The organism is Labrys neptuniae, assembly GCF_040797145.1.
Taxonomy (GTDB): Bacteria; Pseudomonadota; Alphaproteobacteria; order Rhizobiales; family Labraceae; genus Labrys; species Labrys neptuniae.
Genome location: NZ_JBFNQD010000001.1, coordinates 711,684 through 825,195 on the forward strand (window position 1 = coordinate 711,684; position 113,512 = coordinate 825,195).

Consider the following 113,512-nt stretch of genomic DNA (forward strand, 5'->3'; position numbering starts at 1 on the left):
GCGGGGCAGACCGTCCCCCTCCCCGACTTCGAGTAACCGCGCCCGGCGGAACCGGGCAAATTCCCCTGATCAGGAATCAACCACCATGAACCGCTTCTATCTCGCGGCGCTGCTGGCGCTCGCGCTGGTGACCTCTGTCTTCTTCCATCCCCTCGTTGGCCTGGTACTCTTCGCAGCCGGCGTTGTCGCTCCCGTCCTCCCCGCCTACGCCTGGGCTGGTGCCGTAGCGTTGTTCGCCCTCGTCGCTCCGGCTCTCGCTCAGACGGCAACCGCGGCCGCCGACACCGCCGTATCGATCCCCTATGGCGATTGGATCAACAGCATCGGCATGCTCATCCTTGAGATCGTCCCGGTGGCGCTGCTCTGGCTCGTCCGGAAGCTCCCGGCGAGCATCGGCCAGATCATCTCCACAATGCAGGTCGACCAGCTTCTGACCAAGGCCATCGGCTATGCGATCAATGCCGTCGAGGGCGCCACGGCCGGTAAGACGTTGAGCGTCAATGTCGGCAATGCCGTTCTCGCCCAGGCGCTGAACTATGTGACCATCCATGCTCCGCAGTGGCTGATAAACTGGATGGGCGGCCTCGATGCCATTGCACAGAAGATCATCGCTAGGCTCAACCTTGATGCTGCGGCCAGCGTGACCACCGTCAACGGCACGCCGGTGATCACCGGAACCACGCCGGCGCCAGCACCCACCGCCGCGCCTGTTGCTGCGCCTGCTGCCGCATGAGCGCGTTCTGGTCTGCGCTGCTGGCTCTGTTCCTCGATGCCTTCGGCAAGGCCGCCACCGATTGGCTGACGACCTGGCAGACCCAGCAGAAGGCAGATGAGGCGATCGCGAAAGCGGCCGTCTCATCCGCTGCCACCGAAACCCAACAGGTCATCACCGGAGTAGCCGATGCGCGCTCGCAACTTTCTCCCGCTGGCTCTGCTGGCGATCTGGCTGCCGAGTTGCGCGCACGAGCCGTCGCCGAAAGCGGTGGCAGCGGTGCCGGCCAAGGCAACCAATCGGCAGGCTGAGATCCAGCGTCAGCTCGCGCCGATCTGCCCCAATCCCCTGGCGGCGGCCTCGCTCAATCGTGCCGCCGACTATCTCGACGCTCATCCCGACGCCTTCCCTGTCGTCGGAGACCTCGATCGTCTCGACCGTGAAGCGCGGCTATGCCGCGGCCTGAAACCTTAGATCGGCGGAAGATGAAATGAGTGGTGCAATCCAGTGGGGCGATCTGGCTCCGGTCTTCGCTGCCCTTGCTTTCATTGCCGGCGCCCTCTGGTTCCTGTGGTCGAAGATGGACGGCATCCGTGCAGCGGCCGATCGCGAGATCAAAGCATCTCACGAACATGCTTTGACGCGTATCGAAGCGGTACGGGTCGATATCACGGGCCGGGTCGAAGATCTGCGCGACGAGATAGTAACCGTCAGGCTGGAGATGGCGCGGGAGTATGCGTCAACTGCCATGGTCGCTGCCGTCGAAGAGCGTCTGACCGACACGCTGGAGAAACTTGGCGTCAAGCTCGACGCCCTGGTGCGAGAGGTTGTCGGCAAACGATCCAGCCAATGAATGGCCCAGGAAGAAAAAGACCCGACCTATTGGGGAGGTCGGGTCAAGATGGGGTATGTCTCGCGAACCTATGAGACAAGACTGATTATTTTCATATCACGTGACACATTCGTGAAACGGTGCCGTAACGGCAGCACATCGCCCCTGGTCCTTCGGGATCAGGGGCGATTTTGCTTTTACGCCCCCCCCCCGGCCGGAATGCGTCGCAAATATCGTTTGCAGATGTCGAGTTTTGCGGCCGACTTTTGCAACAAGAACCACGCTGCGATTTCAATGTCGACGCCGGCTGTCGGGAAAGCCAGGAATTGCGCGACGAAAGCGGTCTTAGCGAGGTTGAACCTACTTTGCCCAAACGATGGTTGGGTTTACCGTGAAGATAGGCACGACTGAGCCCACTGGCGCATAGGATTCAGGCGCATCGACATCGTGAGCCGCTTTTGAGCGCCAATCGGGGTCAGCGCCAGGAAACGATACGGCCAGCGCAGCGCACAATCTATCCCAACCGGGGACATCATTATGAACAACAACTTGATCTCTTTGGCGGCGCGAGAACGCAAATGCCAGACAAAGCTCCGGTTTTAGATCGCGGAAGCGCGTGTACCCTGCAATCTGATGCACACGCTGCCAGTCCACACGGTAGACGGCCTCACCTTCGCAGATCAGTGAGAATCCTTCAGCATCGACTACGATCGAGGAGTCGTCTGGCGGCAATGTCCGTCTAGAATCGAGTTTTTGACCCATCGCTATTCGCCAGTCGTTTGTGCCTTACCCATCTTCGTCGCAAAATTCCCAATTAAAGTTTCTCTTTTGCGGCCGACTTTTGCAACGCCTTTCGGTGCCCCTCTGGTCTTCGGGCTGGAGGGGCTTTTTGCCGTTTCATGGCTTCGTTCGATAGTACGTCGTCGCCCCGATCTTGGCCGTCCGCTCGTCGATCGAGCTGATCTCTTTGCCGTTCAGCAGCCAGACCAAGCCCATTACATCGTAGCGGGTCAGCGGCGCCACGGGATGCAGCCCGAACAGCTCCTCGGCCGTCCAGCCCAGTTCGGCCGCCTGGTCGCCCCAGTCCGATAGGAACTCAATCGCGTCGCGCTTGGCCTGCTCCCATCGCCGCGGATCCGGCGTCGGGTTCTCGCGCACCAGCTTGGCGAGTTCGTCGGCGAACGGGCCGGTATAGGATGGAGCTCGAACAAGGGCGGCAGGCATCGGCATCTCTCCGTCAAACGGCAGATCGAACAGCTGCTCAGCAGGGTCGGCCATTGTCTCTACCTCTCAACGGACTCAGCGACGGAACGGTGTAGATTCGGTTTCTGTTCGCACCCAGACGACGACCCACCTGGTGCCGAGTTCCCCGCCCTCCGGCTCCAGCCGGAAGCTTATGTTGTCAACGCGCACGATGATCGCAGTGAAGGTCGCGGTAACGATGAAGGCGCCAAGGCCAGGCCGTTCGCCGGGCACGAGCTCGGGCGGCCCGCCTGGCAGGATCGTGGCCGGATGATTGGGCCACGGCATCTGTTTCAGCAGCAGAACAGCGCCGCGGCGGATATCGGGCCACAAAGGCCGGCTTATGCGGCCACGAGCTTGATTATCTGGGGGTAAATTCGACAAGGGTGTGATCCTGCCCGTCAAGTTCTTCGTCGATGAGAGCGGCGATCACATCCCAATCCCCACCGGCAAGACCGGCGCCAATTCGCGGATACCCGATGCGCTGACCTGAAAAGTTCGACTTGACCGCGCGCATTGCCTGACGGATCGCACCGTAATCAGCCTTTACGCCCTCACCGCGCCAATGGAACTGCGTATAGGCATTTACGACCGTGAATGTGCTGGTGGCTCGCTGGATTGTCGCACTGGAAAAGGTTCCTAGTTTGCTGGCATCTCCCTTCACGGTGCGTAGGTCGGCCGCGTATGCCTCGGGAAAGCGTTGTTTGATGGTGAGTGCGATGCCCTTACCCATTTGGCACTGGCAATTGCAGCCATGGATGATCACGTCGAAATGGCCATCTAGGGCGAGAGCGACTAGGTCGCCTTGGATAACGTGCACAGCTCTTTCCTTCGAATGAAATCGGTACCGCAAATTACGAGCTGAGGTTTCATCGCTCTGCGGAACTCGCGTTCGCCGGCCGTGGCACGACAACCAGTTGATCATCTGGCAATGGGCGCTGCAGGGTCTTCGCCTCATTCCATGGAGCCCTCATCCAGGCATCGCGTTCCTCGGCCGTCGTCAGGATCACGGGCATTGCCTTGGCATGATGCGGCTTCACCACAGCATTCGGCTCGGTCGTCAGGAAGCCGAAGACATCGGCGGTTACCTCGCCCTCCTTCACCTTCCGAACCGACGTCCAGTTCGTCCAGATACCGGCGAAGACGGCCAGGGGCTTATTGTCGTTGAGGGCGAACCACTTCAGCGCCTTGCCGCCCTTCTCGTTCTTCTCGCTGTCGGAGTATTCGGAAAAGGCGGTGAACGGAACCAGGCAACGGTTTTCCGGGCCCAGCCATCGGCGCCAGTGAGGCGAGGCAACGTTGCGGATGTTGGTGACGCCGGGATCGCTCTTCTTGCCCTCTAGGAACTTCGGAGGGGTTGGCATTCCCCACCGCGCCAGGACAAGCTCGCGGACGCCATCGGCTCCGTCTCGAATGATCGGGGACGGATAGTCGGGAAAGATGTCGACGGCATCAGGCCAGTTGATTGTGTCTCGAATGACCGGACCGAGTTGGCGAAGCTCTTCCTGGGTCATCTGCTGGTTGAACAGGTTGCACATCCCTGGTCCCTCGTTTGCGGCGAGCATGATGCGCCAACGGACCGCGCGCAACCCCTTCCCTATACCGTGAACGAAATGAGAACAAAAGACTCGACTCGCGAAAAAAGCGAGCGTAGCCTTTTGGGCATGATAACCCTCTGATGGAGGCTTAAATGCTCACCGATGTGTCCGGCTTCTATTCGATGGACAGCGATCGTCTCGACCTATTCAACATCAACCGCACGCCGAAAAATATCCTGCACGATCTGATGCGCGAGGCCGGTGGCGATCCGATGGTGGCGCTGGAGCGGTTGATCAAGCGCGGTATGGAGATGGATGACGAGTTGGACGCGGTCCGGCTCATGTTGGACGATATGCGCGCAAAAGATGGCCAGCCTCCCCTTGTCACTGATCGAGAGCGCCGTGAGCCTCACTTGCGGGCTCGCACGGCCCTGAGGATGCAAGAGGACGAAGACAATGGTGAGGTCGACGATGACGACGACTTCACGAAGGGCGAACTGGATTACATGCACAACCTTGGAATCGATGAAGACGCCTACTTCGCCGAGCAGCCAAAGGCTGCTAAGCCTGCAAAACATCGGAATCTCCGCGTCGTTCAAGACGAATGACCCGTCCGGCCTTTGAGCCGGCCGCCGAGGATCTCGAAACCAGCGTGGACGATGCAATCGCGGCCTGTGAGGGCGACGCGAGAGCAGCTGTGCGCGCCCTGCTGGTAGCGCTGGATCATTGCCGGGCTGAGCTTGAACAACGAAACGAAGATATCGCGCAACTCGCGCAGGATATCTCGCGGGGATACTCGCGAGGCCGGTGGGAGGGCCTCCTGACCGACGGCGACGTGACGATCTCGGATAAATCGGACGACTGATATGGGGAGAGATAACCCGCCCCAAACGATCCACCAAGCGCTTGAGTTCGGCTGGACGCATCTGTCCATCGTGTGCCGGCGATGCCGGCATGAAGGTCAGATCGAGTTCGAGAAGTACATCCTGCAGCGCCCTGGCTCACTCTTCGGGCTCTTTGATCGCACGGTGTGCGCCAAGTGCGGGGCACGACCGACAACAGCGAGCCTGGCATTCAGATTGGCCGGCAACCGGTGGCACACCAAGCGGGTCGATTTTTTCGAGGGCATGGTGATCCGTCCTTCGCGGGAGTGACATGAGACGAAACGAGCTACGTGCCTCTGGCATCGACTACGGTTGGCCCCACCAGATTCGCATTCCTCAAGAAACGTGCGGAGGCAGAAACTATGATGTGGTCCATGGCTTTTGCCGGGACGAAGGCCTGAGTCTTTGCCCACGGGGGCACTCGGTCAGCCGGGATGCCGTGCACTACTCCGTCTTCTGCTTTGCCGAGCGAGAGCATGCCGAACGCTTTCAGGAGCGCTTTGGCGGCGAGTGGTTCGACCGCAAAACCTGGAACGACGAGGAGCGAGCTGCTTACATGGCGCGCAAAGGGCTTCACAAGGTGCGCGGCCGGTGGGTGCCGATATCGAAATCGGCCGGCGGCTGATGGTATGAGGGACGAATGAAATCAGTTCTGCGTAACGCCGTGTTCGCATTGCTTCTCGCCTCTCCGGCCACAGCGGCCACGTACGAGCCGGTCGATGGCAACCGCATCATTGTCCTCGACGGCGACACGGTTGCCCTGCCATGCAAAACGCCGGGCCGTGGTTGCTCGGAAAGGGTGAGGCTGCGGGACATCGACGCGCCGGAGGTCTTCCATCCCGATTGCCATGAGGGGTTGCAGCAGGGCCTTAAGGCCAAGGCGAGGCTAGCCCAGTTGATCAGGGGCAAAGTTGTCTATGTGGAGCGTGACGGTCACCGCGACCTATACGGACGCACTCTGGGCGCTCTGCGAATCGGTAGCCCCTCGGGGGTAAACGCCGGCATGCAACTCGTTCGAGAGGACTTAGCGCGGCCCTGGAAAGCAGGGGCAGCAGCGCGCGAGGAACGGCGGCTCTGGTGGTGTGGGCCACAAAACTGAACAGCGGCTACACGCGTACGCCTGCGAGCTGCATCTCAGTCGCCCTTCAGCATTCGCCGTCTCTCATTTGCGAACGCGACCATAGCATCGGTTCCCGAGTTCTCGGCCTTGGCGAGCATGTGGTGATCGGCCAGGCTCTGCAGGGCGACGGTGATCTCGATCGTGTTCCACCCAGCCCTTTCGGCGCGCTCGACCAGGTCTTGGAAAGAGCGCTCGAGCGCCTCCTCGCATTCCAGCAGGCGGTCGGAGATGTCACTGATTCGCCGGGGTCCGGGGATAGGCGCGCTCATGAGCGGCGATATTACACTGCTTGGGCGTGTATTGCATCCGAGGCCAGAAAGGGAACATCTGCACCAGTAAAAGGCTGGTTTCTGGTGCGTTTCTGGTGCGATGGCCCGGGTCGATCGTGAAAAAACGACGTAACCCTTTGATCTATATGGTGGGCGGTGACGGGCTCGAACCGCCGACCCTCTCGGTGTAAACGAGATGCTCTACCAACTGAGCTAACCGCCCTAAACGCGGGAGGACCCACGCACGGCCTCTGTCTATTGCGCTTGCGCGCGCTTCGCAAGGCAAAAGAAAGCGGCCGTGCCCTTGTCGAGGCACGGCCGCTCTTAGATCATTTCAGCGTCAGTGGGCGACGACGGTATTGCTGTCATCGCCGACTTTGGCCGGCGGAGGCGCGTTCTTGTCCTCGTCCCAGGTGATGGGCTCGGGCATGCGCACCAGCGCCCTGCGCAGAACCTCTTCCATCCGGGAAACCGGCACCAGTTCGAGGCCGTTCTTCACATTGTCCGGAAGCTCGGCCAAGTCCTTGGCGTTCTCTTCCGGAATCAGAACGGTCTTGATGCCGGCCCTAAGAGCAGCGAGCAGCTTCTCCTTCAGGCCACCGATCGGCAGCACGCGACCACGCAGGGTGACCTCGCCGGTCATGGCGACGTCGCGGCGAACCGGGATGCCCGTCATCACCGACACCATGGCGGTTGCCATGGCGATGCCGGCAGAGGGGCCATCCTTGGGCGTTGCGCCTTCCGGCAGATGCACATGCACGTCGCGCTTGTCGAACAGCGGCGGCTCGATGCCGTAGTCGATGGCGCGCGAGCGGACATAGGAGGCAGCCGCGGAGATCGACTCGCGCATGACGTCCTTCAGATTGCCCGTCACGATCATCTTGCCCTTGCCGGGCATCATGACCGCTTCGATGGTCAGAAGCACGCCGCCGACTTCGGTCCAGGCCAGCCCCGTGACCGCGCCGACCTGGTCCTCGAGCTCGGCCTGGCCGTAGCGATAACGCGGGGCCCCGAGATAGTCTTCGAGCACCGTGTTGGTCACCTTCACGCTCTTCTTCTTGGACATCAGGATGTCCTTGACGGCCTTGCGGGTCAGGTTCGAGATCTCGCGCTCGAGGTTACGCACCCCGGCTTCCTGGGTATAGCGGCGCACCAGGTTGAGCAGGGCTTCGTCATCGATCGAGAACTCGCGTGCCTTCAGACCATGCTTCTGGACGGACGAAGGGATGAGATGCTTGCGGGCGATCTCGACCTTCTCGTCTTCCGTGTAGCCAGCGAGACGGATGATCTCCATGCGGTCCAGCAGAGCCGGCGGGATGTTGAGCGTGTTCGCCGTGGTCACGAACATCACGTTCGACAGGTCGTAGTCGACCTCGAGGTAATGGTCGTTGAACGTCGAGTTCTGCTCGGGATCCAGCACCTCCAAGAGAGCCGAAGACGGGTCGCCGCGGAAATCCTGGCCCATCTTGTCGATTTCATCGAGCAGGAAGAGCGGATTCTGCTTCTTGGCCTTGCGCATCGACTGGACGACCTTGCCGGGCATCGAGCCGATATAGGTACGCCGATGGCCACGGATCTCGGCCTCGTCGCGCACACCGCCGAGCGACATGCGCACATATTCGCGGCCGGTTGCCTTGGCGATCGAACGGGCGAGCGAAGTCTTGCCGACGCCGGGCGGACCGACGAGGCACAGGATCGGACCGGTCAGCTTGTTGGCACGCTGCTGCACCGCCAGATACTCGATGATGCGCTCCTTGACCTTTTCCAGGCCATGGTGATCGGCATCGAGGATCTCCTGGGCATGCGGCAGATCCTTCTTGATCCGGGACTTGTCGCCCCAGGGCAAGGAGATCAGCCAATCCAGGTAGTTGCGCACGACGGTGGCTTCGGCCGACATCGGAGACATCTGGCGCAGCTTCTTCATCTCGGCCTGCGCCTTGTCGCGGGCCTCCTTGGAGAGCTTGGTGTCCTTGATCTTCTGCTCGAGTTCGCCGAGTTCGTCCTTGCCTTCCTCGTCGCCCAGTTCCTTCTGGATCGCCTTCATCTGCTCGTTGAGATAGTACTCGCGCTGGGTCTTCTCCATCTGCCGCTTGACGCGGGTGCGGATGCGCTTCTCGACCTGCAGGACGGAGATCTCGCTCTCCATCAAGGCGAGCACCTTTTCCAGGCGTGCCGGTATCGACAGGATCTCCAGCACTTCCTGCTTGTCGGCGATCTTCACCGCAAGATGCGCGGCGATGGTGTCGGCCAGCTTGGAATAGTCCTCGATCTGGGTGACCGTGGCCACGACTTCCGGCGACACCTTCTTGTTGAGCTTCACATAGCTCTCGAATTCGGCGACCACGGACCGGGCAAGCGCCTCGGCTTCGATCTTCTCGCCATTGCCGTCGCCCAGCACTTCGGCTTCAGCCTGGTAGAAATCATCATGCCCGGAATAGGAGAGCACGCGCGCACGGTCGACACCTTCGACCAGCACCTTCACCGTGCCATCGGGCAGTTTCAGCAATTGCAGCACGGTAGCCAGCGTGCCGAGCTTGTAGATGGCGTCCGGCGCCGGATCATCCTCGGCAGCATTGAGCTGTGTCGCCAGCAGGATGTGGCGGTCGGTCCGCATGACTTCTTCCAGCGCCCGGATCGACTTCTCGCGGCCAACGAAAAGCGGCACGATCATGTGAGGGAACACCACGATATCGCGCAGAGGCAACACCGGGAACGTATCGACAGTACCTGCCGGCACCGGAGGACGCTGCTTATTCGTCGTCATTGCATATCCTTTCTTGCGCCGTACCACGCTGCAATAGCCATGCCAGCGACGCTATCCTCCTGGTCAACACGAAGAGCGACCCCGGAGGTATTCCCAACTGCCCCGGATGGGCACAGTTGCTTCGATAAGGGTTAGGTGGAGAGCACCAAGCACAGTGTCAAGCCGGCTAATCCCGGGAAATTACGCTGTCTCGATTTTCCTTCTCGCACCTGCGAACCTCGCTGTAAATTTCTGCTCGATCGACTTTGGATTGATTGCCGGAAGCTTCGGGTTATCTCTGGAGTTACGCCCCGAAAAGTGTCGACAATCACCTAAATCGTGTATTTTTCTACGGAAACCAGCTCGAATCGTGCTGATCTCTCCTGGACCCACGATACCCCCCTCCGACGTCCAGCGCAATCAACGCCCACTGCGGCGAATGGTCGATCTTGGCAATAGTGGAACGCTTTGGACGGAGCCATGCATTTCAACATGCCTGCAGGTAGATGCCGACATGACAATGCCGGCCAGAGGCCGGCATTGCAGTGAGAGCGCTACTCCAACCGGCATCAGCCGGTGGAGGAAACCTCCTGCTTCTCGGAATAGATGAAGAGCGGCTTGGCCTGCCCGTCGACGACCTCCTTGGAGATCACCACTTCCTCGACGCCGTCGAGGCCGGGCAGTTCGAACATGGTGTCGAGCAGAATGCCCTCCATGATCGACCGCAGGCCGCGCGCACCGGTCTTGCGCTCGATCGCCTTCTTGGCAATCGACGACAAGGCCTCGTCCTGGAAGGTCAGATCGATGCCTTCCATCTCGAACAGGCGCTGATACTGCTTCACGAGCGCATTCTTCGGCTCGGTCAGGATCTTGATCAGCGCCGGCTCATCGAGGTCTTCCAAGGTCGCGATGACCGGCAGACGCCCGACGAATTCCGGGATCAGGCCGAACTTCAGAAGATCCTCGGGCTCGACCTCGCGGAAGATCTCGCCGGTACGCCGGTCCTCCGGCGTCACCACGCGGGCGCCGAAGCCGATCGAGGTGCCCTTGCCGCGACTAGAGATGATCTTCTCGAGACCCGAGAAGGCGCCGCCGCAGATGAACAGGATGTTGGTGGTGTCGACCTGCAGGAACTCCTGCTGGGGATGCTTGCGTCCACCCTGGGGCGGAACGCTGGCCACCGTGCCTTCCATGATCTTCAGCAAGGCCTGCTGCACGCCCTCGCCCGAGACGTCGCGGGTGATCGAGGGGTTGTCGGACTTGCGGCTGATCTTGTCGACCTCGTCGATATAGACGATGCCGCGCTGGGCACGCTCGACATTGTAGTCGGCTGCCTGCAGGAGCTTGAGGATGATGTTCTCGACATCCTCGCCGACATAGCCGGCTTCCGTCAGGGTGGTGGCGTCGGCCATGGTGAAGGGCACGTCGATGATGCGAGCCATGGTCTGGGCAAGCAGCGTCTTGCCCGAGCCGGTCGGCCCGATCATCAGGATGTTGGACTTCGCCAGTTCGACATCGCTGTGCTTGGTGGCATGGTTGAGGCGCTTGTAGTGATTGTGCACGGCCACCGAGAGCACGCGCTTGGCCTGCATCTGGCCGATCACGTAATCGTCGAGCACCTTGCAGATCTCACGCGGGGTGGGCACTCCGTCGCGCGACTTCACCAGCGAGGACTTGTTCTCCTCGCGAATAATATCCATGCACAGCTCGACACATTCATCGCAGATGAATACCGTCGGGCCGGCGATGAGCTTGCGAACTTCGTGCTGGCTCTTGCCGCAGAACGAGCAGTAGAGCGTGTTCTTGGTATCGCTGCCGGCCTTGGTCATGGCATCCCCCTTTCGGGCTCTCTCGGCGGAACGGACATTCCGCATAATCCCACGGGCATCCCCGTGGCTGTAAATACGATCGCGCAGGCGTACCTGCATCGACCAAGCTCGTCTTGCAAGGGCTATGCCAAGTGGCGGCCGCCCCTGCAATCTTCGGTGACGCTGCATCCAGCAGGTCCAATGCTGGAATCTAGCGCCCCCCACGTCAACAGATCATTACCGATATCCATTGCAACGAACTGTGGCGAAACTCGTGCAGGTATCTCCCGCAGGGTTACATTAAGGCTTGGGCGAGGCTTCCTCGGGCCGCTTCTCGCTCACATGGTCGACCAGACCGAAAGCTTTCGCCTGTTCTGCGTCCATGAAATTATCACGCTCCAGGGCTTCCTGGATCGCCTTGATGTCCTGGCCGGTATGCTTGACGTAGATTTCATTCAGCCTCTGCTTCACACGCCGCGTCTCTTCGGCATGGATGAGGATGTCGGTCGCCTGGCCCTGATATCCGCCCGAAGGCTGATGCACCATGATGCGCGCATTGGGCAGAGCGAAGCGCAGATCCTTCTCGCCGGCGGCCAGCAGGAGCGATCCCATCGAGGCGGCCTGGCCGACGCAAAGCGTGGAGATCGGCGAGCGAATGAACTGCATGGTGTCGTAGATCGACAGCCCCGCCGTCACCACCCCGCCCGGCGAGTTGATGTACATCGCGATTTCCTTCTTGGGGTTCTCCCCTTCGAGGAACAGCAGCTGGGCCACCACGATGGAGGCCATGTAGTCTTCCACCGGACCGGTCAGGAAGATGATGCGCTCGCGCATCAGGCGCGAATAGATGTCCCAGGCCCGCTCGCCGCGATTGGTGCTCTCGACCACGGTCGGTATGAGGTTGTTGGTATAGAAGTCGATCGGATCTCGCATCAATCTCTCCAGCAAGCGAATCTCGGCAGTCCATGTTCCCGTCAGGGCAGGGATCGCGAGCCTGTTTGTCAAGTGAACCTTCCTGTCTCCCGCAAGGACATGAAGGCGCAACGGGTGTCGAGGGTAGCTTGCCCTGGCAGAAACGAACCCTCCCGTCGCAAATGTGTCGTCAAACTGCGTCCTGCAAGTCCCCTCTCCGCCTTTTGCGACATTGAGGACATTCGAGAACGACAATGGCCGGGGCAGGCCCGGCCATCGCATATTCGTTGGGACGAGCCATGACGGCCCGACGCAGCCTTATTCCGCGGACTCGGCAGCCTTGGCAGCCTTTGTCTTCTTGGCCTTGGCCGGCTTGTCCTCGGCAGCTGCGGAAGCGGCCTGCTCGTCGTCTTCCTTGAACAGGTCCTCCTTGGAGACCTTGTTCTCGGTGACGTCGGCGAGCGACAGGATGTGGTCGACGACCTTGTCCTCGAAGATCGGCGCACGCAGCTCGGCAATCGCCTGCGGGTTCTTGGTGTAGAACTCCCAGATCTGGCGCTCCTGGCCCGGGAACTGGCGGGCGCGCTCGATCACGGCGCGGGTCGCCTCTTCGTCGGTCACCTGGATCTTGTTGCTCTCGCCGATCTCGGCCAGGACAAGACCGAGGCGAACGCGGCGGGCCGCGATCTTGCGATAGTCTTCCTTGGCGGCCTCTTCGGTGGTGTTTTCCTGCTCGAAGGTGCGGCCGGTCTGCTGCATCTCGCGCTCGACCTGCAGCCAGACATTGTCGAACTCCTGCTGGAACAGGGTCGGCGGCAGATCGAAGGAATATTTGGCATCGAGCGCATCGAGAAGCTGGCGCTTCACCTTGCTGCGCGAGGCGGCATTGTACTCGCCTTCGATCGAGCTCTTGATCACTTCCTTGAGCTTGTCGAGCGACTCGAGACCGACGGACTTGGCAAGCTCGTCGTCGACGACGAGTTCAGCCGGAGCCTGCACCGCCTTGACCTTGACGTCGAAGGTGGCGTCCTTGCCGGCCAGTGTGTCGGAGGCATAGTTGGTGGGGAACTTGACCTCGATGGTCTTCTCTTGGCCGGCGGTGACGCCGATCAGCTGATCCTCGAAGCCCGGAATGAAGGTCTTGGAGCCGAGATCGACGGAGATATCCTCGCCCTTGCCGCCTTCGAACTCGACGCCGTCGATCTTGCCGACGAAATCGACGATCACGCGGTCGCGGTTCTCAGCCTTCGACTTGGCCTTCTTGTCGGCATAAGTGACGTTGCGGCGGGCCAGATCCTCGAGGCGCGACTGCACCTCTTCGTCGGCGACTTCGGCCACCGGCTTGACGATCTTGATGCCGTTGATGTCGCCTACCTCGAAGGTCGGCAGCACTTCCACGGCGACGGTCCAAGCGAGATCGGCCTTGCCGTCGAGTACCTGGGTCACGCCCTCATCGTCGGCACCGAAATCGAGCTTGGGCTCCATGGCCAGCTTGATCTGGTTGTCATCGACGATCTTGCGATTGGCTTCGCCAACGAAATTGTTGACGACATCAGCCGTGACCGAGCGACCGTAGAGACGACGCAGATGCGCCACCGGCACCTTGCCCGGACGAAAGCCGTTGACGCGGACCTTGCCCTTCATGTCTTCCAACTGGGCATCGGTGCGCGAGGCGATATCAGCCGCCGGCACCACCACTTTGAATTCCCGCTTCAGGCCATCGGCCAGGGTTTGGGTCACCTGCATATTCTTGTCCCGAATCCGTGAGTTCGTAGCCGCCCCGTCTTTAAGCCGTCGAGGCCGATCGTGGTGCGGGCGGAGGGGCTCGAACCCCCACGACTTTCATCACTGGAACCTAAATCCAGCGCGTCTACCAGTTCCGCCACGCCCGCAAATAGGGCTCCCTCTCGCAAAACTTGCATTCTGCGAAACGAGTGGCGCCATATAGCATGTCATGAAATTGATGCAGCAAAAAAATGCCATCCCCTGCATGATATTTGGAGTGGGGGATTCGCATGCGCTTGCATTGCCCGGCCGCAAGGGCTGCTCCCAGCCCCTCGAGCAACCTCCCGGCCCCGGCAGGCGGGAATAGCCTGCACCCAGTCCGGAAGGAGCGAGCGATGACCGCCAGCCTCGATCGGCGTCAGCTTCTGGCCGGGCTCGGCATCACCCTGGCCAACCTGACCCTCCCCAATCCTGCGCTGGCGACTACGGCGCAGATCCTGACGGCTGCCGCCGGCGAACTCGCATTGCCAGGCAGCCCGACGCCCACCCGGACGCAGTGCTTCGACGCCTCGACCCCGGGTCCCCTCTTGCGTGCGAAGCGCAGCCAGCCCGTGAAGCTGCGCTTCGCCAACCGGCTCGAAACCCCTTCGGCGATCCATTGGCACGGCCTGCGCCTCGCCAACGCCATGGACGGCGTTCCTGCCCTGACCCAGCAGGCGGTGAAGCCGGGCGAGGGCTTCGACTATGTCTTCACGCCGCCGGACGCGGGCACCTTCTGGTATCACACGCCGGCTTTCGGCCCCTTTCTGTCCCAATGCGAGGCCGGCCTCTATGGCGTCCTCGTCGTCGACGAAGACGAACCACCACAGGTCGACCAAGACCTGATTCTCGTCATCGATGACTGGAATATCGGCCCTGACGGGCAGATTCTGTCCGCCGCCTCCACTATCAGCAGCAAGCCGACCGTTACGGTGAATTCGAAAGCGGCCGAAACGATCCGCCTCGCTCCCAACGAGCGTGTACGCCTGCGTCTCGTCAACGCCGCGGCGACGCGCATCGCCAGACTGGCCCTGGCCGGCTTCGAGGCCACCATCATCGCAATCGACGGTCACCCCGTCGATACGCCCTTCGCCCCCAATCACGGCCGAATCGACTTGCCGCCCGGCGGCCGCGCCGACATTGCGGTCGACGGCACGCTTGCGGCGGGGAGCGAGGCCGGCATCGCGTTGGACCTCGATGGCGAAGTCGTCATTCTCGCCCATCTTGTGGCGGGCACTGCAGTTCCGCTTCGTTCGGCTCCCCTGCCGCCCTTGGTGCTGCCACGCCCCAGTCTGCCTGCCGCGCTGGCTCTGCAAAAGGCCAAGCGTGTTGCGGTAACCCTGCCTGGCCACGCCACTGGTGGCGGGGTGCTGCCAGACAAGCCCTTGTTCTCCATCAAACGCGGCAGCCTGGTCGATCTCGGTCTCGCCAACAAAACACGTATCGATCATGCCGTGCATGTGCATGGCCACGCCATGCGTATCCTCCATCCCTTCGACGACGAATGGCAGCCCTATTGGGTCGACACTGTCGCAATCGGTCCGGGCGAGACCGTGCATACGGTTTTCCTGGCGGATAATCCGGGCAAATGGCTGCTGCATGGCCGCGCTTGCGGCCCCTCCCGGAAGGACGATCTCCTGGCCTGGTTCGAGGTGACCTAGAGCAAAGCGCGTTTAGACGGAAACGCTTGTTTGCTCTAACTCTTTGGTTCGACACGTCTTTGCGATTCTTGGCGATTCCGCCAAATCGCAAAACGCTTCAGGTCAGGTCACCACCGGTTGTCATCGTGCTGGCATCTTCGAGACTGCGGTCCGTTTCCGGCGGTTCAATCGCGATTCATGTCGGCCAGCGCATCCCGCATGGAGATGCTGGAGATGCCGAAGAAACCGCCATAGGGAATCTTCAGGTCGGTGATCACGAACATGACGCTCGATATGCATACGACGCCGATAGCAAGCACGATCTTGCTCAACAGCCGATGCGAGATCTGAAGGCCGAAGCTGAGAAAGACGAGGGCCAGCCAGAAGCTGATGATCAGGGTGAAGGACACGCCAGAGGGAGCGTGGGTATCCTCGATCACGGCCCAGCGCCCCGTCAATGCCGCCCTGTAGTCCAGTTGGCAGCGGGCGGCGATGTTCTTGCTGATGCCATCGGTGGCCTCGAATGAATCGATCGCCAGACCGATCCGGTTCATCATGCCGGCAAGCACCGTGTCCTCGCCCATGAGCGGCATGTCCTTGGTGTCTAGCAGGGTCTTGACCTGCGGTGCCGGTTCGTCGGGCCAGGTGCTGACGATCACCGCGGCGGTGTAGCGGCGCAGCAGCTGTCGCGTCGGCTCCATTCGCTTAGAGAGATCGCGCAGGCATTGATCGAGGCTCGCCAGATGTGCCGCATAGGTCGAGCGATCCTTGCTGGCCGCATCGAATTCGGCCCTGGAGGTGGAAAGTTGCAGGCTGAGGATCAGGGCCGCGAAGGACACCAGCAGGCCGGTCACCAGCCGCACCGCCTCCATATTCTCTTTCGAGAGGTGTTCCTCATGCAGATGCCTGCGCAGGATCACCCCGCCGATGGCGCTCAGACTGAAAAGCACCAGGAAACTCAGGCCGTAGATTTCTTCCATGACCGGGGACCGCCATATTTTTCTTGTGTCGGCAGTATCGCTCGGCGGGCGTGACTTGAGAGTCACACCAGAATCCGGCTTCGCGCACAAGACCGTCACGCTCTCTCGCCCGCAAATGTTGCGGCGCCCCTTGAGCACAGCGGCGGAATGATCGCCACCTCGATTGTACGCCCTGTCGACGCTTGTCCGATCAGGCGATCGCCCCTATACGCCATACCCAGGAGTTCGCCATGTAACGCGCATCTTGGCCCTGTCGGTTCAGGCAGGGCATCCGTCCCACAGCCCGCATTTTCCTACGCCGTCTGTTGCTGGGCGAATGCGAAATCGTGTGTACAAGGTGCGACCATGTCCTTCTTCAAATATCCGCGCACGCCGCATCTCGTCGGCTCGCGGCTGCAGCCGGGCGACGACAGTGCCGGTCAGATTCAACTCGACCAACTTGCCGGCGGCTATCTCGTCTTCGAGGAGAAGCTCGACGGAGCCAATGCCGCCATAAGCTTCGACCGAAACGGCAGCCTCACATTGCAATCACGGGGCCATGTCCTCGCCGGCGGGGCGCGGGAAGCCCAGTTCAACCTGTTCAAGGCGTGGGCCCAGACCCATGAACGCATCTTCAAGACGCGGCTCGGCCGGCGTTTCATGATGTTCGGCGAATGGTGCTTTGCCAAGCATACGGTCTTCTATGACCGCCTGCCGCACTATTTTATCGAGTTCGATATCTATGATCGCGAACGCGCAGCCTTTCTCCCGACGCCGCGCCGACATGCCTTGCTGGCAGGGTTGCCTGTGGTTTCGGTGCCGGTCGTTCACCGTGGCAACCTGCCCAAGAAAGTAGAACTATCGGCACTGGTTGGGCCGTCACTCTATAAATCGCGGGATTGGCGGCAAGCCCTGCGGCTCGCCGCAGCCGGGGCCGGCCTCGACATCCCAACCGTCCTCGGCCAGACCGAGGACAGCGATCTCGCCGAAGGTCTCTACCTCAAGCAGGAGGACGAGGAGCAAGTCATCGGCCGTTATAAATTCGTGCGTGCCGATTTTCACCAGACCATCCAGGATTCGGGCTCCCACTGGCAGGAACGTCCGATTCTGCCCAACCGCCTGGCCGATGGCATCGACCTCTTCGCAGGAAGCCTGGAATGAACCGATGCGGTACGGATCACGACAAGGCAGCAAGGGCCTTGGGCAGCATCGCCGGCAGGTCATCGGCGGTGAGGCCCGGCCCGAACAGATGGGCCGCCTCGCCATGCAGCCAGACGGCGGCGCTCGCGGCTTCGAAGGCCGGCATCGATTGAGCGAGAAGCCCGCCGATCAGGCCGGAGAGCACGTCGCCGGAGCCGGCCGTCGCCAGGGTCGGCGGCGCATTGGCGTTGATGCCGGCCCGCCCATCCGGTGCTGCGACCACGGTATCGGCTCCCTTCAGCACGATCACCGCGCCGGTTGCCTCGGCGGCTGCACGGGCTCGCTGGAGCTTGTCGGCATGTTTTCCGGCAATGTCGTCGAAGACGCGTGCGAATTCGCCCTCATGGGGCGTGAGAACGACGGGCCCGAGCGCGGCCCGCAGCGTGGCGATGAAGTGAATGCGCTCGGCTGCAAAGGCGGAGAGCGCGCCGGCATCGATCAGCACGGCTCGGGCGGAAGAAAGAACCAGGTCGACCTTGGCGCGGGTCTCCTCGTCCGGCGGCAAAGCGGGGCCCACGACGAATGCGTTGCGCCGGGCATCCTCCAGCATGACGGCGAGGCCCTCCGGGCCGTCGCAACGCCGCACCATGATCGCATCGAGCGAGGCAGCATGGATGCCAAGAGCGTCGGAAGGACTGGCAACCGTCACGAGCCCCGCGCCCACACGCAATCCGGCCTTCGCCGCTAGCCGTGCCGCACCCGTCCCTTCAATGCCGGCGGACAGCACCACCAGATGCCCGCGCGCATATTTATGTCCCGCCGGTTCGGGATGCGGAAAACAAGGCCGCCACAGGTCCGGTTGGTTGACGAAGGTCCGCGGCCGGATGGTTGCCAGCACATTGTCCGCAATGCCGATATCCGCAACCCGGACCGCGCCGCAATTGAGCTTGCCCGGCAGTAGCAGATGTCCCGGCTTGCGCCGGAAGAAGGTCACCGTCTCGCGCGCCTTGACGGCCACGCCGCGGATCTGGCCGGTCGCCCCATCGATGCCGGAAGGCAGATCGACCGCGATAACCTGCAGGCCGGAAGCATTGATCCGTTCGACCAGCACGGCGAGCGGGCCGCCAATGTCGCGGGAAAGCCCGGCGCCGAGCAGCGCATCGATGATGATTCCCTCCCTGGGGAGCGACAGGGTCAGGGCATCCTCCACCGGCTGCCCCCATTTCTCGGCGGCATAGGCGACCTCTCCCCCCAGCGCCGAAACCGGGCCCAGCAGGCCGAGCCGGACCCGATAGCCCCTTTCGCGCAGGATACGGGCGGCAACGAAGCCGTCCCCTCCATTCAGCCCTGTGCCGCACAGCACCAGGATCGGCGTATTGAAGGGATGTCGCGCCGCGACATCGGCCACCGCCCGCCCCGCTCTCTCGAGCAATTGGTCGGCCGTCATAGCCTCGGCGATGGCGAGACGATCCGCATCGGCCATTTCGGACGGGGTCAGCAACTCGATCAAAACGTCCTCCAAACCTTCACTGACATGCGCCACCTCGTCGCATTCGGTGGAAAAAATGCGTTCCTTCGCGTCAGGCGCCGAAAATTACCCTCTTGGGGCGCATATTTTATTGGCAGGTCGCCGAAAAATTGTGCAGTCTTCCGACATCGCTTGCCCATTTTTCAGCACCTGACGTCTCAACATCTTGAAGATAAAAGAAAATTTTCCTGTTGGCGGTTTGGCATGCGACCTGCTACCAGCAAGGAGGTTTCTGCGCACTATGTGCTGAAATCGAGGAGACCCCATGAAGAAAATTGAAGCCATCATCAAGCCCTTCAAGTTGGACGAGGTGAAGGAAGCGCTGCAGGAGGTCGGCCTGCAGGGCATTACGGTGACGGAAGCGAAGGGCTTCGGGCGGCAGAAAGGCCACACGGAACTGTATCGCGGTGCCGAATATGTCGTCGATTTTCTTCCCAAGGTGAAGATCGAGGTCGTGGTGCCGGACGAGCGCGTCGAGCGCGCCATCGACGCCATCCGCAAGGCCGCCCAGACGGGCCGGATCGGCGATGGCAAGATCTTCGTCCTCAACATCGAGGAAGCCATCCGCATCCGCACCGGCGAGAGCGGCCTCGACGCCATCTAGAGCAAAGCGCGTTCCTGACCGAACGCTTATTTGCCCTAGCCTTCTGTTTAGACGCGTCTTTGTGATTCCAGGTGATCCCGTCCAATCGCAAAACGCTCTGGCAATCGGCGGGCTTTAGCCCGCACCGTAAAAAGATCGTGCCGAAACGAACGAAAGGTTTACACAAGATGAAGACCGCCAAGGATGTCCTGAAGGCGATCAAGGACAACGACGTCAAATATGTCGATTTCCGCTTCACCGATCCGCGTGGCAAGTGGCAGCACGTGACCTTCGACGTCTCCCTGGTGGACGAGGAGATCTTCACCGAGGGCACGATGTTCGACGGTTCCTCGATCGCCGGCTGGAAGGCGATCAACGAATCCGACATGTGCCTGATGCCCGACCCCACCACCGCCACCATGGACCCCTTCTTCTCGGCGGCCACGATGTCGATCACCTGCGACGTGGTCGAGCCGTCCACGGGCGAAGGCTACAGCCGCGACCCGCGCGGCATCGCCAAGCGCGCTGAGGCCTATCTGAAGTCGACCGGTATCGGTGACGTCGCCTATTTCGGCCCGGAAGCCGAGTTCTTCGTGTTCGATGACGTTCGCTTCAAGGCCGACCCCTACAACACCGGCTTCAAGCTCGATTCGACCGAGCTGCCCACCAATTTCGACACCGAATATGAGGGCGGCAATCTCGGCCACCGCATCAACACCAAGGGTGGCTACTTCCCGGTTCCCCCGCTGGATTCGGCGCAGGACATGCGCTCGGAAATGCTCGCTGCCATGCAGCAGATGGGCGTGGTGGTCGAGAAGCATCACCACGAAGTCGCTTCCGCCCAGCATGAGCTCGGCATGAAGTTCGGCACGCTGGTGACGATGGCCGACCACCTGCAGATCTACAAATACGCCATCCACAACGTCGCCCACACCTACGGCAAGACGGCAACCTTCATGCCCAAGCCCGTGTTCGGCGACAACGGCTCGGGCATGCATGTGCACCAGTCGATCTGGAAGGACGGCAAGCCGGTGTTCGCCGGCAACAAATATGCCGACCTCTCGGAGACCTGCCTTCACTACATCGGCGGCATCATCAAGCATGCCAAGTCGCTGAACGCCTTCACCAACCCGGCGACCAATTCCTATAAGCGCCTGGTCCCTGGCTACGAGGCCCCGGTGCTGCTGGCCTATTCGGCCCGCAACCGCTCGGCCTCCTGCCGTATTCCCTATACCACCAGCCCGAAGGCCAAGCGCGTCGAGGTTCGCTTCCCCGATCCGGCGGCGAACCCCTATCTCGCTTTTGCCGCCCTGTTCATGGCCGGTATGGACGGCATCCTCAACAAGATCGATCCCGGCCCGGCGATGGACAAGGATCTCTACGACCTGCCGCCCAAGGAACTCAAGAAGATCCCGACCGTCTGCGGCTCGCTGCGCGAGGCCCTCGCGGCCCTCGACAAGGACCGCGAATATCTCAAGAAGGGCGGCGTGTTTACCGATGACTTCATCAACAGCTTCATCGAGCTGAAGATGCAGGAAGTGATGCGCTTCGAAATGACGCCGCATCCGGTCGAATTCGAGATGTACTACTCGGTCTAAGAACTCAAAAACCATCCAGAGAGAGCCGAGCGGGGGGCCGGTGCAGCAATGCACCGGCCTTTCCCTTGCCACCGGCATCGCGGACAGCTGCACGAGAAACACTCCGCCTTCGCCGATATGGGGGAATTGTATCTGCCCGGGACCTTCTGCGGGCGGCCTGCGTTAGAGAGCTGGATCGAGGCCCGGATCACTGCCCGACACCGATCGGAGGACAGCATGGAGCATCCCTACACCTTCGGTATCGAGGAGGAGTATTTCGTGTTCCAACGCCGGACCGGCGCCGTGCAGGAAACCATGTCGGCCCAGTTCTTCGACGAGGCCCGGCAGATGCTGGGCAAGCACGTCACACGCGAATTGCTGCAATCGCAGATCGAGATCGCGACGACGCCCTGCCGCAACATGCGGGATGCGAGGCTGCAACTGGTGGGCTGCCGCCAGGCCTTGCAGGACCTGGCCTTCAAGCACGATCTCGGCATCCTGGCCTCGGGAACCCATCCTTCCGCCGAATGGTCCGAGCAGCATCCCACCCAAGCCTCGCGCTATGGCAAGGTCACGCGTGACCTGCAGATGCTCGCCCGCCGCAAGATGATCTGCGGCATGCACGTCCATGTCGAGATTCCCCAGGAACGGTCGCGGGTGGACTTGATGACCCGCATGCTGCCTTATCTGCCGCTGCTGCTGGCGCTTTCCACGTCCTCGCCCTTCTGGCAGGCACGCCCGACCGGCCTGATGGGTTACCGCCAGAACATCTATGCCGAATTGCCCCGCTCGGGCCTGCCCGACCTCTTCCGGAGGGAGGAGGACTATCGGACCTATGTCGACACGCTGGTGAGCAACCGCATCATCGACGACGCCAGCTTCCTGTGGTGGGCGATAAGACCCTCCAGCCATCTGCCCACGCTGGAGCTGCGGATCACCGATGTCTGCACGAATGTGGAGGACGCCCTTGCCATTGCTGCACTTTATCGCAGCCTCGTGCGGTATCTCTCCCGCAAGCCGGATCTCAACCGTGGCCTGACGTCGCCGGGGCGTGCGATCGTCGAGGAAAACAAATGGCGGGCGCAGCGCTACGGCATCCACGGCTCGCTCATCGACCTTCATAGCGGGCAGGCGCGAAGCGCCGCCAATATGCTGACCGAACTGCTCGATCTCGTTTGGGAAGACGCCGAACTGCTCGGCTGCAGCGAGGAATTGGCGACGGCACAGATGATCCTGCGCACCGGCACCAGCGCCGATGGACAATTGGCAGTCTATGAGGAGCGCATTGCCGCCGGCGCCACCGCCGAAGAGGCTATCCGCGCGGTGGTCTCCTGGCTTGCCGACAGGACGGCAGCGCCACTTGCCGCAGGCCTTGCAGCGAGCGGCTGATGGCCGGTTGCGTTTCGATCCGCTTCTGCTAGAGCAAAGCGCGTTCTGACGGAAACGCTTGTTTGCTCTCACTCTTTGGTTCGACGCGTCTTTGCGATTCTTGGCGTAACCTCCAAATCGCAAAACGCTTAGGTCAAGGATATCGAGCGTGACGCGGGAGGGGCCATGACTGTCACCATAGACGGGCGACGTATGACCGGTGCCAAGGTCGTCCGCGTCGCGCGCTCTGAGAAGGCAGGCCGGTTCGAGAAGGCAGGCATCGAGGCCAAGGCCCGCGCCGCGGTGGCGACCGCACGCGACTACATCGATGCCAACTGGCTGAACGATCAGGCTCCGCTGATGTACGCCTTCAACACCGGCGTCGGCCTGTTCAAGGAAGTACGCATCCCCATCGCGAATATGGCGCATTACCAGGACCAGACCATTCGCGCCCATGCCACCGGCATCGGAGAACCCTTCGCGCGCGAGATCGTGCGGGCGACCATGCTGCTACGCGCCAATGCCTTTGCTTCCGCCTATTCAGGCGCGACACTGCCGCTGATGGACCGTCTCGTCGGTTTCCTCAATGCCGGCCTGCACCCGGTGATCCCTTCCAAAGGCTCGGTCGGCGCCTCCGGCGACCTGGCCCCCCTCGCCTATCTCGCCGGCGCCATCCGCGGTTTTCCGGACGTCCAGGTCGAGTATAAGGGCAAGGTCTATCCGGCGCCCGAAGCAGCGCGCCGCGCTGGCTTCGAGCCCGAATACAAGATGGGGGCCAAGGAAGCTTCGGCCGTCATCAACGGCTCCACCGTATCACTGGCCATCGCAACCCTTGCCCAGGAGGATGCCAGACGCATTCTCAAACATGCCGACATCGCGCTGGCCTTGACGCTGGAAGCGCTGCGCGGCGAGCTGGCCGCCTTCGACCCGCGCGTACACGCGGCACGCCCGCATCGCGGCCAGGCGCGCACCGCCCGCAACCTGCTGCGCATCGCCGGCGATTCCAAGCGCTGCTCGGAAGGCGCTCGCGCCATCGTCTATCCCGACGAGGCGCGCGACCCGGCCAAGCCGGTGCCCCCGCGCGTGCAGGACGTCTATTCGCTGCGCTGCGCCCCGCAGGTGCACGGCCCGGTCTTCGAGGCCCTCGCCTATGCCGACGGCATACTCGGGGTGGAAATGAACTCGGCCACCGACAATCCGCTGATGTTCGCCAATGACGACGGCAGCTATGTCTCGATCTCGGGCGGCCATTTCCACGGCGCCTATGTCGCCCAGGCCATGGATCTGCTTGCCATCGCCATGACCGATCTCGGCGCCATTTCCGAACGACGCCTCGCCCGGCTGATCGATCCCATGATGAGCTATGGCCTGCCGCGCAACCTTCTTGCCGGCGAGCGCGGCCTCAACACCGGCTTTGCCACGGTGCAATGCTCGATGTCGGCCCTGGTCATGGAAAACCGCGGCCTTGCCACGCCCGGTTCGGTCGACTCGATCCCCGGCAAGAGCAATGCGGAGGATCATGTCTCCAACTCCACCTGGTGTGCGCGCAAGGCCCGCACCGTGGTCGAGAATGTCGAGCAGATCGTTGCCGTCGAGATGCTGATGGCGGCCCAGGCGCTTTCTTTGGTTGCCGACCGCAGCAAGGACTACCCGATCGGCAAGGGCTCACAGGCAGCGCTCGATGCCATCCGCGCTGAAATCGCACCGGCCCTTGACGGAGACCGCTGGTACCACCACGAAATGCAATCCATACTCGAACTTGCCCGTAGCGGCCGCATCCTGGCGGCCGTGGAAACGGCAGTCGGCGGCCTGGAGTGAGGAGACCCCATGATTCTTGTGTGCGGCGAAGCCCTGATCGACTTTTTGCCGGTCAAAAGCGCCGATGGCCGGAACGCCTATCGGCCAGCTGTCGGCGGCAGCCCGTTCAACACGGCCGTCGGCATCGGCCGGCTCGAGGGTGATGTCGGGTTCTGCGCCGCGCTGTCCACCGACTTCTTCGGCGAGGACCTTGCCGCTGCCCTGACCCGATCGAAGGTCAAGCAGCACTATGTCGCCCGCTCGAAGCACTCGTCGATGCTCGCCTTCGTTTCCGTCGGCGAAGGCGAACCCGAATATGCCTTCATCGACGAAGCCTCCTCCAATCGCTTGTTCTCGCCCGAACGCGACGTTCCGCCGGTCGGGCCGGAAGTCTCGATGATCTGGACGGGTTCGGTCGCGCTCATCAACGACCCGATCGCCTCGGCCTATGAGACGCTTTATTTCGCCAACAAGGGCAAGCGCGTGCTCGGCATGGATCCCAATGTGCGGCCGACCGTGGTGGGCGATGCTGTCGAATATCGCGCCCGCATGAAGCGCATGACGGAAGCCGCCGAGATCATCAAGATCTCCAAGGCCGATCTCAACTGGCTCTATCCGGGTATCGATCCCGCCGCCTGGGCCCAGGATCTGGTGGCCAAGGGCGCCCATTTCGTGGTGCTGACGGATGGCGGCAATGGTGCGGAAGGCTATGGCAAGGGCTTCGCCGTGCGCAGTCCCGTGGTCAGGGTCGAGAAGGTCGCCGATACGGTTGGCGCCGGCGACAGCTATTCCTCCGGCCTGCTCACCATCCTGCAGCGGCGCAACGTGGTTTCCATCGATACCGTGAAGAATCTCGATGAGGCCATTGCCCAGGAGGCCATGGACTACGCCGCACGGACGGCGGCAATCACGGTCTCGCGCGAGGGCGCCGATCCGCCCTGGAATCACGAAATGGCCTGATCGCCATCCCGTCCGGTATCTCATCCCTGAAGAGCGGCATTGTCACCGATGCCGCTACTTCTCCAGTTCAGCCAACTTCCTGTCGAAACGCCCACTCTGCAGGCTGATCAAAGCAAGCAGCGGCAGCGCGAACAGCGCCAGATGCACATAGCCGCCGCGAACCAGCAGAAATTGCGCAATCAGCGTGCCCGCATCGATCAAGAGCAAAAGCACAGCCGCCGCCAGGCTTGCCACGGGCACGAGCACCAGCAGTGCCGCGAGTACCTGCGTCGACGACAAGGCGATGCGCATCCAGGGCGCAAAGCCGAGCGCGTCGAACTGGCGGACCATGATCCGATGCCCCCACAGGGTGAGCAATGCGGGCGCGAGGAAAATCAATGCCACAAGAATACGCAAACCCCAGGTAACCAGAAGCTTGGTACGGGACTGGGGAGAAGACTCGGACTCCATTCGTGTACTCGCCAACAACGCCTTTGACGCGGCTCACGCACGATGAAAGTGCTTGCAGACGTCCACGAGGCCAACATTGAATAATCCGCCTGCTTCACCGTATTGGCAACTGTTAAAATTGCACGAGAGCGCGATCTGTAACCTGCGAAACGCCCTGCCCCTCTTGCCACCTGAGCTGGCCTCCACTTGCCGCTGCAGAGGAACACTTTCCGCAGCGCGCCGGAAGGACAGTTTCATTCTGGCAACGGCGCCGTCGCAGGTGCGTTACGACCATCACGGTGCACCGCATGCCCCCGGCGGATCTCACCATGCTGGATGCTTGGCGCCGGCAGGACAGACAGCGGGCGGAAACGCGACGTTGGATAGCAGTGAGGGCGCAACATGGCTTTCCCAGCGCGCCTCCAGTCATATCCTTTCCGGAGATTGACCGGCTCAATAATACGTTCGCCGAGCTAACGGCCCGACCGGCTGGAAGACGATACTACCGGCCCTTGCGGGCGGTGTCTCTCGATCACACGTCATGTCGGAAGCTCATCTCTGTGCCCGGGTCCCGGTTGCCCGTCAGAGATTGATTCTTTCAACGAGCGCCTTGCCAATCACCGATTCCGAATGGCGACACTGAGCCGTCTTTGGGAACAGAATGACCAATGGCCAGCCGACCCGGCTCCGTATCTTCGGCGATTTCCTGGAGAAAGTGGCTCGGGGACCTGGATTCGAACCAAGATTAACGGAGTCAGAGTCCGCTGTTCTACCGTTGAACTATCCCCGAACAAAGGGCCTTTCGATCAAACACTTAGCGGCAATGTTTTGCAATTCCGCCGAGTGTTTTGCGGTGGGTGGCCCCGTTCCGTCCGGGCTTCATATTGAAGTCGCTGCCGCATTGCAAGAGGGCTTGTCGTTTTTCTGTGGCCGGAGCTTCTGTTTGCAACATCAAGGGGCAACGGCACCGGAGATCCGGGGGCTGGTTCGGAAAAAGGGGCGCCAAAGGGCGCCCGTGCCAATTGGAAAATGGCTCAATAGCCGTCGTCGTAATAGCGACGGTGATGGTAGCTGCGATAGCCAAAACCGAACCCGAAACTGGGTCGCTCTTCGTAATAGTAGTTGTTCGGGTTCTGGCCGGGATGGCGACGCAGATAATGGCTGAGCTTACAGCCACCATGGCTGGTCACCTTGTAGCCGGGCGGACATCCACCGCGATACCGGACCTGGATGATGCTGGAGCCATCGTTGGCCGGAGGCGGTATGAGCGGAAGCGCCACCGACGTGCCCGTAATGCTCGCCGCCGCCACAAGACCCATCAGTATCGAGCGGGTCATCGAGCCCTCCTTTCTGAATCGATCTCGAATAGGCTCAATGGCCCGAACTTATTTTTAGCGCAAACGTTCCCTTCTTCTGGCTTTTGACCAAGCAAGATTCTTGGCGGTCATCCGGAAAATCTGAGTGAACGACTGCCTGAAGCGATCGAAAAAGCGCAATCCAAACTGCTCGTCACGACGCTGACCGAGCCAAGACCAGGCAGAACGCCAGCCCCTTCTCCTGGATCGGTTGCTGTCCCGCATATCTCCACAAGGCACGCCCGGCGCTTCGGGGACCAAAGCGCAGCTCGGGCGTTAAAGCACTGCCACGCAGGCCCTTCCTCTTGCCGCCTACACGCGTCATAACAGAGTGATCGGCGTGGCCAGTCTCGATCGAGGTGCCCATGAGCAGACCTGCCTCCTCACGACCGCCCCTGCGCCTGTTCCTTCTTCTTGCGAATGCAGCGACAGGTTTGTGGCGGGGCCTCCTCCCGATCGTCCTGCTCAACAGTCTGCCGAGCCTGCCGACCCTGCTCGCCTTGCTGGTGAACGGCGAGGTCTCCCAAACGCCGACGCTCGCCGACCTGGTAGCCTTGCCTATTGCCGTGATTCTCCTGGTCTTCGCCCAGGGCGCCACCATCGCAGGCACGCATCGCCTGCTGCAGGGCTCCGATTTCGGCCTGCTTCTGTCGATGCGGCAAACTTGGCAGAGGCTTCCCACCCTGCTGGGCACGGCCTTTCTCAGCGGCATTCTCGTCCTGCTCGGCCTCGCCGCGCTGGTGGTGCCCGGCTTGATGGCAATCGCGCTGCTCTATCTCGCCCTGCCGGCCTGCATGATCGAGCGCACGGACATGGTCGAGAGCCTGGAGCGCAGCGGACAGCTCACCCAGGGTTATCGCTGGTCCATTCTCGGTCTCTTCCTGCTGGCGCTGCTGCCGACAGTCGGGCTCGGGGCTGTCACCGGCGATTTCGCCTATGCGCCCGTAACCGTGATGCAGGTGCTTGGCCAGGAAGCAGGTATGATGCTTTTCAGCATGTTCTCGGCCGTGATGGCGACGGCCGCCTTCGAACGGTTGCGCGAGATTCGCGGCATGCCGGCAGCCCCGCAGCCCTTGCCGGAATGGGCCAGCGGCAAGACCTGAAGGCTACCCGTTGCCGTCTTTCAGGAGGGCTCTTCCCAGAGGAACGGATGATCTGGTGGCAGCTTGGCGTTGCTGATCCTGTCCCACCAGTTCGTGGGCTTGCGGCCATTGCACCAATAGGAATCGTAGATGGTGTCCACCTGCCAGCCCCACAGATGGGTCAGTCCCTTGAAGTCCAGAGGATACATGATGTTCTTGGCCGTCGCCGAACCGGCATCCGATTGCTGATGGTTGAGGCGGCAGGCGTGTCCCATTTCATGGATCAGCAAGGTCTTGGGATTGTCCTGCATCAGTTTGGGATCGGCGATGACCCAGGGCAGCCACTCCTGGCGCAGGACCGTGTAGCCGTTCGGCCCGCCATCGATGTGGGCGAACACCACGACCAGCCGCGTTTCATCCGGAATCGTGCCGAGGCTTTTCCTGAGGGCAGTGAGGCCGTCGATGGGAGCCTCGCCCTCCATGGGCACATGGACCGAGCCGCTGAAACCCAGGAGGCCGCGTGCCGCGGGGCCCTGCTCCTCGATCGCCTTGGCGGCAGCCTCGGTCTGCTTCTTGGCGACCTCTCCCTTGGCCTTCTTTTGCCGGGCGACCTGCTTGCCTACGGACCTGTCGAATTTGCGGGAGGCCTTGTCCTTGGCTGGAGCCAGTGCTGCCGGTTCGGTTTGCAGCGGCAGCATGTCGAGCGCCAGCGTATATTTGCGAAGAATCTCGTCGGCTCCCTTGAGCAATGCCCAGCTGTTGTTCCACAGCGATACGTCCCGCCAGATATCGGCAGCCCAATAGACCTGCACCCGCACGCCCTTGCCGCCAAAATTATGATATTGCTGGGGTTTATTGTCGATGTCGTTGGCGGGATCTTTGTTGAAGTCGAGAAAACTCGTCATTTGAAGGACTCTCGCGCCATCGTCGCTACGGGCTAAAGAAGGCGGCATTGGCCGGATGTACGGCGTCGATCGGAGCGCCCGCTCTGGCGCTCCACGGCCTTGATTGGAGCACGAAAAAGACGGGACCGCCTCCTCCGAACTCGGGATGACCGGACCGCTCTGCCTGCCCATACTATCCCACCAGGCTGGCATCGCAGGCTGGTTGCGGGCAGCTCACCACGAGCCGCGATCATTCCGCCTCGCAGGCATGCTGCCGTTACGGGAGACAGTCATGGCTACACCGCTTGAAACAAAGCCCGCCAAGCTGGCCGCCATTCCCCGCGGCCGTCCCTACCGGGTGAAGGATGGCGACGACTGGCTTTCCGTCGCCAGGGCGCACGGCATCAACGTGCAATATCTGATCAGCTACAATTTCGACACGCTCAACACACGCGAGGTGAACTGGTATCTGCGCCATCGTGTCGGCTGCGTCGTGCCAAGTCCGAAGGGCTGGAACTGGCGGTTCAGCAGCGGCGCCAATCCCGGCATCATCATGATTCCCCCCGATGACGGCCAACTCGTTCTCAAGATAAACAGCTTCACTTATTCGATTGCCACCATGAGCTGGATCGACCCACGCTCCGGCCTGCCGGAACACGATGCCGGTAGCCCTGGGGAGCTCGTCGATCGCAAGCTCATTCTCGGCAGCAGCGGCTATCGTTTCGCCAATTTTCTCGAAGCCACCATCGAGAGCACCGATACCTCCTCCAAGGCGATCAGGCTGCTCCATCGCGTCGCCTACGAGAAGGATACCGGCCTCTATCGCTCGCCATCCTTTCTCGGCTTTCCCTCCTATCCCTATCCGATCAAGCTCGCGGAACCGCAATATATCGACGAGGGCGTGGTGTTCCGCCAGACCGTCGGCGCCCGCACCCAGAGCGCCGAACTAGCCGCGGGCGTGGCGCCTGCGCCCATCGGCTTCGTCGCCGGCAAGATCCTGCAAAAGGCCATGAACTTCCCGCCGATCTGGACGGAACTGAAGCTGACGATTCGCTATGACGGGACTTATGAGGGCGAACTGGTCGCCCACAGCCTCTATCCGAGCTGCTCCTATTATGAACGCTCGCCCCTCATGTGCCTCAATCTGGGCCCCAAGCCTGAAGCCTGCGAGGCCTATGAGCGCAAATACGAATATGACGGCCTGCCGAATTTCACCCGCTGGTTCGAACAGGACAAGGGCTGGGGTGCCAAGAGCGGCTATATGCCGGCCGACGGCAACCCCTGGGGGGTCACGGAGCCCGATCCGGACGTGCTCTTCGGACAGCAGCCGCCAGACCCGAACGAGGAGGCGCGGCGCCCGCGCCAATACCCGCCAGAGACCTGGCGCCCTTCCAGCCGCTGAGGCCGCCCTCCTTCGAATGTTCCTCAGCTTCAGCGGCGCGCCCTGCGGCGTTGTCCGGACCTCGCGCTCTTTCCCTGCGCATGACGGACGTCATCCCCACGCCTCTTTCGCAAGAACAGAAGCAACAATTGCACTCCCAGTTCGCGTGGCTTAGGTTTCCGTACGCTTTCCTGAATGAGCTTTCTTGTCGTGTACTTGGCGGTTCGCAAAGGAAATCGTCGTCGATGGGTACTTCCATAAATATCGAACGCTACTGCCCCGGCCCAGCCGGGGGAACACCCTTGGTTAACAGGACGCGCTCTCATGACCAACTACAGTCAAGTCACTGGTTCCGGTGATTTCAACATCGGCGCCTTGATCAGCGAAAGCTTTGCCGTTCTCCACCGCGCCCTGCCGCGATTTCTGGCGCTAGGCCTGATCCCGATCATCCCTTTGATCTTCTCGACCCTGGTGGTCGGTGCCTCGGCTCCTGGAGAGTTGCCCTCGAATTTCGGCGCGGGGGTTTTCCTCGTCCTGCTCTATATCATCCTGCTTTTCGCCATCCAGGGCGGCATGATCTATGGTGCTTTCAGCGAGTTGCGTGGGCAGAGTTTCGCAGTCGGCGATGCCCTGTCCAAAGGCTTTGCTCGCTTCCTGCCCCTTCTCGGCGTGTCAATCCTGACCGGGCTTCTCGTCTTGATCGGCTCGGCTCTGTTCCTGGCGCCGGGCCTGTGGCTCCTTTGCATTCTCTACTCGGCGGTTGCAGTTTGCGTCGTCGAGCAGCGGGGCGTGTTCGACAGCATGTCACGCAGCGGCGAACTCACTTCGGGCTATCGCTGGCGGATTCTGGGACTCGTCCTGATCGTCTTCATCGCCAGCATCGTCACGTCGTCGATCATCGAATATGTTGTTGGCAGTGTGGGTGGGCCCCTGTTCGGCTCGCTGCTGGCCAATCTGTTCCAGGTGTATCTGACGGCGCTGAGTTGCGTGCTCTCCGCCCTGGTCTATTACCGCCTGCGCTCGATCAAGGAAGGCATCGACATCGACAGGCTCGCCGACGTCTTCGATTGAGCCCTTCGCTCGCAAGGGGCGCCGGCCCTCACCTAGCCGGCTCGCCGGCCTTGCGGGTGCCCGAGTTCTTGTCGTCGCGATAGCGGCCGAAAAGCTGGCCGCGCTCGAGTTCCGCCCTCTCCGCCGCGTAGAAGGCCTGCAGGAAGTCCGTCGCCGCATTGGGCTCGAAAGTGCCCTGCCAGCCGATGCGCCGAATGATCTTCTCGGCGATCTCACGATGGATGCGCCAGGTCTCGGTCCCGCCGGGCCGGCGCAGAATCTCCTCCAGCACCTGCAATTCATAGGCGCCATAGGCCTGCAGCTGCGCCGAGGTGAAGCTATAGCGGGCCGCCACCTTGGCTGCTCCCTGCGTGAGGTCGAGGGCAAGAGCCCGCTTCGGCAAGGCGATTACCAGCGTGCCGCCGATCAGGTCGCCCGCCCGCAGATGATCCCGGTTGAAGAAGGGCAGGGCGGCGAGCAGCACCACCCACGCCAGCATCGAGAGCGCCTGCCAGGATTCGCCGCTGTTGGAGGCGCCGATCCACATGAAGAAGAGCTGCAGCGGCAGGAAGAACTCGACCTCTCGGGTCAGGTTGCGGGCAACGACGGCGGTCGGGGTCAGGACGCCCCCTCGGCGATCGATCACCTTCAGTCCCGTGGCGCGCTTGCCCGGCGTCGAGCCCTGCCAGGCCAACTCGAAATGGATGAAATAGAGGTTGCGCAGCAGGAAGGAGAGAAAGGAGATCACCGTCACCGCGACATCGCTACCGCCGCGCAGGAAGGTGGTTGCCAGGGCGATCCAGATCAGGATGGTGGCGCCGAACCAGATGACCAGATCGATCAGGAAGGCGCCCAGCCTTTCGCCACGGTCGGCGACCTCGACATGGATGGCGACGCCTTCCGGCGTGACGATCTCGCGGGTGCGGCGCTGCCGCCCCTCCAGCAGCTGGGAGACGCGGTCACGCGGAGAGGCCATGCTGCCCTCCCTTGGAGCAAAACGCGTTCATGGCTGCACGCCTTCTTGCTCTAACAGTTTTTGTCGACGCGTCTTTGCGATTCTTGGTGAGCCCGTCAAATCGAAAGACGCTTTGCCGCAATAGAGGAAATAGACGCCCCACAGCACGGCGGTGACCGCGGCGAAGGCGAAGCGCCAGGAGGTCACGTTGATGAGCTGGCGCAGGCCTCCCTCGATGAAGCCCGCGATGAACAGCATGGCGACCGCGCCGCAGGCGATGATGGCGGCCTGCTTGCCATGAATGGAAAGCGCTTCGAGGCGCGAATAGCGGCCAGGGAAAATGATCTTCTCGGCCACGACGAGGCCTGCCGCGCCGCAAAGGATGAAGGCACCGAGTTCCGTCACGCCGTGAATGGAGAGCCAGCCGATGCAATCGATCAGGAGGCCGCGCTGATAGTGGATGGCCAGGAAGGCGCCGACGATCAGCCCGTTATAGACCAGCAGCAGCAGTGTCGGCACGCCCGCCATGAAACCGACCCCGAAGGAAAGGATGGCGACCATGCTGTTGTTCTGGAACAGGTAATTGGCGAAGACGATGAAGCCCTCCTTGAAGCCGTCCCAAGGCGCGAACAGGACGCTGCGCAGATATTCGGCGCTGGCGCTCGGCCCCCGCCCTCCCGCCAGGCCGTCTGGAACGATGGCATTGAACCATTCGGCCTCGCTGTTCACCAGCACGAACCCGGCGGCGATGCCGAGCGCCATCGCCGCGAAAGCGATCAATATATGCCAACCTGCCTTGCGCACGGCGTCAGGGAAGCCGTAGCGGAAGAAATGGCCCAGCCCCGCCAGCAGGCTCGTGCGTGGCCCGTAGACGACCAGATAGGCCCGCAGCGTCAGGGCTTCGAGATAGCGCAGCAGATTACGGTCGAGCGCGATGCTGCGGGCGACCGACAGCGAAGACAGCGCCGAGCGATAGAGAAGCGGCATCTTCTGCAGTTCGTCAGCGGAGACTCCGTTGATACCGCGCTTTTCGACGCGCGTGACCAGGTCTTCGAGTTCCCGCCAGCTTTCCTCGCGCCCCCGCCGAAACTCGGCCGAGCGCAGCACGACGTGAGCCCGAGGCTCGCTGGGCACGCCGATGATCGTCGGCGCCGGTCCGGCAGGACCGGCCGCAGGCACGCCCATATCCACGGTCGTCATAGCAGGCCCTCCTGCTTGATTTGGAGATAGCGGTTGAGCAGGGCGACACTGAGCCCGCCGACCGGAACGTCGACGCAATGCACGCCGAGGCGGGCGATGCGCTCCATCACGATCGCCCGTTCGCGTGCGAAATCATGGGCCACCACGGCCTCGGCCACGATGGTGAAATCCTGCGGCTCGGCATTGACCAGCCGCGTGGTCAGCGGATCCTGCAACGTGACGAAGATGACGGCATGGCGGTTGGCCATGCGCTTCAGGCTCTCGATCAACAGTTCCGCCATCACGCTATCGACGAACTCGGTGAACAGCACCACCAGCGCGCGGCGCTTGAGCCGCGCATTCAGTTCGGCCAGGCCGAGGGTGAAGTTGGTCTCCTCGGTGTGATAGGCAAGCTGGGCGGCGGAACGCTGCAGCCGGGCATAATAGGTGCTGCCCCGGCCCGGTTCGAGATAATGGCGGATGGTGGCGTCGAAGCCGAAACTGCCGACGAGGTCGCCGGCCCTCAATCCGGTCCAGCCCAGCATCAGCCCCGCCTCGATGGCGTGGTCGAGCCGCGCCAGGCCGTCGATCGGCTCGAGCATGAGATGACCGGTGTCGTAGGCCAGCACGATCTGGTGGTTGCGCTCGATGCGGAACTCCTTCGACAGGAGCTTGCGATGGCGGGCCGACTGCTTCCAGTCGATCATGCGGGAATCGAGGCCGGGCACATGTTCGCGCAGGGTGTCGAATTCGGTGCCCTCCCCCTTCTGGTTCTGGGTCTTGGTGCCGTAGATGGCGCTCTTGCTCAGCGCCTGGATGGCCGGACCGAAGGACATGCGGGCGGCAGGCAGGATCTCGATCCTGCGATCCAGCCCCTCCCTGAGGCGCCATTCCACCAGCCCCAGCGGCCCTCGCCAGCGCAGCCACAGGGCCTCGAGCGTCACCACCCCGCGCCGCAAGGCGGTGAACGGAATGCCGAGTCTCTCCGGCGCACCGCCGAAATGGCCTACGACCATCGGCGGCGTCTCCAGCGGGCCGTCGAGATCGACCACCGCCTCGATCCTCACCGGGCGTGCCGACCTGGTGCTGCTCAGGGTCACCTCGATCGTCCCCTCATTGCCGACCGGCAGCCGCTTCGGGGCTGTGAGGTCGACCACCAGGCTACGGCGCGGCGGGATCAGCAGCGCGTCGACGGCGATCACCACCAGGGCCAGCAGGCTGAGGTCGAAGGAAAACGGCCACAGGGCCGGGTTCCACACCACCATCAACAAGGCGACGGGAATGCCGAGGCTGAACAGCAGGACGGCACGCGGGGTCGGCCGAATCATCGGGGTGCAGCCGTCTGGTCCAGGATTTCGTTGACGATACGGTCGGGGGTGAGGCCATCGATCTCGGCATTGGGCGCGAGCACGATGCGGTGGCGCAGGATCGGCCGCGCCAGCCGCTTCACATCGTCCGGAATGACGAAATCGCGCCCGTTCAGCGCGGCCAGGGCCCGCACGGAGGCCGCGAGCGCATTGGCGGCGCGGGTCGATCCGCCCGTCTCGATCGCCGGATGCTGGCGGGTGGCGCGCACGACGTCGACGACATAGTCGATGATCTGCGGCGTCAGCACGATCTGTTCGCTGGTGGCTCTGAGATCGGCGAGGACAGCCGGATCGGCCTGGGTCTGGATGCCGAAATCGGAGAGCTTGGGCATGGCCGAGCGGTGCCCGTGCTGGGTGACGATGGCCCTCTCCTCGTCACGGCTGGGATAGGTGACATCGATCTTGAAGAGGAAACGGTCGAGCTGGGCCTCGGGCAAGGGATAGGTCCCCTGCTGCTCGATCGGGTTCTGGGTCGCCACCACCATGAAATCGGCACCGAGGGCATAAGTCTTGCCGTCGATGGTGACCGCCCTTTCGTTCATCGCCTGCAGCAAGGCCGCCTGCGTCTTGGGCGGGGTGCGGTTGATTTCGTCCGCCAGCAGGAGGTCGGTGAAGATCGGCCCCTCGGTCAGAACGAAGGCGTTGGTCTGGAAATTGAAGAGGTTGGTGCCGATCACGTCACCCGGCATCATGTCGGGGGTGAACTGCACGCGGCCGAATTTGAGCGAAAGGGTCGAGGCGAAGGCCTGAGCCAGCAGAGTCTTGCCGGTGCCGGGCACGCCTTCGAGCAGGATATGTCCGCCGCAAAGCAGGCCGGTGAGCATCAGCTCGATGACCTCGTCCTGGCCGACGATGGCCTTGCCGACTTCCTTGCGGATGCCGTCAGCGATATGGGCGACGCGCTGCAGTTCCATCGGAGATCTCTTCCTTCCAATCATGAATATCGCGCGTGGCCTGGAACAGGCCGGTCAGGGACGTGCCCTGCCCCTCCTCCGCGCGGGCGAGAACGACGGAAGCTCTGGTCTCAAGCCCCCGCGACTCGCCGATTTTGTCGAGCCACTCCGCCAGTTTCTCGTCATCGATCTGGCGGGGTGCGTGAAAAAGCCGGCCGACGTCGCGCAAGGTCGCGCGCACATAGCGGCGCATGACGAAGGCCTGGTGACCGGCCCGATCGAGCAAGGTGGCCGTGTTGGTGATCAGGCGCTCCTTGCCGAGATCGAAGGCTGGCGGCGCCAGGCGCGGCTTGCCGAAACGGCTCGTGGTGGCCCAGGCCAGCAGTGCCGTCGCGGCGAGCACGAGCAGGAGTACGATGACATAGGGGAACTGGAACAGCTTCTTGAAGGGGCTGTCGACATTGTTGACCATGCCGTGGATGGTTTCGTCGAACACCACCTTGCCGTCCCCGAGTTCGGCATCCCGCATGGCGTTCAGAAGCGCAAGGGCGAACTCGGCGTTCTTGCCCTTGATCAGGCCGTGGTTCTCGACGAGATCGGGATCGGCGAGCACCCAGACGCGGCGCTCGCCGTCGAGTTTCTCGCCGATGAGCATGCCCTGGCGGTTGCCGATGATCGGGGTCAGTTCCTCGCTCTTGATGAGCTGGGCACCGTCGTCGAACGATGGGTTCACGTTGAGATCGTTGCGGTCCCAGCTCTTGGGCGGATCTCCCCTGGTGACCTCGAGCTTGGGCTCGACCAGCCGCGCAATGCTGGTGACCCAGGGAATGTCCATCGGGGTGGCGGACCGTATCCAGGCGGGCTTGCTCCGGTCGGCCAGCGCCCAGCGCTTGGGCAGCACAAGCAGGACGTTGCTTTCGCGTCCCAGGCGAATGATGTCGTCCTTCGACAGGCTCGACGTCGGCTCGGCCATCACCAGCAAGCCGCCTTCGCCGGGCGCGACGGTACCGTTGATGCGGCTGCGCGCGACCGGGATCTCGAAGCGTTGCGCCAGTTCGTAGAACCCGGCATGTCCGATCGCCGAGACCGACCTGGTGGTGGTGCTGAAACCCTGTTCCTCGGATGGACCGTTCAGCATCAACAACATGGACAGGGCGAAGACGGCCGTGGCCCCCGCGATCAGCACGGCAAGGACGGGGCCGGAGAAGGTGGCTTTTTCGCTCATGCCGCCCTCGCCTGCATCGCTTCGGTCAGGACCTCGTAGCTCTGCCGGCAAGCGGTGTAGTCCCGCTCCTCGGCGGGGGTTTCGCCGAAATAAACGGGCTCGACCCGACCAATGATGTCGGCCAGCGCCTGCTTGCCACGATCGGGCAGCGACAAGGCTCGCAGAATTTCGCGGCTGGTCAGCGAATCCGCGAAGCTGACATTGAGCCTTTTTCGTACCTCGATCAGGCTGCGCAGCAGCAAGGCATGCATCGCCTCGGCAAGGCGGCCCTGGCGCGCCAGGTCGTCGGCCTCGATCTGGGCCACCACCATACGTTCGACCGAGGCGGCTTGGGCGGAGACCTCGGTCTCGTCCCTGGCAACCAGCTTGCGCCGCCCGAGCACCGGCAAGCGATCCCGCATCGTCCAGATCGCGAAAATGACACCAGCGGCGATGGCGGCATAGAGCAGGATGCTCAGCAAGGTTCCCAATGAAGGATTCCAGACACGCGGCGCCCGCTCGTCCCGCTTTGGCTCGGTCTTGGGTGTCACCACCTCGCCCTTGTTGCCGGGCAGATCGGGCTGGAGGCCAAGATCGCGCGCGATGTCCTGGGCCACCGCCTGGGGATCGGAAGCAGCGAATACCGGCATTGCCGGTGCCAATGCGAGGAGAACCGTCAGGCCGGCAACAGCCGGCATGTTCCTTCCCGTCGGATTTTTTCGACCCCGTTCCCGCACCAAACCGCCAATCAGCCCTGCTTCATATCCGCGAACATGGCGTGACGGCCGATCCGGAGCAAGCGCCCAGGGAACACATTCACGTCGCCCCCGTCGAATTCATCCACCAACGGGAGCGCGGCGGTAGGCCGTTGCCGGTGAACGGATCATTCGCGAATCCGTTCCATTTTTGTTCATATGTGCCTTCTACCCTTTTACAAAGCGCATCCGCCGAATCGGTAGGCGGATTCGTTTCTCACCACGCGAGAGCAAGGCATGAATGCGCAGGCAGCCCTTCTTGTCCCCGAGGAGTCAGCTCAATCGCCCGCCGATCTTCTGGCCGGGCTGAACGAGAACCAGCGCCGCGCGGTCGTTCATGGTTCGGGCCAGCCGGCCGGCCCCCTGCTGATCATTGCCGGCGCCGGATCGGGCAAGACCAACACGCTGGCCCACCGGGTTGCCCATCTCATTGCCGAAGGCGCCGATCCCAGGCGCATTCTCCTCCTGACCTTCTCGCGTCGGGCCTCCTCCGAGATGATAAGGCGGGTCGAGCGGATCACTGCCAAGGTCATGGGAGCGAAAGGGGCGACACTGAGCGAAGGGCTGACTTGGGCCGGCACGTTCCACGCCGTCGGCGCCCGCCTCCTGCGTGAATACGCCCACCAGATCGGCCTCGATCCCTCCTTCACCATTCACGACCGGGAGGATTCGGCCGACCTGATCAATCTGGTGCGCCACGAACTCGGCTTCTCCAAGACGGAGAACCGCTTCCCGAACAAGGGCACGTGCCTGGCCATCTATTCCCGGGTGGTCAACGCGCAGGACGAACTCGAAAACGTGCTGAAGGAGGCCTTTCCCTGGTGCCTGGCCTGGGCAGCGGAGCTCCGCAGTCTGTTCGCCGGCTATGTCGAGGCCAAGCTCGCCAACAATGTGCTCGACTATGACGACCTGCTGCTGTGGTGGTCGCATATGGTGGCCGAGCCGATGATCGCCGCCGACATTTCGGTGCGTTTCGACCATGTCCTGGTCGATGAATACCAGGACACCAATCGCCTGCAATCCTCGATCCTCAAGGCGCTCAAGCCGGGCGGCCAGGGCGTAACGGTGGTCGGCGACGACGCCCAGTCGATCTATTCCTTCCGCGCCGCCACCGTGCGCAACATCCTCGACTTTCCGGCCCAGTTCTCGCCGGCGGCCGAGATCATCACGCTCGATCGCAACTATCGCTCGACCCAGCCGATCCTCGCCGCCGCCAATGCCGTGATCGCCCTTGCCAGCGAGCGTTTCACCAAGAATTTATGGACGGAGCGGCAATCGAGCGAACGCCCCCAACTCGTCACCGTCAGGGACGAGGCCGGACAGGCCGATTTCGTGGCCGGCCAGATCCTGGAGAACCGCGAAAGCGGCATGACGCTCAAGCAGCAGGCCGTGCTGTTTCGCGCCTCGCACCACTCCGGCCCGCTCGAGGTCGAACTGACCCGCCGCAACATTCCCTTCGTGAAGTTCGGCGGGCTGAAATTCCTCGATGCCTCCCACGTCAAGGACATGCTGGCCCTGTTGCGCTGGGCGCAGAACCCGCGCGATCGCGTTGCCGGTTTCCGTGTTCTGCAACTGCTGCCGGGCGTCGGCCCCACCTCCGCCGCCAATGTCCTCGATGCCGTCGGCGTCGATGATATTGCCACCCTGCCGGCACCGCCTCGCGCCGGTGCAGACTGGCCGGATTTCGTCGACCTCGCCGCCAGCCTGCACAAGGGACCTGGTGACTGGCCCGGGGAGATCGAACGCGTTCGCCGCTGGTACGAGCCCCATCTCGAGCGCATGCATGAGGATGCGGTGACGCGCCGCGCCGATCTGCTTCAACTCGAGCAGATTGCGGCGGGCTACGAATCCCGCGAGCGTTTCCTCACCGAGCTGACGCTCGACCCGCCGAACGCCACCAGCGACGAAGCCGGCGCGCCCCTGCGGGACGAGGACTACCTCATCCTCTCGACCATCCATTCCGCCAAGGGACAGGAATGGAAGGCCGTCTTCGTGCTCAACACGGTCGACGGTTGCCTGCCGGCGGATCTTGCCGCCGGCACCAAGAACGATCTGGAGGAAGAGCGCCGACTGCTCTATGTCGCGATGACACGGGCACGCGACAGCCTGCATCTCGTGATGCCGCAGCGATTCTTCACCCATGGCCAGCATTCCCAGGGCGACCGGCACGTCTATGCCAACCGCACCCGCTTCATCCCGTCCTCGATCCTCGATCGTTTCCAGCAGGTGATGTGGCCGAGGGTGGCAGCCTCCGGCGCCCCGCAACAGAGCAGCATCCACAGCTCGATCGACCTGCGTGATCGCATGCGTGGCATGTGGCGTTGAGACCGGAGCATGGGCGTGCCATGGTCCGCTCATGTGTGGACGGATCATGCAGCGCAGCCCGGACCTGCCGGGCCTTCAGACGGAACCAGGGGCTACGCCGGAAGAGGTCGCTCGTGCCTGGGAATCCCATTTCAATGGCGCACCAGCGCAATATTTCTGGGTGATCCGGCGCAAGCCCCGGTCTGCCGCCTATGTCCACGATCTCCTGCAATGGGGCCTCATACCCAACTGGGTAAAGGACCCCAGCGACTGGCCAAAGCCGATCAATGCCCGTTGCGAGGGCATCCAGACCAAGCCTTCCTTCCGCGATTCCTATAGAGCACGGCGCTGTCTCGTCCCGATCGACCTCTTCTTCGAATGGATGAAGATCCTCGAGCCGGACGGCAAGCCGGTAAAGGGAGCCAAGCAGCCTTACGCCATCGCCATGAAGGATCGCCGTCCCTTCGCCGTCGCCGGCGTCTGGGAAAGCTGGATCGACAAGGCGTCTGGCGAGATCACGCGCAGCTTCGCCGTCGTCACCTGCCAGGCCAATGCGCTGATGGCGACGATCCATGACCGCATGCCGGTGATCCTGGCCCCGGAGAACCATCGGCGCTGGCTCGACAATATCGAGCCCGATCCCTTCGACCTGATGGTGCCCTTTCCGCCGGAGCTGATGGAGATCTGGCCGATTTCCTCGCGCGTGAACAGCCCGGCGAACAATACGGAAGATGTTGCGGCGGCGGTGTGAGGAGGCTGGGAGCGCGGACTTCCAGTCCGCTCTTTGAAATATCACGCTGACAGAAAGAGAAGAGCGGACTGGAAGTCCGCGCTCCAAAGCCCCCTTGACCTTCCAATGACTGGAAGGTTTACCTATCTAGGCAATGACCTGGAAAGGGATTGCCCCATGTCTCCAACTTTGAGTTCTCCAACTTTGAGCCCCGCAACTTTCGACATCGCCATCGAGGGCATGACCTGCGCGTCCTGCGTTCGCCGCGTGGAGAAGGCCATTGCCGCGACGCCCGGCGTCGTGCAGGCCGCCGTCAATCTCGCCACCGAGCGGGCCCAGGTCGCCTTCGAAGGGCCGGTCAATTTGCCGCCCGTGCTGGCCGCCATCGCCAAGGCGGGTTATGGCGCCCATGTCATCGAGGAAGACCATGCGGAAGATCCCGAGCGCACGGCCCGCAAGGCCGAGATCGCCACGCTCCGCCGGGATCTCGCGCTTGCCGCCCTGCTGACCATACCGGTCTTTCTGGTCGAGATGGGCGGCCACCTGATACCGGCTCTCCACCACAGCATTCAGATGAATCTGGGCCGCTGGAACTGGTATGCGCAATTCGTGCTGATCAGCCTCGTCCTGTTCGGCCCGGGACTGCGCTTCTTCGTCAAGGGCATTCCCGCCCTGCTGCGCGGGGCTCCGGACATGAACGCGCTGGTCTCCCTCGGCGCCGGCGCCGCCTGGCTGTTCTCGGTGGTTGCGACCTTCCTGCCCGCGGCCCTGCCGGAGGGAACGGCCTATGTCTATTTTGAGGCCGCCGGCGTGATCGTCACGCTGATCCTGCTCGGCCGCTATCTCGAGGCACGCGCCAAGGGAGAGACCAGCGAGGCGATCCGCAAACTGGCTGGCCTGCAGGCCAAGACGGCCCTGCGGCTGCGCGATGGCTCGGAGACCGAAGTACCGATCGCCGAGCTCCGGCCGGGGGACATCATCCGGGTTCGCCCCGGCGAAAAGATCGCCGTCGACGGTGAGATCGTCGAAGGCTCCTCCTTCGTGGACGAGTCGATGATCTCCGGCGAGGCGATACCGGTTACCAAGGGTGTCGGTGCCGAGGTCATCGGCGGGACCATCAACAAAACAGGCAGCTTCTCTTTTCGGGCGACCAAGGTGGGCTCGCAGACCCTCCTCGCCCAGATCATCCGCATGGTCGAGGCAGCCCAAGGCGCCAAGCTGCCGATTCAGGCGCTGGTCGACAAGGTCACGGCCTGGTTCGTGCCCGCCGTCATCGCCATCGCGACGTTGACCTTCATCGCCTGGCTGCTGTTCGGCCCGAGCCCCGCCCTTACCTTCGCTCTCGTCAATGCGGTTGCCGTGCTGATCATCGCCTGCCCCTGTGCCATGGGCCTGGCTACCCCCACCTCGATCATGGTGGCGACGGGCCGCGCGGCCGAACTCGGCGTGCTGTTCCGGCGTGGCGATGCCCTGCAGAGCCTGCGCGACGTCGAGATCGTCGCCTTCGACAAGACAGGCACCCTCACCCAGGGTGAGCCAGCGGTCACCGACATCGAGACCGCCCCCGGCTTTTCGGAAAATGAGGTTCTCGCTTTGCTGGCCTCGGTGGAGGCGCGTTCGGAGCATCCGCTGGCTACCGCCATCGTCAAGGCCGCCCGCGAGCGCAGCCTCGACATCCCCCCGGCCGCCGCTTTCGAGGCGATCCCGGGGCGCGGCGCTTCTGCCGTCGTCGATGGCCGGAAGGTCGCGATCGGCTCGACCCGCTGGATGGTGGAGCAGGGCATCGATGCCGGAACGCTCACCGCCCGCGCGGAGGTCCTCGGCGAACAGGCCAAGACCCCGCTTTTCGCTGCCGTCGACGGCAGGATCGCCGCCGTCATCGCCGTCGCCGATCCAATCAAGCCCACCGCCAAGGCCGCCGTCGCAGCCCTCAAGGCGCTCGGCCTCGAGGTCGCCATGGTGACGGGTGATACCCGCCGGACGGCGCAAGCGATTGCGGCAAGGCTCGGGATCGAGACCGTCGAGGCCGAAATCCTGCCCGACGGCAAGGCCCAGATCGTGCAGCGGCTTGCGGCAAGAGTTGGCAAGATCGCCTTTGTCGGCGACGGCATCAACGATGCGCCCGCCCTCGCCACTGCCGATGTCGGTATCGCCATCGGCACGGGTACGGACGTCGCCATAGAGAGCGCGGCCGTGGTGCTGATGGCGGGCGATCCCAACGGCGTCGTCCGGGCCATCGGCCTGTCGCGGGCGACCATGCGCAATATCGGCCAGAACCTGTTCTGGGCCTTCGCCTACAACATTGCGCTGATCCCCATTGCCGCCGGCGCCCTCTATGTCGTCAACGGCACCTTGCTCTCGCCGATGCTGGCCGCCGGCGCCATGGCGCTCTCCAGTGTCTTCGTGGTGACCAACGCCCTCAGGCTCAAGGGCTACCAGCCCACAGCTTCAACCATGTCGACGATGGGCGCGCAGGTCTTGAATTCGTCTAATTGATTCAAGGTAATATCGAAGAAAGCTCATCACGATTCGAGAATCGTGATGAGCTCTTCGCAGTGAGGACGAACAGGAAGAACCGTCATGAATATCGGTGAAGCATCCGCCGCCTCCGGCGTTTCGGCCAAGATGATCCGCTACTACGAATCCATCGGACTGATGCCGAGCGCGGCCCGCACCGAAGCGGGGTATCGCGTCTATGCCGACAGCGACATCCACACGCTACGCTTCATCCGGCGCAGTCGCGATCTCGGCTTTTCCGTCGAGCAGATGGAAACCCTGCTCGCCTTGTGGAGCGATCGCAGCCGGGCGAGTGCCGACGTCAAGAGCATCGCTGCGGCCCATATCACCGAACTCGAACGCAAGGCGCGCGAGATCGAGGGGATGGCCAAGACCTTGCGTCACCTCGTCAACAATTGCCACGGCGACAACAGGCCCAATTGCCCGATCCTGGAGGATCTCTCCCATGGCGAGGAGGCCGCGCCCCCCAAGCCCAAGCCGAAACGTCGCCAAGCGTGATGATGCCGACGAGATGAGCTAGCCTCCCACGATGCCTGCCCAACCGATTCTACGCTTTCCCGATCCGCGCTTGCGCCTTCCCGCAGCCCCGGTCACCGCTTTCGACGCCGATCTGGCAGTTCTTGCCCAGGATCTGCTCGACACCATGCGAGCCGCGCCTGGCATCGGCATCACCGCCCCGCATCTGGGCATCGCCAAGCGCCTTGTGGTGCTCGAATTGCCCAGCGAGAACAGGGTACGGGTCTATGTCAATCCGCGCCTCGTTTGGTCATCGCAGGACGAGCGGGAGCATGTCGAAGGCAGCGTCTCCATGCCTGGTGTGACCGAAACGGTCGAACGCCCCGCCCGGGTACGCGTCGTCTTCCAGACCCTCGAAGGGGTGGAGGAAACGGAAGAAGCCGATGGCCTGCTCGCCGTCTGCCTGCAACACGAAATCGACCAACTCGACGGCATCTTCTGGATCCAGCGTCTGTCGCGCCTGAAACGCGAGCGGGTCATCAAGCGTTTTCAAAAGCGATCCTGACGCCGGCCCTCCCTGCCGACAACAAAATCTCGCCAGGGCTGTCGGCTCGGCAGGATGTCGAACGTCCTTGGGAGATCGAAGCAGGAGGAAGCTGAAATGACCTATGTCGACGGTTTCGTTGTCGCCGTGCCCAAGCAAAACCTCGAGGCCTATGAGGAAATGGCCCGTCTCGGCGGCCAGGTCTGGATGGAACATGGCGCACTCAGCTATGTCGAATGCGTCGCCGACGATGTGCCTTATGGCGAGGTGACGTCCTTTCCGCGCGCTGTCCAGGCAAAGGAGGACGAGATCGTCATCTTCTCCTGGGTGACCTATCGCTCGCGCGAGGACCGTGACGCCGTCATGGCCAAGGTGATGGCCGATCCCCGGCTGGAGGGCAGCATGGCGAACGCGCCCTTCGACGGCAAACGCATGATCTTTGGCGGTTTCACCAGCCTGATCGAGATGTAGGGCGCCGAAATCGCGCTGATGACCCGACTATCCGGGAGCCGGCCAAAGGGACTGGATTGCCGGGTCAAGCCCGGCAACGACAAAGCTCGTGCAAATTCGAAAGCGCCTTCAGCATCGTTTTTGCCGAAAACCGGCGTCCACTTTTCGGCGCGATGCTCTAGGCCAACTGCATTGGCACTCAGGCCAGGGCTGCGGCGTAGTTGTCGGGCTTGAAGCCGACGAGCAGCTTGCCGTTGCCGAGATCGAGGACGGGCCGCTTGATCATGGTCGGCTCGGCCAGCATGAGGTCGATCGCCTTGGCCCGGTCGATGCCCTGCTTGTCGCCATCGGGCAAGGCACGGAAGGTCGTGCTGGTCTTGTTCAGCAGGACTTCCCAGCCGACCTTGTCCGCCCAGGCATCGAGATGCGCGCGATCGATGCCCTCGGCCCGATAATCGTGGAAGGCATAGGCCTTGCCATGGGTATCGAGCCAGGTACGCGCCTTCTTCATGGTATCGCAGGTCTTGATGCCGTAGATCGTCACACTCATGTCAGGTCCTGATTCCCGGGCTAACTGAAGCCCTCTTTTCCGTCGAGAAATAGAGCAGGGCAAGCACCGGCAGGGCAAAACCGAGCCAGGACGTCGCCGTCCAGCCGCCATGGGCATAGACCCAGCCGCCCAGGGCCGAGCCGAGGGCGCCGCCTGCGAAGAAGGTCGCCATATAGACACCATTGAGGCGACTGCGATATTCCGCCCCGAGATTGTAGAGCAGACGCTGGCCGAGCACGACATTGGCCGAGACGCCGAAATCGAGCGCAATCGCGGCGAACACCAAAAGGCCAAGCGACAGGCCGGATCCCGGCTCGGCAAGATGGGTGAGCAGGAAGCTGACGGCGCCGAGCGTCATGGCGAAGGCCGAGGCCGGACGGACCCAGCCGCGGTCGGCGACACGCCCGGCGATCGGGGCCGCCACCGCGCCTGCCGCCCCGGCCAGGGCGAACAGCGCAATGCCCGATTGCGTCATGCCGAAGGCTGGGCTTGCCAGCAGCAACGGGGTACAGGTCCAGAACACGCTGAAGGCACCGAACATGCAGGCCTGATAGAGGGCCCGCCGGCGCAGGATCGGCATGGTGCGCATCATGGTCGCCATCGAGAGCAGCAGCCGGCCATAGGTCGGGCCCGGCGGCGGCTGGCGCTTGGGCAGGGCGCGGGCCAGCACCACGCCCAACACCAGCATGGCAAGGATGGAGACGAGGAACACCATGTGCCAGGAGCTGAAATAGGTGATCAGGCTCGATACCGGGCGGGCCAGCATGATGCCGACCATCAGCCCGCTCATCACATTGCCGACCACCCTGCCCCGCCGCGCTTCCGGTGCCAGATGCGCGGCAAAGGGCACGAGAATCTGCACGGCCACGGAACCGAGCCCGATCAGCAAGGCCGAGACCAGGAACTGCAGGCTGCTGCGGGCCAGCATGGCCCCCGCCAGAGCGATGACAGCCAGTCCCATCACCCAGAGGATGAGCTTGCGATTTTCGATGAGATCGCCGAGCGGCACCAGGAACAGCAGGCCGGCGCCGTAGCCGATCTGGGTCATCGTCACGATCAGCCCGGCCGCGCCGGGCGTCATGCCGAGTTCAGCGCTGATCAGGCCGACCAGCGGCTGAGCATAATAGATATTCGCGGCGATGAGACCACAGGCCGCTGCGATCAGCAGGGTAATCCAGCCGGATGCCACGGGCTCATGCGTGGCCTCGCCCGTCGTTGCAATGCGGGACATCCAATCTCACAAAAGAAAAGGCATGCAGCTACCCCGGCGGGGGAAGGCGTCATGCGGAGCTGAAAGGAATTCAGCTCCTCTTTTGTCATGGGTGATGCCGCCTTGGCCAGCCCTTGTCCGACGAAAACCCGCGTATCAGGCCAATCTGATGCGCTCCCCGCTTGCCGGATCGAACAGGCGCAGATCGCCGGGAGCGATCGCCAGCTTCACGACCTCGCCTGCCTTCAAGGCAGGACGCTCGGTGGTGAACAGCTTCAGCCCCTGTCCGCCGATTTCCAGATGGGCCACGGTGCCCAACCCCGTCGGCTCGACCAGATCGACGCGGGCCGGCACATTGCCTTCCGAGGAGAGTGTCGCGCGCTCCGGACGAATGCCGACCACGACCTTCTCGGGCAGGCGCTGGCCCGCCAGGACGGCAAGCACCGTATCGCCGACTCGCAGTGTCGTACCGCCCTCGCCCGGCTGTGCCTGAGCATCGAGAAAGTTCATTGCGGGCGAGCCGATGAAGCCGGCCACGAACATATTGGCAGGATCGTCATAGAGTTCGAGCGGCGCGCCGACCTGCTGGATCACGCCCCCGTTCATGGCGACGATGCGATCGGCCATGGTCATCGCCTCGATCTGATCGTGGGTGACATAGACCGAGGTCGCCCCGAGATCCCGGTGCAGCTTGCGGATCTCGAACCGCATCTGCTCGCGCAGGCGGGCATCGAGATTGGACAGGGGCTCGTCGAACAGGAAGGCCTTGGGGTTGCGCACGATGGCGCGGCCCATGGCGACGCGCTGGCGTTGCCCGCCCGACAATTGCCGTGGCTTGCGGTCCTGCAGGGCCTCCAGGCCGAGCTTGGCACCGGCCTTGGTTACCGCGCTTGAGATGAAATCGGCGGCTTTCTTCCGCAGCTTGAGGGCATAGCTCATATTGTCCCGCACGCTCATATGCGGATAGAGCGCGTAGGACTGGAACACCATGGCGATGTCGCGATCCCTAGGCGGCAGGTCGTTCACCGTGGCGCCGTCGATCAGGATCTGCCCCTGGCTGGTGTCCTCCAGCCCGGCTATGAGGCGCAGCAAAGTCGACTTGCCGCAGCCGGAGGGGCCGACCAGCACCACGAACTCGCCCGACGCGATGGAGAGGTCGATACCCTTGAGGATGGGCAGCGCGCCGTAATTTTTGCGGACGGCTTTCACTTCGATATTGGCCATCGGAATAATCCTTTCAGCCCTTCACGGCGCCGGCCGTGAGGCCCTGGACCAGGTAACGCTGGATCAGGAAGAAGAAGATGCAGACGGGGATGAGCGCGAGCACGCCGGCCGCCATCATCTGCCCGAAATCCACCGCGAACTTCGAAACGAAGTTGAGCAGCCCCACCGGAAAGGTGATGACGCTGTCCTTGGTGTTGAGCATCAGCGCGAAGAGCAGCTCGCTCCAGGCTGCGGTGAAGACGAAACCGAGGGTGGCGGCGATGCCCGGCATGGTCAGCGGCAGGATGATCTGGCGCAGCGCCCCGAAGCGTGTGGCCCCGTCGATCATCGCCGCCTCCTCCAGATCCTTCGGAATGCCGTCGAAGAAGGACTGCATCAGGAAGGCGGCGAACGGCACGTTATAGGCGGTATAGATGATGATCAGGCCGGTCAGGCTGTTGTTGAGCCCGAGCGGCTGGAACAGCTTGAAGATCGGCGCGATGATCATCACCAGCGGGAACATCTGGGTGATCAGCATCAACCCGACCAGCCAGAATTTGCCACGATAGACGAAGCGCGAGAAGCTGTAGCCGGCGCCGGCCGCCAGCAGCGTGGTGAACAGCGCGGTAAAACCCGAGATGATCACGCTGTTGCGGAAGAACAGCGGGAAATCGGTATGGCTGATCACCGAGACATAGTGATCGAAGCCGAAGCGCGACGGCCACAACTTCACGCCTTCGCTATAGAGCAGATCATTGGGCGTGACCGAGACCTTGAACACCCAGTAGAGCGGGAACAGGGCAAATGCCAGGAACAGGGCGATCAGGGCGTAGTGCATGACCCAATAGGCCGAACGACGGGTGGAACGGCGCATGGTCAGGCCCTCCGGATCAGCATCTGCCGCAACGCGATCAGCGTGGCGGCATAGGCGAGCAGCAGCACCAGCAGCACCATCGAGATCGCCGAGGCATAGCCGAAATCGAGGCGCATATAGGCCTGCGTATAGATGTAGCTGGCGATGATCTGGGTCGAGTCGGCCGGGCCTCCGCGAGTCATCACCACGATGAGGTCGGCGGAATTGGCGATCCAGACCGCGCGCAGCAGCACGGTGATGGCGATCGTCGGCGCCAGGAACGGCACCGTGATCGAGGTAAAGCGCTTGAGCGCCCCGGCACCGTCGATCTCGGCCGCCTCATAGATGTCCTGCGGGATCGATTGCAGGGCAGCGAGCAGCGTGATGGCGAAGAACGGAAAGCCCCACCAGACATTGGCGACGATCGGCCCCCAGATGGCATGGGTCGGGCTGGAGAGAATGTTGTCGGGCGCCGCCATCAGGCCGAGGCCGTAGAGCCAGTGCGGCACCGGACCGACGATGGGATTGAACATCCAGGCCCAGTTGAGGCCGGAGAGAAAGCTCGGTACGGCCCAGGGCAGGAACACCAGCGCCTGCACCACGCCGCGTCCCGGAAAGGGCCGGTTGAGCAGGAGGGCCAGGATCAGGCCGAGAATGAACTGCAGGGCGACCGAGACCACCGTCCACAGCACGGTATTGGAAAGTGCATTCCAGAAATTGGCATCGCCCCACATGGTGCTGAAATGCTCGAGCCCGACATAGCCGCCGCCGAAAGGCTTCAGGAGCTGGATATCGCGAAAGGCGTAGGACATGCCGATGGCCAGGGGTACCAGCATGATCGCCACGATCAGGATGACCGAAGGCGCGGCATAGAGCCAGGGTTCGAACGCCAGCCAGGCGCTTCGGCCGCGCCGCCTGGTCGGGATGGAAAGTTCTGCCAAAGCCATTCGTTATCCGATCGAGAACAGGCTGGGGACGGAGAGGTAGCCGGGCGTGCCGGATCATCTCTTCTCCCTTTTCGGGAGAAGGTGCCGGCAGGCGGATGAGGGGTGGCGGCGCCCCTGAAGAGGTCGCGTGTCTCCCCTCATCCGGCATTTCGTGCCGCCTTCTCCCGAAAGGGTGGGAAGGCGGACGCGCGCGGAGCCTGGGGAACGGTTACTTCTTCTTCGCCAGGAATTTCTGCTGGGCCTTGGTCAGATAGTCGGCCCATTGCCCGGCCAGCTGTTCGGGGGTGAGCTGGCCCAGCAGGGCCTGCTGCGTCGTCTTCACCGCGATGGAGTCGGCGAAGAACGCGAACTCCTCCAGATAGGTCGGCATCACCAGCGGCGAGACATTGGAGTCGCCGAGTTCGGCGAACCAGCCCTTGAACTTGGGGTCTGCATAGAAGGGATCGTTCGCGGCGGATTTGTAGATCGGCAGTGCGCCCGTCTTCTTGTTCCAGGCGATATTGCCTTCCGGACCGTCGAGGGCGGCGATCAGCTTCCAGGCCAGTTCTTTGTTCTCGGAATTGGCGAACATCGACCAGGAGGCATAGCCGATGGTCGGGAAGGTCTTGCCAGCCGGCCCCTTCGGCATGGGGGCGACGTCGTAATCGTCCTTGTTCATCTTGTCGGCCACGGCGATCAGGGCATCGGGATCCTGGTCGAGCATGGCGCAGGTGCCGGAATAGAAGCCGGTGACGATCTCGTTGAAGCCCCAGTTCACGCTGTCCTTGGGCGCATAGCCATTCTTGTAGAGATCGACCAGCACGGTGACGCCCTTGATCCAGCCGGGATCGGCCATGGTCGAGGTGCCGTCAGGCTTGAAGAAGGTGCCGTCTCCGGCCATGTTAGCGCCCATCATCATCCAGCCATTGAGGCCGCCGGGCCCGCCACGCAGGCAATAACCGAACTTGCCGGGAAGGGCGGAAACCTTCTTGGCCGCCTCGACGAACTCGTCCATCGTCTTGGGCGGACCGTCGACACCTGCTTCCTTGAACAGCTTCTTGTTGTAGAACATCGCCCGCAGATAGAAGCCATAGGGCAGTGCATAGGCGGTGTTGTTGACATAGCGCCCCATCTCGAGCGCGCGGTCGTTCAGCTCCTTGGTGTGCTCCCACTTGGCGAGATAGGGCTCGAGATTTTCGAGCATGCCATTATTGGCATAGAGCGACTGCCAGCGATCGGGCATCTCGACCACATCAGGCGTATCGCCGGCCGAGACCATGGTGGCGAACTTCTCGAAGGCCTGGCCCCAGGGCAGCGAGGTGATCTCCACCTTGACGCCCGGATTGGCGTCCTCGAACTTCTTGACGATCTCCTTGAGCGTCTGGGTGCGCTCAGGACTGGTGATGACTTCCGTCAGCTTGAGCGTGGTGTCGGCTAAAGCCGGCAAGGCCAGCGCCAACGAGGCCGTCGCGGCCAGCAGCAGTTTCTTGAACATTGAGATTCCCCTCTCTTGTTATTTGCACCCTACGTCCCAACCAGCGCCCGAACGCTCGTCCGGTGGACGGCGTCCGCACGCCGGCTATCTCTTGGCAGCGGCCAGCGCCTGCGTGATATCGGCCCATAGCGCGTCCACGCCTTCCAGGCCGACATGGAGGCGCACGATGCGCTCCGAAACCCCGAAATCCAGCGCCGAATTGGGGCCGGCATTCTGTCCGCGCGTGACCAGAGCCGGCACCACCAGACTCTCGTGGCCGCCCCAGCTCACCCCGATCTTGAACAGCTTGAGGGCGTTGCAGAAGGCGGGAATGTCGATGCTGCCATCGAATTCGAAAGAGAACAGGCCGGAAGTGCCGCTGAGTCCGGGCGGCAGGCTATTGCCGAGGCCCGGGTGGTACACGGCGACCACTTCGGGTCGTTCGCCGAGCTTGCGCGCCACGGCGAGCCCCGCCGCCTCATGCGCCTTCATGCGCGTCGGCAAAGTGCGCAGCCCCCTGAGCAGCAGCCAGGCTTCGAACGGCGCCAGTTTCGCACCGAGATAGGGCGTGATGGTGCGGCGGATGACGGCGACGAGTTCCTTGCGTCCCGCCACGACGCCGGCAACCACGTCCGAATGGCCGCCGATATATTTGGAAGCCGAGTGCACCACGAGGTCGACCCCGAGGCGCACCGGTTGCTGGAACACCGGCGACGCCCAGCTGTTGTCGAGGATGGTGATGACGCCATGCCGGCGCGCCAAGGCCGTGAGCGCGGGAATGTCCTGCGTTTCCATCATCCAGCTGTTCGGGCTCTCCATGTAGAAGAGCTTGGCGCCCGGCAGTGCCGCTGCCACCGCGTCGGCGTCACGGCCATCGACGTAGACGGTCTCGACCTTCCAGCGTTTCAGCAGCGTCTCGAACAGGCGATAGGCGTCGGGATAGACATGGCGTACGCAGACGATGCGATCGCCGGGCTCGACGAAAGCCAGCACGCTGGAGGAGATCGCGCCCATTCCGCTGGCAAAGCCGATGGCATCCTCGGTACGTTCGAGTTCGGCGATCTTCTCTTCGAACAGGCGCGTGGTCGGATTGCCGACGCGCGAATAGACCGGGCGGACCTGTTCGCCGCGATAGGTCGCAGCCATATCCTCGAAGCTCGAGAAGGTGAACAGCGACGTCTGCACGATCGGCGGCACCACGGCCTCGAAGGCGTGGGCATCGTCATGGGCGACGACGAGGCTGGCATAGTCGAGATCATCCGATGCCTGCGTCATCCGGTGGTCGGTCATTTGGACATGTCCTTGATGTCTTCTTCGACAATTTCGAGAATGGCGAGTGTCTTTTCCCGCGCCGTCTGCGGATCGCGCCGGACGATGGCGTCGAAGAGCTCGCGGTGGAAACGGAAGGAACGGCGGGCGAAATCCGGGCGGTCGAAAGGCTCATCGAAGAAGCTTTCGAAAGCCTCCCGCATCCTCTCCAGAAGTTGGCCGAATAGCGGATTGTGGCTGGCGTCATAGATGGCGAGATGGAAGGCGAGGTCCTCAGGGCCGGAGGTCCCCTTTTCCAGATGCACCGCCTCCATGATGTCGAGCTTGGCCTCGATGACGGCGATATCCTCGGGCGTCGCCCGGAGGGCCGCGAGCGTGCTCACCTCGGTTTCGAGCCCGCGCCGCACCTCCAGTGTCTGCAGCAGGCGGTCACGCAGCAAGGCGGCATCGATCACCAGCGGCATGTGGATGGCGTCGGCCGAGAATGCCCGCTTGAGATAGGTGCCGCTGCCCTTGCGGGATTCCACCACGCCCAGGGCCTGCAGCTTGCGGATGACCTCCCGCACCGTGGAACGGCCGACCGCGAGGGTCTGCATCAGCTGCCGCTCGGTCGGCAGGCGTTCGCCCGGCTTGATGCCGGAGGTGGCGATGAAGGTACCGATCGCACGCATCACGTCATCCGCCCGGTCGGCGGATGGCAACGGAGCAAGTCCATGGAGCGACGGCGTGCCCAACGATGGTTTCCGGATGATGAATTAGAATTGGTCTGACATCTGACTATTTTTCGAAACACGGCTCGCTGTCAAGAAAGAAGTCAGACCAATTTTGGAGGGTCGATCTCCTCAGTTCCATCGAGTGATGGAGCCGGATCGACCAACTGGCTGGCACTGCGCCTCGAACAGGGCCGATCCGAAGATCGACCCTCCAAAACGCACTCCGCAATTGCATTCCGACCCATCTTGGCGCAAAGACACGCGTTTCATGAGGCAGACGGAAAGAAAGCGGACATGGCGGTGATCGAAGCAGCCCAAGAGACGGCGGAGGGCAAGACGGCCCCGACGGTCTCCTATGTCTCGCTGGGCTGCCCCAAGGCCCTGGTCGATTCCGAGCGCATCCTCACCCAGTTGAGGGCCGAAGGCTACGGTATCACCCGCAACCACAAGGGCGCCGACCTCGTCATCGTCAACACCTGCGGCTTCCTCGATTCAGCCAAGGCGGAGTCCCTCGGCGCCATCGGCGATGCCATGGCCGAGAATGGCAAGGTCATCGTCACCGGCTGCATGGGGGCCGAACCCGATCCGATTCTGGAAAAGTTCCCGAACGTCTTCGCCGTCACCGGCCCGCAGCAATATGAGACGGTGGTCGAAGCGGTGCACAAGGCTGCACCGCCGGCCCATGACCCTTTCACCGACCTGGTGCCGCCGCAGGGTCTCAAGCTCACGCCGCGCCACTATGCTTACTTAAAGATTTCAGAAGGTTGCAACAATCGCTGCAGCTTCTGCATCATCCCCAAGCTGCGCGGCGACCTCGTCTCGCGCCCGGCGGGCGACGTGATGCGCGAGGCCGAAAAGCTGGTGAAGGCGGGCGTCAAGGAATTGCTGGTGATCAGCCAGGACACCTCGGCTTATGGCGTCGATATCCGCTATGCCGAGAGCCCCTGGCAGGGCGAGCCTCTGAAGGCGAAATTCTACGATCTCTCCAAGGCTCTCGGTGAGCTCGGGGTCTGGGTGCGCATGCACTATGTCTACCCCTACCCGCATGTCGACGACGTCATCCCGCTGATGGCGGAACGCAAGATCCTGCCTTACCTCGACATCCCTTTCCAGCATGCCTCCCCGACGGTGCTGAAGGCGATGCGCCGTCCCGGCAACCAGGAGAAGGTGCTGGAACGCATCCATAAATGGCGCGAGATCTGCCCCGACATCACCCTGCGCTCGACCTTCATCGTCGGCTTCCCGGGCGAGACCGACGAGGATTTCGAGCTGCTGCTCGACTGGCTGCGTGAAGCCCAGCTCGATCGCGTCGGCTGCTTCGAATATGAGCCCGTGGCCGGCGCCACCGCCAATGACCTCGGCCTGATGCCGGTACCGGACGAGGTGAAGAAGCAGCGCCATCGCCGCTTCATGGAAACCCAGCAGCAGATCTCGATCCGCAAGCTGAAGAACAAGGTGGGCAAGCGTCTGTCCGTCATCATCGACGAGACAGGACCGACCGTCGCCAAGGGCCGCTCCATGGCCGATGCGCCCGAGATCGACGGCGCTGTGTATGTCGCCAGCCGCCGTCCGTTGCGCGTGGGCGACATCGTCACCGTGAAGATCGAGCGCTCGGACGCCTACGACCTGCACGGCATCGCGGTCTGAGAACTGACGGTCCGCTCGCCGCGCCCCAACCGACCGGACACCACGGATTTGGCGACGCTGCTCGCCGAGGGCCCTGCATGCCCCTGGGTCGATCCGCGACAGCTGAAGTCGTGCTCTCTTGCATCGACCGGATCGGCCTCATCCCGGCGTTTTCTGCGGCATGGGACGCCTGGGTTTTAGTCGCAATCCCAAGAGGGAAACTTATATCCAACGCTCAATCAGGCCACGATGACGCGTAACGCCGTCCCAAGGCCAAGATTTTCTCATACCAAATCCAACTATTCATCGTTTGGCACCGACCGGATTTGCTCCTATCCGGAGCCCAGCGGGCAGATGATCGACGGCGCAGGCAAGCGCCGACGATCCGGGCCTCTTCCGGGATAACAATCCGAAAATGGAGTTGGGAATGAATTCGTCGTTGTCGCACAGGCGGTTTGTCGCCGCGTCCATATTTGCGACGTCCATGCTCGTCGCTGCGTCGGCATGGGCTCAGACATCCTCCGAGCAGGAACGCCTCCAGCATGTCGTCGATGGCACGATCAAGCCTCTGATGGAAGGCAATGCCATTCCCGGCATGGCCGTCGCCATCATCGCCGATGGCAAGCAATTCGTCTTCAATTATGGGCTTGCCTCGAAGGAAAGCGGACAGAAGGTCACGGATTCAACGCTCTTCGAGATGGGCTCGATCAGCAAGACCTTCACCGCCACCCTCGCGGCCTATGGAGTGGCTCGCGGCGCCTTTTCGCTCTCCGACAAGGCGGGACAGAGATTGCCGGCTCTTGCCGGCAGCAGCCTCGAAAATGTCAGCCTGCTCGACCTTGCCACCTACACGGCCGGCGGTCTGCCCCTGCAGTTTCCGGACCAGATCACCGACGATGCCGAGATGATCGGTTATTACAAGGCATGGCGTCCGACCTTCCCGCCCGGCTCTCACAGGCTCTATTCCAATCCGAGCATCGGCCTGTTCGGCTATATCGCCGCCCAGGCCATGGGCAAGCCCTTCGACGATCTCATGCAGACGGATTTGCTGCCCTCGTTTGGCCTCTCCAACACCTATGTCCGGGTACCGCAGGAGCGGATGGCCGACTATGCCTGGGGCATTGCCAAGGACGGCAGGCCTATCCGGGTGTCGCCAGGCCCCATGGATTCGGAGGCCTATGGCATCAAGACGACGGCGACCGATCTCATCCGCTTCGTCGAGGCCAATATCAACGGATCCCGGCTCGATGAAACGCTCCAGCGCGCCATCGCCGCCACCCATGCCGGCTACTACAAGGTAGGCGTCATGCAGCAGGGCCTGGGATGGGAAATGTACAGCTATCCAACCACGCTGGAGCGCCTGCTCGCCGGAAACTCGGCCAAGATGGCCTTCGAACCGCATGAGGCACACAAGCTCGTGCCACCGCAACCGCCTCGGCGCGACATGCTGTTCAACAAGACCGGTTCCACCAACGGTTTCGGCGGCTATGTCGCCTATGTGCCGGCCAGGGGCATAGGCATCGCGATCCTGGCCAACAAGAACTATCCTATCCCGGATCGGATCAAGGCAGCCTGGCAGATCTTCAGCGCGCTCGACGGCCAGAAAAAGCCGGCGCCCCAGCCCTGAGACGTATCCGTCATTCCTGCGACAACTCGACAGCGCCCTGCACCTACACGGTGCAGGGCTTTTTTCATGCCGTTTGCCCCTGCCGAAACCGGGGCGCCGTCCGCCGCGGGCCGACATCCATCTTGACACCCCCGGATACCGTTAATACCATAACTATGCCTAATATAACATAATAATGAAATACCACATCCAGACAACGGGGAGTACAGCACTATGGAAGACTTCGCCGAAACCAGACGGAATCTGGTCAAGGGCGGCCTGCTCGGCGGCCTGGCCCTGGCAAGCGTCGTAGGCTCCGCCCGGCAGGCAGCAGCGCAGGCCTCGTCCGACAGCCTGCTCCGCACCATACTCGATCGCGGCCACCTGATCGTCGGCACCGGCTCGACCAATGCCCCCTGGCATTTCGAAGACGAGAAGGGCGAGCTCACCGGCATGGACATCGCCATGGCGAAGATCCTCGCCAAGGGCCTGTTCGACGACGCCAGCAAGATCGAGTTCGTGCGGCAGGACGCGGCCCAGCGCGTTCCCAACATCAACACCGGCAAGGTCGACGTCGTCATCCAGTTCATGACGATTTCGCCCGCCCGGGCCCAGCTCGTCGCCTATTCGCGCCCCTATTATGTCGAAGGCGTCGCCTTGCTGACGCGGCCCGACAGCGACAAGAAGACCTTCGACGACCTCCTCAAGGCCGGATCCTCCGCGCGCATTTCCATCCTGCAGAACGTCGACGCCGAGGAGACGGTCAAGAAGGTGCTGCCCGAAGCGACGGTGATGCAGCTCGACAGCCAGCCCAACGTGGTGCTCGCCCTGGACTCCAAGCGCGTGGACGCCGCCGCCGTCGATCTTTCCAATGTCTGGTGGCTCGCCAAGCGCCATCCCGACAAATATTTCGACGCCGGCAAATCCTGGAACGCCATGCTGTATGGCGCCGCGGTGCGCCAGGGCGATCCGGACTGGCTGCATTTCGTCAACACGACCTTCGGCGTGGCGATCCATGGCCACCAGAACGAGATCTATGATGCGGCGCTGCGAGACTATTTCGGCCTGACGCCGCCGGCCCGCAAACCCGGCCTGCCGACCTTCTAGGCTCCGGCTCGCCCCGCAAATCCTCGACAGCATCGCCGGTGCACCTTGGTGCAGGTCCTGCCGGCGATGCCAGGGCTCGGTCGCGCACGATGGCTGGATCTCCGGCATGATGAACTATCATTTCAACTTCGCCATCGTCTGGCGCTATTCGGCCAAGCTCTTCGAAGGGCTGCTGCTGAGCGTCGAGCTCGCGGCCGCGACCATCGCGATCGGCATGCTGATCGGGCTGCTGCTCGCTCTGGTCCAGATCGACGGGCCGCGCTGGGCCCGTCCCCTGATCCGGGGCTATGTCGAATTCGTCCGCAACGTGCCGCTGCTGCTGCTGGTCTATCTGGTGTTTTACGGCATTCCCAGCGCCATCGACCTGCAATATGGGGCGACGACTTCCTTCGTCGCCACGCTCGCCGTCTATTCGGGTGCCTATCTCGTCGAGGTGCTACGGGCAGGCCTGGAAGCCGTACCGAAAGGGTTGATCGAGGCGGGCAAGAGTATCGGCCTGACGCCCTTCGGCGTGCTCTGGCATATTCGCCTGCCGACGGCGCTGCGCATCGCCCTGCCTTCGCTGTCGAACACCTATGTCTCGCTGTTCAAGGACACCTCGATCGCTTCCGCCATCGCCGTGCCCGAGCTCGCCTACGGCATGCGCTGGATCGAGACGCAGACCTTCCGCACCGTCGAAGTCTATCTGCTCGCAACGCCGATCTATCTGGTGACCAGCTACGCCATCCTGCTGCTGCTGAGGCTGGCCGAGCGGCGCTATGCCATCAGCCGGTGACGCCATGTCCATGATCTTCGAAACGCTTCCCTTCCTGCTCGGCGGCCTGTGGACCACACTCTTCGTCTCCATGGCCGTGGTCGTGATTTCACTGCTGATCGGCATCCCGCTCGGCTGTGCGCTGGTCTTCGGGCCCGCCTGGGCACGGCTGCCGATCCGGCTCTATGCCGATTTCGTCCGCGGCGTGCCGATCCTGGTCCTGCTCTATTTCATCTATTACGGCCTGCCGGCGCTGCGCATCAATCTGCCCAGCCTGCTGGCCGCGATCGTGGCCCTCACCGCCTTCAAATCGGCCCAGATCGTCGAGATCACGCGCGGCGCCTTCCAGGCCATTCCGAAGGGGCAGACCGAGGCCGCCCAGTCGATCGGGCTCGGTCTTTTCGATTGCTTCGTCTATGTCCTTGCGCCCCAAGCCGTCAGGCGCTTCCTGCCGCCCTTCATCAACAGCGTGGTCGATACGGTGAAGGGGTCCTCGCTCGTGTCCCTGCTCGGCATCGTCGACCTCCTGCTCTCGCTTCAGCAGGTGATCGGCCGCACACATGTCGCCCTGCCCCTCTATGTGCTCGGCGCCTTGATGTATTTCGCCATCAACTTCCCGCTCTCCGCCCTGAGCCGCCGGCTCGAAAAGCGCTTCGTCTGATCGGAAGAACCGCCATGTCCAACGCCGCCCCCCAGCCGGTGATCGAGATTGCCAATCTCACCAAGTCCTTCGGAGCCCTGCAGGTCCTGAAAGGCGTCGACCTGTCGGTCGAGAAGGGCCAGGTCATTGCCATTATCGGCCCGTCCGGCAGCGGCAAGACCACCCTGCTGCGCTGCATCAACTTCCTGGAGGAATATGACGGGGGTTCCGTCCGCATCGACGGGGTCGAGGTCGGCTTCAGCGAGGCGAACGGCAAGCGCCGGCGGCGCACCGAACGCGAACTCGCCCATATTCGCGTCGACGCCGCCATGGTTTTCCAGCAGTTTAACCTGTTTCCGCATCTGACGGCGGCCCAGAACATCATGCTGGGCCTGATCAAGTCGCGCGGCAAGAGCAAGGCCGAAGCCCGGAGCATTGCCGAGAGATGGCTGGCCCGCGTCGGCCTGTCGGCGAAGATCGATGCGATGCCGGGACAGCTATCGGGCGGCCAGCAGCAGCGCGTCGGCATTGCCCGGGCGGTAGCGATGGAACCCAAGGTGCTGCTGCTCGACGAGATCACCTCCGCCCTCGATCCCGAGCTCGTCGGCGAAGTCCTCGGCGTCGTGCGCGAGTTGGCGGCTGAGGGCCGCACCATGATCCTGGTGACCCATGAAATGGCCTTCGCGCGTGAAGTGGCCGACCGCGTTGTGTTTACAGACCAGGGCAAGATCATGATCGATGCACCGCCCGCGCTGGTGTTCGGCGAACAGCCCAACGAGCGACTGCGCGCCTTCCTCGCGCGCTTCGCCGGCCTGCAATTGCCGGCCCCTACTCCCGCGCGCTGATGACGGCGCCGGCACTGGCGATCATCACCAGCGCGATACCGCCGACCTGCTGCAGGCTGAGCGGTTCATTGAGGACGAGATAGCCGGCCAGTGCGCCGATGCCGGGCTCCGCGCTCATCAAGATGCCGAAGGTGGCCGAGGACAGGCGCCGCAGCGCCATCATTTCGAGAGCATAGGGCAAGAGCGGCGTCAGCACGGCCAGGCCTATCGTCTGCACCGCCAGGCCGCCGGGAAGCGCGAAGCCGGTTTCGTACAGGCCGAAAGGCGTCGATATCAACGCAGCCGCCGCGAAGGAGATCGCCAGCCCCTCCAGCCCCTTGAAGACCTTGCCGATGCGCTTGCTGAGAAGGATGTAGGCAGCCCAGCCGGTTCCCGCTGCAATCGCGAACAGGAAACCGAGCATATCGACGCTCCAGCCAGCCTGGTTTCGCACCAGCAGGAGCACGCCGGCAAAGGCCAGCACCAGCCAGATCAGGCGCCAGCTGCGGGCAAAGCCGAGAGCCGCGACACCCAGCGGCCCCAGGAACTCGATGGCAACCACCAGCCCCAGCGGCACGCGGGTGATCGCCACGAAGAAAAAGAGCGTCATCATGGCGATGGTCGCTCCCAGCGCCAGGGCGACCAGAATTTCGCGCCGATGATAGCGGCGGATGTCGGGGCGAACGATGACGCCCAGGATGATCGCGGCCCAGGCCAGCCGGCCCCAGGTGGTGGCGAAGGGGCCATATTCGGCCATGCTAGGGTGAGCCAGAGCTGCGCCGAGCTGCACCGAAACCATCGAACATGTGAGCATGAGCAGGGCCAGGCCCGTCTGCGACGTCGATGGGGCGGCCCCTGCTGCCGCGCTGCTTGAATTGTCCTGCAAAGTCCCCTCCCAGGGCTGTGCTTCTACACCATCGAAACGGCAAAACAGAGAGTGGCTGGACGATGATTGCAGGCCTTACCAAAAGCCGGCCGATCCATGTCCACACCCCTTCCGCCCTTCTCGCCCATATCGTCGAGCTTCGGAAAGATGGCATCATTCTATTCGGGCATGAGATCGGCATATATAGCCGATGTAAGGCAAAGAAAGCCGAATCTCTAATTTTGAAAGGGCATTTTGGCCTTTTCATATGACCCGGCAGTACCTCTCAATTCTTCGCCGCCTCCTGCAGGGGGTCGAACTTCTCGATAAAATCGATCAGGGCCATCACGGCCAGTCCCATGTCGCGAATGGAGGTGAATTCTGCAGGATTGTGGCTGATGCCGCCGCGGCAGCGTACGAACAGCATGCCGATCGGACAGAGGGCGGCCAGCGACTGGGCGTCATGCCCGGCTCCCGACGGCAAATGAATTGCCTTGCCGCCCTGGGCAGCGATCGCTGCCGCAAATCCGGCCTGAAGCGCGGGATCGCAGGGCTCCGCCTTGGCCTCATAGGTCTGCTCGATCCAGGTCGAAACGCCGCGTCGCTCGGCGATGGCGAGAAACTCCGCGCGCAAGGCGCTCATCGCTTCCATACGCCTGGCATCACTCTGAGAGCGTAGATCGACCGTAAACACGATACGGGACGGAATGACGTTGGAAGCGCCGGGCGACAGGCTCAGCTTGCCGATGGTGCCAACCATGAAATCATCGGCATGGCTTCTGGCAAGGCGTTCGAGCGCAAGCGCCATTTCGGCGCAAGCCGAGAAGGCGTCCTGCCTCAGCGCCATGGGGACCGTACCGGCATGGCCGGCTTCGCCCACGACCGTCACCGAATAGCGTATCTGGCTGGCGATTGCCGTCACGACACCGAGCCCCTCGCCGGCCTCCTCCAACACCGGGCCCTGCTCGATATGAACCTCGACATAGGCCGCCGCCTCGCCGGGCTCATAGGCGGCGGAGGGAATGGCGTCCGGATCCTTGCAATAGAGCCGCAGGGCATCTGCCAGCTTGATGCCATCGCTGGATTCGATCTGCAGGGCCGCCGGATCGAAGTGGCCTGCCACGGCTTCGGAGCCGAGCAACGTCGTCACGAAACGAGAGCCCTCCTCGTCGCCGAAGGCGAGGACGTCGATACCGAAGGGCATGGCGCCATGTTTGCGGATAATCTCGCGGGTTGCCAGGATACCGGCGATGACGCCGAATGTGCCATCATAGGCGCCGGCATCGATCACCGTGTCGATATGCGAGCCGATCAGCAGCCGCTGCACGGCATTGCGCGTTCCCGATGACGGCGCCAGCCGGCCCCGAACCGTGCCGAGCGCATCCTCGCTGACCTCCAGTCCCGTTTCCGTCATCCAGCGAGCCACGAGGTCCGCCGCTTGCCGGTGCTCGGGAGTGAGGTAGAGACGCGTCAGGCGCCCATCTTCGGCACTGATCATCGCCAGGGTACGGATCATGCCTTCGGCCTCGCGGCCCAACGCCATCGCCCGTTCGATCATCGCATCTGCTCCCCTGTCTGCCGGAGGTTCAGGAGATAGGGGATGGCATCGAGCCTGGCACGGTCAAACGGCATGGGATGGGTCGGCCTCGTCAGCAGGGCATTCCGATAGGTCAGCTTGTGACTAACAGAAAAAGCCGCTCGGGTCCCACTGCGGTTCGCCGATGCAGGAACCGCTCAGATTTTTCATGGCCAGGCTCGCCCCGGCTATCCAGAAGCCGCCCCGACAACCGGCCGGGAAGCTGGATTGCCGGGTCAAGCCCGGCAATGACAAAGGTCATGCAAACTCGAAGACGCTTGAGTGAACCGCATTGCGCTCTGGGTTCCCTTTTTGGGCGCGGGGACCGGACAAGTCATGGATCAAATGCGCGCGCAAGCGTCGATCCCTGCGCACGCAATGGCCAATCAGTTCGGGAACTTGTCGTCGATGCCCTTGACGTACCAGTTCATGCCGAGGATCTGCGAGGCATCGAGCTTGTCGCCCCCCTTGCATTCCACCGTCTCGCCCTGCTGGTTCACCACGGGGCAGGTAAAGGGATGGATCTTGCCGGATTTGAGCCCAGCTTCGGTTTCTTCTGCGAGCTTCTTCACATCGTCGGGCATGTTGGTGTAGGGCGCCATCTTGACCATGCCCTTGTCGAGGCCTTCCCAGGTGTCTTCCGACTTCCAGGTCCCGTCCAGCACGGCCTTGGTGCGCTCGATGTAATAGTCGTCCCAGTGATTGATGATGGCGGTGAGCTGGGTCTTCGGGCCGAAGGCGATCATGTCCGAGTCCTGGCCGAAGGAATTGATGCCCTTCTCGGCCGCGGCCTGGGTGGCGGCGGGACTGTCGGTATGGGTCGCCAGGATGTCTGCGCCCTGCGCGATCAATGCCTTGGAAGCATCCGCTTCCTTGCCGGGATCATACCAGCTCGAGGTCCAGACGATCTTGATCTTCATGTCCGGACGTACGGACTGGGCGCCGCGCATGAAGGAATTGATACCCGAGATCACTTCGGGAATCGGGAACGGCGCGACATAGCCGACGATGCCGCTCTTGGACATTTTGCCGGCGATCACGCCCTCCACATAACGCCCTTCATAGAAGCGCCCGGCATAGGTCGAGACATTCTCGGCCCGCTTGAAGCCGGTGGCGTGCTCGAACTTTACATCCGGAAAGTTCTTGGCGGCCTTGATGGTGGGGTCCATATAGCCGAAAGAGGTGGTGAAGATCAGCTTGTGGCCAGAGTCGGCGAGGTTCTCGATGGCGCGCTGGGCATCCGGCCCTTCCTGGACGCTCTCGACATAGGTGGTCTCGACCTTGTCGCCGAGGGCCTTCACCAGCGCCTTGCGCCCGACATCGTGCTGGTAGGACCAGCCGAAATCGCCAACTGGGCCGACATAGATGAAGCCCACCTTGAGCTTCTCCTCGGCACTGGCCGAGGTCGCCCCGGCACCGGCCATGAGGCCGCAAACGGCCAGGGCTGCCAATATCGTTTTTTTCATCGAGTTTCCCCTCATGGCGGGCCATACGGATCGAAACGCCGGGCCATGGCCCATGCCCGGCGGAAGTGGAAATCAGCGATCGGGCACGAAAGCGGTGCCCAGCGAACCCGGCGCCACGCCGCGACGCCCCTTGCCGGCCGAGATCATCACCAGCACGACCACCGTCGCAAGATAGGGCAAGCCCGTCCAGAATTGCGGCGGCCAGACCAGCCAGTGCGGCAGCGAGCCGCCCAGCGCCTGCATGTGCAGATTGCCGATCCAGATCGCCCCGAAGAAATAGGCACCCAGGAGCAGCCGCCAGGGGCGCCAGGACGCGAACACCACCAGCGCCAGGGCGATCCAGCCGCGGCCGGCCGTCATGCCCGTCCCCCAGAAAGGCGTGTCGGCCAAAGAGAGATAGGCGCCGCCCAGGCCGGCACAGGCCCCGCCGAACAGCACGGCCCCGAACCGGATGAGCCGGACAGGATAGCCCAGCGCATGGGCCGAGACGTGGTTCTCGCCGACGGCCCGCAGGATCAGGCCGCCGCGGCTGCGATAGAGGAACCACCAGACGGCGGCGACCAGCGCGATCGACAGGTAGACCAGGGCGTCCTGGCCGAACACGACAGGCCCGATCACCGGGATGTCGCTCAGGCCGGGTATGTCGAGCGAGGGGATCTTGGCGCGGTTGAGCCCGACGAAGCCGGTACCGAGGAGATCGGAGAAGCCCAGGCCGAGAATGGTCAAAGCGAGGCCCGAGGCGACCTGGTTGGCGGCGAGTCCCAGGGTCATGAAGGCGAAGAGCGCCGCAAAGACCATGCCGGCGATGATCGCCGCAAGAAAGCCGAGCGGGGCGCTGCCGGTCATGTAGGCAATGGCAAAGCCCGAGACCGTGCCCATGATCATCATGCCCTCGACGCCGAGATTGAGCACCCCGGAACGCTCCACCACCAGTTCGCCGATGCCGGCCAGCACGAACGGGGTCGAGGAGGTGATGATGGTGAGGATGATCGCTTCGGTGAGATTCATCAGGCTACCTTGACTGCGCCGCGCACGAAACGGATGCGGTAGAGGATGAGCGTGTCGCAGGCGAGCACGTAGAACAGCAGCAGGCCCTGGATCACGCTGGTGATGCCGATCGGCACCTTGAGTGCGATCTGGGCCGCCTCGCCGCCGAGATAGGACAGTGCCAGCAACAGGCCTGACAACAGGATGCCCACCGGATTAAGCCGGCCAAGAAAGGCGACGATGATGGCGCTAAAGCCGTAGCCGCTGGCGAAGGGAAGCTGCAGGAGGCCCATCGTCCCATCGGCCACGCTGATGCCGGCAAGGCCGGCAAGGCCGCCCGACACCGCAAAGACGAACAAAGTCATGCGCTTGGGCGAGAAGCCGGCGAACAGGGCGGCGCGCGGCGCCTGGCCGAGCAGGCGGATCTCGAAGCCTTTGAGGCCGCGCCACAACAGCACGGCGGCAGCCGCCACTACCACCAGCGCGAAGATGGAATCGAGATGGATCGGGCTGCGCCGGAACAGCGCCGGCAGCGTATTGTCGAAATTGGCCGTGAGCGGGAAGTTCAGGCCAGCGGGGTCGCGCCAGGGGCCGCGCACGCAATAATCGAGGATCTTGTCGGCGATATAGACCAGCATCAGGCTGGTCAGGATCTCGTTGGTGTTGAAGCGCGTCTTCAGCACCGCCGGGATCAGGGCCCACAGCGCACCACCGGCGATGCCGCCGACGAGGATGAGCGGCACCGCATAGAAGGGCGTCTGGCCCTGGAACAGCAGGGCGATGCCGCCGCCCACCGTGGCGCCAATAATGTACTGGCCTTCGGCGCCGATGTTCCAGTTGTTGGAGATGTAGCAGAGCGACAGGCCGACGGCGATCATCACCAGGGGCGTCGCGCGCACCACCAGTTCCTGAGCGGTGCGCAGGCCGGTCAGCGGCTTGATGAAATAGACATAGAGCGCCTCGCCGGGTGCCTTGCCATAGAGCGCGAAGATGATGGCCGCCGAAACCACCGTGAGCAGGATGGCAATGAGAGGCGAGACCAAGGCCATGCTTATGGAGCGCTCGGCCCGCTTTTCGAGTTCAATCCGCATGATCGGCGCCCCCCATCAGCAACCCGATCCTCTCCAGACTCATGGCCGATACGGGCTCCGGTGCGGACAGCCGGCCGTGATGGATCACCGCGATATGATCGGCCACCTCGAAGATCTCGTCGAGGTCCTGGCTGATCACCACCACCGCCGCACCGCGCCGCGACAGATCGATCAGGGCCTGTCGGATCAACGCGGCCGCACCGGCATCCACGCCCCAGGTCGGCTGGTTCACCACCAGCACGCCGGGTTCGCGTAGCATCTCGCGGCCGACCACGAATTTCTGCAGATTGCCGCCGGAGAGCGAGCCGGCCTCGGGGTCGGGCTTGCCCTTGCGCACGTCGAACGTGCCGGAGATCCTGGTTGCCTCGGCCGAGGCCTTGCGCATGTCGACCATGCCGTAGGACACCAGCCCACTGGCGGCATGGCCGGTCAGCAGCGCATTCTGGGAGAGGGTCATGCGCGGCGCCGCCGCATGGCCGAGCCGTTCTTCCGGCACGAAGGCGGCGCGCAAGCGCCGGCGCTCGGTGACGCCGAGCGCACCGACGGGCTTGCCGTCGACAGCCACCGCCTCGGGGGCCACCGTCCTCTCGCCGGAGATGGCCGCGAAGAGTTCGCTCTGGCCATTGCCTGCCACACCGGCAATGGCGAGAATCTCGCCGCCCCGGGCATTCAGCGTAATCTCCTTCAGCGTCGTGCCATGCAGGTCCTCGGCCTGAAGATTCAGCCCCTTCAGCGCCAGGCGCACGGGGCCGTCACGGTTGGCCAGGCGGCCATGCTCGACCATGGCGACGTCGGCGCCCACCATCATGCGTGCCAGGCTCGCGGCGGTTTCCTTGCGGGGGTCGCAGGTCGCCACCAATTTGCCGTGGCGCAGCACGGTCGCCGTCTGGCACAGGCGCTTCACCTCCTCCAGCCGGTGGGAAATGTAGAGCACCGCCCTGCCCTCGCCGGTGATGCGTTCGAGGGTGAGAAAGAGCTGGTCGGCCTCCTGCGGCGTCAGCACCGAGGTCGGCTCGTCGAGAATGAGCAGCTTGGGGTTCTGCATCAGGCAGCGCACGATCTCGATGCGCTGCCGCTCCCCCACCGAAAGCGTATGCACCGGCCGGCGCGGTTCGAGCGGCAGGCCATAGGCCGCCGATACCGCCGCGATGCCTTCCTCGACATCCCGCAATTTCGTGCCCGGGGGCTGGGCCAGGGCGACATTCTCGGCGACACTGAGATTGTCGAACAGCGAGAAATGCTGAAACACCATGCCGATGCCCACGGCGCGAGCCGCCGCCGGGCGCGGCAACTGGATCGGCTGTCCCTGCCAGAAGAGCTGCCCCTCGTTGGGCTGGAGCAGGCCATAGAGAATCTTGACGAAGGTCGACTTGCCGGCGCCGTTCTCGCCCAGCAAAGCATGGATCTCATGCGGCATGATCTTCAGATCGATGCCGTCATTCGCTCTCAGCGCGCCGAAGATCTTGACGATACCCCTCGCTTCGATCAGGGGCGTGTGAGCGTCTGCCATTGCTGCCACATTCATGGACGTGCCCAATTCATAGGCGCAAATAAGGCAGATGCGAAGAGTTCAGGCATGGTAACGCAGCTTTTCCCCAACTCAGCGGCGTACCGGGACTAGCCGAGACGCCGATGGCCTTTCAGGACCGACATCCGGCTGCCGGCCTGACGGGGTAATTGCAAGATCTGGGCCACGACGGAAGCCGCTATCACCGCCGGCTCCTTGCCTTCGATGCCGGGTATTCCGAGCGGGCAGATCATGCCTTCGATCAGCCGTTCCGCCAGGCCCGCCTGCCGCAATTGCGAGACGAAGCGAGCCCGCTTGGTCTGTGAGCCGATCACGCCAACATAGGCAAAACGATCCGCCGCCAGAGCCGACGAAACGATGGCAAGATCGAGCGCGTGGCTATGCGTCATCACCACGATACGCGCATGGTCAGGTGCCCCGGCCAGGATATGCTCGGGCTCGGCATCGCGGCGGAGCACGACATGCTGCGGCACATGGCTCGGGAAGGCGTCGGGCCGGGCATCGCACCAGACCACGTCGATCGGCAGAGGCGCCAGCGCCAGGATCAGAGCCCGGCCGACATGACCGGCGCCGAACAGATAGACAGACGGATTTGTGGGATCCAGCCTTTCGAGCAGGCGCCCGTCCGGCAGGAAGCGGCTGGCCGTTTCGGCGGATAGCCCCTGTGCCTCGGCATCGCTGGCCCGGCGACGGATGAAGCCGCCTCGCTCATGCGGCGTGCCGATGCTGATGGAGGTTCCGCCCGCCAGCGTCGCAAGCTCGTTCAGCCAGGCGAGATCGTCCCGCTCCAGACGCTCCAGCATCAGGCTGACCCGGCCGCCGCAGCATTGGCCGAGGTCCGGTCCCAGGGCCTTGTCCAGGGAGCGTATGCGGCGTCCCTCCCGAGCCGAAAGCAGCGCCTGCGCTTCGGCGAGCACCTGCCATTCCAGCGTGCCACCGCCGATCGTGCCAGAAAAGGCGCCGTCTGCCCGCACGGCCATGCGCGTGCCTGCTTCGCGTGGGCTTGACCCGCGCACATCCATGATGGTGACGAGCACGGCGCGCCCGTCCCGCTCGACCATAGCCTTCAGCGTCGCGAAGATCCCCATCGCTCTGCCCGCATGCATGCCGGTTTTGGCACAGGCATGATAACGCTTCGGGATGATCGCGCCAAAGCCCATTTGGGGGCTGGTCTTCAAGACCAACCCAGACTCCTCCGGGAGATACGGTACTTCCAGGCCGGTCTAAAGCCCCCGATTACAAGGCCTTGTCGAGGGCCTGCGCAAAGTCGGCGATCAGGTCGTCGGCGCTCTCGATGCCGGCGGAGAAACGCAGCATGCCCTGGCGGATGCCCATGCCCAGGCGCGCATCTTCCTCGAAGCGCTGATGGGTGGTGGTCGAGGGATGGGTGATCAGGCTCTTGGTGTCGCCGAGATTGTTGGAAATGCGGGTGATCTTCAAGGCGTTGGCAACCTTGAACGCCGCCGCCTTGCCGCCCTTAACCTCGAAGGTCACCAGCGTGCCGCCGGCCTTCATCTGGCGGCGGGCGAGTTCGGCCTGGGGATGGTCGTCGCGGAAGGGATAGATCACGCGCTCGACGGCCGCGTGGCCAGCGAGGGCATCGGCAACCTTGACCGCATTGGCGATCTGGCGTTCGACGCGCAGTTCCAGTGTCTCCAGGCCCTTGAGCATCACCCAGGCATTGAAGGGAGAGATCGAGGGGCCGGTCTGGCGCAGGTAGGTATGGATGTGGTCGTTGATGAACTTTTCCGACGCCAGGATCACACCGGCAAGGCACCGGCCCTGCCCGTCGATGTGCTTGGTGGCCGAATAGACCACGCAATCGGCGCCGAGCTTGAGCGGGCTCTGCAGCAGCGGCGTGGCGAAGACATTGTCCACCACCAGCGTGGCACCGGCGCTCTTGGCGATCCTGGCGATGGCCTCGATGTCGAGGATCTCGAGTGTCGGATTGGTCGGGCTTTCCAGGAAGAACACCTTGGTTTCCGGCCGAACCGCCGCCTGCCACTCGGCCAGCTCGGTGCCATCGACCAGGGTCGAGGTCACGCCGAAGCGCGGCAACAATTCCTCGATGACATAGCGGCAGGAGCCGAACAGGGCCTTGGCGGCGACGACATGGTCGCCGGCCTTGAGCTGGCCGATCAGGGTCGCGGTGACGGCCGCCATGCCGGAGGCGGTGGCGCGGGCAGCTTCGGCTCCCTCCAGTTCCGCCATGCGCTGCTCGAACATCGCCACGGTGGGATTGGAGAAGCGGCTATAGATGAAGCCGGCATCCTCGCCCTTGAAACGGGCCTCCGCCTGCTCGGCGCTTTCGTAGACGAATCCCTGGGTGAGGAACAACGCCTCCGAGGTCTCGGCATATTGCGAGCGCAGCGTGCCGGCATGCACGAGCCGGGTGGCCGGCTGCAATTCCCGGGTGGAAGGTGCTGAAGTCAACGGTTTGGTCATCTGCGGCAATCCTGAACAGCCGCAAGTCGAGCGCCAGCGCTCTTTCCCACGGCCCTTTAGCGAGTTGTTTTACGTGGCTGCAAGCCGGCCGGCCCAAATCCACCACGACGAAGACTGTTGAGTAGCCCTACTCCCCGATGGCGTCAATGCATGGTTTCGTCTAGCAAGACCAAGATACGCCAAAACTGGCAGCAAAAAGCGAGAGCCATGCCGTCCTCGAACCTCCTGCACTCCCCAGGCCTTCTGCATAGCCATGGCATCCTGCCCTCACAGGCGATTGCCGGCCTGGTCGAGGCGGGCGCCGTCCGCATCGAGCAGCCCTTGGCCACGGACCAGATCCAGCCGGCCAGCCTCGACCTGCGCCTGGGCGCCAAGGCTTATCGCATGCGGGCAAGCTTCCTGCCCGGTCCGCGCAGCACGGTCGCCGAGCGCATCGCCGACCTCGCTCTGCACGAGATCGACCTGACCAACGGGGCCGTGCTGGAGACGGGCTGCGTCTACATCGTGCCCCTGCTCGAAAGCCTGAAGATGCCGGATGGCGTTCTCGCCTCCACCAATCCCAAGAGCTCGACCGGCCGCCTCGACGTCTTCACCCGCGTGATCACCGACCATGCCCGCGCCTTCGACCAGGTCGAAGCCGGCTATGACGGCCCGCTCTATGCCGAGATCGGCCCCCGCACCTTCCCGGTGCTGGTCAGGACGGGATCGCGCCTCAGCCAGATCCGTTTCCGCCGCGGCGAAGCCCGCATCGACGATGCCGCCTTGCGCGAATTGCAGCGCCGCATGGGCCTGGTCTCCTCGCCCGATCCGGACATTGCCGGCGGCGTCGCCGTCTCCGTCGACCTCACCGGCTTCGGCGACGGCATCATCGGCTATCGCGCCAAGCGCCATACCGCCGTGATCGACGTCGACAAGCGCGCGGCCTGCGATCTTCTCGATTTCTGGGAGCCGATCCCGCATCGCGGCAAGAACGACATGATCCTGGACCCGGATGAGTTCTACATCCTGGCCTCCAAGGAAGCCGTGCATGTGCCGCCGGAATTCGCCGCCGAAATGGTGCCGTTCGACCCGCTGGTGGGCGAATTCCGGGTGCATTACGCCGGCTTCTTCGATCCAGGCTTTGGCTACTCGCCCGACGGCATGGAGGCAGCGCGGGCCGTACTCGAAGTGCGGTCGCGCGAAGTTCCCTTCATCGTCGAGGACGGCCAGATCGTCGGGCGCCTGATCTATGAACGCATGCTCGAACGCCCGCAGATCCTCTACGGGTCCGGCCTCAACTCCAACTATCAGGGCCAGGCGCTGAAACTGTCGAAGCATTTCCGGTAAGTCGCGATGCCGGCGCAAGGGTGGTGCCATGAAGAACTCTGTCGTCGCGACCACTGCCGCACTTTGTGTCTTGCTGTTCCCGCTTGCGCAGGCGCGAGCGATGGAGTGCTTCGGAGGCTTCAGTTGCGAGGAAATCGGCGCTGCTGCCTTCTCCTTTCGGATCGTTCGGGATTGTCCCGCTCAATTTCAGATCCGGCCTGATAAAAGGGCCAAGTTCGAGCGGGCGATGGTTGCCCTGCGCAACCGCCCACTGGCCAATGTCACGGGCAACGAGCAGTTCTCCTCGACCCCGCAGACTTATGGACCCGGCATCTGCGAGGGCGCCGCGCGAAAGTTCAAGAGCGGCGCGGCGAAGGTCGAATTCCTTGCCGTGAGACCGCAGGTCAAGCGTAAGTGAAGGTCGGCACAGGCACCTGAGGCATCCGGCAAACAGCCAAGAAAAAAAGGGCGGCTCGCCGGGCCGCCCTTCACGAGTTTCCGGCTCTGGGAGGACTCAGGCCGGCTTCGAGCGCCGTTCGAAGGGCGCAACGAATTTCACGATCAGCAGGAAGGTGGCCGCCTCGACCACTGCGACGATCCACAGGCCGTTCGATATGGCACCGGCATCCTTGAGATAGCCCATCAGATAGGGAGCGCCGAAGCCGGCGAGATTGGCCACCGAATTGATCAGGGCGATACCGACGGCGGCAGCCGAACCAGCCAGGAAGTGGTTGGGCATCTGCCAGAACACCGGGATCGCCGACATGGTGCCGACCACGGCCAACCCCAGGGCCAGCAAGGCGATCGGCGCGCTGCCGGGCACCACGAAGCCGAGGACGGTGAGCCCGACCGCGCCGGCCAGAGCCGCCAGGCCGCAATGGTAGCGCACTTCATTGGCACGGTCGGAATGGATGCCGTTGGAGATCATGCCGGCGGCGCCGCAGGCATAGATCGCCGCCATGATCCAGCCCACCGTGGCCGGATTTGTAAAGCCGACTTCCCGCACGATGGTGGGGCCGAAGAAGGTCAGCGCGGAATTGGCCATGATGATGCAGAAGAAGATGGCAATGAACTTCCACACGATCGGGTTCTTCAGCGACTGCAACACGCCGTGCTCGCGATGGCCGAGCGCCTGGCGGTCACGCTCGAGATCGCCGATCAGCAGCTGGCGCTCGTCGGCGCTCAGCCAATGGGCATGCTCGGGCTTGTCGGTCAGATAATAGAGGGTCGCCAGGCCGGCCAGGATGGACGGAATGCCTTCCAGCAGGAACACCCACTGCCAGCCTGCCCAGCCGTTCACGCCGCCGAGCTGGGTCATGATGGTGCCAGCCACCGGACCGCCCAGGACACCGGCCAGGGCGGAGGCCGACATGAACAGGCCGAAGACCTTGGCGCGGCGCAGCGACGGGAACCAATAAGTGAGATAGAGGATGACGCCGGGGTAGAAGCCGGCCTCGAACACGCCGAGCAGGAAGCGCAGGCTATAGAACTGCCAGGGCTTGGTGACGAACATCATCAAGACGCAGATGATGCCCCAGCCGATGGTGATGCGAGCCAGCGTCCGCTTGGCGCCGATCCGCTCGAGCAGCATGTTGCTCGGCACTTCGAAGAAGAAATAGCCGAGGAAGAACACACCAGCGCCGAGGCCATAGACCGTCTCGCTGAACTGCAGGTCCTGGAGCATGGTCAGCTTGGCAAAGCCGACATTGACGCGGTCGATCCACGCCAGCACCCACAGGAACATCAGGAAGGGAAGCAGGCGCCAGATCACCTTCTTGTAGAGCGCCTCCACCTGCGGAGAGGTAGCTTCCGTGATCGCGCCTCCCGGCTCGATCATCGCATTCGCGGTCATGGTTTTCTCCCAGATATCTTATTGATTGACCGGCTTTGCGACGGCGATCTTCGATCCGCCGCCACCAATATTCAACGCACCACCTCGAAGCCGGCAGCAGCACGCCCGTCGGGCCCGTCCAAGGACGGCACCTTTCGTCGTCAGGCGGCGGGCGCTACGGCCTGCATGGCTTCGCGATGGAACAAGGCATCCAGCCGATAGCGGCTGATGAAGCCGATCTGCCGCAGCGCCTCGCGCCGCTCGTCGTCGCTGCGGCGCGCGATGCGATGGCGGAACTCGGCAAAAATCCCGACTTTGGTGTAGTGCCGCACGCAGACGATGAACGGGAAGCCATGGCGAGCGCGATATTTGCGATTCAACTCGTCCATCTCGGTGACTTCCGAAGCACTGAGCCGATCGAGCCCTGCCGTTCCCTGCTCCTCCACCGATTCCGCCGTCATCGTGCCCTGCTTGGCCTCGCGACCGGCGAGATCGGGATGCGCGTTGAGGAAGGCTGCGATGCTGGCCTCGTCCTGGCCGAGCACAACCGCCATCATCGCAGCATGCAGGTTCTCGATGGTGTCGAACGGCCTGCGCGACCACACGGCTTCAGCCACCCAACGGGAATTCTCGAAAACCGGTCCCAGCCGGGTGGTGAACGCCTCGCGGCTCGCCGCATTCAGGCTCATCAGATCGATCAAGGCGCCGCTCCACGGGATTCATCGTTGTTCTTTGGCGGGATTTCCGAATTCCCATGAGAAAAAGCATGCGCCTTGACAGATATTAGGTCAATTTGATGAGATGAATGATCAATATTAGAAAAATCGAATAATAGTAGGCCGACATCGACGAGGCGAACCCGGGATGCCAACCCTGAACGGGGAACGATGAATGAAAAAAGATGCGTTGGTTGATCTCAGCCTGCTTCGCGTCTTCTGCATCCTGATGAGCGAACGCAGTGTATCGCGTACCGCCGTGCGCCTGGAGATGTCGCAACCCGCGGTCAGCCTCGTCCTGGGCCGGCTGCGCGAGCATTTCGGCGACCAGTTGCTCATGCGCGGACGCGGCGGAATGGTGCCGACCGACCGTGCTCTGACGATCCTGCCCCGTATCCAGGCGCTGCTGATGGACGCCGAAGCCCTGGCGGAGGATACCGCGCCTTTCGACATATCGGCGAGCAATCACAGCTTTACCATTGCATCCCCCGATTACCTCGCTCCCATCTTTCTGGGGGATGTCATCGCAGCCGCCCGGCGCGAGGCGCCGAATGTGCGGCTCGTCATCCGGGCGCTGGGCCCCGATTTCGACTTCGAGAGCGCCCTGGCCAAGGGAGAGATCGACACGGTGATCGGCAACTGGCCGTCACCGCCGAACTATCTGCGCCGATCCGTCCTGCTCGAGGACGAGGTCGTCTGCGTCATGGGCGCCCAGCACCGGCTGGCCCATGGCCCGATCACCCAGGCCGACTATCTTGCCGCGGCCCATATCGTGCCGGTGTCCTATTCGGTCGCCCATCGCGGTCTGGTCGAAACTCATCTGAGTCGCCTGCGCCTCGTTCGCGAGCGAACCGTGGCCCTGTCCTATTTCGGCATGGCACCTTATCTGCTGCTTGAATCCGATCTCATCTTCACGACGAGCCGCCATTTCGCGCGTTATTTCTCGGCATTCCTTCCCCTGGCGATCCGCAACTCACCGATCCGCTTTCCGGCGATGACCTTCTATCAATTGTGGCATGAGCGGTCGCATCACGCTCCGGCCCATCGCTGGCTGCGCGACCTCATGGCCCGCTCGCGCAGCAGCATCGACGCCACCCGCCCCACCAGGTCGGAGCCGCAGGCCTAGGTTATGCCCGTCGGCCGGCGGGTTTACGCAAGGCAGCCGCTCGCCAAGCCGACGCAGCGGCGAAAATCTGCACCAGCCCGCCCATGGTCATGGCGCCGGCCAATCCGGCCGCCCCACCGCCGAGAACGGCATAGAGCGAGCCGAGGACGGCAACGCCGACCGTCGCCCCCACCATGCGCGGCACGTTGATGATCGCCGAAGCCGTGCCGGCCCGCGCCGATGCGACCGCGCCCACCGCCTCCCCCATCAGGGGCCCGGTCGCCATCCCCATGCCGAGGCCGGTGAAGGCCAGACCAATTTCGGCCGGCAGGATCGAGACATGATGGGCGCCTGCCGCGATCGACAACAGGCCGCAACCGATGATGGCCACTCCGCCGCCGGTCATCATGCGCGTACCGATCCTTCGGCCCAGAAAGCCGGAGAAGGGCGAAACCAGGACAAACACCGCGGCCATCGGCATCAAAGCAAGGCCCGCCATCGCCGGGCTGAGCCGTCCAGCTTCTTGCCAGAACAGCGGCAGCAGGAAGAGGGTGCCATACATGCCGAAGGTCATGCCGGCAGTTGCCGTAACGGTACCACGAAAGGTTGTGTTTTCGAAAATATCAAGTGGAACCATCGCCCTATGGCCATGTCTTCGCTCGATGGTTATAAAAGAAAACAGGGAAACCATGGCGAGAAAGGCGGCTATCAGGGCGACTGGTGGCATCTCGCGCATTGCGATGGCAGCGAAGGCAAAACCGCCGAGTGCCGCCGCACCGAAAGCCTGTGCACCCCCGTCGAAATGCCGCTCCTGCGGATCAGCTGATTCAGGGATGACCAGGGCGGCAAGGACCAGGGCGGCAAGGCCGATCGGCACGACGACAAGGAAGATGCTTGGCCAGCCGAAGGCATGCAGCAGGGCGCCGCCAAGGGTCGGGCCGATCGCCATCGCGACACCGTTGCAGGCTGCCCAGATCCCCAAGGCCCGTCCCCGCTCGGCCTGATCGGGCCACATGACGCGCAGGATCGCCAATGACGACGGCATCAGCAGCGCCGCCCCGAGGCCGGCTGTCGCCCGCGCCGCAATCAGCACGCCGATCGTGGGGGAGAAAGCGCATAGAAGCGATGCTGCGGTGAAAATTGCGGCACCGGCCATGAAGATCAGGCGGCGCCCCTTGAGATCGGCCAGCAAACCACCCGTCAGCAGCATGACCGCATAAACCAGATTATAGCCGTCCACGACCCATTGCAGCGCGTCGAGTCCGGATGAGAAGGCTTGCCCGATCCGGCGGACTGCAAGGTTCACGACAGCCGTATCCACCTGGGCAATCAGCACGGCCAAGCACAATGTCACCAGAGCCAGGTTCCGATGGCGCAGGCGCAAGTGCGATGGGTTCGACGCGTGCATGCATTCCATGCCGGGCAATCTCCATAGGCTGGAGGCCCTTCTTACCGCCATGTTTGCATCGAATGCTTCGGCCGGTATCGAAGCATGCCATATCGGATTGGTGCATAGTCACTCCAGAATGAGGACGCCATGCCTGAGATCCCCGATTTTGCCGCCACTGCCTCGCTGATCGCCGATCCCGCCCGTGCGCTGATGCTGACCGCCCTGCTCGATGGCCGCGCCCTGCCGGCTGGCGAACTGGCCTATGCCGCCCGCATCGCGCCGCAGACGGCGAGTTCCCATCTGGCCAAGCTGCTTGCCGGTGGCCTCCTCGCCGTCGAGACGGAAGGGCGCCATCGCTATTATCGTCTGGCGGGTGGCGACGTCGCCGAGGCACTGGAACACCTTTCCGTGCTCGGACCGGAGCAGCCAATCCGCCGCAAGGCGATGAGTGGCAAAGCGCGCGAATTGCGGCATTGCCGGTGTTGCTACGATCATCTGGCAGGACAGGTTGGTGTGGCAGTAACCCAGGGCCTGGTCGAGCACGGCTATCTCGTTCCGGCCGCCGACAAGCAGTTTCGCATCACGGCCAGCGGCAACGCCTGGTTCGGTTCGATCGGCGTCGATGTCGCAACGCTGAAACCCACCGCACGGGGACTCGCGCGCCAATGTCTCGATTGGACCGAGCGCAGCCATCACCTTGCCGGCCCCCTCGGCGTCCATCTGCTGAGCACGATGTGCAAGCTGGGATGGCTGCGCCGCAGCAGGGAATCACGGGCGGTGCAGGTCACGCCCAGAGGCTGGATCGAGCTCAGGCGACAGCTCGGCATCGATCCCGTGTCGAGCCTGGCAGCGTAGGGCTTCCTGTCACGGAACATGGATGCCTGTCTTTGGGCCATGTGGTCAGGCCACCTAGCCACTTGAATGTTGAGCTGCCGGTGATAGGTTCGAAGCGAACAGAATGACCGGCGAGGCAAGACCATGCCGTTTCAGGCCGTGGCGTCGCAGAGACTGTTTCAACAGGTTGCCGAGCAGATCGTCGGGCTCATCCGCTCGGGCGAATTGCCGCCGGGCACGCGCCTTCCTGCCGAGCGGGACCTCGCCCGCAAGCTGGGTGTCAGCCGGCCCGTGGTGCGCGAAGCGATGATCGCGCTGGAGATTTCCGGCTTCGTCGAGGTGAAGACGGGTACGGGCAGCTATGTCTCCGACGGGTCGCCGCGCGCCGGCGAACTCGGCGATGCCGGCCCAAGCGCCTTCGATCTGCTCGCGGCGCGCCGCGTCATCGAGGGCGAGATCGCAGCCACCGCCGCCGAGATGGCCAGGCCGGCGGACATCGAGCGTCTCGACCAGGCCCTAGCCTGGTACCGGCAGGAATCCCTGAAGGGCGAAGACTCTTTCGAAGCCGATCGCGCCTTCCATCTGGGCATTGCCGAAGCCACGGGCAATCCGGTTCTCACCCGGACGATGGAGCTCCTGTGGGGCGACATGCGCGGGCGCATTTTCGACCGGCTGGGCGAATTGACCAAGAACTCCACCAAGCTGCGGACCAACATGGCCGATCACCAGGCCATTCGAGACGCCATCACCGCGGGTGATGGTCCCGGCGCGCGCCAGGCCATGCAGGCCCATATCGCCAATGTCGAAACCTATTTCCTGATGGATGCCGCGGAAGACGGCACGACGACACACACGAGGAACGCCACTGGCGGCACGACCCGCCGCTGAAAATCAAGAATGGGAGGATGTCATGACTGCTCGGATAACCCGCCGCCAGGCACTCGGCGCCGGTATCGGCTTTGCGGCCCTCGGCATTGCCGGCGCCAGAGCGGAAACCCCGGCCCTGCCGAAATCGCCCGTCACGCTCAACGTCGTCGATGTCGCCGGCAATCTCGCCCTCACCCAGAAGGCCATCCAGAACTACGCCAAGGCCAAGCCGGAACTGGTGTCGAAGATCAGCTTCACCAAGGCTCCGGCACCGGATCTTCCCGGCAAGCTCAAGGCCCAGCAGGATGCCGGCCGGGTCGACATCGATCTCGTCCTCACCGGCACGGACGCGCTGTCCGCCGGTCTCGACCAGAAGATCTGGGTGCCGCTCCTGCCGGATCTCGCTTCGGCGCTGCCCAAGCTCGATGACGTCCTGCTCGCCCCGGCCGCCCGCATGCAGGGGCTGGCCAACGGGGCCGGCGTCGTGGTCTCCTACTATCCATCCGGCCCGCTGCTCGAATATGCACCCGAGCGCGTCTCGCAGCCGCCGAACACGGCGGAGGAATTGCTGGCCTATGCCAAGGTCAACCCGAACCGCTTCATCTATGCCCGTCCCGCCAATTCCGGGCCGGGGCGCACCTTCCTGATGGGCCTGCCTTACATCCTCGGCGACAAGGATCCGAAGGATCCCGTCAATGGCTGGGAGAAGACCTGGGCCTATCTGAAGGAATTGGGGGAGGCCATCGAATATTATCCCACCGGCACGGGCGCGACCATGAAGGAGTTCGGCGAGGGCTCACGCGACATGACGGTGTCTACCACCGGTTGGGACATCAATCCACGTGTGCTCGGCGTGGTGCCCAAGAGTGCCGCGATCTCGACCCTGAAGGGCTTCCACTGGGTCACCGATGCACATTATGCCTGCATTCCCACGGGCCTCGCTCCGGAAAAGGTTGCAGTGCTGCTCGACCTCATCAGTTTCATGCTGAAGCCGGAGCAGCAGGCCTACACCTATGACGAGGGCTATTTCTATCCGGGGCCGGCCGTGAAGAACGTCACGCTGTCCATGGCACCCGAGGAGAGCCAGGCTGCCATCGCCGAGTTCGGCAGGCCGGAATATGAAAAGCTGATTACCGATATTCCCACCGAACTCCCGCTGGATCCCGCCAAGATGGTGGTGGCGTTCAACATGTGGGACAAGCAGATCGGTGCTGCCAAAACCAAGTGAAATCCGGGCCAAGTGAGATTCGAGCCGAGAAGGACTCGGCTTCGCTCTTTGCGGGGAAGGTCTACGATCCTCATCGAGGATCTGGCCTGGCCTCCCCGCTTTCACCCCACTCGGTACAGCGGCAGGTTCGATGTCAGCCCTGAGCAATTTCAGCCATTTGAAACTCGACAAGGTCGGGCGTGACTTCGGCGCCATGAACGCCTTGAAGGACCTGTCCTTTACGGTTCAACGCGGCGAATTCATCGCCCTGCTCGGCCCTTCGGGCTGCGGCAAGTCGACCGCGCTCAACTGCATCGCCGGCCTGCTCCCGACCACGCGCGGCTCGATCTGGCTCGACGACAGGCGCATCGATACGCTCGGTCCGGAAGATCGCGGCTTCGGCATGGTGTTCCAGAACTATGCCTTGTTTCCGCATATGAGCGTCAGGGAGAATGTCGGCTTCGGCCTGCGCATGCGCGGCGTGCCGCGCGGGCCGGCCTCGGCGCGCATCGGCGAGGCGCTGGCAACGGTCAGGCTCACCGACCAGGCCACCAAGCTGCCAGGCCAGTTGTCGGGCGGGCAGCAGCAGCGCGTTGCCATCGCCCGCGCTATCGCGGTCGAACCGCCCCTCGTGCTGATGGACGAGCCGCTTTCCAATCTCGACGCCAAGCTCCGGCTTGAAATGCGCCAGGAAATCCGCCGCATCCATGCCGGCCTCGGTTCGATCACCCTCTATGTCACCCACGACCAGGACGAGGCGCTTTCGCTGGCCGACCGCATCATCGTGCTGCGCGACGGCGAGATCCGCCAGATCGGCACGCCGGAGGATCTCTACCAACGACCGGCGACGCTGGATGTCGCGGAGTTCATGGGGTTCCGCAATCGCCTGCCGGGTTCGATCGTCTCGTCCTCCCCTGACGAGGTGACGCTGGAGATCGCCGGCGAACGGATCGAGGGCATTGCCCGCGAAGAGCTGGCCGGACCGAGCGCGATCGCGGCCATTCGCCCGGACGATCTAATTGCCGGCGAACAGGGGATCCCCGCCCTGGTGGAGATCTGCGAATATCGTGGCCACGCCTTCTTCGGGGCGGCCAGGGGACCGGCCGGAAACGAGCTCTTCTTCAGGGCGCGTCAGCGCATGCGGCCGGGCGAGCAGGTTCATCTGAAGGCCGATCCGTCACGCGTGCTGATCTTCAACGAGGCGGCGCGATGAGCGCCCTGCCTGCCCCCGGCCTGAAGGCACGCCTCGCCGCACGCGGCATCGACGGCGTGACGCTGCTCGCCCTGCCGGCCGTGCTGTTCCTGCTGGCCCTGTTCATCTATCCCTTCTTCTATGGGCTGTGGCTGTCGTTCCAGCCCAAGGATGGCTCGACCTTCGGCAATTACATTACCTTCTTCAGCGATCCCGCGCTCTACGGTACCATCGCCACTACCCTGTGGATCGCGGTGCCGGCCACTCTGTTCAACCTGCTTGCCGCCATACCGGTGGCCTTCCGGGTCCGCCTGCTCGACAATCAGCGCCTGCTCACCACCATCCTGGTGCTGCCGATCACACTCGGCACGGTGCTGGTGGCCGAGGGGCTGCTCAACTATCTCGGGCCGCAGGGCTGGTTCAACCGGGCCCTCATCCTGGTGGGTATTGGCCCGGTCAAGCTGGTCCACAATTACTGGGGCGTGTTCCTGTCGCTGGTGATCACCGGCTTTCCGTTCACCTTCCTGCTGACGCTCTCCTATGTCACCGGCATCGACCCGGCCCTGGAGAATGCGGCGGCAACGCTGGGCGCCAGGCCGGCCGCGCGCTTTCGCCATGTCTTCCTGCCGCTGTTGCTGCCCGGCCTCGCCGTGACCTTCTGCCTGAGCTTCGTGCAGGCCTTCTCGGTCTATCCCTCGGCCGTGATGCTCGGTGCCCCGGCAGGGCCGACCCGGGTCATCACCATTCCGGCCTATCAGGCCGCTACCGAGCTCTACGACTATTCGATGGCCTCGGCGATCGCCATGATCATGGGTGCGATCCTGCTGGTCGTCATCGCCATCGTGCTCGGCCTTCGCTCCCTGGCCTATCGCGGGCCCGCCGGCGGCGGCAAAGGCTAGGAGACAGGGTCATGGTCCATCGAATTTCCCGCCCGCTTTCCGAACGCCTGTGGTCCACGGCCGTATGGGCGCTGACCATCTTCTTCGTGATCAATCTTCTTGCCGTGATCGCGGCGGTGATCGTCAGTTCCTTCTCGACGCGCTGGCTGGGCACCTGGCTGCCGCAGGGCTGGACCGCGCGCTGGTACGATTCGGCCTGGGAGGAGTTCCAGCTTGGCGGCGTGCTCCTCGTCACCTTCCAGGTCGTCTTCGGCGTGGTGCTGCTATCCGCCGTGATCGGCATTCCCGCCGCCTATGCCCTGGCGCGACGCGATTTTCCCGGCAAGAAACTGGTGACCTTGCTGTTCCTGTTGCCCTTGCTGGTGCCCCCCGTCACCTATGGCATTCCGCTGACGACGGTTCTCTACAAGGCAGGGCTCGGCAGTACCCTGGCCGGCGTGATCATCGCCAACCTCGTGCCTGCCCTGCCCTTCGTCATCCTGGTGATGATTCCCTTTGTCGAGCAGATCGATCCGCGCCTGGAAGCGGCAGCGCGGGTCTTCGGCGCCCGCACCAGCTCGGTGTTCCGGCATGTGCTGATCCCGCTGCTGCTGCCGGGAGCGCTCGCGGCCCTGCTCCTGGTGCTGGTGCGCACCATCGCGATGTTCGAGCTGACCTTCCTGATCGCCGGCTCCGACAGCCAGACGCTGGTCGTCTCACTCTATGCCGCCGTGACGGCGTCCGGGGTCAGGGCGCCGCAATCCGTGGATGCCATGGCCGTCATCTACATGCTGAGCACGCTGGTCTGGCTGGTCATCGCCCTTCGCTTCATCAACCCGACCCAGATGGTGACGCGGGTAAAGAAAGCCCCTGCCCGCTGAGGCCTACAGTTTCTTGACCAGCCTCAAGGCTTCGGTGGCAAAACCGTTCTTTTCATAGAAAAGCCGGCCGCGATGATTGCTGGCAAAGACGTCGAGGGACAAGGCGGCATAGCCCTGTTGCCGTGCCCAGTCCTCTGCTGCAGCGAGCAACTGCCTGGCCGCGCCCATGCCCTCGGCCGCCTCGGTGACGGCCAGAAGGGCCACATAGCCGATCTCCCGGCCGGTTATGCCGTCAGTCCCCGGCAGGGCATGCAGGAATCCGAGACCGACACCGACGGCATCCTCGGCGATCAGGCTCAGGCTTCCTAGCTCGGGCTCGCTGAGATTGGCAGCGGAAAAGGCATCCTGGAACGCCCGAATGTCGGCCTGTTCGTGCAACTCGGTTTCGATGACAGCCGCAAGGCGGTGTCCGAGACCGAGCATGAAGCTCAAATCCCGCTCCCCCTCCGCCTTGCGGATGCGGATGTTCGTCAACGATAGGCGGAGGCGATGCCGAGAAAATCCTCGGCCTTGAGCGAGGCACCGCCCACCAGCGCGCCATCGACATTGTCGACGCCCATCAGCTCGGCTGCATTGGAGGGCTTGACCGAACCGCCATAAAGCACTCGAACGCCATTGCCTTCTTCACCGAGGGCTTCCACCAGGCGCGCGCGGATGAAATCGTGCACCTGCTTCACATCAGCCGCCGTGGGCGTCAGGCCAGTGCCGATCGCCCAGACGGGCTCGTAGGCGATCACGGTATTGGCAGCATTGGCACCCGCCGGCAGGGAGCCCGCAAGCTGGCTGCCCACCACATCCAGGGCCTTGCCCGATTCGCGTTCCGCACGGGTCTCGCCGATGCAGACGATGGCAACCAGGCCGGCGCGCAGAGCCGCCCCGGCCTTGGCCTTGACCGTCGCATCCGTCTCACCGTGATCGGTGCGACGCTCGGAATGGCCGACGATGACATAGGTCGCGCCGGCATCCTTCAGCATCTCGGCGGAGATGTCGCCGGTATGGGCGCCCGAAGGCTTGGCGTGGCAATCCTGTGCCCCGATCTTGATATGCTGCCCTGCTGCCTGCGCCGCAAAGCGGGACACCAGCGTAAAGGGCGGGCAGACCAGCACCTCGGCGGCACCGGCTTCGCCGGCCGCGACACCGGTCGCGATGGCATCGAGTTCGGTGACCCCCTTGGTGAGGCCGTTCATCTTCCAATTGCCAGCGACGAGCGGGCGCGGCCGGTTTGCTGTCATCTTGCTGATCCTCTTTCTGTCAAACAGGATTGCCGAGACTGCTCGGCAGGGCGGGCTCGGAAATCCTGTCGCCTGTCGAGGCCTGCGCCGGGAAACTCTGCTTGGGCCGCCCTCGATGCGCCGACTTCATCTGGCGTGCTTAGCAACCTCGTTCCCATGGAGCAAGGCGTGGGTGTCGCAAGAAACCCATGGCCGCGCCATTGCGACGCCACGTGCTCGTCCCTATGATGCGCCGCTTTTCGTGCGCCGCGCCCTTACCGGAGCGTTCATGCGGCCCCGAAGCAGCGTAGAAACGATGCGGGGTTTCCCGGGTTCTCCGAGACGGACCTGGAAAATCTCTTTGCCTTGATGGAACCAAGACACCGATGCTGAGCTCATTCCGCGAAGTTATGACCAAGGGACCCGCCAAGATCATCACGGCGGGGGTCATGTTCCTCCTGAGCGGCAGCTTCGCCTTATGGGGTGTCGAAGGCTGGCTGCAGGGGCGCAGCAATTCCGATGTCGCCACGGTTGGCGGATCTGCCATTTCCGCCAACACCTATAGCGAAGCCTATCGCTCGCGGACCTTGCAGATCACCAGAGCCACCGGCAAGGCGGTCACCCCCGACATCGCCCGCACCTTCGGCATCGACAAGCAGGTTCTCAACGGCTTGATCTCGGAAAAGGCCATGGACGTCCAGGCCGCCAAGCTTGGGCTCGGCCTCGACCCTCAAGCCATGGTTCGGACCGTGATGAACGATCCCGACTTCCAGGTCTCCGTTCCCGGCAAGCCGCCCGTCTTCGACGCCAATGCCTTCCGCCAGATGCTCGAAAACAACGGCATGAACGAGGAGATGTTCTTTGCGCGTCAACGCGAGGTCTATGTCCGCGGCCAGATCGACCAGGGCCTGACGGCCGGCGGCCCAGTCCCGCAAGCTCTGCTGCAGGCTGCCGCCCGCTACGAGCAGGAAAAGCGCAATACGTCCTATTTCGTACTGCCGCAGAGCAGCGTGGGTGACATTGCTCCGCCCGACGCCGCCAAGCTGCAGGCCTATTACGACGAGAACAAGGCTGCCTTCCGCACCAAGGAACTGCGCAGCCTGAGCTACATACTCGTGACGCCGGCCGAGCTGAGCGGCCGGGCCACCGTCACCGATGCCGATGTCCAGGCCGCCGTCGACAAGGACAAGGCCGGCTCGGCGGCGCTGGAGCAGCGCACCGTCGAACAGATCGCCTTCCCTTCGCTGGATGAGGCCAAGGCCGCTGCCGCCCGCATCGCTTCCGGCCAGATCACCTTCGAGGGCCTTGTCACCGAGCGCAAGCTCAAGCCCGAGGACATCGATCTGGGCACCGTGTCCAAGCGCCAGCTCAGCGACCAGAAGATCGCGGACGCCGCCTTCGCGCTGAAGGAAGGCGGCACGTCGGACGCCGTGCAGGGCAATCTCGCCAACGTGATCGTCAAGGTGACCAAGATCATCGACGCCAAGATCGTCCTGCGCGGCGAACTGGAACGTCAACGCGCATCGGAGGCCGCCAAGAATCTGCGCGACGCCATCGAAGACGAGCGCATGGGTGGCGCCCCGCTCAAGGATATCGCCGCCAAGCTCAAGCTGAAGGCCGTGACACTGCCGCCGGTCGATGCCCAGGGCCGCGACGCCGAGGGCAAGCCGGTTGCCGTCCCGCTCGCCACCCAGGTCCTGCCTGCTCTCTTCACGGCCGAACCGGGTTCCGATCCCGAAGCCGTCGACGGCCGTGACGAAGGCCTGATGTGGTTCTCGCTGGACAGCGTAGTTCCGGCCCGCGACCGCACGCTCGACGAAGCCAAGAACGAGGTGATCACTTCCTGGACCGCCGATCAGAAAGTTGCCAAGCTCAAGGAGAAGGCCGACGAGCTCGTGACCCAGTTACAGGGCGGCAAGTCACTCGAGGACATCGCCAAGAGCCTGAACCTGCAGGTCACCCCTGCCTGGGATCTCACCCGCAACGGCCAGAGCCAGCCCGTGCCCCCGGCGGTCGTCACGGCCGTGTTCGCCACCCCGCTCAAGGGGTTCGGAACGGCGCTTGCCGCCAACGGCACCGATCGAATCATCTTCCATGTCGAGGACAACGTGATCCCCGAGCTCGATGCCAAGGCTCCGCAGACCGAGGCGCTGTCCAAGCAGCTCGCGACCGGCATCAGCCAGGACCTGATGACGGAATATGTCAAGAAGGTCGAAGACCAGCTCGGCGTGGCCATCAACCAGACCAATGTCGACCGTGTCGTCGGCACCGGCAGCCTCTGAGTCGCCACCATGCTTCTCGAACCTTCCTTCGAAGCCTTCTCGGCCGCCTACGCAGCCGGCAAGGCGCAGATCCTGACGCTGACGCTGGTGGGCGACCTGGAAACCCCGGTTTCCGCCTTCATGAAGCTGGCGGGCGACAGGCCCAATGCCTTCCTCCTGGAATCGGTGGAAGGCGGTGCTACGCGCGGGCGCTATTCCATGATCGGCCTGGAGCCCGACCTGATCTGGCGCTGCCAGGACGGCCAGGCCTCGATCAACCGCCATTTGCCGGACCAGGCCTTCGAGACGTTGGACGGCCATCCGTTCGATACGCTGCGGGCTCTGATCGCGGAAAGCCGGATCGAGCTGCCCGAAGGTGCACCGCCGATGGCGGCCGGCCTGTTCGGCTATCTCGGCTATGACATGGTGCGACTGGTGGAGGAGCTTCCCGCCGCCAAGCCGGATCCCATCGGCGTTCCCGACGCCATCTTGATGCGCCCCACCCTGATGGTGGTGTTCGACGCGGTGCGCGACGCCATCACGGCCGTGACGCCGGTGCGCCCACAAGCCGATGTCACGGCCAAGCAGGCCTATCTGCGCGCCGAACAGCGGCTGATGACCATCGTCGACGGCCTGGACCGCCCGACACCCAAGCTTGCCGAGACCGTCGATCTCGACGCCCTGCACGCCCAGCAGGTTTCCAACACCGCCGAAGCCGACTACCTGGCCATGGTGGCCCGCGCCAAGGAGTACATCAAGGCCGGCGACATCTTCCAGGTCGTGCTGTCTCAGCGCTTCAGCGCGCCGTTCCAGTTGCCACCCTTCTCGCTCTATCGGGCCTTGCGCCGCATCAACCCGGCTCCCTTCCTGGTCTACCTGCAGCTCGACGGGTTTTCGGTGGTCTGCTCCAGCCCGGAGATTCTGGTCCGGCTGCGTGAGGGCAAGGTGACGGTCCGGCCCATCGCCGGCACGCGCCCACGCGGCAAGACCAAGACCGAGGACGATGCGCTGGCCGAATCGCTGCTCAACGATCCCAAGGAGTTGGCCGAACATCTCATGCTGCTCGACCTCGGCCGCAACGATGTCGGCCATGTCTCGGCCGTCGGCAGCGTCACGGTAACCGATCGCTTCTTCATCGAGCGCTACAGCCATGTGATGCACATCGTCTCGAATGTCGAGGGCAGCATCGGCCCGGGCCACGACGCGCTCGATGCGCTGGCAGCGGGCTTTCCGGCCGGTACTGTCTCGGGCGCGCCCAAGGTCCGCGCCATGCAGATCATCGACGAGCTCGAAAGGGACAAGCGCGGCCTCTATGCCGGCGCCATCGGTTATTTCGGTGCGGATGGCCAGATGGATACCTGCATCGTGCTGCGCACGGCCCTGGTCAAGGACGCCACCATGCATGTCCAGTCCGGCGCGGGCATCGTCTATGACAGCGTGCCCGCGAGCGAGCATGCCGAATGCGTCAACAAGGCCAAGGCTCTGTTCCGCGCTGCCGAAGAAGCCGTCCGCTTCGCCGGCCAGCCCGGACGGGGACAGTAAGGCGGGCGGACGACATCCATGGCTAAGTGGCCCGGCGCCCGGCGATCAGCCCTGCTGACCTTCGGGGCCGCCTATGTCGTGCTCTTCGCCGACTTCTATCTCTACCTCTATCCAGGCGGCTTGCAGGCCATCGCCTTGATGCTGGCGATCGCCCTGCCTGCCCTGGGCGCCGCCTATGGCATCTTCTTCTTCCATTGGCTCTTCGAGAGCGAGCGCTCTGCCCCCTATGCCGACTATGGTTTCGGTATCTGGCTGATCTCCTCGCTCGCCTCGCTGATCTACATGGCCGTCTTCGCCGGTCTGGGCGCGCTCCTGCCCTATGGCCTGGAGAGGCTGGAGCTGTTCGGGAACACCGTGCAGATGATCGCCTCGCGCATGACCTTGGCCTCGGACTATTTCGAGCCCGTAGTGGGCCGCAATCTCGCGCTTTTCATCCTGCTGGAGGTGTTCGCCTGCGCCTATGGCAAGAAACATGGCATGCGCCTGCGTCGGCCTTAACTTCCCAGCGTTTCGCACAGCTGAAGCGCTTTGCCGGACGACGCAATGCCTCGAATCGCAAACATGCATCCGAACAAGGAGTTAGAGACGAGGGGTGTTTCTGCCAAAACACGCCTTGCACCGGGGAACCGCTTGACCCGCTGCCTCCTGACGCCTAGTCGTGATGGCTCCAAAGGAGGCTAGAGCCGTGACGACAGACCGTTCCATGACCGTGACGCTGATCGACAATTATGACAGCTTCACCTGGAACCTCTGGCATTATCTCGGCCAGCTGGGTTGCACCGTCACGGTTCATCGCAACGACAAGGTCAGCGCGGACGAGGTGATCGCCGCGGCGCCCGATGCGATCGTGCTCTCGCCCGGCCCCTGCACCCCCACCGAAGCCGGCATCTGCTGCGAGCTGATCGAGAAGGCCAAGGACAAGATCCCGCTCTTCGGCGTCTGCCTCGGCCACCAGGCCATCGGCCAGGTTTTCGGCGGCGACATCGTGCGCCTCGCCATTCCCATGCATGGCAAGATCTCCTCGATCGATCATCGCGGCCGCGGCGTCTTTCGGGGTCTGAACGGCCCGTTCATGGGCACGCGCTATCACTCGCTCGTGGTCAAGCGCGACAGCCTGCCGACCGATCTGGAAGTCACCGCCGAGACGGACGACGGCGTCATCATGGGTCTGCAGCACAAGAGCGCGCCGCTGCATGGCGTGCAGTTCCATCCGGAGTCGATCATGTCGGACCATGGCCACCGCATCCTCCAGAACTTCCTGGAGCTGGCGGCGGAATGGAACGCCAAGCATCGGGCCCAGGAAAACCGGAACGAAAGCGAGCATGCGTGATGGACGGTTTCAAGCCCTATATCGGCAAGGCTGCCGCCGGTTCGCTCACGCGCGAAGAAGCGGCTGAAGCCTTCGACCTTCTGCTCTCCGGGCAAGCGACGCCCTCGCAGATCGGTGGCTTCCTGATGGCGCTCAGGGTCCGCGGCGAGACGCCGGACGAGATGGCCGGTGCCGTCAGCGCCATGCGCGCCAAGATGCTGACGGTGGAGGCCCCCGAGGACGCCGTCGACATCGTCGGCACCGGCGGCGACGCCTCCGGCTCCTACAATGTCTCGACGGCCGCTTCCCTGATCGTGGCCGGCGCGGGCGTGAAGGTTGCCAAGCATGGCAATCGCGCCCTCTCCTCCAAATCCGGTGCCGCGGACGTGCTGACTGCGCTCGGCGTCAACATCGAGCTGAAGCCCGAGGGTATCGCCCGCTGCATCACGCTGGCGGGCGTCGGTTTCATGTTCGCGCCAGCCCATCACGGCGCCATGAAGCATGTCGGCCCCACCCGCGTCGAACTCGGCACGCGCACGATCTTCAACCTGCTCGGCCCCCTGTCCAACCCCGCCGGCGTCAAGCGGCAATTGCTCGGTGTCTATGCCCGCCAATGGCTGCAGCCAATGGTCGAGGTGCTCAAGACCCTGGGATCGACGCGCATCATCGCCGTGCATGGCAGTGACGGGCTCGACGAAATCACCACCACCGGCCCCACCGAGATCGTTTCCCTGGAGAACGGCGAGATCAGCCACGGCGTCATCACGCCCGAAGAGGTTGGGCTGCGCGTTGCGACACCCGAGGATCTCAAGGGCGGCGACGCCGCCCACAACGCGTTGGCGTTGCGGGCCGTGCTCGAAGGCGAAAAGACTCCCTATCGGGACATCGCCCTCCTGAATGCCGGCGCTGCCCTGCTCGTGGCGGGACGCGTGCCGAGCCTGGCGGATGGGGTAACCCTCGCCCGCGAATCCGTCGATAAGGGCAAGGCCCTAGCAACGCTCAACCGTTTGGTTGAAATTTCCAACGCGTGAGTGCCATGGCCACCATTCTCCAGAAGATCGAAGCCTATAAGCGCCGCGAGATCGAGGCAGCGAAGGCGGCACGCCCGCTGCCGGAGCTGATCAAGCTGGCGGACCGCGCCAGTCCCGTACGGGGCTTCCAGAGAGCTCTGCAGGCCAAGCTCGACGCCGGCAATACTGCTTTGATTGCCGAGATCAAGAAGGCGAGTCCGTCCAAGGGCCTGATCCGCGCCGATTTCGACCCTCCGGCACTTGCCCGCGCCTATGAAGCCGGCGGAGCGGCCTGTCTTTCCGTGCTGACCGACGAGCCCTCCTTCCAGGGGCGGCCCGAGTTCCTCACCGCGGCACGTGCGGCGGTATCGCTGCCCGCCTTGCGCAAGGACTTCCTCTACGATCCCTACCAGGTGGTGGAAGCAAGAGCCTGGGGTGCCGACTGCATCCTGGTGATCATGGCCAGCGTCACCGACGCCGAAGCCCGTGCGCTGATCGCGGCCGCCAAGGACTGGTCCCTCGACGTGCTGTGCGAGATCCACAATCACGACGAGCTCGAGCGGTCCCTCACGCTCGATGTCGGCATGATCGGCATCAACAATCGCGATCTCAACGACTTTGTCACCCGCCTGGAGACGACCGAGACACTGGCGCCGCTGGTGCCCGGCGATCGTCTCCTGGTCGGCGAAAGCGGCATCTTCACACCCGGCGACGTCCAGCGCCTGCAGAAGGCTGATGTGAACACCTTCCTGGTGGGCGAGAGCCTGATGCGCCAGGCCGACGTCGCCGCCGCCACGCGTGCCCTGCTGTCTGTGGACCAGGCGGCATGAGCCGGCAAAATACGAATCCTAGCCTTACCCATCTCGACGCCTCCGGCGAGGCGAACATGGTCGATGTTTCGCAAAAGGCCGTGACGAGCCGCACCGCAATTGCCGAAGGGCGGGTGGTGATGCAGCGCGAGACGCTCGACCTCGTCTTGTCGGGTGATGCCAAGAAAGGTGATGTTCGCGCCACGGCCCGCATCGCCGGTATCATGGCCGCCAAGAAAACCCATGAACTCATTCCGCTCTGCCACCCGCTGCTCCTCAGCAAGGTCGCCGTCGAGATCGAGCCCGACACCGCTCTGCCCGGTCTGACGGTGCGGGCGACAGCCAAGGTCGCGGGTCAGACCGGCGTGGAGATGGAAGCGCTGACCGCTGTTTCCGTCGCCTGCCTGACCATCTATGACATGGTCAAAGCCGCCGACCGGGGCATGCGCATCGAGGCGATCAGGCTCGTAGAGAAGTCCGGCGGCAAATCCGGCGATTGGCATGCGGAGGAAAATCCATGAGCCTGCTTCCCGTCGCGGACGCGCTGGCCAAGGTGGTTGCCGGCGTCACCCCGCTTCCTGTCGAAACCGTGCCACTGCACGCCACGCGCGGACGCGTGCTTGCTTCCGCCATCACCGCGCTGAGAACCCAGCCCGGTTTCAACGCCTCGGCCATGGACGGCTATGCAGTACGCGTGGATGACGCCAAGCAGGGAGCCAGCCTCGAATTGATCGGCGAGTCTGCCGCCGGGCATGGCTATGCCGGTCGGGTCGGCGAGAACCAGGCCGTGCGCATCTTTACGGGCGCGCCCGTACCTGACGGCGCCGACACCGTGGTGATCCAGGAACAGACCCGGCGCGACGGCAATCGCGTCATCCTGGAGGCCACGGCCAAGCCCGGCCAGCATATCCGGGGCCGCGGACTGGATTTTGCCGAAGGCCGTGAGGCCCTGAGGCCTGGAACCGTCATCGGCCCCCGCGATATCGCCCTCGCCGCCGCAATGAACCACCCTGGTCTGCCGGTCCACCGCCGCCCCAAGGTCGCCATCCTCGCCACCGGCGACGAACTGGTATTGCCCGGCCAGGCCATCGGCGAAAACCAGATCGTTGCCTCCAACAATTTCGCCATCCGCGCCCTTGTCGAGGCCGAAGGCGGCGAAGTGCTCGACCTCGGCATCGCCAGCGACGACTTCCCGGCCCTGGAAGCCGCCATCAAGCGAGCTCGCGCCGAAAAGGCCGATGTGCTCGTCACCATCGGTGGCGCCTCCGTCGGCGATCACGATCTGATCCAGACCGCGTTGACCCGCGAAGGCATGCGGCTAGGCTTCTGGAAAATCGCGATGCGGCCAGGCAAGCCGCTGCTGCATGGGCGGCTCGGCGCCATGCACATCCTCGGACTGCCGGGCAATCCGGTCTCCTCCGTGGTTTGCGGCGTCCTCTTCCTGGTGCCGCTGCTGCGCGCGTTGCTTGGCCGTTCCGACGCCGGCCCGCCACGCCGCAAGGCCGTCTTTGCCCGCTCCTGGCCGGCCAACGATGTCCGCGAGGATTATATACGGGCCCGCTTCCTGCTTGACGATACGTCAGACATCCTCAAGGTAGAGCCATTGGCACTGCAGGATTCGTCGCTCGTCAGCGTGATGCAGCATGCCGACTGCCTGGTGATCCGGCCGCCCTTCGCACCCGAAGCAAAGGCGGGTGAGACCTGCGAGATCATCGATCTCCGTGCGGCCGGCTATTGACCACGTCTTTAACCTGAACTTCATTGTTGCAGAACACAGTAGGAACATGTAGCACTGTTCTTGTTTTGTTTACACCTTCACCGTGATTCGCGGCCGCCACGACGGGATAGCCATGCTGACCAAGAAACAACATGAATTGCTTCGGTTCATTCATGAGCGCCTGAAGGAACAGGGTGTGCCTCCTTCCTTCGATGAGATGAAGGAAGCACTGGACCTCAGGTCCAAGTCCGGCATTCACCGCCTGATCATGGCGCTGGAGGAGCGTGGCTTCATTCGGCGCCTGCCCAACCGCGCCCGTGCGCTGGAAGTGGTGCGCTTGCCCGAATCGGCGGTGCCGAGCGGTGGCGGCCTGTCGCTCGCCTCTTCCCAGCGTGGTTTCCGCCCCAATGTAATCGAGGGCAATCTCGGCAAGGTTCGCCCCGTCAGGCCTGAAATTGACGACGAGGTCGGCCGGCCGGTCCTCGTCCCGGTGATGGGGCGTATCGCCGCCGGCACGCCGGTCTCCGCCATCCAGTCCAAGAGCCACACCATCAGCGTCACGCCGGAAATGTTGTCCTCCGGCGATCATTTCGCCCTGGAAGTGCGCGGCGATTCCATGATCGAAGCCGGTATCTTCGACAATGACACCGTGCTTATCCGCCGCCAGGACCACGCCGATACCGGCGACATCGTCGTGGCACTGATCGACGACGAGGAGGCGACACTCAAGCGCCTGCGCAAGCGCGGAGCCTCCATCGCACTGGAGGCCGCCAATCCGGCCTATGAAACCCGTATCTTCGGGCCCGACCGGGTGCAGATCCAGGGCAAGCTGGTCGGTTTGTTCCGTCGCTATTGAGCGTGGCCGACATCGTGGCTTGCCGGCTATGAACGCGCTTCGCGCGATCGCGAACTGCAGCTTGCGGCGCCGCGATGTCGAAAACCTGCTCGCGGCGAAGCTTCCGCATTCCCTCGTCGATTGCGAGATGGAGGAGTGCGATCTTTCGCGTCTCGATCTCTCTCATTGGGCCTTCGAGCGCTGCAGGCTCAGAAACGCCAAGCTGGTCGGCGCCAGGCTTGCCAATACACTCTGGCGCAACTGCAAAGCGAGCGGCGCCGATTTCCGTGGCACGGACCTGGAGGAAGCGGCGTTCCGCACCGGTGATTACAGCAATACCAGCTTCCGGCGCGCCAAGGCGGCCTCGACGGCTTTTACCGGTTGCAAGCTGACCGGGGCGGACCTCTCCGAAACCTCGGGGCTGGGGCTGGTTTTCGAGGAAGTTCTGCTGATGTCGGCCAAGCTGCCGGCCTTTTCCTTCCGGAAGAGCGTGCTGCGTCGCCTCGACTTCACCCAGGCCGATTTGCGCCAATGTGATTTTCGCGAGGCGATCTTCGAGGAATGCAGTCTGCGTGATGCCAATCTTGTCGATGCTCGCTTCGAGGGTGCCGACTTGCGCGGTGCCGATCTCGGCGGGCTGAAGCTGGCAGACACCCGTTATTTCAAGGGCGCCACGATCTCGAAAGGCCAGGCCGGCCAATTGCTGGCCGAACTGGGCTTGCGGATTGCCTGAGAGAACCTCCGGAATTCGCAGGCTAATCCGCTCGACACCAGGCAACCAGGAGTGCTCGAACCACTATTCGCCCGAGCACCGCCGAAGGTCGTCATGAACCGGGAAGACAGGTCAGTCGACAGCAATCATGACGTCTGAGGCCTTGATGACGGCATAGGCATTCTGGCCGGGCTTGAGATTGAGGTCGTCGACGGCCTCATTGGTGATCGACGCAGTAATGATGGTGCCGTTGACCTCGAGCTGGATGTGGGAGGTCGTCTGCCCCTTCGTCACGCTCTTGATCGTGCCCTTGATCTGGTTGCGGGCGCTGATTTTCATGAAACTTCCCTTGGCGACGCGAAAGACGCGATCATCATCATTCCTGAAGCAATGTCCACCGGCAAATACTGGTGAAATTAGCGTGGCGGTGGCCCCTTCCAGACGGCGGGTACGATCGGGGTAACCGCCTCAAAACGCGCGATCGTTACCCCGAAAATTGCGGGCGGAGGCCCATGGGGCCGCCACCTTCTCGCTCAGACGCGATGCAGCCAACGCTCAGGTGAGGCCGATGATGTCGCTGCTTTGCAAATTGACCGTGCCCTGGATCGCGATCTGAAAATCCGCCTTCTTGTCACCATTTATATCGCCCTGCAGCATGGTCTGCCCACCCTGGAAGATATAACGCAGTTCACCCGACGAGCCGGTGAAATCGCTATTGGCGATCAGGCTGTGGAACTCCTGAAAACTGAGGTCGATTTTGTCCTCGCCTTGGGTGAAGTCCATGATCGTGTCGGTTGCCGCACGGGTCAATCCGCTGTCCTTGACGCCCAGCAGTTTGAAGATGTCGTTGCCGCCCTCCCCCCAAAGGATGTCGGCTCCAACGCCGCCGGCGATAATGTCGTTGCCGTCATTGCCGTGCAGTGTTTCCGCTATCGCTCCGCCGACGATGGTGTCGTTGCCGGCGGTGCCCCACACGATCTCGAAGCCTTTCACATTCTCGCTGCCGCCGGATGTGCCGAAGGTTGCGGTCTGAGCATTCAGGCCGAGAGCCGCCGTGATGCCCAGATTGATATTGAGCGGGTCGGTCGTAGCGGGATCGACAGTGAAGACGTCGATCCCGGTGCTGCCATCCACCTTGTCGGTACCGCCATCGTTCGAGGCAAAATAGACGTCATTGCCCGCACCGAGGCCATAGATGTCGTTGCCGGCCTGATCGTGGACATATTCGACACTGGCACCACCGACAAAGGTATCGTTGCCCGCCCCCAAATAGAAGTCGCCGGTCACCAGACCGGCACCGGACTCGGTGAACTTGTCGTTGCCAGCTCCGGTCTGGACATTGCCGTAGATGGTACCGCTGTTGGTGATGGTATTACCGCCATCGCCACCATAGACACCCCTATAGATCGTCTTGCTGTTGGTGAGGGTGTTGACCCCCTCGCCCAGATCGATGCCGTCGACGCTGCCCGAATTGGTGATCTTGTCGTTGCCGTTGCCAGCCGAGATGAAACCGTAGATCACGCCGGTGTTGGTCGCCGTATCATCTCCCGTACCCAGCCAGACGGCGCCATCGATCTCCTTGCCGTTGGTAAGGCTGTCATTGCCGGCACCGAGGTCCAACGCGCCCTGGAAATACTGTTCGCTTCCAGCATCGTAGCCATAGGCCGTGTCGCCGACGATCAACCCCGTATTGCTTATGACGTCGGCTCCCAAACTTCCAAGTATCGTTCCGTACAACTTTCCTGAGTTCTTGATGGTACTGTTGCCTTGCCAAAGGCCTATCGAAACCTGGACATCCCGCTGAGTATCGTCTGCGAAAGTCAGGAGCTGATCATTGCCGATTACAATGCCCGAGTTCGTAACGACATTCTTGCCTTCGTTGATCAGGATCGAACCATCGATCTCTCCGGTATTGGTGACGGTATTGCCGGCGGTCGGGACTCCCAGGGAATTCAGCGGAGCCCCGCCAAAGAGACCGATGTCGCCTTGAATCAGCTTGCTGTTGGTAATGCTGCCAAGCCCGCCGGACCGAATGGCATAACCGCTATCCGTAGAGATCGTCCCGGCGTTCGTCACCGTCAATGTCGCAGCGCTGTTATTATAGATTCCGAAATCGCCACCAGAAATGGTCGCGCCTGCCAGATTCTTTACGGAGATTTTTGCGTTGGAATAGAGATTGCTGCCTGAATCGCCGACGTAATAGATGGCCCCCGCATCCCCTCGGATAATTCCTGAATTCGCGACATCCAAGGCCGCATTTGTCCCGATGCCGTAGAGGGAACCGTAGATGGAGCCTTCCGTTCCCACATTGACCTTTGTCGTTACAAGGGTGCTCGTGGGCGGCGCGTTCACGGCAAGGCCGTCTCCTTGCAGGCCGCTAACCCCGCCATTGATCGTTACAGTCCAGGGGCCGCCGTCGAGCTGGAGCCCCAGACTGTCGGCGGAAATAATGTAGGAATCCAAATTTACCTTGTAGGTGCTTCCTGCTGCACCCGTCGCGAAAACGCTGTCATGGGTGATACCGGTTGGAAGTACAATGTTGCTCATGGAGAATTCCTGGCCTGCGCTCAGTTAGCGATGGAATACCTGACATCCAAGCCACTTCACCTTATCGGCTTGGCAGTGAGAACGATCGCGAGCATACATGACGTCTGGTATCCATGCGATGGCTTTACTCGATCTCCATGAAAATATTTTCAAGCCAGAGCAATATTCGCCCCAAAAACAAAACACGATTTTTATAATAGAAATTTACGCTGGATATTTAGTCTAATTTATCAAAATTTTTCCTTGAAAAGATTTTCACAATCATATTTAAAACTAAAATTTATTATAAAAATATTATAGAACATTGAAATTCATTGCAAAAACGCCCAAACCCTTATTTGTCATTTATACAGACCTGCCTGCCAATTAATGATTTGGTCCTTTAACGATCTTTCTTTGTAATGTACTGTAAAATCGTCGCACTGTCGCAACGGCGGCGTTGTCAGTTGGTCGTAAGATTAAATCCGGGTTGAATTGATGATGGTCGGTTAGTTTGCGTTCCTTGCCACTGCGAGCACTTGCGACTAGGTCGCCCGAGGTCTTCCACTCATGAACGAAATATCACAGAGCACGGGAGAGCCAGAGAAACTCGACTCCGGCCTCGCTGCGCTATGCGGTGTGGCAAACTATTTCCGAATTGCAGCCGATCCCATGCATATGCGCCGGGAGCTTGCGCTGGGAAACAGAGAGAGCACCAATGTCGATCTGGTTCGAGCCGCAGCCATCGTCGGTCTCAAGGCTCGCACCATCAATGCGGCCAAGGCCAAACGCCTGCAGTCCATTCCGGTGCCGGCCATCGTCAAGCTGCGGGAGGGGGCCCATGCCATCTATGGAGGCTTGATGGCCTCCGGAGACTATCGGTTGGTCGATCCTGTCACGCGCGTGGCACGCGGCGTGTCGGTGGAGGACCTGCTCGATCAGATCGAGCCGGAGGTCATCTTGGTCGCCCGCCGTCTCAAGGGCCCTGGCATCGATCCAAAAGCCTTCAGCCTACGCTGGTTCTTGCCCTCGATCTGGCGCTACCGCAAGCCACTGGCCCATGTCCTGGTCGCATCGATCTTCGTGCAGATCTTCGCGCTGATCACGCCGCTCTTCTTCCAGGTGATCGTCGACAAGGTCCTGGTGCATCAGGGCTATTCGACGCTCCTCGTGCTGGTCCTCGGCCTGGTGATCATCGGTGTCTTCGACGTTTCGCTGCAATATCTGCGCACCTATGTCCTTTCGCATACGACGAGCCGCATCGATGTCGAGCTTGGCCGCCGCCTCTTCCATCACCTGCTACGCTTGCCGCTCGGCTATTTCGAGACCAGGGCGGCAGGCCAGACCGTCGCCCGCGTGAGGGAGCTCGAGACGATACGCTCCTTTCTGACAGGCCAGGGCCTGTTCTCGGCGATCGACCTGTTCTTCACCTTCATCTTCATCGCCGTTCTCTTCCTCTATTCCTGGAAGCTGACGCTGATCGTCATCGCGGCGATCCCGCTCTATTTGATCATCACCCTGCTGGTGCGTCCGCATCTGCGAGACAAGGTCAAGCAGAAGTTCAACACGGGAGCCGAAAGCCAGCAATTCCTGGTCGAGACCGTGGTGGGCATCCAGACGCTCAAAGCCGCGGCCGTCGAGCCGGCTACGCAGTCGCAATGGGAGGAGCGGCTCGCCGCCTATGTCCGCACGGCCTTCGATGCAACGCTCCTGGCGAGCATCGGCCAGAACGCCATTCAATATGTCAGCAAGCTGATGACGGCCGCCCTGCTCTTTTTCGGCGCCATGGCCGTGATCCGCGGCGAGATCACGGTAGGCGAACTCGTTGCTTTCAACATGATCTCCGGGCAGGTGATGCAACCCATCCTGCGCCTATCGCAGTTGTGGCAGGATTTCCAGCAGGTGCAGGTTTCCATCGAAAGACTGGGAGACATTCTCAACACCGTTCCGGAACATTCACCCCGGATGCCGTTGGCGTTGCCGACGCCGCGCGGACAGATTGCCTTCCGGAACGTATCCTTCCGCTACAGAGCCGGTTTGCCGGAAGTTCTCAAAACCATCACCCTGCAGATCAATCCGGGCGAGGTGATCGGCATTGTCGGTCCGTCGGGTTCGGGCAAATCGACGTTGACCAAGCTGATCCAGCGTCTCTACACGCCGGTAGAGGGACAGATCTTTCTCGACGGAGCCGATATTTCACAGGTCGACCCGGCTTGGCTGCGCAGCAATATCGGCGTGGTCCTGCAGGAAAACCTGCTGTTTCACCGTTCGGTTCACGACAATATCGCCTTGGCCAATCCAACGATGTCACGCGGCGCAGTGATGCAGGTCGCACGCCTTGCCGGCGCCGACGAATTCATCAGCAAGCTGCCGAGCGGCTACGAGACCATCATCGAGGAACGCGGCGCCAATCTCTCGGGTGGGCAAAGACAGCGCCTCGCCATTGCCCGTGCTTTGGCAACCAATCCGCCGATCCTCATTTTCGACGAGGCCACGAGCGCCCTCGACTATGAGAGCGAGCGTGTCATCCATCGTAACATGCGACAGATCGTCAAGGGGCGCACGGTCATCATCATCGCCCACCGGCTTGCCGCCGTCAGGAACTGCAACCGCATCATCAGCATGGCCGATGGGCGCATTGTCGAGATCGGCACGCATGACGCATTGGTGGCGAGAAAAGGTGGTCTCTATGCTCATCTGTGGGCGCTGCAGACCAGCCAGGCGAGTGGGGAGGACGTATCGTGAGTACCGCCTCACTCTCCACCGCACGCAAGCGGCCCACACCGCGGCGATCCGATCAGGAGTTCCTGCCGGCGGCGCTCGAAATTCTGGAAACCCCGGCGTCTCCGGCAAGGCTGGCGCTGCTGCTGCTGATCTGCGGTTTCCTTGCCAGCGCGCTGGCCTGGTCCTACTTCAGCCGGATCGACATCTTTGCCGTCGCTGCCGGCAAGATCCGGCCGATCGGCCAGATCAAGACCATCGAGCCTCTGGAAACAGGACGCATTCGGGCGATCCGGGTCGACAATGGCGCGCATGTGAAGGCCGGGGACATCCTCGTTGAACTCGACACCGTCGAGACCGAGGCCGACGTCGGCAACATCGCGGCAAGCCTGGCCGCCTATCAAGCCGAAGCCTTGCGCCGACGGGCAGCGATCGAAACTGCGGAGAAGAACATCGTCGATATAGCCCCCGCCATCCCATGGCCCGAGACCATTCCCGCCAATGTGCGTGCACGCGAGGAACAGGTGCTGCGCGATGACCTGGCAAGCCTGCGCGCCGAGTTGAACAGCTTGGCTGCCAAGAAGGCGGTGAAGACGGCGGAACGTGATCGGCTGATCGCCACCACGACTTCCCAGGCGACCCTGATAGAGACCCTGCAGAGCCGGGTCGACATGAGAAACACGCTGATGGAGAAGAATGCCGGCACGCGCACGAACCTGTTTGACGCGCTCCAGGCTCTCCAGTCGGAAAAATCCGCCCTCGCCGCCAACAATGGCTGGCTGGAGCAGGCGAAGGCCGAGATGGTCACCTTCACGGTTGAAGCCACCAAGATCCGGGATGCCTTCATCAGCGACAACTCCCAGAAAAAGGCGAATGCCGAACGCCAGGCCGATGACCTCAGCCATCGCCTGATCAAGGCGAAGGCGAGCCTCGAACACAAGACCTTGACCAGCCCGATTGACGGCACTGTACAGTCCGTCTCCGTGACCACCATCGGCCAGGTCGTGACCACAGGCCAGGAATTGATGCGGGTGGTCCCAGCCAATGCCACGCTCGAAATCGAAGCCTATGTGGAGAACAAGGACATCGCTTTCGTCCATAAGGGCCAGGAGGCCATCGTCAAGGTGGAGGCCTTCCCGTTCACCCGCTACGGTACGATCTCCGGCCTCGTGACGCATGTCGCCGCCGACTCCATCCCTGCGCCGGAAGCCCAGCGCGCCGAAGGCGACCCGACGCAGGCCATCCGACAGCAGGATATGTTTGCCGGCGCTTCGAGGGTTCAGGCACTCGTCTATCCCGTCACGCTCACTCCTTCGACCACCTTCATTGCAGCAGACGGCAACAAGGTGCCGCTCGGAGCAGGCATGACGGTAAGCGTCGAGATCAAGACCGGCAGCCGGCGTGTCCTGGAATATCTCTTCTCGCCCCTTGTCGAGGTGTCGTCCCAGGCGATGCGCGAGCGCTGATCCGCGGCGCGGAGAACCCAGGCGCTTCCCCCTGGGCATATGTCAGTCGTCAGCGTTCGGCTGCGAAGGTCCCAGATCTGCGTCGGGGATGGGGGAGCCCCGAGGCGAATCGACAAGCGGAGCCTGCGTAGCGGGAGGCGTGGCACTGGCAACCGGCTTCGTTCTGGCCGGAGCCCAGGGACGGGCCCCCTCGAGGTCACGCGCCATGACGATGCGCCAGGTGAGGCGGCCGTCGCCGCCACGCGGGCCGGCATAGAGCGCGATCGAACCCGCCGCACGGATCAGCTCTCGGTCCAGTGTCAGGCCAAGCGCGGCACAACGGGCACCGATCGAAACCGGCCCGGCCAGGACGCTGACGCGCCCGCAATCCTCCTCCGCCGCATTCGCCGTCTTGTCGAGCATGAAGACCCCGCCTTCCTCGATAGGCGCGGAACAACCTTCCCTATCGCATAGGCGCTGCGCTGCCAGAGTGGGATCCTCCGGCTTGCGCCGATCACCCATGGCCAGCAGCCATTGCTGAACGGTGAAAGCATCGGACCGCTGCGCGAGCACGGTCAATTGATCGCCCTTGCGAACGAGGGCCGCATAGCCGTTGGCGCCGAACAAGGCCGCCGGCAGCGGCGCTGTCGCGGCCAGGGCAATACCCCCGCCAAGGGGCAACAAGGCCAGCAAAGCCAGGCGCGTGCGCAGGATGGTCAGCAGAACCAGCGTCAGGGCGAACAATCCGAGAGCAACGGTCGAAAATTGCGGCATCACGAGGTCGGAACCGGGCCAGGTAGCAACCGAACGGGCCACCTGCATGAACAGGCCGACCGCCCAACCCATCGCCTGCCAGAATGGAGCGCCATAGCCGAACGGCTCGGCCACCAGCGCCAGCATGGCGAGTGGCATGATCAGGAAGGAAACGATGGGAGTCGCGACCAGGTTGGAGGCCAGCGACTGCAAGGTAAGACGATGGAAATGAAAGGCCGAGAACGGCGCCGTGGCGAGCGAGGCGACGATCGTCGTCAGCATCATGGCAAGGACCAAGGTCACGGCGCCGCCAATGGCCCTTTCCCACGCCATCGCAGATTTCTCTCGCTTACGCCGGCTCCATTGCTCATGTGCGATCACCAGCATCGCCACTGCCGCAAAGGACATCTGGAAGCTCGGCCCCAGAAGCTGCTCCGGTGTCGTCAACAGGACGAAGCTCGCGGCCAGGGCGACGTTGCGCCGGGTGATGGCATTGCGTCCCAGAGCTACGGCCAGCAGCACGATGGCCGTCATCAGGAAGGATCGGACGGTCGCGACCTCGGCACCGGAAAACAGCGTATAGGCCGCCGCCGGCAGCAGCGAGAGCAGCGCAGCGAGTTCCTTGGTGCCCCGGTAGAGCACGATGCGGCGCGACAAGGCCAGCATGGCGCGGATGAGGCCGAACAGCCCACCCGCAAACAGCGCCATGTGCAGGCCGGAAATCGAAACGACATGGTAGAGGCCGGAAGCGCGCAGCGCATCGTTGGCATCGCCGGGTATCTGGCCGCGCTTGCCGGTAACCTGCGATGCGGCGATCGCCCCATTCTCCCCCTGTATCGTCTCGACGATCCGCCGGGTCAGAGCGTTGCGCTGCCGATCGATCCAGATAGTGAAGGCTTCCGCCCAGCTTGCTTCGACCGGACTGGCGGCGGGCGAGATCTTGCCTGCTGCGAAGCCAACGCCGCCAATGCCGTCGAAGAAGGCATCGCGGGCAAAGTCATAGCCGCCCGGCAAGGCCGGTGGCGGGGGCGGTCGCATGACGGCCTTGAGGCTGACGCTGTCGCCGGCACGGATTTCGCTGCCCTTGCGGACCGTGAGGCGTATGCGGGCCGGCATGGCTGCGGGCTCCAGTTTCTCCACCGAGACCGGTCTGATGACGATGCGGGCACTGCTGCCCAGGCGGGGCTCGACCGAAAGGACGAGGCCTGTGACGGCTCCCGCCATCGAACGCGAAAGCTGCGGCGCGGCGACGCTCATCGTACGCAGCTCGGCCGAGCAAAAGCCCGCTCCCACCGCCGTCAGGCAGACCAGGCCGACATGCAACCCCCAGCGCCCTCGCAAACCATAGGCAAGGCAGGCCATGCCCACGGTAAGAAATGCCGGAAAGACAAGACCGGGCTCTTCCGGTGCCGCGAAATAGGCAATGACGCCCAGACCCAGAAAGATCGGAACGACGAGAGCAAGCTCGAAGGCGGCCATCTCGGCTGCAAGCGCGGCTGCCACCCAGGCCAGCAGCCGCTGCCCGAACAGCATGCCACCAGGCAATGCCAATCCCCGCTGTCCCGGCTTTCCGCCAAGGACACCAACTCGCGCGCGGCCCCGATCATTCTCAGGCAAAGGCGCCCCCGCCGCTACCGCCCGATGAAACCCTGTGCTAAAGCCCCAAGCTTATTGATGTGATCCGGGTTAGCCAAGGGCCTCCACACTTCCGCCTCTATGCTGCTTCGCTCTGGCTTCGCTCTCCCTGCCTTTTGGAATTGCCAACTTCGATGTCTACTCCTGTCGTCACCCGCTTTGCTCCCTCCCCCACGGGCTTCCTCCATATCGGCGGCGGCCGCACGGCGCTGTTCAATTGGCTCTATGCCAGGGCCAAGGGCGGCAAGATGCTGCTGCGCATCGAGGACACCGATCGTGAACGTTCGACCGATGCCGCCATCACCGCCATCCTGGACGGCCTGGCCTGGCTCGGCCTCGACTGGGACGGCGATCCGATTTTCCAGTTCTCCCGCGCGGCTCGTCATCGCGAGGTCGCCGAGTCGATGCTCGCTCAGGGCAAGGCCTATTATTGCTACGCCACCCAGCAGGAGCTCGAGGAGATGCGCGAGCTCGCCCGCAAGGAAGGACGGCCGCCGCGCTATGACGGCCGCTGGCGCGACCGCGACCCGGCGACCGCCCCCAAGGACGTCAAGCCGGTGATCCGCCTGCGTGCCCCCACCGAGGGCGAGACTGTCATTCATGACGACGTCCAGGGCACCGTGCGCTGGGCCAACAAGGATCTCGACGATCTCGTCCTGCTGCGCTCCGACGGCACGCCGACCTATATGCTGGCCGTGGTGGTCGACGACCACGACATGGGTATCACCCACATCATTCGCGGCGACGATCATCTCACCAATGCCGCCCGCCAGAAGCAGATCTATGAAGCCATGGGTTGGGAGGTGCCGCATATGGCGCATATTCCGCTGATCCATGGGCCCGATGGCGCCAAGCTCTCCAAGCGCCATGGCGCACTCGGCGTCGATGCCTATCGCGCCATGGGTTACCTGCCGGCGGCAATGCGCAATTATCTGGTGCGCCTGTCCTGGAGCCATGGCGACCAGGAAGTGTTCACCACCAAGGAGATGATCGAGCATTTCGATACGGGTGCCATCGGCAAATCAGCCGCCCGCTTTGATTTCAAGAAGCTCGAAAACCTCAATGGCATCTATATGCGCAACTCCACGGACGAGGAATTGCTCGCCGCCATCGACCAGTTGCTGCCCCATATTCCCAATGGCCCTGACCTCGCTGCCCAACTCGCCGCCGGCAATGGTGCCAGGCGCTCCCAATTGCTCGCCGCCATGTCGGGCCTGAAGGAACGCGCCAAGACCCTGGTGGAACTGCTGGATGGCGCCAATTTCCTGTTTGTCTCGCGCCCCCTGCCGTTGGACGACAAGGCCAAGGCCATGCTGAATGAGGAAGCGCGCGCGACCATCGCCCTGCTGCTGCCGCGTTTCGAAGCCTTGACCGAATGGAGCGCCAGTGCGACCGAGGCCACGGTGCGGGCCGCGGCCGAGGAAACCGGCGCCAAGCTCGGCTCGCTCGCCCAGCCGCTGCGGGCTGCGCTCACCGGCCGTACCACCTCCCCACCGGTCTTCGACGTGCTGGCCGTCCTCGGTCGCGAAGAAAGCCTGGCCCGGCTGAAGGATCAGGCTGGCTGAGACCAAGCGCCGCATGATTGTGTTTCCCGCGCATCGGGTTTCACGCAATAGGTGTATTTTTCGCAGCTTTGGCGCGAAAGATTTGGAAAGCTTTCGCGTCAAAGTGGGGCAATCGACCCCACCCTGGACTATTGCTGCCAGGCCTGTCGCCGAACCGACAGTTCACCTCTTCGTCTTTCTTGCGGCATTGCAGCAAATGGTCTACCCAACACCGACGGATCGGCGATACGTAGGCCTTACTTGAGCCGGGGGGCTCCTTTCTGGCCAAGGCGTGACCGCGTATTTCCGTACAAGGAGGATTGCATGAGCGGTAACACGGCGACTCTGACTATTGGTGACAAGGCAATCGAATTGCCAACCAAGGCCGGCTCCGTTGGTCCGACGGTTGTTGATATTGCGCCCCTTTATAAGCACACGGGCATGTTTACCTATGATCCGGGCTTCACCTCGACGGCGAGCTGTGAATCTCAGATCACCTATATCGATGGCGATGAGGGCGTGCTGCTCTATCGCGGCTACCCGATCGAGCAACTTGCCGAGCATGGCGACTTCCTCGAAACCTGTTATCTGCTGCTCTACGGCGAACTGCCGACAGCCGCGCAGAAGGCGGACTTCGACTATCGCGTCACGCGCCACACCATGGTGCATGAGCAGATGGCCCGCTTCTTCCAGGGCTTCCGCCGCGACGCCCATCCGATGGCGGTGATGGTCGCCTCCGTCGGTGCCCTCTCGGCCTTCTATCACGACTCCACCGATATCTCTGACCCGCATCAGCGCATGATCTCGTCGATGCGGCTGATCGCCAAGATGCCGACCCTGGCTGCGATGGCCTACAAATACACCATCGGCCAGCCTTTCGTGTATCCGCAGAACAATCTGGACTATCCGTCCAACTTCCTGCGCATGTGCTTCTCGGTCCCCTGCGAGGACTACAAGCCCAATCCGATCCTGGCCCGCGCGCTCGATCGTATCTTCATCCTGCATGCCGATCACGAGCAGAACGCCTCGACCTCGACGGTGCGCCTCGCCGGCTCCTCGGGCGCCAATCCCTTCGCCTGCATCGCGGCCGGCATCGCCTGCCTGTGGGGCCCCGCTCATGGCGGTGCCAACGAGGCTGCCCTCAAGATGCTCCAGGAAATCGGCACCGTCGATCGCATTCCGCAATATATCGCCAAGGCCAAGGACAAGAACGATCCGTTCCGCCTGATGGGCTTCGGCCATCGCGTCTACAAGAACTACGATCCGCGCGCCAAGATCATGCAGCGCACCACCCATGAGGTGCTGAACGAGCTCGGTCACAAGGATGACCCGCTGCTCGAGGTGGCGCTGGAGCTCGAGCGCATCGCCTTGCACGACGAATACTTCATCGAGAAGAAGCTCTATCCCAACATCGACTTCTATTCGGGCATCACCCTCAAGGCGATGGGCTTCCCGACCTCGATGTTCACCGTGCTGTTCGCCCTTGCCCGCACGGTCGGCTGGATCGCCCAGTGGAAGGAGATGATCGAGGATCCTTCCCAGAAGATCGGCCGCCCGCGCCAGCTCTATACCGGCGCAGCCCGTCGCGACTACGTTTCACCGGCCCAGCGCCGCTAGAGCGTTTTCCAGAAAAGTTGATAGACTTTTCGATTAAGAAAACGCGTCAAAACAAAAGGTTAGAGAAAAGTGCGATTCAGCGAAATCGCCCTTTTCTCTAGAAGAACAAAGGGCGGATCCTCAGATCCGCCCTTTTGGTTTCCAGCCTCTGTTTCGTATGCTCGAAGCGTTCACTTCGTCTTGCCGGCGATGGTTTCCAGGACGATGCGGGCCGCTCGTTGCGAGGGTGTTTCCCCCACGACCTGCATGCGCTGATCGATCTCGTCGAAGGCTTGCATCTGGGCTTGCCGCTCGTCCGTATCCCCCAGCAATCCAGTCATCAGGTCGGCCAGGTGTTCCGGCACGACTTCTTCCTGGAAAAGTTCGGGTACCGCCCGCCGATCGAGAATCAGATTGGGCAGCAGGAAGAAACGGCCCTTGACCAGACGCCTTGCCAGGAAGGCCTCCCAGGCAGGAAAGCGATAGGTGCCGATCATCGGCACCTGCGCCAGGGCCAGTTCGAGCGTCACGGTGCCCGATGCCGCCAGCGCTGCCCGCGCCCGGCGGAAGGCCGCGTATTTCTCATCGGAGTCGGTGATGACGCGCGGCTTCACAGCCCAGCCGGCGGTCGCCTGTCGCAAACGTTCGGCATGGCGCGACACCGTCGGCAGCACGGCATCGAAAGGTCCGATCCTGGTCGACAAGAGCTCGATCGTCCTGCCGAAATCCTCGGTCAGCAATCCTACTTCACTCGAGCGACTGCCGGGAAGCACCAGCACCACCGGTTGCGTTCCCTGCCGGATCGCCTCCTCCGCGGCATCGGGCCGCAATTCGCCCAGGCGCTCCATCAGGGGATGGCCGACATAGGAACAGGGCGGACCGTTCAACCGGCGATAGGCTTCGGGTTCGAACGGCAGCAGAGCGAGCACATGGTCGACATAGGCCCGCATCGACACGGCCCGGCCGGGGCGCCAGGCCCACACGCTGGGCGAAACATAGTTGATGATCGGCAGATGCGGCAGACGCCGGCGCACGCGCTTGGCGACGGCATGGGTGAAATCCGGGCTGTCGATGATCACCAGGCCATCGGGCGGATCGGCAACGATGGCATCGATCACCTGCCAGGCCCGTCGGTAGATCGTGGGGAAGCGGCCGATCACGGCAGCAAAGCCCATCACCGCAATGTCGTCGAGAGGAAACAGGCTCTCCATGCCCTCGCGCGTCATGGCGGGACCGGCAGTGCCCTTGAACACGACAGGCATACCCGCCTGGGCCCGAAGGGCCTGCATCAGCTTGAAACCGAGCTGGTCGCCGGAATGTTCGCCCACGACGATAGCGATCTTCAAGGGCCGATCGGTCATCGTCACACCCCGACAAGGAATAGGCTGGCCGCGTCGGCCGCCGCGATGGTGGCATCACGCTCCAGCACGAGCACATTGCCCGCTTCGATGGCGATACCGGCGAGACCGGCTTTCTTGGCGAGACGCACGGTACGCGGGCCGATGCCCGGAAGATCGGCCCTGAAATCCTGCTCTGGCTTGGCTGCCTTTACCAGCACGCCACCATCCTGCTCGGCCACGGGCGGTCGGCCATGGCGCAACAGGCGTCCGAGCAAGCCAGGCCGGCGCAAAAGAGCCACCCTCCGGATCATATTGTCGGTACCTTCGGCCGCCTCGACGGCCAGCACGCGCTTTTGGGCCACGACCACACCCTGGCCGATATCATCGGCGCCCATGGCGACAAGAGCACGCCGGCCGATGGTGATCCCCTCTAGTTCGGCTGAACTCGGCGACAAGCGGCCAAGCGGCCCCACGGGCGCCATCAACGCCGGCGCGACGTCACGAACGCCGACGACCGCATAGCCGTGCTTTTCCAGGAACACGATCACGCCCCGCAGGAGATTGTCGTCCCCGCCCTCGAGCACGTTGCGGATTTCATCGAGATGCCGGACAGCCTGGATACCTGAGCGTACCATGCCAAGCCCCGGCCGATGCACGGCGCCGGCCAGGACCACGCGGCCGGCGCCCGCCCGGGCCAATTCCTGCAGAACCCCCTTCGGATCGATCAGGCTGACGGGATATTGGGCGTAGCCCGCAAAATCGGCGTCGGCGAAGCCCTTCAAAGGCAAGATCGCGACAGTCTCACCCCGTTTTGCAGCCTCTGCCGCGATCTCGGCCGGCAAACGCCCTGCCCCGGCGATGACCGCCAAGGCAGGCAAGGCCGAAACCACTCCGGCAACAGGCGGTGTGCTCACGCCTCGCTGCCTGCGAGATCGCGCGCCGCCGCATCGCGCGGCGTCACCAGGGCACGATGGCCCCCGGCTCTCACAAAATCGACGATCTCCATGACCGCCGTCTGATCGGCGAAAGTCTCGGCAACGCTCTCGACCCGCTCCTTCAAGGTGCCGGCGGAGGCAAACAGCATGCGATAGGCGTGGCGCAAGGCATGGATCTGTTCCCGCCCGAAGCCGCGGCGCTTCAGGCCGACGATATTGAGGCCAGCCAGGCTGGCGCGATCGCCCAGGGCCATGCCGAAGGGAATCAGATCGTTCTCGACGCCGGACAGGCCACCGACGAAAGCATGAGCGCCGACCCGTGCGAACTGGATCACCGCCGCCGCGCCGCCGAGAATGGCGTAGTCGCCGACAGAAACATGGCCAGCCAGCAAGACGCCATTGGAGAGAATGATGTTGTTGCCGAGCCTGCAGTCGTGCCCGACATGGGAATTGGCAAGAAAGGCGCAGCGGTCGCCGACCACGGTGTGCATGCCGCCACCGCTGGTGCCGGGGTTCATCGTCACCCCTTCGCGGATCAGGCAATCACTGCCGATGGTGAGATCGGAGGGCTCACCGGCATATTTGAGATCCTGCGGCTGGTGCCCCAGCGAGGCGAAGGGGAACACCTTGGTACGCGCACCGATGCTCGTACGCCCAGTGACCACGACATGCGAATGCAACGTGACACCGTCCGCCAGCGTCACTTCAGGCCCGACGACGCAGAACGGGCCGATACTGACGCCCTCGCCGAGCTTCGCTCCCGCCTCGATGACGGCGGTGGGATGAATGGTCTGTTGAGCCCCCCCGACCATTATTCGGTAACCAGCATGGCGGAAACCACAGCCTCGGCTACCGTGACGCCGTCAACCTTGGCCTCACCCTTGTACCACCACATATTGCGGCGATTCTTCAGCTTGGTCAGGTGCAAGCGCATCTGGTCGCCCGGCGTGACCGGCTTGCGGAAACGGCACTCGTCGATGGTCATGAAATAGACGACCTTCGGCTTGGCCTTGCCTTCCGTGCTGAGCACACAAATCGCGCCGGCCGTCTGGGCCATCGCTTCGATCACCAACACGCCCGGCATCACCGGCTGTTCGGGAAAATGGCCGGTGAAATGCGGCTCGTTGAAGGTGACGTTCTTGATGCCGACGGCGGAATTGTCGCCATCGATTTCGACAATGCGATCCACGAGCAGGAAGGGATAGCGATGCGGCAGCAACGTCAGGAGCTTGCCGATATCTGCAGTTTCCAGCGTTCCAGGGGTTGCTTCACTCATATAGGTCTCGTTTCCTGAACCGGCTCGGCCTTCGGCCAGAGCGCTTAAGCCAAACTCCATTTCGCCCCCTCAGGGAGCGGATCCCTCATCCGTTCCCTGCCCCGACCGAACCCGCGAATTCTTGACCAGCTTCTTGAGCAAAGCCAGTTCGCGGGCATAATCGCCCAGCGGCTGAGCCGGCGTGCCGCCCATGCGTGCGCCCGGCGGCACATCATCCTTGACATTGGCGGCGCCGGCGATCTGGGCACCCATGCCGATGCGGATATGGCCAACCGTGGCAGAGGCGCCGCCCATCACCACGAAATCTTCCAGAACGGTCGAACCGGAGATCCCGACCTTGGACACCAGCACGCAGTGCCGGCCGACCATCACGTTGTGGGCGATCTGCACCTGATTATCGATCTTGGTACCCTCACCGATGATGGTGTCCCGATTGGCACCTCGGTCTATGGTGGTGCAGGCACCGATCTCGACATCATCCTGCACGACGACACGGCCGACCTGCGGCACTTTGAGATGGCCGCGCGGCCCCATCGAAAAGCCGAAACCATCCTGGCCAAGGCATGCCCCGGCGTGGATGATGACGCGATTGCCGACCAGCGAATGCTGGATCACGACATTGGGACTGATCGAGCAGTCACGCCCGATCCGCACATCCGGACCGATCACGGCATTGGCGCCGACGATAGTGCCGGCCCCGATTTCCGCACGGGGCCCGATGACGGCACCCGGATCGACCGTCACGCCGATCTCGAGCCTCGCCTCGGGATGCACGACGGCACCCGGTGAAATCCCCTTGGCGCCGAAGAAGGATTGGGGGCGCGCCGCATCCGGGAACAGGGCCATGCCGATCTGGGCAAAGGCGCGATAGGGCTCGCGCGCCACCAGCAGCGGTGCATGTTTCGGGGCACGATCGACGAATTTGGGAGAGATCAGGATGACCGCAGCCTTGGACGTTTCTAGCATCGGCAGGTAGTGCGGATTTTCGAGGAAGCTCAGATCGCCTTCCCCGGCCTGGTCGAGCGGCGCAACGCGTTCGACCGTCAGGTCCAGCGACAGGCCGGCCACGGGTTCCGCGCCTGTGAGCTCGACGATATCGGCAACGGTGAGGCGGTTGCGCGCGTGAAAGAATACCGGATCCGTCATCAAGTCCACGCTACGGTCAGCCCCTCCAAATCCGGCTTCGAGTGGCTGCTCCGAAACCGGTGATCTTTTCCATTATGAATAGACCAGTCCCTTTGCAAAAGCGTTACCGGTCCGAACATTCATGCGCCAGCCCATACACGATGAAGGGGCCGCGATGCAAAACACCGAATATGTCCGTTCGTTGCGATATCCCGGGGATGCCACTGTGCGAACAAAAAACCGGCCGGCCCCGAAGGGACCGGCCGGCGAAAACGTAAGGTCAGCTCATCAATAGTTGACGATCGTGCCGAAGCGGAAGGCCTGCGTGTCGTCATGCTTTGCCTTGGTCAGGACGTAGGCGTAGTCGAAGCGCAATGGTCCGAGCGGCGAAGCCCACAGCAAGCTGGCACCGACAGAGGAGCGGATCTTGTGCTCGTCGACAAGCTTAAACTGTCCAGGATACTGGATAGCGAAATTCTTACCGCCATAGCCATAGAGCGTACCGGCATCAGCAAATACGGCGCCGCGCAGACCGACTTCCCGCGGCAGGCCGAAGATCGGGAACTGCAGTTCCACCGTGCCGCCGAAGTAGGTGGTGCCGCCCAGGCCATTGCCCTTGGCACCGCCGGCAATGTCGCGCGCACCGATACCGCCCGGAGCGAAGCCACGTACGAGATCGGGACCGGGGCTGAACTGGTCGACGATCGCCAGATTATCCTTGCCGCCGAAGCCATGCATATAGCCGCCCTGACCGCGGACCATCAAGGTAAGGTCATCGGTTAGCGAATAGTAATACCGACCATCAATCGACTGCTTGATGAATTTGGCGTCGCCACCCAGACCGGCAATGTCCTGCTTGAATTGGACATAGAAACCTGAGCTCGGCTGCTTGAGATCGTCGAGCGTGTTGTAGGTTAACGTGTACCCGATCATGGAAACGAGACGATTACCGCCATTCGCCAATTCCTTGATCGCCCAGGACGCTTCGCCGTTGTCGAATTCACCGTCCTTGTAACGCCTATCCGGAATCGACACCTTCTCCGTATAAAGCGTGTAGTTCACGCCGACGGTGAAGTTCTCGGTGATCGGGAAGGCAGCACGCAGCGTGCCGCCCGTAGTCTGGTCCTTGTAGTAGCTATAGTCGCTGTCATCAGTCGTCTTCGAGAACAGGTCGAAGCCGGCTGCGATACGCTGGCCGAGGAAGTAGGGCTCGGTGAAGGACAGGCTATAGCCTTGCGTGCGCTGGCCATACTGCACCGAGGCCTTCACATACTGGCCGCGGCCGAGGAAGTTGCGCTCGGTGAGCGAGACCTCGCCGAGGAAGCCGTCCGAGGTGGAGTAGCCGCCGCCCAGCGAGAATTCGCCGGTGGACTGGTCTTCGACCTCGACGTTGACGACCACGCGATCAGGCTCCGAGCCCGGCTCGTTGGTGACGCGGATGTTCTTGAAGTAACCCAGATTCCGCAGCCGGCGAGTGGCCCGCTCGATCAGGGCCTTGTTGTAGGGGTCGCCTTCACCGATATCGAACTCGCGACGGATCACATAGTCACGCGTGCGGGTGTTGCCGCGGATATTGATGCGCTCGATATAGACCTTCGCGCCCTCTTCCACGACGTAGTTGACACTGATGATGTTGCCGCCGGCATCGCGAACCGCACGAGGACGAACCTGAGCAAACGGATGGCCGGAAGCAGCCAGCTTGATCGTCATGTCCTCGACGGTCTTGTCGACGTCCTCGCCGCGGTAGGTCCAGTTGTTCCAGGACTGGACGTCGCCCTGGAGATCGGCCGGGTTGACGTCGGAAATGCTGGATTCAACCTGCGAAGGACCGAATTTGTAGTACTGGCCCTCATCGACCGTAACGGTCAGGACATAGGCATCCTGCTTCTCGTTCAGCGACGGAACGATGGAGACGACGCGGAAGTCGGGATAGCCGTGGTTCACATAGAACTGGCGCAAACGCTCCTCATCGCCGGCGAGGCGATCCGGATCGTAGGTGTCGGTGGTGCGCAGCCAGCCGAGATAGCCGCTCTCGACCGTCGCCATCTGGCGCTTCAGGCGCCAGGCGGAGAAATTGTTGTTGCCGACGAAGTTGATCGAGTCGATGCCGACCTTCGAGCCTTCAGCCACGGTGAAGACGAGGTCGACGCGATTGTTCGGCAGCGGGACTTCGCGGTAGGTAATCTGCACCGTCGAGCGACCGGTCCGGTTATAGGCCTCACGCATGCGATCGATATCGGCGTTGAGGGTAGCCTGGTTCACCTGGCTACCAGGCTTGGTCTCCATGATGGAAGACAGCTGATCCGCGGTGACCTTCTTGTTCTTCTCGAACACGATGCGGTTGACGATCGGCGCCGAGCGCGACGCAACATGCTTCCTCGGAGCGGCTTCAGCCGTGCCCACCAAGGGAGATGCCACGAAGGCCCCGAACAACGACGGAACCGCGACGGCCGCGAGGGCAACGCCCAGCTTCAACTTGTACATTGCTGTTGCCATCGGGTCTAAATCCCACTCTTTTTACCAAACCAAGTCGAGTTCAACGCCAAACCTCGCCAGCCCGCATTGCTCTCATTGGAAATGCTTCTACAGGGTTTCCGGACGCATGCAAACCGACCCCCGGCTGCCATCCGTCCTTTTTTGGGAGACCGTTGCGAATCCGCCACGCCCTCTCAGCCGCCCGATAATTGCTGTGACAGATCATGGCCCAACACCAAAACGGTGATTGTAATTATCAACATGAGCCCGATGCCGAAGGACAACTCCTGCGCGCGCGCTCCAACCGGCCTGCCCCGGATCGCCTCGATGGCGTAGAAGACCAGATGACCACCATCTAGAACCGGTATCGGCAACAGATTGATGAAGCCGACCGAAATAGACAGCCCTGCCGTGAGCAGGATCAAGCCGGCGAGCCCGATGGTTTCCGTGATCGTCTTGGAGGCTACCGCAATGCCGACAATGCCGGTCACCTGTTTGGGATCACCGCGGCCCGCAAAAAGATCGTAGATAAATTTCGCTGACGCACCAATGCCTTGGACAGTTTCCTTGGTACCCTGCCACAGCGCCGATGCCGGATCGAGACGCGACATGCCGCCGGGACCGATGCCGATGATCGCCCGCGAAATGGTCTTGCCATCCGGCGTGGTGAAGGTGCGGGTTTCCGGCGTGACGCTCACGTCGAAACTCTCCTGCCCCCGCTCGATGGTGAGATTCACAGGACGTCCCGGCTCGGCCGAAATCAGTTCCGGAAGCTGGTCGAACAGTGTGACCTTGGTGCCGTTGACCTCGACGATCCGGTCACCCTTGCGCAGGCCGGCCTTGGCCGCCGGCCCATCGGCCTTGATCGGCCCGATAATGGCGTCAGAATTCGGGTAACCATAAAT

General features: G+C 62.9%; 105 protein-coding genes, 3 tRNA genes, 1 pseudogene and 1 riboswitch (2 of these 110 only partly in view). Of the genes and pseudogenes, 54 read left to right on the forward strand and 55 right to left on the reverse strand.

Going from position 1 to position 113,512, the window contains the following annotated elements; genetic code table 11:
- The 5 genes in view from ABXS05_RS03450 to ABXS05_RS03470 are tightly spaced (at most 49 nt apart) and all read left to right on the forward strand, a layout consistent with a single transcriptional unit that may run on beyond the window.
- Positions 1-36, forward strand: the final stretch of a protein-coding gene (locus ABXS05_RS03450; RefSeq protein ID WP_437178628.1) for a ubiquitination-like system serine protease family protein. The gene continues 219 nt to the left of window position 1, outside the view; the window shows 36 of its 255 coding nt (coding positions 220-255); its start codon lies beyond the left edge, outside the window; it ends in the stop codon at positions 34-36.
- A gap of 49 nt (positions 37-85) precedes the next feature.
- The gene (locus tag ABXS05_RS03455; RefSeq protein WP_367622937.1) at positions 86-733 is read left to right on the forward strand and encodes a hypothetical protein; all 648 of its coding nucleotides are present in this window, start codon (positions 86-88) and stop codon (positions 731-733) included.
- Positions 730-1,023, forward strand: coding sequence for a hypothetical protein (locus ABXS05_RS03460; RefSeq protein ID WP_367622938.1), 294 nt, complete (start codon positions 730-732; stop codon positions 1,021-1,023). Before ABXS05_RS03455 ends, ABXS05_RS03460 begins: the two co-directional genes overlap by 4 nt.
- A complete protein-coding gene (locus ABXS05_RS03465; RefSeq protein WP_367622939.1) occupies positions 992-1,186 on the forward strand; it encodes a hypothetical protein in 195 nt (64 codons plus the stop codon). The genes ABXS05_RS03460 and ABXS05_RS03465 overlap by 32 nt, the downstream gene beginning before the upstream one ends.
- A gap of 16 nt (positions 1,187-1,202) precedes the next feature.
- Positions 1,203-1,565, forward strand: coding sequence for a hypothetical protein (locus tag ABXS05_RS03470; protein ID WP_367622940.1), 363 nt, complete (start codon positions 1,203-1,205; stop codon positions 1,563-1,565).
- Between the two features lie 339 nt (positions 1,566-1,904).
- On the opposite strand, the gene ABXS05_RS03475 is transcribed toward ABXS05_RS03470, so the two are convergent.
- The 5 genes from ABXS05_RS03475 to ABXS05_RS03495 all read right to left on the reverse strand — a co-directional run bounded on the left by ABXS05_RS03475 (position 1,905) and on the right by ABXS05_RS03495 (position 4,324).
- Complete coding sequence (locus ABXS05_RS03475) at positions 1,905-2,306, reverse strand: hypothetical protein (RefSeq protein ID WP_367622941.1); 402 nt, start codon at positions 2,304-2,306, stop codon at positions 1,905-1,907.
- A 135-nt stretch (positions 2,307-2,441) separates the two neighbouring features.
- A complete protein-coding gene (locus ABXS05_RS03480; protein ID WP_367622942.1) occupies positions 2,442-2,822 on the reverse strand; it encodes a hypothetical protein in 381 nt (126 codons plus the stop codon).
- A 21-nt stretch (positions 2,823-2,843) separates the two neighbouring features.
- A complete protein-coding gene (locus ABXS05_RS03485) occupies positions 2,844-3,170 on the reverse strand; it encodes a hypothetical protein (protein WP_367623437.1) in 327 nt (108 codons plus the stop codon).
- Positions 3,148-3,606 carry a macro domain-containing protein gene (locus ABXS05_RS03490; protein WP_367622943.1) on the reverse strand — a complete coding sequence of 153 codons (459 nt, stop codon included), beginning with the start codon at positions 3,604-3,606 and terminating at the stop codon, positions 3,148-3,150. Before ABXS05_RS03490 ends, ABXS05_RS03485 begins: the two co-directional genes overlap by 23 nt.
- 49 nt (positions 3,607-3,655) lie before the next feature.
- Complete coding sequence (locus ABXS05_RS03495; protein ID WP_367622944.1) at positions 3,656-4,324, reverse strand: SOS response-associated peptidase; 669 nt, start codon at positions 4,322-4,324, stop codon at positions 3,656-3,658.
- A 152-nt stretch (positions 4,325-4,476) separates the two neighbouring features.
- On the opposite strand from ABXS05_RS03495, the gene ABXS05_RS03500 reads away from it, so the two are divergent.
- From ABXS05_RS03500 to ABXS05_RS03515, 4 genes are all read left to right on the forward strand, one after another.
- Positions 4,477-4,932, forward strand: coding sequence for a hypothetical protein (locus ABXS05_RS03500; RefSeq protein WP_367622945.1), 456 nt, complete (start codon positions 4,477-4,479; stop codon positions 4,930-4,932).
- Entirely contained in the window at positions 4,929-5,189 is a 261-nt protein-coding gene (locus ABXS05_RS03505; protein ID WP_367622946.1) for a hypothetical protein, read from the forward strand. The genes ABXS05_RS03500 and ABXS05_RS03505 overlap by 4 nt, the downstream gene beginning before the upstream one ends.
- 290 nt (positions 5,190-5,479) lie before the next feature.
- Positions 5,480-5,833, forward strand: a complete 354-nt coding sequence (locus ABXS05_RS03510) for a hypothetical protein (RefSeq protein ID WP_367622947.1) — start codon at positions 5,480-5,482, stop codon at positions 5,831-5,833.
- 15 nt (positions 5,834-5,848) lie between these two features.
- Entirely contained in the window at positions 5,849-6,307 is a 459-nt protein-coding gene (locus ABXS05_RS03515; RefSeq protein WP_367622948.1) for a thermonuclease family protein, read from the forward strand.
- A gap of 35 nt (positions 6,308-6,342) precedes the next feature.
- Here the strand turns inward: ABXS05_RS03515 and ABXS05_RS03520 are convergent, their stop codons facing one another.
- The 7 genes from ABXS05_RS03520 to ABXS05_RS03550 form a co-directional block, all read right to left on the reverse strand.
- Positions 6,343-6,597: a hypothetical protein gene (locus ABXS05_RS03520; RefSeq protein ID WP_367622949.1), complete on the reverse strand. Its 255-nt coding sequence runs from the start codon at positions 6,595-6,597 to the stop codon at positions 6,343-6,345.
- A gap of 147 nt (positions 6,598-6,744) precedes the next feature.
- Positions 6,745-6,820, reverse strand: a tRNA-Val gene (locus ABXS05_RS03525).
- Between the two features lie 117 nt (positions 6,821-6,937).
- Positions 6,938-9,361, reverse strand: coding sequence for an endopeptidase La (gene lon, locus ABXS05_RS03530; RefSeq protein WP_068296297.1), 2,424 nt, complete (start codon positions 9,359-9,361; stop codon positions 6,938-6,940).
- A gap of 548 nt (positions 9,362-9,909) precedes the next feature.
- The gene (clpX, locus tag ABXS05_RS03535; RefSeq protein ID WP_068296294.1) at positions 9,910-11,169 is read right to left on the reverse strand and encodes an ATP-dependent Clp protease ATP-binding subunit ClpX; all 1,260 of its coding nucleotides are present in this window, start codon (positions 11,167-11,169) and stop codon (positions 9,910-9,912) included.
- Positions 11,170-11,448: 279 nt separating this feature from the next.
- Entirely contained in the window at positions 11,449-12,081 is a 633-nt protein-coding gene (locus ABXS05_RS03540) for an ATP-dependent Clp protease proteolytic subunit (RefSeq protein ID WP_311934879.1), read from the reverse strand.
- Positions 12,082-12,378: 297 nt separating this feature from the next.
- Entirely contained in the window at positions 12,379-13,806 is a 1,428-nt protein-coding gene (gene tig / locus ABXS05_RS03545) for a trigger factor (RefSeq protein ID WP_311934880.1), read from the reverse strand.
- 61 nt (positions 13,807-13,867) lie between these two features.
- Positions 13,868-13,952 (reverse strand) — tRNA-Leu (locus tag ABXS05_RS03550).
- Between the two features lie 228 nt (positions 13,953-14,180).
- Between ABXS05_RS03550 and ABXS05_RS03555 the strand changes: the two genes are divergently transcribed.
- Positions 14,181-15,485 (forward strand): multicopper oxidase family protein, encoded by a 1,305-nt coding sequence (locus ABXS05_RS03555; protein WP_367622950.1) that lies wholly within the window; start codon positions 14,181-14,183, stop codon positions 15,483-15,485.
- 164 nt (positions 15,486-15,649) lie between these two features.
- On the opposite strand, the gene ABXS05_RS03560 is transcribed toward ABXS05_RS03555, so the two are convergent.
- Positions 15,650-16,582, reverse strand: coding sequence for a bestrophin-like domain (locus tag ABXS05_RS03560; protein ID WP_367622951.1), 933 nt, complete (start codon positions 16,580-16,582; stop codon positions 15,650-15,652).
- 207 nt (positions 16,583-16,789) lie between these two features.
- Here ABXS05_RS03560 and ABXS05_RS03565 point away from each other — a divergent pair, with 207 nt between their 5' ends.
- The gene (locus ABXS05_RS03565; protein ID WP_367622952.1) at positions 16,790-17,584 is read left to right on the forward strand and encodes an RNA ligase family protein; all 795 of its coding nucleotides are present in this window, start codon (positions 16,790-16,792) and stop codon (positions 17,582-17,584) included.
- A 16-nt stretch (positions 17,585-17,600) separates the two neighbouring features.
- On the opposite strand, the gene ABXS05_RS03570 is transcribed toward ABXS05_RS03565, so the two are convergent.
- A complete protein-coding gene (locus tag ABXS05_RS03570) occupies positions 17,601-19,070 on the reverse strand; it encodes an NAD(P)H-hydrate dehydratase (RefSeq protein WP_367623427.1) in 1,470 nt (489 codons plus the stop codon).
- Positions 19,071-19,356: 286 nt separating this feature from the next.
- Here ABXS05_RS03570 and ABXS05_RS03575 point away from each other — a divergent pair, with 286 nt between their 5' ends.
- From ABXS05_RS03575 to ABXS05_RS03595, 5 genes are all read left to right on the forward strand, one after another.
- Positions 19,357-19,695 carry a P-II family nitrogen regulator gene (locus ABXS05_RS03575; protein ID WP_068296275.1) on the forward strand — a complete coding sequence of 113 codons (339 nt, stop codon included), beginning with the start codon at positions 19,357-19,359 and terminating at the stop codon, positions 19,693-19,695.
- 167 nt (positions 19,696-19,862) lie between these two features.
- Complete coding sequence (glnA, locus tag ABXS05_RS03580; protein WP_322430268.1) at positions 19,863-21,272, forward strand: type I glutamate--ammonia ligase; 1,410 nt, start codon at positions 19,863-19,865, stop codon at positions 21,270-21,272.
- A 216-nt stretch (positions 21,273-21,488) separates the two neighbouring features.
- Positions 21,489-22,640 (forward strand): carboxylate-amine ligase, encoded by a 1,152-nt coding sequence (locus ABXS05_RS03585; RefSeq protein WP_367622953.1) that lies wholly within the window; start codon positions 21,489-21,491, stop codon positions 22,638-22,640.
- Between the two features lie 165 nt (positions 22,641-22,805).
- Positions 22,806-24,437: an HAL/PAL/TAL family ammonia-lyase gene (locus ABXS05_RS03590; protein ID WP_367622954.1), complete on the forward strand. Its 1,632-nt coding sequence runs from the start codon at positions 22,806-22,808 to the stop codon at positions 24,435-24,437.
- A gap of 9 nt (positions 24,438-24,446) precedes the next feature.
- A complete protein-coding gene (locus ABXS05_RS03595) occupies positions 24,447-25,376 on the forward strand; it encodes a carbohydrate kinase family protein (RefSeq protein ID WP_068296262.1) in 930 nt (309 codons plus the stop codon).
- A gap of 54 nt (positions 25,377-25,430) precedes the next feature.
- Here ABXS05_RS03595 and ABXS05_RS03600 read toward each other — a convergent pair whose 3' ends face one another.
- From ABXS05_RS03600 to ABXS05_RS03610, 3 genes are all read right to left on the reverse strand, one after another.
- Entirely contained in the window at positions 25,431-25,826 is a 396-nt protein-coding gene (locus ABXS05_RS03600; RefSeq protein WP_367622955.1) for a DoxX family protein, read from the reverse strand.
- Positions 25,827-26,521: 695 nt separating this feature from the next.
- Positions 26,522-26,595: transfer RNA gene (locus ABXS05_RS03605), tRNA-Gln, on the reverse strand.
- A gap of 244 nt (positions 26,596-26,839) precedes the next feature.
- Entirely contained in the window at positions 26,840-27,142 is a 303-nt protein-coding gene (locus ABXS05_RS03610; RefSeq protein ID WP_367622956.1) for a hypothetical protein, read from the reverse strand.
- A gap of 383 nt (positions 27,143-27,525) precedes the next feature.
- Between ABXS05_RS03610 and ABXS05_RS03615 the strand changes: the two genes are divergently transcribed.
- Positions 27,526-28,263, forward strand: a complete 738-nt coding sequence (locus ABXS05_RS03615) for a hypothetical protein (protein ID WP_367622957.1) — start codon at positions 27,526-27,528, stop codon at positions 28,261-28,263.
- A gap of 20 nt (positions 28,264-28,283) precedes the next feature.
- Here ABXS05_RS03615 and ABXS05_RS03620 read toward each other — a convergent pair whose 3' ends face one another.
- On the reverse strand, positions 28,284-29,147 hold the full coding sequence (locus tag ABXS05_RS03620; protein WP_367622958.1) for a hypothetical protein: 864 nt from the start codon (positions 29,145-29,147) through the stop codon (positions 28,284-28,286).
- Between the two features lie 271 nt (positions 29,148-29,418).
- Between ABXS05_RS03620 and ABXS05_RS03625 the strand changes: the two genes are divergently transcribed.
- Both ABXS05_RS03625 and ABXS05_RS03630 read left to right on the forward strand, forming a co-directional pair.
- Positions 29,419-30,528: a hypothetical protein gene (locus tag ABXS05_RS03625; RefSeq protein WP_311934904.1), complete on the forward strand. Its 1,110-nt coding sequence runs from the start codon at positions 29,419-29,421 to the stop codon at positions 30,526-30,528.
- A 303-nt stretch (positions 30,529-30,831) separates the two neighbouring features.
- Positions 30,832-31,578: a hypothetical protein gene (locus ABXS05_RS03630; RefSeq protein WP_367622959.1), complete on the forward strand. Its 747-nt coding sequence runs from the start codon at positions 30,832-30,834 to the stop codon at positions 31,576-31,578.
- Positions 31,579-31,606: 28 nt separating this feature from the next.
- On the opposite strand, the gene ABXS05_RS03635 is transcribed toward ABXS05_RS03630, so the two are convergent.
- From ABXS05_RS03635 to ABXS05_RS03660, 6 genes are read right to left on the reverse strand one after another with little or no spacing between them, the layout of a single operon-like run.
- A complete protein-coding gene (locus ABXS05_RS03635; protein ID WP_367622960.1) occupies positions 31,607-32,533 on the reverse strand; it encodes an RDD family protein in 927 nt (308 codons plus the stop codon).
- A 27-nt stretch (positions 32,534-32,560) separates the two neighbouring features.
- A complete protein-coding gene (locus ABXS05_RS03640) occupies positions 32,561-33,712 on the reverse strand; it encodes a stage II sporulation protein M (RefSeq protein WP_367622961.1) in 1,152 nt (383 codons plus the stop codon).
- Positions 33,709-35,019 carry a DUF58 domain-containing protein gene (locus tag ABXS05_RS03645; RefSeq protein ID WP_367622962.1) on the reverse strand — a complete coding sequence of 437 codons (1,311 nt, stop codon included), beginning with the start codon at positions 35,017-35,019 and terminating at the stop codon, positions 33,709-33,711. The genes ABXS05_RS03640 and ABXS05_RS03645 overlap by 4 nt, the downstream gene beginning before the upstream one ends.
- Positions 35,016-35,972, reverse strand: coding sequence for an AAA family ATPase (locus ABXS05_RS03650; protein ID WP_311934914.1), 957 nt, complete (start codon positions 35,970-35,972; stop codon positions 35,016-35,018). The genes ABXS05_RS03645 and ABXS05_RS03650 overlap by 4 nt, the downstream gene beginning before the upstream one ends.
- The gene (locus ABXS05_RS03655) at positions 35,941-37,176 is read right to left on the reverse strand and encodes a DUF4350 domain-containing protein (protein WP_367622963.1); all 1,236 of its coding nucleotides are present in this window, start codon (positions 37,174-37,176) and stop codon (positions 35,941-35,943) included. Before ABXS05_RS03655 ends, ABXS05_RS03650 begins: the two co-directional genes overlap by 32 nt.
- Positions 37,173-37,853 (reverse strand): hypothetical protein, encoded by a 681-nt coding sequence (locus ABXS05_RS03660; RefSeq protein WP_367622964.1) that lies wholly within the window; start codon positions 37,851-37,853, stop codon positions 37,173-37,175. Before ABXS05_RS03660 ends, ABXS05_RS03655 begins: the two co-directional genes overlap by 4 nt.
- A gap of 294 nt (positions 37,854-38,147) precedes the next feature.
- Between ABXS05_RS03660 and ABXS05_RS03665 the strand changes: the two genes are divergently transcribed.
- From ABXS05_RS03665 to ABXS05_RS03690, 6 genes and pseudogenes are all read left to right on the forward strand, one after another.
- Positions 38,148-40,235 carry an ATP-dependent helicase gene (locus tag ABXS05_RS03665; protein WP_367622965.1) on the forward strand — a complete coding sequence of 696 codons (2,088 nt, stop codon included), beginning with the start codon at positions 38,148-38,150 and terminating at the stop codon, positions 40,233-40,235.
- Between the two features lie 31 nt (positions 40,236-40,266).
- Positions 40,267-40,965 carry an SOS response-associated peptidase gene (locus ABXS05_RS03670; protein ID WP_311934921.1) on the forward strand — a complete coding sequence of 233 codons (699 nt, stop codon included), beginning with the start codon at positions 40,267-40,269 and terminating at the stop codon, positions 40,963-40,965.
- Between the two features lie 201 nt (positions 40,966-41,166).
- Positions 41,167-43,440: pseudogene (locus ABXS05_RS03675) on the forward strand (heavy metal translocating P-type ATPase); the annotation flags it as partial.
- 84 nt (positions 43,441-43,524) lie between these two features.
- Positions 43,525-43,959 carry a Cu(I)-responsive transcriptional regulator gene (cueR, locus tag ABXS05_RS03680; protein ID WP_311934922.1) on the forward strand — a complete coding sequence of 145 codons (435 nt, stop codon included), beginning with the start codon at positions 43,525-43,527 and terminating at the stop codon, positions 43,957-43,959.
- A 31-nt stretch (positions 43,960-43,990) separates the two neighbouring features.
- Positions 43,991-44,482: a peptide deformylase gene (locus ABXS05_RS03685; RefSeq protein WP_367622966.1), complete on the forward strand. Its 492-nt coding sequence runs from the start codon at positions 43,991-43,993 to the stop codon at positions 44,480-44,482.
- 96 nt (positions 44,483-44,578) lie between these two features.
- Complete coding sequence (locus ABXS05_RS03690) at positions 44,579-44,932, forward strand: DUF1428 domain-containing protein (RefSeq protein ID WP_311934926.1); 354 nt, start codon at positions 44,579-44,581, stop codon at positions 44,930-44,932.
- A gap of 178 nt (positions 44,933-45,110) precedes the next feature.
- Here ABXS05_RS03690 and ABXS05_RS03695 read toward each other — a convergent pair whose 3' ends face one another.
- The 8 genes from ABXS05_RS03695 to ABXS05_RS03730 form a co-directional block, all read right to left on the reverse strand.
- Complete coding sequence (locus ABXS05_RS03695) at positions 45,111-45,461, reverse strand: ArsC family reductase (RefSeq protein ID WP_367622967.1); 351 nt, start codon at positions 45,459-45,461, stop codon at positions 45,111-45,113.
- A gap of 1 nt (position 45,462) precedes the next feature.
- Complete coding sequence (locus tag ABXS05_RS03700) at positions 45,463-46,692, reverse strand: MFS transporter (RefSeq protein WP_311934930.1); 1,230 nt, start codon at positions 46,690-46,692, stop codon at positions 45,463-45,465.
- A 135-nt stretch (positions 46,693-46,827) separates the two neighbouring features.
- Entirely contained in the window at positions 46,828-47,895 is a 1,068-nt protein-coding gene (locus ABXS05_RS03705) for an ABC transporter ATP-binding protein (protein WP_367622968.1), read from the reverse strand.
- A gap of 13 nt (positions 47,896-47,908) precedes the next feature.
- Positions 47,909-48,748 (reverse strand): carbohydrate ABC transporter permease, encoded by an 840-nt coding sequence (locus tag ABXS05_RS03710; RefSeq protein WP_311934934.1) that lies wholly within the window; start codon positions 48,746-48,748, stop codon positions 47,909-47,911.
- 2 nt (positions 48,749-48,750) lie between these two features.
- On the reverse strand, positions 48,751-49,674 hold the full coding sequence (locus ABXS05_RS03715; protein WP_367622969.1) for a carbohydrate ABC transporter permease: 924 nt from the start codon (positions 49,672-49,674) through the stop codon (positions 48,751-48,753).
- Positions 49,675-49,882: 208 nt separating this feature from the next.
- Positions 49,883-51,148 (reverse strand): ABC transporter substrate-binding protein, encoded by a 1,266-nt coding sequence (locus ABXS05_RS03720; protein WP_105864629.1) that lies wholly within the window; start codon positions 51,146-51,148, stop codon positions 49,883-49,885.
- Positions 51,149-51,232: 84 nt separating this feature from the next.
- Positions 51,233-52,402: a PLP-dependent transferase gene (locus tag ABXS05_RS03725; RefSeq protein ID WP_367623428.1), complete on the reverse strand. Its 1,170-nt coding sequence runs from the start codon at positions 52,400-52,402 to the stop codon at positions 51,233-51,235.
- Between the two features lie 11 nt (positions 52,403-52,413).
- Positions 52,414-53,067: a FadR/GntR family transcriptional regulator gene (locus ABXS05_RS03730; protein WP_367622970.1), complete on the reverse strand. Its 654-nt coding sequence runs from the start codon at positions 53,065-53,067 to the stop codon at positions 52,414-52,416.
- A gap of 336 nt (positions 53,068-53,403) precedes the next feature.
- Between ABXS05_RS03730 and rimO the strand changes: the two genes are divergently transcribed.
- From rimO to ABXS05_RS03760, 6 genes are all read left to right on the forward strand, one after another.
- Entirely contained in the window at positions 53,404-54,756 is a 1,353-nt protein-coding gene (rimO, locus tag ABXS05_RS03735) for a 30S ribosomal protein S12 methylthiotransferase RimO (protein ID WP_367622971.1), read from the forward strand.
- 463 nt (positions 54,757-55,219) lie between these two features.
- The gene (ampC, locus tag ABXS05_RS03740) at positions 55,220-56,362 is read left to right on the forward strand and encodes a class C beta-lactamase (RefSeq protein WP_367622972.1); all 1,143 of its coding nucleotides are present in this window, start codon (positions 55,220-55,222) and stop codon (positions 56,360-56,362) included.
- A gap of 213 nt (positions 56,363-56,575) precedes the next feature.
- Positions 56,576-57,448, forward strand: coding sequence for a transporter substrate-binding domain-containing protein (locus ABXS05_RS03745; protein ID WP_068296187.1), 873 nt, complete (start codon positions 56,576-56,578; stop codon positions 57,446-57,448).
- A 106-nt stretch (positions 57,449-57,554) separates the two neighbouring features.
- Complete coding sequence (locus ABXS05_RS03750) at positions 57,555-58,223, forward strand: amino acid ABC transporter permease (protein WP_311934945.1); 669 nt, start codon at positions 57,555-57,557, stop codon at positions 58,221-58,223.
- A 4-nt stretch (positions 58,224-58,227) separates the two neighbouring features.
- Positions 58,228-58,863 carry an amino acid ABC transporter permease gene (locus ABXS05_RS03755; RefSeq protein WP_367622973.1) on the forward strand — a complete coding sequence of 212 codons (636 nt, stop codon included), beginning with the start codon at positions 58,228-58,230 and terminating at the stop codon, positions 58,861-58,863.
- Between the two features lie 14 nt (positions 58,864-58,877).
- Positions 58,878-59,687 (forward strand): amino acid ABC transporter ATP-binding protein, encoded by an 810-nt coding sequence (locus tag ABXS05_RS03760; RefSeq protein WP_367622974.1) that lies wholly within the window; start codon positions 58,878-58,880, stop codon positions 59,685-59,687.
- Here the strand turns inward: ABXS05_RS03760 and ABXS05_RS03765 are convergent.
- The 8 genes from ABXS05_RS03765 to ABXS05_RS03800 form a co-directional block, all read right to left on the reverse strand.
- Positions 59,671-60,552, reverse strand: coding sequence for an EamA family transporter (locus tag ABXS05_RS03765; RefSeq protein ID WP_367622975.1), 882 nt, complete (start codon positions 60,550-60,552; stop codon positions 59,671-59,673). The two genes, ABXS05_RS03760 and ABXS05_RS03765, sit on opposite strands and share 17 nt — an antisense overlap.
- Positions 60,553-60,817: 265 nt before the next feature.
- The gene (locus tag ABXS05_RS03770; RefSeq protein ID WP_367622976.1) at positions 60,818-62,089 is read right to left on the reverse strand and encodes a M20 family metallo-hydrolase; all 1,272 of its coding nucleotides are present in this window, start codon (positions 62,087-62,089) and stop codon (positions 60,818-60,820) included.
- A gap of 404 nt (positions 62,090-62,493) precedes the next feature.
- A complete protein-coding gene (locus ABXS05_RS03775) occupies positions 62,494-63,573 on the reverse strand; it encodes a BMP family ABC transporter substrate-binding protein (RefSeq protein ID WP_311934958.1) in 1,080 nt (359 codons plus the stop codon).
- A gap of 72 nt (positions 63,574-63,645) precedes the next feature.
- The gene (locus ABXS05_RS03780; protein ID WP_367622977.1) at positions 63,646-64,581 is read right to left on the reverse strand and encodes an ABC transporter permease; all 936 of its coding nucleotides are present in this window, start codon (positions 64,579-64,581) and stop codon (positions 63,646-63,648) included.
- Positions 64,581-65,651, reverse strand: a complete 1,071-nt coding sequence (locus ABXS05_RS03785; RefSeq protein ID WP_311934962.1) for an ABC transporter permease — start codon at positions 65,649-65,651, stop codon at positions 64,581-64,583. The genes ABXS05_RS03780 and ABXS05_RS03785 overlap by 1 nt, the downstream gene beginning before the upstream one ends.
- Positions 65,641-67,161, reverse strand: coding sequence for an ABC transporter ATP-binding protein (locus tag ABXS05_RS03790; RefSeq protein WP_367622978.1), 1,521 nt, complete (start codon positions 67,159-67,161; stop codon positions 65,641-65,643). The genes ABXS05_RS03785 and ABXS05_RS03790 overlap by 11 nt, the downstream gene beginning before the upstream one ends.
- Positions 67,162-67,268: 107 nt before the next feature.
- Positions 67,269-68,357: a xanthine dehydrogenase accessory protein XdhC gene (xdhC, locus tag ABXS05_RS03795; RefSeq protein ID WP_367622979.1), complete on the reverse strand. Its 1,089-nt coding sequence runs from the start codon at positions 68,355-68,357 to the stop codon at positions 67,269-67,271.
- 58 nt (positions 68,358-68,415) lie between these two features.
- The gene (locus ABXS05_RS03800; RefSeq protein WP_367622980.1) at positions 68,416-69,624 is read right to left on the reverse strand and encodes an O-succinylhomoserine sulfhydrylase; all 1,209 of its coding nucleotides are present in this window, start codon (positions 69,622-69,624) and stop codon (positions 68,416-68,418) included.
- A 36-nt stretch (positions 69,625-69,660) separates the two neighbouring features.
- Positions 69,661-69,740: riboswitch (SAM riboswitch) on the reverse strand.
- Between the two features lie 91 nt (positions 69,741-69,831).
- Between ABXS05_RS03800 and ABXS05_RS03805 the strand changes: the two genes are divergently transcribed.
- Both ABXS05_RS03805 and ABXS05_RS03810 read left to right on the forward strand, forming a co-directional pair.
- Complete coding sequence (locus tag ABXS05_RS03805; RefSeq protein ID WP_367622981.1) at positions 69,832-70,950, forward strand: 2'-deoxycytidine 5'-triphosphate deaminase; 1,119 nt, start codon at positions 69,832-69,834, stop codon at positions 70,948-70,950.
- 28 nt (positions 70,951-70,978) lie between these two features.
- Complete coding sequence (locus ABXS05_RS03810) at positions 70,979-71,347, forward strand: hypothetical protein (protein ID WP_367622982.1); 369 nt, start codon at positions 70,979-70,981, stop codon at positions 71,345-71,347.
- Between the two features lie 96 nt (positions 71,348-71,443).
- On the opposite strand, the gene ABXS05_RS03815 is transcribed toward ABXS05_RS03810, so the two are convergent.
- Positions 71,444-72,781 (reverse strand): MFS transporter, encoded by a 1,338-nt coding sequence (locus tag ABXS05_RS03815; protein WP_367622983.1) that lies wholly within the window; start codon positions 72,779-72,781, stop codon positions 71,444-71,446.
- Positions 72,782-72,921: 140 nt separating this feature from the next.
- Complete coding sequence (uraD, locus tag ABXS05_RS03820; protein WP_311934976.1) at positions 72,922-73,461, reverse strand: 2-oxo-4-hydroxy-4-carboxy-5-ureidoimidazoline decarboxylase; 540 nt, start codon at positions 73,459-73,461, stop codon at positions 72,922-72,924.
- Positions 73,462-73,651: 190 nt separating this feature from the next.
- On the opposite strand from uraD, the gene ABXS05_RS03825 reads away from it, so the two are divergent.
- Complete coding sequence (locus ABXS05_RS03825; protein WP_311934978.1) at positions 73,652-74,602, forward strand: LysR family transcriptional regulator; 951 nt, start codon at positions 73,652-73,654, stop codon at positions 74,600-74,602.
- A gap of 1 nt (position 74,603) precedes the next feature.
- Here ABXS05_RS03825 and ABXS05_RS03830 read toward each other — a convergent pair whose 3' ends face one another.
- Positions 74,604-76,040, reverse strand: coding sequence for an MFS transporter (locus ABXS05_RS03830; RefSeq protein ID WP_367622984.1), 1,437 nt, complete (start codon positions 76,038-76,040; stop codon positions 74,604-74,606).
- A gap of 78 nt (positions 76,041-76,118) precedes the next feature.
- Here ABXS05_RS03830 and ABXS05_RS03835 point away from each other — a divergent pair, with 78 nt between their 5' ends.
- The 6 genes from ABXS05_RS03835 (at position 76,119) to ABXS05_RS03860 (ending at position 81,830) form a co-directional block, all read left to right on the forward strand.
- On the forward strand, positions 76,119-76,826 hold the full coding sequence (locus ABXS05_RS03835) for an ArsR/SmtB family transcription factor (RefSeq protein WP_367622985.1): 708 nt from the start codon (positions 76,119-76,121) through the stop codon (positions 76,824-76,826).
- A gap of 123 nt (positions 76,827-76,949) precedes the next feature.
- Positions 76,950-77,693 (forward strand): FadR/GntR family transcriptional regulator, encoded by a 744-nt coding sequence (locus ABXS05_RS03840; protein ID WP_367622986.1) that lies wholly within the window; start codon positions 76,950-76,952, stop codon positions 77,691-77,693.
- A 22-nt stretch (positions 77,694-77,715) separates the two neighbouring features.
- Entirely contained in the window at positions 77,716-78,900 is a 1,185-nt protein-coding gene (locus ABXS05_RS03845; RefSeq protein WP_367622987.1) for an extracellular solute-binding protein, read from the forward strand.
- A 130-nt stretch (positions 78,901-79,030) separates the two neighbouring features.
- On the forward strand, positions 79,031-80,092 hold the full coding sequence (locus ABXS05_RS03850; protein ID WP_311934988.1) for an ABC transporter ATP-binding protein: 1,062 nt from the start codon (positions 79,031-79,033) through the stop codon (positions 80,090-80,092).
- Positions 80,089-80,970 carry an ABC transporter permease gene (locus ABXS05_RS03855; protein ID WP_311934990.1) on the forward strand — a complete coding sequence of 294 codons (882 nt, stop codon included), beginning with the start codon at positions 80,089-80,091 and terminating at the stop codon, positions 80,968-80,970. The genes ABXS05_RS03850 and ABXS05_RS03855 overlap by 4 nt, the downstream gene beginning before the upstream one ends.
- 11 nt (positions 80,971-80,981) lie before the next feature.
- Positions 80,982-81,830, forward strand: coding sequence for an ABC transporter permease (locus tag ABXS05_RS03860; RefSeq protein ID WP_311934991.1), 849 nt, complete (start codon positions 80,982-80,984; stop codon positions 81,828-81,830).
- A gap of 3 nt (positions 81,831-81,833) precedes the next feature.
- Here ABXS05_RS03860 and ABXS05_RS03865 read toward each other — a convergent pair whose 3' ends face one another.
- Together ABXS05_RS03865 and tpiA are read right to left on the reverse strand one after the other, a co-directional pair.
- Positions 81,834-82,253: a GNAT family N-acetyltransferase gene (locus tag ABXS05_RS03865; RefSeq protein WP_311934993.1), complete on the reverse strand. Its 420-nt coding sequence runs from the start codon at positions 82,251-82,253 to the stop codon at positions 81,834-81,836.
- Between the two features lie 47 nt (positions 82,254-82,300).
- Positions 82,301-83,062 (reverse strand): triose-phosphate isomerase, encoded by a 762-nt coding sequence (gene tpiA, locus ABXS05_RS03870; RefSeq protein ID WP_311934995.1) that lies wholly within the window; start codon positions 83,060-83,062, stop codon positions 82,301-82,303.
- Positions 83,063-83,427: 365 nt separating this feature from the next.
- On the opposite strand from tpiA, the gene ABXS05_RS03875 reads away from it, so the two are divergent.
- The 10 genes from ABXS05_RS03875 to ABXS05_RS03920 all read left to right on the forward strand — a co-directional run bounded on the left by ABXS05_RS03875 (position 83,428) and on the right by ABXS05_RS03920 (position 93,257).
- Entirely contained in the window at positions 83,428-85,323 is a 1,896-nt protein-coding gene (locus ABXS05_RS03875) for a peptidylprolyl isomerase (RefSeq protein WP_311934997.1), read from the forward strand.
- Positions 85,324-85,332: 9 nt separating this feature from the next.
- A complete protein-coding gene (gene trpE, locus ABXS05_RS03880; protein WP_367622988.1) occupies positions 85,333-86,844 on the forward strand; it encodes an anthranilate synthase component I in 1,512 nt (503 codons plus the stop codon).
- Between the two features lie 18 nt (positions 86,845-86,862).
- Positions 86,863-87,342 (forward strand): hypothetical protein, encoded by a 480-nt coding sequence (locus ABXS05_RS03885; RefSeq protein WP_367622989.1) that lies wholly within the window; start codon positions 86,863-86,865, stop codon positions 87,340-87,342.
- A gap of 205 nt (positions 87,343-87,547) precedes the next feature.
- Entirely contained in the window at positions 87,548-88,174 is a 627-nt protein-coding gene (locus tag ABXS05_RS03890) for an anthranilate synthase component II (protein WP_367623429.1), read from the forward strand.
- The gene (gene trpD / locus ABXS05_RS03895; RefSeq protein WP_311935008.1) at positions 88,174-89,184 is read left to right on the forward strand and encodes an anthranilate phosphoribosyltransferase; all 1,011 of its coding nucleotides are present in this window, start codon (positions 88,174-88,176) and stop codon (positions 89,182-89,184) included. Before ABXS05_RS03890 ends, trpD begins: the two co-directional genes overlap by 1 nt.
- 5 nt (positions 89,185-89,189) lie before the next feature.
- Complete coding sequence (trpC, locus tag ABXS05_RS03900) at positions 89,190-89,993, forward strand: indole-3-glycerol phosphate synthase TrpC (RefSeq protein ID WP_311935009.1); 804 nt, start codon at positions 89,190-89,192, stop codon at positions 89,991-89,993.
- Positions 89,990-90,493 (forward strand): cyclic pyranopterin monophosphate synthase MoaC, encoded by a 504-nt coding sequence (gene moaC, locus ABXS05_RS03905; protein WP_311935011.1) that lies wholly within the window; start codon positions 89,990-89,992, stop codon positions 90,491-90,493. The genes trpC and moaC overlap by 4 nt, the downstream gene beginning before the upstream one ends.
- Positions 90,490-91,710 (forward strand): molybdopterin molybdotransferase MoeA, encoded by a 1,221-nt coding sequence (locus ABXS05_RS03910; RefSeq protein ID WP_311935013.1) that lies wholly within the window; start codon positions 90,490-90,492, stop codon positions 91,708-91,710. The genes moaC and ABXS05_RS03910 overlap by 4 nt, the downstream gene beginning before the upstream one ends.
- Positions 91,711-91,822: 112 nt before the next feature.
- Entirely contained in the window at positions 91,823-92,545 is a 723-nt protein-coding gene (gene lexA / locus ABXS05_RS03915; protein ID WP_068296091.1) for a transcriptional repressor LexA, read from the forward strand.
- A 28-nt stretch (positions 92,546-92,573) separates the two neighbouring features.
- Positions 92,574-93,257 (forward strand): pentapeptide repeat-containing protein, encoded by a 684-nt coding sequence (locus ABXS05_RS03920; protein WP_311935018.1) that lies wholly within the window; start codon positions 92,574-92,576, stop codon positions 93,255-93,257.
- A 111-nt stretch (positions 93,258-93,368) separates the two neighbouring features.
- Here ABXS05_RS03920 and ABXS05_RS03925 read toward each other — a convergent pair whose 3' ends face one another.
- Together ABXS05_RS03925 and ABXS05_RS03930 are read right to left on the reverse strand one after the other, a co-directional pair.
- Entirely contained in the window at positions 93,369-93,575 is a 207-nt protein-coding gene (locus tag ABXS05_RS03925) for a TOBE domain-containing protein (RefSeq protein WP_311935020.1), read from the reverse strand.
- Positions 93,576-93,791: 216 nt separating this feature from the next.
- Positions 93,792-95,783 carry a hypothetical protein gene (locus ABXS05_RS03930; RefSeq protein ID WP_367622990.1) on the reverse strand — a complete coding sequence of 664 codons (1,992 nt, stop codon included), beginning with the start codon at positions 95,781-95,783 and terminating at the stop codon, positions 93,792-93,794.
- A gap of 549 nt (positions 95,784-96,332) precedes the next feature.
- On the opposite strand from ABXS05_RS03930, the gene ABXS05_RS03935 reads away from it, so the two are divergent.
- Both ABXS05_RS03935 and ABXS05_RS03940 read left to right on the forward strand, forming a co-directional pair.
- Positions 96,333-98,507, forward strand: coding sequence for a type I secretion system permease/ATPase (locus tag ABXS05_RS03935; protein ID WP_367622991.1), 2,175 nt, complete (start codon positions 96,333-96,335; stop codon positions 98,505-98,507).
- Positions 98,504-99,949 (forward strand): HlyD family type I secretion periplasmic adaptor subunit, encoded by a 1,446-nt coding sequence (locus tag ABXS05_RS03940; protein WP_367622992.1) that lies wholly within the window; start codon positions 98,504-98,506, stop codon positions 99,947-99,949. The genes ABXS05_RS03935 and ABXS05_RS03940 overlap by 4 nt, the downstream gene beginning before the upstream one ends.
- 42 nt (positions 99,950-99,991) lie before the next feature.
- Here the strand turns inward: ABXS05_RS03940 and ABXS05_RS03945 are convergent, their stop codons facing one another.
- Positions 99,992-102,232, reverse strand: a complete 2,241-nt coding sequence (locus ABXS05_RS03945) for a ComEC/Rec2 family competence protein (RefSeq protein WP_367622993.1) — start codon at positions 102,230-102,232, stop codon at positions 99,992-99,994.
- A gap of 218 nt (positions 102,233-102,450) precedes the next feature.
- Here ABXS05_RS03945 and gltX point away from each other — a divergent pair, with 218 nt between their 5' ends.
- Together gltX and gltA are read left to right on the forward strand one after the other, a co-directional pair.
- A complete protein-coding gene (gltX, locus tag ABXS05_RS03950; RefSeq protein WP_311935023.1) occupies positions 102,451-103,881 on the forward strand; it encodes a glutamate--tRNA ligase in 1,431 nt (476 codons plus the stop codon).
- Positions 103,882-104,184: 303 nt separating this feature from the next.
- On the forward strand, positions 104,185-105,477 hold the full coding sequence (gene gltA, locus ABXS05_RS03955; RefSeq protein ID WP_311935025.1) for a citrate synthase: 1,293 nt from the start codon (positions 104,185-104,187) through the stop codon (positions 105,475-105,477).
- A 170-nt stretch (positions 105,478-105,647) separates the two neighbouring features.
- On the opposite strand, the gene lpxB is transcribed toward gltA, so the two are convergent.
- From lpxB to ABXS05_RS03990, 7 genes are all read right to left on the reverse strand, one after another.
- A complete protein-coding gene (gene lpxB, locus ABXS05_RS03960) occupies positions 105,648-106,817 on the reverse strand; it encodes a lipid-A-disaccharide synthase (RefSeq protein WP_367622994.1) in 1,170 nt (389 codons plus the stop codon).
- Between the two features lie 2 nt (positions 106,818-106,819).
- A complete protein-coding gene (locus ABXS05_RS03965; protein WP_367622995.1) occupies positions 106,820-107,710 on the reverse strand; it encodes an LpxI family protein in 891 nt (296 codons plus the stop codon).
- Positions 107,707-108,543 carry an acyl-ACP--UDP-N-acetylglucosamine O-acyltransferase gene (gene lpxA, locus ABXS05_RS03970; RefSeq protein WP_367622996.1) on the reverse strand — a complete coding sequence of 279 codons (837 nt, stop codon included), beginning with the start codon at positions 108,541-108,543 and terminating at the stop codon, positions 107,707-107,709. The genes ABXS05_RS03965 and lpxA overlap by 4 nt, the downstream gene beginning before the upstream one ends.
- Positions 108,543-109,007 (reverse strand): 3-hydroxyacyl-ACP dehydratase FabZ, encoded by a 465-nt coding sequence (gene fabZ, locus ABXS05_RS03975; protein ID WP_068296063.1) that lies wholly within the window; start codon positions 109,005-109,007, stop codon positions 108,543-108,545. Before fabZ ends, lpxA begins: the two co-directional genes overlap by 1 nt.
- A 69-nt stretch (positions 109,008-109,076) precedes the next feature.
- Positions 109,077-110,153, reverse strand: coding sequence for a UDP-3-O-(3-hydroxymyristoyl)glucosamine N-acyltransferase (gene lpxD, locus ABXS05_RS03980; protein ID WP_367622997.1), 1,077 nt, complete (start codon positions 110,151-110,153; stop codon positions 109,077-109,079).
- A gap of 267 nt (positions 110,154-110,420) precedes the next feature.
- On the reverse strand, positions 110,421-112,628 hold the full coding sequence (gene bamA, locus ABXS05_RS03985) for an outer membrane protein assembly factor BamA (protein WP_367622998.1): 2,208 nt from the start codon (positions 112,626-112,628) through the stop codon (positions 110,421-110,423).
- Positions 112,629-112,801: 173 nt separating this feature from the next.
- On the reverse strand, positions 112,802-113,512 hold the 3' portion of the coding sequence (locus tag ABXS05_RS03990; protein ID WP_367622999.1) for a M50 family metallopeptidase. The gene runs 414 nt beyond the window's last position; 711 of the gene's 1,125 nt are visible here — the last part of the coding sequence; the start codon falls outside the window, past its right edge — the gene reads right to left on this strand; its stop codon occupies positions 112,802-112,804.

Bases quoted from the DNA above. Each gene is read 5' to 3' on its own strand.
- ABXS05_RS03455 (WP_367622937.1), top strand. From the start codon at position 86: ATGAACCGCTTCTATCTCGCGGCGCTGCTGGCGCTCGCGCTGGTGACC.
- ABXS05_RS03460 (WP_367622938.1), top strand. From the start codon at position 730: ATGAGCGCGTTCTGGTCTGCGCTGCTGGCTCTGTTCCTCGATGCCTTC.
- ABXS05_RS03470 (WP_367622940.1), top strand. From the start codon at position 1,203: ATGAGTGGTGCAATCCAGTGGGGCGATCTGGCTCCGGTCTTCGCTGCC.
- ABXS05_RS03475 (WP_367622941.1), bottom strand. From the start codon at position 2,306: ATGGGTCAAAAACTCGATTCTAGACGGACATTGCCGCCAGACGACTCC.
- ABXS05_RS03480 (WP_367622942.1), bottom strand. From the start codon at position 2,822: ATGGCCGACCCTGCTGAGCAGCTGTTCGATCTGCCGTTTGACGGAGAG.
- ABXS05_RS03495 (WP_367622944.1), bottom strand. From the start codon at position 4,324: ATGTGCAACCTGTTCAACCAGCAGATGACCCAGGAAGAGCTTCGCCAA.
- ABXS05_RS03500 (WP_367622945.1), top strand. From the start codon at position 4,477: ATGCTCACCGATGTGTCCGGCTTCTATTCGATGGACAGCGATCGTCTC.
- ABXS05_RS03505 (WP_367622946.1), top strand. From the start codon at position 4,929: ATGACCCGTCCGGCCTTTGAGCCGGCCGCCGAGGATCTCGAAACCAGC.
- ABXS05_RS03510 (WP_367622947.1), top strand. From the start codon at position 5,480: ATGAGACGAAACGAGCTACGTGCCTCTGGCATCGACTACGGTTGGCCC.
- ABXS05_RS03515 (WP_367622948.1), top strand. From the start codon at position 5,849: ATGAAATCAGTTCTGCGTAACGCCGTGTTCGCATTGCTTCTCGCCTCT.
- ABXS05_RS03520 (WP_367622949.1), bottom strand. From the start codon at position 6,597: ATGAGCGCGCCTATCCCCGGACCCCGGCGAATCAGTGACATCTCCGAC.
- lon (WP_068296297.1), bottom strand. From the start codon at position 9,361: ATGACGACGAATAAGCAGCGTCCTCCGGTGCCGGCAGGTACTGTCGAT.
- clpX (WP_068296294.1), bottom strand. From the start codon at position 11,169: ATGACCAAGGCCGGCAGCGATACCAAGAACACGCTCTACTGCTCGTTC.
- ABXS05_RS03540 (WP_311934879.1), bottom strand. From the start codon at position 12,081: ATGCGAGATCCGATCGACTTCTATACCAACAACCTCATACCGACCGTG.
- tig (WP_311934880.1), bottom strand. From the start codon at position 13,806: ATGCAGGTGACCCAAACCCTGGCCGATGGCCTGAAGCGGGAATTCAAA.
- ABXS05_RS03555 (WP_367622950.1), top strand. From the start codon at position 14,181: ATGACCGCCAGCCTCGATCGGCGTCAGCTTCTGGCCGGGCTCGGCATC.
- ABXS05_RS03565 (WP_367622952.1), top strand. From the start codon at position 16,790: ATGTCCTTCTTCAAATATCCGCGCACGCCGCATCTCGTCGGCTCGCGG.
- ABXS05_RS03575 (WP_068296275.1), top strand. From the start codon at position 19,357: ATGAAGAAAATTGAAGCCATCATCAAGCCCTTCAAGTTGGACGAGGTG.
- glnA (WP_322430268.1), top strand. From the start codon at position 19,863: ATGAAGACCGCCAAGGATGTCCTGAAGGCGATCAAGGACAACGACGTC.
- ABXS05_RS03585 (WP_367622953.1), top strand. From the start codon at position 21,489: ATGGAGCATCCCTACACCTTCGGTATCGAGGAGGAGTATTTCGTGTTC.
- ABXS05_RS03590 (WP_367622954.1), top strand. From the start codon at position 22,806: ATGACTGTCACCATAGACGGGCGACGTATGACCGGTGCCAAGGTCGTC.
- ABXS05_RS03595 (WP_068296262.1), top strand. From the start codon at position 24,447: ATGATTCTTGTGTGCGGCGAAGCCCTGATCGACTTTTTGCCGGTCAAA.
- ABXS05_RS03600 (WP_367622955.1), bottom strand. From the start codon at position 25,826: ATGGAGTCCGAGTCTTCTCCCCAGTCCCGTACCAAGCTTCTGGTTACC.
- ABXS05_RS03610 (WP_367622956.1), bottom strand. From the start codon at position 27,142: ATGACCCGCTCGATACTGATGGGTCTTGTGGCGGCGGCGAGCATTACG.
- ABXS05_RS03615 (WP_367622957.1), top strand. From the start codon at position 27,526: ATGAGCAGACCTGCCTCCTCACGACCGCCCCTGCGCCTGTTCCTTCTT.
- ABXS05_RS03620 (WP_367622958.1), bottom strand. From the start codon at position 29,147: ATGACGAGTTTTCTCGACTTCAACAAAGATCCCGCCAACGACATCGAC.
- ABXS05_RS03625 (WP_311934904.1), top strand. From the start codon at position 29,419: ATGGCTACACCGCTTGAAACAAAGCCCGCCAAGCTGGCCGCCATTCCC.
- ABXS05_RS03630 (WP_367622959.1), top strand. From the start codon at position 30,832: ATGACCAACTACAGTCAAGTCACTGGTTCCGGTGATTTCAACATCGGC.
- ABXS05_RS03635 (WP_367622960.1), bottom strand. From the start codon at position 32,533: ATGGCCTCTCCGCGTGACCGCGTCTCCCAGCTGCTGGAGGGGCGGCAG.
- ABXS05_RS03640 (WP_367622961.1), bottom strand. From the start codon at position 33,712: ATGACGACCGTGGATATGGGCGTGCCTGCGGCCGGTCCTGCCGGACCG.
- ABXS05_RS03645 (WP_367622962.1), bottom strand. From the start codon at position 35,019: ATGATTCGGCCGACCCCGCGTGCCGTCCTGCTGTTCAGCCTCGGCATT.
- ABXS05_RS03650 (WP_311934914.1), bottom strand. From the start codon at position 35,972: ATGGAACTGCAGCGCGTCGCCCATATCGCTGACGGCATCCGCAAGGAA.
- ABXS05_RS03655 (WP_367622963.1), bottom strand. From the start codon at position 37,176: ATGAGCGAAAAAGCCACCTTCTCCGGCCCCGTCCTTGCCGTGCTGATC.
- ABXS05_RS03660 (WP_367622964.1), bottom strand. From the start codon at position 37,853: ATGCCGGCTGTTGCCGGCCTGACGGTTCTCCTCGCATTGGCACCGGCA.
- ABXS05_RS03665 (WP_367622965.1), top strand. From the start codon at position 38,148: ATGAATGCGCAGGCAGCCCTTCTTGTCCCCGAGGAGTCAGCTCAATCG.
- ABXS05_RS03670 (WP_311934921.1), top strand. From the start codon at position 40,267: ATGTGTGGACGGATCATGCAGCGCAGCCCGGACCTGCCGGGCCTTCAG.
- cueR (WP_311934922.1), top strand. From the start codon at position 43,525: ATGAATATCGGTGAAGCATCCGCCGCCTCCGGCGTTTCGGCCAAGATG.
- ABXS05_RS03685 (WP_367622966.1), top strand. From the start codon at position 43,991: ATGCCTGCCCAACCGATTCTACGCTTTCCCGATCCGCGCTTGCGCCTT.
- ABXS05_RS03690 (WP_311934926.1), top strand. From the start codon at position 44,579: ATGACCTATGTCGACGGTTTCGTTGTCGCCGTGCCCAAGCAAAACCTC.
- ABXS05_RS03695 (WP_367622967.1), bottom strand. From the start codon at position 45,461: ATGAGTGTGACGATCTACGGCATCAAGACCTGCGATACCATGAAGAAG.
- ABXS05_RS03700 (WP_311934930.1), bottom strand. From the start codon at position 46,692: ATGTCCCGCATTGCAACGACGGGCGAGGCCACGCATGAGCCCGTGGCA.
- ABXS05_RS03705 (WP_367622968.1), bottom strand. From the start codon at position 47,895: ATGGCCAATATCGAAGTGAAAGCCGTCCGCAAAAATTACGGCGCGCTG.
- ABXS05_RS03710 (WP_311934934.1), bottom strand. From the start codon at position 48,748: ATGCGCCGTTCCACCCGTCGTTCGGCCTATTGGGTCATGCACTACGCC.
- ABXS05_RS03715 (WP_367622969.1), bottom strand. From the start codon at position 49,674: ATGGCTTTGGCAGAACTTTCCATCCCGACCAGGCGGCGCGGCCGAAGC.
- ABXS05_RS03720 (WP_105864629.1), bottom strand. From the start codon at position 51,148: ATGTTCAAGAAACTGCTGCTGGCCGCGACGGCCTCGTTGGCGCTGGCC.
- ABXS05_RS03725 (WP_367623428.1), bottom strand. From the start codon at position 52,402: ATGACGCAGGCATCGGATGATCTCGACTATGCCAGCCTCGTCGTCGCC.
- ABXS05_RS03730 (WP_367622970.1), bottom strand. From the start codon at position 53,067: ATGCGTGCGATCGGTACCTTCATCGCCACCTCCGGCATCAAGCCGGGC.
- rimO (WP_367622971.1), top strand. From the start codon at position 53,404: ATGGCGGTGATCGAAGCAGCCCAAGAGACGGCGGAGGGCAAGACGGCC.
- ampC (WP_367622972.1), top strand. From the start codon at position 55,220: ATGCTCGTCGCTGCGTCGGCATGGGCTCAGACATCCTCCGAGCAGGAA.
- ABXS05_RS03745 (WP_068296187.1), top strand. From the start codon at position 56,576: ATGGAAGACTTCGCCGAAACCAGACGGAATCTGGTCAAGGGCGGCCTG.
- ABXS05_RS03750 (WP_311934945.1), top strand. From the start codon at position 57,555: ATGATGAACTATCATTTCAACTTCGCCATCGTCTGGCGCTATTCGGCC.
- ABXS05_RS03755 (WP_367622973.1), top strand. From the start codon at position 58,228: ATGTCCATGATCTTCGAAACGCTTCCCTTCCTGCTCGGCGGCCTGTGG.
- ABXS05_RS03760 (WP_367622974.1), top strand. From the start codon at position 58,878: ATGTCCAACGCCGCCCCCCAGCCGGTGATCGAGATTGCCAATCTCACC.
- ABXS05_RS03770 (WP_367622976.1), bottom strand. From the start codon at position 62,089: ATGATCGAACGGGCGATGGCGTTGGGCCGCGAGGCCGAAGGCATGATC.
- ABXS05_RS03775 (WP_311934958.1), bottom strand. From the start codon at position 63,573: ATGAAAAAAACGATATTGGCAGCCCTGGCCGTTTGCGGCCTCATGGCC.
- ABXS05_RS03780 (WP_367622977.1), bottom strand. From the start codon at position 64,581: ATGAATCTCACCGAAGCGATCATCCTCACCATCATCACCTCCTCGACC.
- ABXS05_RS03785 (WP_311934962.1), bottom strand. From the start codon at position 65,651: ATGCGGATTGAACTCGAAAAGCGGGCCGAGCGCTCCATAAGCATGGCC.
- ABXS05_RS03790 (WP_367622978.1), bottom strand. From the start codon at position 67,161: ATGGCAGACGCTCACACGCCCCTGATCGAAGCGAGGGGTATCGTCAAG.
- ABXS05_RS03800 (WP_367622980.1), bottom strand. From the start codon at position 69,624: ATGACCAAACCGTTGACTTCAGCACCTTCCACCCGGGAATTGCAGCCG.
- ABXS05_RS03805 (WP_367622981.1), top strand. From the start codon at position 69,832: ATGCCGTCCTCGAACCTCCTGCACTCCCCAGGCCTTCTGCATAGCCAT.
- ABXS05_RS03810 (WP_367622982.1), top strand. From the start codon at position 70,979: ATGAAGAACTCTGTCGTCGCGACCACTGCCGCACTTTGTGTCTTGCTG.
- ABXS05_RS03815 (WP_367622983.1), bottom strand. From the start codon at position 72,781: ATGACCGCGAATGCGATGATCGAGCCGGGAGGCGCGATCACGGAAGCT.
- ABXS05_RS03825 (WP_311934978.1), top strand. From the start codon at position 73,652: ATGAAAAAAGATGCGTTGGTTGATCTCAGCCTGCTTCGCGTCTTCTGC.
- ABXS05_RS03830 (WP_367622984.1), bottom strand. From the start codon at position 76,040: ATGGCGGTAAGAAGGGCCTCCAGCCTATGGAGATTGCCCGGCATGGAA.
- ABXS05_RS03835 (WP_367622985.1), top strand. From the start codon at position 76,119: ATGCCTGAGATCCCCGATTTTGCCGCCACTGCCTCGCTGATCGCCGAT.
- ABXS05_RS03840 (WP_367622986.1), top strand. From the start codon at position 76,950: ATGCCGTTTCAGGCCGTGGCGTCGCAGAGACTGTTTCAACAGGTTGCC.
- ABXS05_RS03845 (WP_367622987.1), top strand. From the start codon at position 77,716: ATGACTGCTCGGATAACCCGCCGCCAGGCACTCGGCGCCGGTATCGGC.
- ABXS05_RS03850 (WP_311934988.1), top strand. From the start codon at position 79,031: ATGTCAGCCCTGAGCAATTTCAGCCATTTGAAACTCGACAAGGTCGGG.
- ABXS05_RS03855 (WP_311934990.1), top strand. From the start codon at position 80,089: ATGAGCGCCCTGCCTGCCCCCGGCCTGAAGGCACGCCTCGCCGCACGC.
- ABXS05_RS03860 (WP_311934991.1), top strand. From the start codon at position 80,982: ATGGTCCATCGAATTTCCCGCCCGCTTTCCGAACGCCTGTGGTCCACG.
- ABXS05_RS03865 (WP_311934993.1), bottom strand. From the start codon at position 82,253: ATGCTCGGTCTCGGACACCGCCTTGCGGCTGTCATCGAAACCGAGTTG.
- tpiA (WP_311934995.1), bottom strand. From the start codon at position 83,062: ATGACAGCAAACCGGCCGCGCCCGCTCGTCGCTGGCAATTGGAAGATG.
- ABXS05_RS03875 (WP_311934997.1), top strand. From the start codon at position 83,428: ATGCTGAGCTCATTCCGCGAAGTTATGACCAAGGGACCCGCCAAGATC.
- trpE (WP_367622988.1), top strand. From the start codon at position 85,333: ATGCTTCTCGAACCTTCCTTCGAAGCCTTCTCGGCCGCCTACGCAGCC.
- ABXS05_RS03885 (WP_367622989.1), top strand. From the start codon at position 86,863: ATGGCTAAGTGGCCCGGCGCCCGGCGATCAGCCCTGCTGACCTTCGGG.
- ABXS05_RS03890 (WP_367623429.1), top strand. From the start codon at position 87,548: ATGACCGTGACGCTGATCGACAATTATGACAGCTTCACCTGGAACCTC.
- trpD (WP_311935008.1), top strand. From the start codon at position 88,174: ATGGACGGTTTCAAGCCCTATATCGGCAAGGCTGCCGCCGGTTCGCTC.
- trpC (WP_311935009.1), top strand. From the start codon at position 89,190: ATGGCCACCATTCTCCAGAAGATCGAAGCCTATAAGCGCCGCGAGATC.
- moaC (WP_311935011.1), top strand. From the start codon at position 89,990: ATGAGCCGGCAAAATACGAATCCTAGCCTTACCCATCTCGACGCCTCC.
- ABXS05_RS03910 (WP_311935013.1), top strand. From the start codon at position 90,490: ATGAGCCTGCTTCCCGTCGCGGACGCGCTGGCCAAGGTGGTTGCCGGC.
- lexA (WP_068296091.1), top strand. From the start codon at position 91,823: ATGCTGACCAAGAAACAACATGAATTGCTTCGGTTCATTCATGAGCGC.
- ABXS05_RS03920 (WP_311935018.1), top strand. From the start codon at position 92,574: ATGAACGCGCTTCGCGCGATCGCGAACTGCAGCTTGCGGCGCCGCGAT.
- ABXS05_RS03925 (WP_311935020.1), bottom strand. From the start codon at position 93,575: ATGAAAATCAGCGCCCGCAACCAGATCAAGGGCACGATCAAGAGCGTG.
- ABXS05_RS03930 (WP_367622990.1), bottom strand. From the start codon at position 95,783: ATGAGCAACATTGTACTTCCAACCGGTATCACCCATGACAGCGTTTTC.
- ABXS05_RS03935 (WP_367622991.1), top strand. From the start codon at position 96,333: ATGAACGAAATATCACAGAGCACGGGAGAGCCAGAGAAACTCGACTCC.
- gltX (WP_311935023.1), top strand. From the start codon at position 102,451: ATGTCTACTCCTGTCGTCACCCGCTTTGCTCCCTCCCCCACGGGCTTC.
- gltA (WP_311935025.1), top strand. From the start codon at position 104,185: ATGAGCGGTAACACGGCGACTCTGACTATTGGTGACAAGGCAATCGAA.
- lpxB (WP_367622994.1), bottom strand. From the start codon at position 106,817: ATGACCGATCGGCCCTTGAAGATCGCTATCGTCGTGGGCGAACATTCC.
- lpxA (WP_367622996.1), bottom strand. From the start codon at position 108,543: ATGGTCGGGGGGGCTCAACAGACCATTCATCCCACCGCCGTCATCGAG.
- fabZ (WP_068296063.1), bottom strand. From the start codon at position 109,007: ATGAGTGAAGCAACCCCTGGAACGCTGGAAACTGCAGATATCGGCAAG.
- lpxD (WP_367622997.1), bottom strand. From the start codon at position 110,153: ATGACGGATCCGGTATTCTTTCACGCGCGCAACCGCCTCACCGTTGCC.
- bamA (WP_367622998.1), bottom strand. From the start codon at position 112,628: ATGGCAACAGCAATGTACAAGTTGAAGCTGGGCGTTGCCCTCGCGGCC.